General features: G+C 71.3%; 114 protein-coding genes, 4 tRNA genes and 2 pseudogenes. 69 read left to right on the top strand and 51 right to left on the bottom strand.

Annotated features, from left to right (window positions below; all coding sequences use genetic code 11):
* The first annotated feature begins 237 nt into the window (after positions 1-237).
* Together ACZ63E_RS41175 and ACZ63E_RS41180 are read left to right on the top strand one after the other, a co-directional pair.
* Positions 238-987, top strand: coding sequence for a 3D domain-containing protein (locus ACZ63E_RS41175; protein WP_465341745.1), 750 nt, complete (start codon positions 238-240; stop codon positions 985-987).
* Positions 988-996: 9 nt separating this feature from the next.
* Entirely contained in the window at positions 997-2,322 is a 1,326-nt protein-coding gene (locus tag ACZ63E_RS41180) for a cellulose binding domain-containing protein (protein ID WP_465341746.1), read from the top strand.
* Positions 2,323-2,696: 374 nt separating this feature from the next.
* Here the strand turns inward: ACZ63E_RS41180 and ACZ63E_RS41185 are convergent, their stop codons facing one another.
* Together ACZ63E_RS41185 and ACZ63E_RS41190 are read right to left on the bottom strand one after the other, a co-directional pair.
* Positions 2,697-3,335 (bottom strand): nitroreductase family protein, encoded by a 639-nt coding sequence (locus ACZ63E_RS41185; protein ID WP_465341747.1) that lies wholly within the window; start codon positions 3,333-3,335, stop codon positions 2,697-2,699.
* 18 nt (positions 3,336-3,353) lie between these two features.
* On the bottom strand, positions 3,354-4,331 hold the full coding sequence (locus tag ACZ63E_RS41190; protein ID WP_465341748.1) for an aldo/keto reductase: 978 nt from the start codon (positions 4,329-4,331) through the stop codon (positions 3,354-3,356).
* Between the two features lie 33 nt (positions 4,332-4,364).
* Between ACZ63E_RS41190 and ACZ63E_RS41195 the strand changes: the two genes are divergently transcribed.
* Positions 4,365-4,856 carry a MarR family winged helix-turn-helix transcriptional regulator gene (locus ACZ63E_RS41195; RefSeq protein WP_465341749.1) on the top strand — a complete coding sequence of 164 codons (492 nt, stop codon included), beginning with the start codon at positions 4,365-4,367 and terminating at the stop codon, positions 4,854-4,856.
* Here ACZ63E_RS41195 and ACZ63E_RS41200 read toward each other — a convergent pair whose 3' ends face one another.
* From ACZ63E_RS41200 to ACZ63E_RS41210, 3 genes are read right to left on the bottom strand one after another with little or no spacing between them, the layout of a single operon-like run.
* Positions 4,857-5,276 (bottom strand): ATP-binding protein, encoded by a 420-nt coding sequence (locus tag ACZ63E_RS41200; RefSeq protein WP_465341750.1) that lies wholly within the window; start codon positions 5,274-5,276, stop codon positions 4,857-4,859. It lies immediately after the preceding gene.
* Between the two features lie 59 nt (positions 5,277-5,335).
* Complete coding sequence (locus ACZ63E_RS41205) at positions 5,336-6,115, bottom strand: SigB/SigF/SigG family RNA polymerase sigma factor (protein ID WP_465341751.1); 780 nt, start codon at positions 6,113-6,115, stop codon at positions 5,336-5,338.
* Positions 6,112-6,528 carry an anti-sigma factor gene (locus tag ACZ63E_RS41210; RefSeq protein WP_465341752.1) on the bottom strand — a complete coding sequence of 139 codons (417 nt, stop codon included), beginning with the start codon at positions 6,526-6,528 and terminating at the stop codon, positions 6,112-6,114. The genes ACZ63E_RS41205 and ACZ63E_RS41210 overlap by 4 nt, the downstream gene beginning before the upstream one ends.
* Positions 6,529-6,691: 163 nt before the next feature.
* On the opposite strand from ACZ63E_RS41210, the gene ACZ63E_RS41215 reads away from it, so the two are divergent.
* The 3 genes from ACZ63E_RS41215 to ACZ63E_RS41225 all read left to right on the top strand — a co-directional run bounded on the left by ACZ63E_RS41215 (position 6,692) and on the right by ACZ63E_RS41225 (position 8,414).
* Positions 6,692-7,000 (top strand): WhiB family transcriptional regulator, encoded by a 309-nt coding sequence (locus ACZ63E_RS41215; protein ID WP_465341753.1) that lies wholly within the window; start codon positions 6,692-6,694, stop codon positions 6,998-7,000.
* Between the two features lie 218 nt (positions 7,001-7,218).
* Positions 7,219-7,566 carry an STAS domain-containing protein gene (locus ACZ63E_RS41220; RefSeq protein ID WP_465341754.1) on the top strand — a complete coding sequence of 116 codons (348 nt, stop codon included), beginning with the start codon at positions 7,219-7,221 and terminating at the stop codon, positions 7,564-7,566.
* Positions 7,567-7,625: 59 nt separating this feature from the next.
* Entirely contained in the window at positions 7,626-8,414 is a 789-nt protein-coding gene (locus ACZ63E_RS41225; RefSeq protein ID WP_465313817.1) for a metal-dependent hydrolase, read from the top strand.
* On the opposite strand, the gene ACZ63E_RS41230 is transcribed toward ACZ63E_RS41225, so the two are convergent.
* A complete protein-coding gene (locus tag ACZ63E_RS41230) occupies positions 8,377-8,802 on the bottom strand; it encodes a nuclear transport factor 2 family protein (protein ID WP_465341755.1) in 426 nt (141 codons plus the stop codon). The two genes, ACZ63E_RS41225 and ACZ63E_RS41230, sit on opposite strands and share 38 nt — an antisense overlap.
* A 96-nt stretch (positions 8,803-8,898) precedes the next feature.
* On the opposite strand from ACZ63E_RS41230, the gene ACZ63E_RS41235 reads away from it, so the two are divergent.
* On the top strand, positions 8,899-9,456 hold the full coding sequence (locus tag ACZ63E_RS41235; RefSeq protein WP_465341756.1) for a TetR/AcrR family transcriptional regulator: 558 nt from the start codon (positions 8,899-8,901) through the stop codon (positions 9,454-9,456).
* Here ACZ63E_RS41235 and ACZ63E_RS41240 read toward each other — a convergent pair.
* Complete coding sequence (locus tag ACZ63E_RS41240) at positions 9,425-10,624, bottom strand: MFS transporter (RefSeq protein WP_465341758.1); 1,200 nt, start codon at positions 10,622-10,624, stop codon at positions 9,425-9,427. The two genes, ACZ63E_RS41235 and ACZ63E_RS41240, sit on opposite strands and share 32 nt — an antisense overlap.
* A gap of 127 nt (positions 10,625-10,751) precedes the next feature.
* Here ACZ63E_RS41240 and ACZ63E_RS41245 point away from each other — a divergent pair, with 127 nt between their 5' ends.
* Positions 10,752-11,084 carry a hypothetical protein gene (locus tag ACZ63E_RS41245; protein ID WP_465341759.1) on the top strand — a complete coding sequence of 111 codons (333 nt, stop codon included), beginning with the start codon at positions 10,752-10,754 and terminating at the stop codon, positions 11,082-11,084.
* A gap of 39 nt (positions 11,085-11,123) precedes the next feature.
* Positions 11,124-11,597 carry a hypothetical protein gene (locus ACZ63E_RS41250; protein WP_465341760.1) on the top strand — a complete coding sequence of 158 codons (474 nt, stop codon included), beginning with the start codon at positions 11,124-11,126 and terminating at the stop codon, positions 11,595-11,597.
* Here the strand turns inward: ACZ63E_RS41250 and ACZ63E_RS41255 are convergent.
* Both ACZ63E_RS41255 and ACZ63E_RS41260 read right to left on the bottom strand, forming a co-directional pair.
* Positions 11,594-13,231, bottom strand: a complete 1,638-nt coding sequence (locus tag ACZ63E_RS41255; RefSeq protein WP_465341761.1) for an ABC transporter permease — start codon at positions 13,229-13,231, stop codon at positions 11,594-11,596. The two genes, ACZ63E_RS41250 and ACZ63E_RS41255, sit on opposite strands and share 4 nt — an antisense overlap.
* Positions 13,228-14,124, bottom strand: a complete 897-nt coding sequence (locus ACZ63E_RS41260; RefSeq protein WP_465341762.1) for an ABC transporter ATP-binding protein — start codon at positions 14,122-14,124, stop codon at positions 13,228-13,230. Before ACZ63E_RS41260 ends, ACZ63E_RS41255 begins: the two co-directional genes overlap by 4 nt.
* Before the next feature lie 93 nt (positions 14,125-14,217).
* Here ACZ63E_RS41260 and ACZ63E_RS41265 point away from each other — a divergent pair, with 93 nt between their 5' ends.
* The 5 genes from ACZ63E_RS41265 (at position 14,218) to ACZ63E_RS41285 (ending at position 17,432) form a co-directional block, all read left to right on the top strand.
* On the top strand, positions 14,218-14,706 hold the full coding sequence (locus ACZ63E_RS41265; protein WP_465341763.1) for a GbsR/MarR family transcriptional regulator: 489 nt from the start codon (positions 14,218-14,220) through the stop codon (positions 14,704-14,706).
* Between the two features lie 9 nt (positions 14,707-14,715).
* Complete coding sequence (locus ACZ63E_RS41270; protein WP_465341764.1) at positions 14,716-15,387, top strand: SGNH/GDSL hydrolase family protein; 672 nt, start codon at positions 14,716-14,718, stop codon at positions 15,385-15,387.
* A gap of 415 nt (positions 15,388-15,802) precedes the next feature.
* Positions 15,803-16,408, top strand: a complete 606-nt coding sequence (locus ACZ63E_RS41275; RefSeq protein ID WP_465313703.1) for an RNA polymerase sigma factor — start codon at positions 15,803-15,805, stop codon at positions 16,406-16,408.
* Complete coding sequence (locus tag ACZ63E_RS41280; protein WP_465313704.1) at positions 16,405-16,884, top strand: carboxypeptidase regulatory-like domain-containing protein; 480 nt, start codon at positions 16,405-16,407, stop codon at positions 16,882-16,884. The genes ACZ63E_RS41275 and ACZ63E_RS41280 overlap by 4 nt, the downstream gene beginning before the upstream one ends.
* Before the next feature lie 134 nt (positions 16,885-17,018).
* Positions 17,019-17,432 carry a hypothetical protein gene (locus ACZ63E_RS41285; RefSeq protein WP_465341765.1) on the top strand — a complete coding sequence of 138 codons (414 nt, stop codon included), beginning with the start codon at positions 17,019-17,021 and terminating at the stop codon, positions 17,430-17,432.
* Between the two features lie 4 nt (positions 17,433-17,436).
* Here ACZ63E_RS41285 and ACZ63E_RS41290 read toward each other — a convergent pair whose 3' ends face one another.
* The gene (locus ACZ63E_RS41290) at positions 17,437-18,183 is read right to left on the bottom strand and encodes a polysaccharide deacetylase family protein (protein WP_465341919.1); all 747 of its coding nucleotides are present in this window, start codon (positions 18,181-18,183) and stop codon (positions 17,437-17,439) included.
* Between the two features lie 121 nt (positions 18,184-18,304).
* Entirely contained in the window at positions 18,305-18,754 is a 450-nt protein-coding gene (locus ACZ63E_RS41295; protein WP_465341766.1) for an SRPBCC family protein, read from the bottom strand.
* 68 nt (positions 18,755-18,822) lie between these two features.
* On the opposite strand from ACZ63E_RS41295, the gene ACZ63E_RS41300 reads away from it, so the two are divergent.
* Together ACZ63E_RS41300 and ACZ63E_RS41305 are read left to right on the top strand one after the other, a co-directional pair.
* Complete coding sequence (locus ACZ63E_RS41300; protein WP_465341767.1) at positions 18,823-20,790, top strand: FUSC family protein; 1,968 nt, start codon at positions 18,823-18,825, stop codon at positions 20,788-20,790.
* Between the two features lie 24 nt (positions 20,791-20,814).
* On the top strand, positions 20,815-21,033 hold the full coding sequence (locus tag ACZ63E_RS41305; RefSeq protein WP_465313707.1) for an antitoxin: 219 nt from the start codon (positions 20,815-20,817) through the stop codon (positions 21,031-21,033).
* On the opposite strand, the gene ACZ63E_RS41310 is transcribed toward ACZ63E_RS41305, so the two are convergent.
* From ACZ63E_RS41310 to ACZ63E_RS41320, 3 genes are read right to left on the bottom strand one after another with little or no spacing between them, the layout of a single operon-like run.
* Positions 21,034-21,987, bottom strand: coding sequence for a prephenate dehydrogenase (locus ACZ63E_RS41310; protein WP_465341920.1), 954 nt, complete (start codon positions 21,985-21,987; stop codon positions 21,034-21,036). It abuts the gene before it with no gap.
* A 50-nt stretch (positions 21,988-22,037) separates the two neighbouring features.
* Positions 22,038-24,050 (bottom strand): FAD-dependent oxidoreductase, encoded by a 2,013-nt coding sequence (locus ACZ63E_RS41315; protein WP_465341768.1) that lies wholly within the window; start codon positions 24,048-24,050, stop codon positions 22,038-22,040.
* A complete protein-coding gene (locus ACZ63E_RS41320; protein ID WP_465341769.1) occupies positions 24,050-24,592 on the bottom strand; it encodes a PadR family transcriptional regulator in 543 nt (180 codons plus the stop codon). The genes ACZ63E_RS41315 and ACZ63E_RS41320 overlap by 1 nt, the downstream gene beginning before the upstream one ends.
* Before the next feature lie 106 nt (positions 24,593-24,698).
* On the opposite strand from ACZ63E_RS41320, the gene ACZ63E_RS41325 reads away from it, so the two are divergent.
* On the top strand, positions 24,699-25,637 hold the full coding sequence (locus tag ACZ63E_RS41325; protein ID WP_465341770.1) for a patatin-like phospholipase family protein: 939 nt from the start codon (positions 24,699-24,701) through the stop codon (positions 25,635-25,637).
* Here the strand turns inward: ACZ63E_RS41325 and ACZ63E_RS41330 are convergent.
* From ACZ63E_RS41330 to ACZ63E_RS41340, 3 genes and pseudogenes are all read right to left on the bottom strand, one after another.
* On the bottom strand, positions 25,620-26,087 hold the full coding sequence (locus ACZ63E_RS41330) for a hypothetical protein (protein WP_465341771.1): 468 nt from the start codon (positions 26,085-26,087) through the stop codon (positions 25,620-25,622). The genes ACZ63E_RS41325 and ACZ63E_RS41330 overlap by 18 nt on opposite strands.
* 90 nt (positions 26,088-26,177) lie before the next feature.
* Positions 26,178-26,861 (bottom strand): annotated as a pseudogene (locus ACZ63E_RS41335) (SAM-dependent methyltransferase).
* Entirely contained in the window at positions 26,858-27,301 is a 444-nt protein-coding gene (locus ACZ63E_RS41340; RefSeq protein WP_465341772.1) for a MarR family winged helix-turn-helix transcriptional regulator, read from the bottom strand. Before ACZ63E_RS41340 ends, ACZ63E_RS41335 begins: the two are co-directional and overlap by 4 nt.
* A gap of 156 nt (positions 27,302-27,457) precedes the next feature.
* Here ACZ63E_RS41340 and ACZ63E_RS41345 point away from each other — a divergent pair, with 156 nt between their 5' ends.
* The 3 genes from ACZ63E_RS41345 to ACZ63E_RS41355 all read left to right on the top strand — a co-directional run bounded on the left by ACZ63E_RS41345 (position 27,458) and on the right by ACZ63E_RS41355 (position 30,546).
* Positions 27,458-28,420 carry an alpha/beta hydrolase gene (locus ACZ63E_RS41345; protein WP_465341773.1) on the top strand — a complete coding sequence of 321 codons (963 nt, stop codon included), beginning with the start codon at positions 27,458-27,460 and terminating at the stop codon, positions 28,418-28,420.
* 146 nt (positions 28,421-28,566) lie between these two features.
* The gene (locus ACZ63E_RS41350; RefSeq protein ID WP_465341774.1) at positions 28,567-29,772 is read left to right on the top strand and encodes an alpha/beta hydrolase; all 1,206 of its coding nucleotides are present in this window, start codon (positions 28,567-28,569) and stop codon (positions 29,770-29,772) included.
* Between the two features lie 147 nt (positions 29,773-29,919).
* Positions 29,920-30,546: a DUF4383 domain-containing protein gene (locus ACZ63E_RS41355; RefSeq protein WP_465341775.1), complete on the top strand. Its 627-nt coding sequence runs from the start codon at positions 29,920-29,922 to the stop codon at positions 30,544-30,546.
* A 17-nt stretch (positions 30,547-30,563) separates the two neighbouring features.
* On the opposite strand, the gene ACZ63E_RS41360 is transcribed toward ACZ63E_RS41355, so the two are convergent.
* Both ACZ63E_RS41360 and ACZ63E_RS41365 read right to left on the bottom strand, forming a co-directional pair.
* The gene (locus tag ACZ63E_RS41360; protein ID WP_465313717.1) at positions 30,564-31,553 is read right to left on the bottom strand and encodes an SCO0930 family lipoprotein; all 990 of its coding nucleotides are present in this window, start codon (positions 31,551-31,553) and stop codon (positions 30,564-30,566) included.
* A 155-nt stretch (positions 31,554-31,708) separates the two neighbouring features.
* The gene (locus tag ACZ63E_RS41365) at positions 31,709-33,142 is read right to left on the bottom strand and encodes a nitrosuccinate lyase (RefSeq protein ID WP_465341776.1); all 1,434 of its coding nucleotides are present in this window, start codon (positions 33,140-33,142) and stop codon (positions 31,709-31,711) included.
* Positions 33,143-33,210: 68 nt separating this feature from the next.
* On the opposite strand from ACZ63E_RS41365, the gene ACZ63E_RS41370 reads away from it, so the two are divergent.
* Positions 33,211-33,855 (top strand): TMEM175 family protein, encoded by a 645-nt coding sequence (locus ACZ63E_RS41370; RefSeq protein ID WP_465341777.1) that lies wholly within the window; start codon positions 33,211-33,213, stop codon positions 33,853-33,855.
* 3 nt (positions 33,856-33,858) lie between these two features.
* Here ACZ63E_RS41370 and ACZ63E_RS41375 read toward each other — a convergent pair whose 3' ends face one another.
* Both ACZ63E_RS41375 and ACZ63E_RS41380 read right to left on the bottom strand, forming a co-directional pair.
* Positions 33,859-34,401 carry a DinB family protein gene (locus tag ACZ63E_RS41375; RefSeq protein ID WP_465341779.1) on the bottom strand — a complete coding sequence of 181 codons (543 nt, stop codon included), beginning with the start codon at positions 34,399-34,401 and terminating at the stop codon, positions 33,859-33,861.
* A gap of 46 nt (positions 34,402-34,447) precedes the next feature.
* A complete protein-coding gene (locus ACZ63E_RS41380; protein ID WP_465341780.1) occupies positions 34,448-34,987 on the bottom strand; it encodes an AAA family ATPase in 540 nt (179 codons plus the stop codon).
* A gap of 111 nt (positions 34,988-35,098) precedes the next feature.
* Here ACZ63E_RS41380 and ACZ63E_RS41385 point away from each other — a divergent pair.
* Together ACZ63E_RS41385 and ACZ63E_RS41390 are read left to right on the top strand one after the other, a co-directional pair.
* Positions 35,099-35,171, top strand: a tRNA-Lys gene (locus ACZ63E_RS41385).
* Between the two features lie 42 nt (positions 35,172-35,213).
* Positions 35,214-35,726 (top strand): SixA phosphatase family protein, encoded by a 513-nt coding sequence (locus ACZ63E_RS41390; protein ID WP_465341781.1) that lies wholly within the window; start codon positions 35,214-35,216, stop codon positions 35,724-35,726.
* 46 nt (positions 35,727-35,772) lie between these two features.
* Here ACZ63E_RS41390 and ACZ63E_RS41395 read toward each other — a convergent pair whose 3' ends face one another.
* Positions 35,773-36,489, bottom strand: a complete 717-nt coding sequence (locus ACZ63E_RS41395; protein ID WP_465341782.1) for a S1 family peptidase — start codon at positions 36,487-36,489, stop codon at positions 35,773-35,775.
* Between the two features lie 268 nt (positions 36,490-36,757).
* Between ACZ63E_RS41395 and ACZ63E_RS41400 the strand changes: the two genes are divergently transcribed.
* Positions 36,758-38,668, top strand: coding sequence for an ArnT family glycosyltransferase (locus tag ACZ63E_RS41400; protein WP_465341784.1), 1,911 nt, complete (start codon positions 36,758-36,760; stop codon positions 38,666-38,668).
* Here the strand turns inward: ACZ63E_RS41400 and ACZ63E_RS41405 are convergent.
* Positions 38,658-39,029, bottom strand: a complete 372-nt coding sequence (locus ACZ63E_RS41405) for a hypothetical protein (protein ID WP_395921846.1) — start codon at positions 39,027-39,029, stop codon at positions 38,658-38,660. The two genes, ACZ63E_RS41400 and ACZ63E_RS41405, sit on opposite strands and share 11 nt — an antisense overlap.
* 22 nt (positions 39,030-39,051) lie before the next feature.
* Complete coding sequence (locus ACZ63E_RS41410; RefSeq protein ID WP_465313820.1) at positions 39,052-39,417, bottom strand: hypothetical protein; 366 nt, start codon at positions 39,415-39,417, stop codon at positions 39,052-39,054.
* Between the two features lie 448 nt (positions 39,418-39,865).
* On the opposite strand from ACZ63E_RS41410, the gene lanKC reads away from it, so the two are divergent.
* The 4 genes from lanKC to ACZ63E_RS41430 all read left to right on the top strand — a co-directional run bounded on the left by lanKC (position 39,866) and on the right by ACZ63E_RS41430 (position 46,222).
* On the top strand, positions 39,866-42,430 hold the full coding sequence (gene lanKC, locus ACZ63E_RS41415) for a class III lanthionine synthetase LanKC (protein ID WP_465341785.1): 2,565 nt from the start codon (positions 39,866-39,868) through the stop codon (positions 42,428-42,430).
* A gap of 37 nt (positions 42,431-42,467) precedes the next feature.
* On the top strand, positions 42,468-42,611 hold the full coding sequence (locus ACZ63E_RS41420) for a SapB/AmfS family lanthipeptide (protein ID WP_155548626.1): 144 nt from the start codon (positions 42,468-42,470) through the stop codon (positions 42,609-42,611).
* Between the two features lie 129 nt (positions 42,612-42,740).
* Positions 42,741-44,408 (top strand): ABC transporter ATP-binding protein, encoded by a 1,668-nt coding sequence (locus ACZ63E_RS41425; protein ID WP_465341787.1) that lies wholly within the window; start codon positions 42,741-42,743, stop codon positions 44,406-44,408.
* Positions 44,405-46,222 (top strand): ATP-binding cassette domain-containing protein, encoded by a 1,818-nt coding sequence (locus ACZ63E_RS41430; RefSeq protein ID WP_465341788.1) that lies wholly within the window; start codon positions 44,405-44,407, stop codon positions 46,220-46,222. The genes ACZ63E_RS41425 and ACZ63E_RS41430 overlap by 4 nt, the downstream gene beginning before the upstream one ends.
* A gap of 528 nt (positions 46,223-46,750) precedes the next feature.
* Here ACZ63E_RS41430 and ACZ63E_RS41435 read toward each other — a convergent pair.
* Together ACZ63E_RS41435 and ACZ63E_RS41440 are read right to left on the bottom strand one after the other, a co-directional pair.
* On the bottom strand, positions 46,751-47,164 hold the full coding sequence (locus ACZ63E_RS41435; protein ID WP_465341790.1) for an acyl-CoA thioesterase: 414 nt from the start codon (positions 47,162-47,164) through the stop codon (positions 46,751-46,753).
* A complete protein-coding gene (locus tag ACZ63E_RS41440) occupies positions 47,158-48,438 on the bottom strand; it encodes a hydroxyacid-oxoacid transhydrogenase (RefSeq protein WP_465341791.1) in 1,281 nt (426 codons plus the stop codon). Before ACZ63E_RS41440 ends, ACZ63E_RS41435 begins: the two co-directional genes overlap by 7 nt.
* A gap of 134 nt (positions 48,439-48,572) precedes the next feature.
* Between ACZ63E_RS41440 and ACZ63E_RS41445 the strand changes: the two genes are divergently transcribed.
* From ACZ63E_RS41445 to ACZ63E_RS41505, 13 genes are all read left to right on the top strand, one after another.
* A complete protein-coding gene (locus ACZ63E_RS41445; RefSeq protein ID WP_465313821.1) occupies positions 48,573-50,231 on the top strand; it encodes a thiamine pyrophosphate-binding protein in 1,659 nt (552 codons plus the stop codon).
* Positions 50,232-50,447: 216 nt separating this feature from the next.
* Positions 50,448-50,621, top strand: coding sequence for a hypothetical protein (locus ACZ63E_RS41450; RefSeq protein ID WP_465341792.1), 174 nt, complete (start codon positions 50,448-50,450; stop codon positions 50,619-50,621).
* Positions 50,622-50,827: 206 nt separating this feature from the next.
* Entirely contained in the window at positions 50,828-51,031 is a 204-nt protein-coding gene (locus tag ACZ63E_RS41455; RefSeq protein WP_086855961.1) for a cold-shock protein, read from the top strand.
* Positions 51,032-51,095: 64 nt separating this feature from the next.
* Positions 51,096-51,320, top strand: coding sequence for a heavy-metal-associated domain-containing protein (locus ACZ63E_RS41460; RefSeq protein WP_465341794.1), 225 nt, complete (start codon positions 51,096-51,098; stop codon positions 51,318-51,320).
* Positions 51,321-51,556: 236 nt separating this feature from the next.
* Positions 51,557-52,591 (top strand): ATP-NAD kinase family protein, encoded by a 1,035-nt coding sequence (locus ACZ63E_RS41465; protein WP_465341795.1) that lies wholly within the window; start codon positions 51,557-51,559, stop codon positions 52,589-52,591.
* Positions 52,588-53,499 (top strand): thiamine pyrophosphate-dependent dehydrogenase E1 component subunit alpha, encoded by a 912-nt coding sequence (locus ACZ63E_RS41470; RefSeq protein WP_465341796.1) that lies wholly within the window; start codon positions 52,588-52,590, stop codon positions 53,497-53,499. The genes ACZ63E_RS41465 and ACZ63E_RS41470 overlap by 4 nt, the downstream gene beginning before the upstream one ends.
* Before the next feature lie 12 nt (positions 53,500-53,511).
* Positions 53,512-54,513: an alpha-ketoacid dehydrogenase subunit beta gene (locus tag ACZ63E_RS41475; protein ID WP_465341797.1), complete on the top strand. Its 1,002-nt coding sequence runs from the start codon at positions 53,512-53,514 to the stop codon at positions 54,511-54,513.
* Between the two features lie 106 nt (positions 54,514-54,619).
* Positions 54,620-55,882: a GAF domain-containing protein gene (locus tag ACZ63E_RS41480; protein WP_465341799.1), complete on the top strand. Its 1,263-nt coding sequence runs from the start codon at positions 54,620-54,622 to the stop codon at positions 55,880-55,882.
* Positions 55,883-55,908: 26 nt separating this feature from the next.
* Entirely contained in the window at positions 55,909-57,036 is a 1,128-nt protein-coding gene (locus ACZ63E_RS41485) for a sensor histidine kinase (protein WP_465341801.1), read from the top strand.
* Entirely contained in the window at positions 57,033-57,665 is a 633-nt protein-coding gene (locus ACZ63E_RS41490) for a response regulator transcription factor (protein WP_465341803.1), read from the top strand. The genes ACZ63E_RS41485 and ACZ63E_RS41490 overlap by 4 nt, the downstream gene beginning before the upstream one ends.
* A 94-nt stretch (positions 57,666-57,759) precedes the next feature.
* On the top strand, positions 57,760-59,178 hold the full coding sequence (locus ACZ63E_RS41495; RefSeq protein WP_465341804.1) for a hypothetical protein: 1,419 nt from the start codon (positions 57,760-57,762) through the stop codon (positions 59,176-59,178).
* Complete coding sequence (locus tag ACZ63E_RS41500) at positions 59,175-60,146, top strand: glutamate ABC transporter substrate-binding protein (protein WP_465341805.1); 972 nt, start codon at positions 59,175-59,177, stop codon at positions 60,144-60,146. The genes ACZ63E_RS41495 and ACZ63E_RS41500 overlap by 4 nt, the downstream gene beginning before the upstream one ends.
* Positions 60,147-60,198: 52 nt before the next feature.
* Positions 60,199-62,862 carry a serine/threonine-protein kinase gene (locus ACZ63E_RS41505; protein WP_465341807.1) on the top strand — a complete coding sequence of 888 codons (2,664 nt, stop codon included), beginning with the start codon at positions 60,199-60,201 and terminating at the stop codon, positions 62,860-62,862.
* Between the two features lie 9 nt (positions 62,863-62,871).
* On the opposite strand, the gene ACZ63E_RS41510 is transcribed toward ACZ63E_RS41505, so the two are convergent.
* Complete coding sequence (locus ACZ63E_RS41510) at positions 62,872-63,459, bottom strand: PaaI family thioesterase (protein WP_465341809.1); 588 nt, start codon at positions 63,457-63,459, stop codon at positions 62,872-62,874.
* A 201-nt stretch (positions 63,460-63,660) separates the two neighbouring features.
* On the opposite strand from ACZ63E_RS41510, the gene ACZ63E_RS41515 reads away from it, so the two are divergent.
* On the top strand, positions 63,661-65,031 hold the full coding sequence (locus ACZ63E_RS41515) for an MFS transporter (RefSeq protein ID WP_465341811.1): 1,371 nt from the start codon (positions 63,661-63,663) through the stop codon (positions 65,029-65,031).
* A 63-nt stretch (positions 65,032-65,094) separates the two neighbouring features.
* On the opposite strand, the gene ACZ63E_RS41520 is transcribed toward ACZ63E_RS41515, so the two are convergent.
* The 5 genes from ACZ63E_RS41520 to ACZ63E_RS41540 form a co-directional block, all read right to left on the bottom strand.
* Positions 65,095-65,349, bottom strand: coding sequence for a hypothetical protein (locus ACZ63E_RS41520; RefSeq protein ID WP_465341813.1), 255 nt, complete (start codon positions 65,347-65,349; stop codon positions 65,095-65,097).
* A 21-nt stretch (positions 65,350-65,370) separates the two neighbouring features.
* The gene (locus tag ACZ63E_RS41525) at positions 65,371-65,832 is read right to left on the bottom strand and encodes a hypothetical protein (RefSeq protein WP_465341814.1); all 462 of its coding nucleotides are present in this window, start codon (positions 65,830-65,832) and stop codon (positions 65,371-65,373) included.
* A gap of 5 nt (positions 65,833-65,837) precedes the next feature.
* Positions 65,838-66,392, bottom strand: a complete 555-nt coding sequence (locus tag ACZ63E_RS41530; protein ID WP_465341815.1) for a SigE family RNA polymerase sigma factor — start codon at positions 66,390-66,392, stop codon at positions 65,838-65,840.
* 4 nt (positions 66,393-66,396) lie between these two features.
* A complete protein-coding gene (locus tag ACZ63E_RS41535) occupies positions 66,397-66,699 on the bottom strand; it encodes a hypothetical protein (protein ID WP_465341817.1) in 303 nt (100 codons plus the stop codon).
* Between the two features lie 210 nt (positions 66,700-66,909).
* On the bottom strand, positions 66,910-68,121 hold the full coding sequence (locus ACZ63E_RS41540; RefSeq protein WP_465341818.1) for a L,D-transpeptidase: 1,212 nt from the start codon (positions 68,119-68,121) through the stop codon (positions 66,910-66,912).
* Between the two features lie 457 nt (positions 68,122-68,578).
* Between ACZ63E_RS41540 and ACZ63E_RS41545 the strand changes: the two genes are divergently transcribed.
* Complete coding sequence (locus ACZ63E_RS41545) at positions 68,579-68,782, top strand: cold-shock protein (RefSeq protein ID WP_003097368.1); 204 nt, start codon at positions 68,579-68,581, stop codon at positions 68,780-68,782.
* 100 nt (positions 68,783-68,882) lie between these two features.
* Here the strand turns inward: ACZ63E_RS41545 and ACZ63E_RS41550 are convergent, their stop codons facing one another.
* Positions 68,883-69,320 carry a hypothetical protein gene (locus ACZ63E_RS41550; RefSeq protein WP_465341820.1) on the bottom strand — a complete coding sequence of 146 codons (438 nt, stop codon included), beginning with the start codon at positions 69,318-69,320 and terminating at the stop codon, positions 68,883-68,885.
* 710 nt (positions 69,321-70,030) lie between these two features.
* Between ACZ63E_RS41550 and ACZ63E_RS41555 the strand changes: the two genes are divergently transcribed.
* From ACZ63E_RS41555 to ACZ63E_RS41590, 8 genes are all read left to right on the top strand, one after another.
* Positions 70,031-70,285: a hypothetical protein gene (locus ACZ63E_RS41555; RefSeq protein WP_465313755.1), complete on the top strand. Its 255-nt coding sequence runs from the start codon at positions 70,031-70,033 to the stop codon at positions 70,283-70,285.
* 159 nt (positions 70,286-70,444) lie between these two features.
* Entirely contained in the window at positions 70,445-71,239 is a 795-nt protein-coding gene (locus ACZ63E_RS41560; protein WP_465341821.1) for an SCO6745 family protein, read from the top strand.
* Positions 71,240-71,338: 99 nt separating this feature from the next.
* Positions 71,339-71,411, top strand: a tRNA-Glu gene (locus ACZ63E_RS41565).
* A gap of 22 nt (positions 71,412-71,433) precedes the next feature.
* A tRNA-Asp gene (locus ACZ63E_RS41570) sits at positions 71,434-71,507 on the top strand.
* A 31-nt stretch (positions 71,508-71,538) separates the two neighbouring features.
* Positions 71,539-71,612 (top strand) — tRNA-Phe (locus ACZ63E_RS41575).
* A gap of 64 nt (positions 71,613-71,676) precedes the next feature.
* Complete coding sequence (locus tag ACZ63E_RS41580; protein WP_465341822.1) at positions 71,677-72,246, top strand: class I SAM-dependent methyltransferase; 570 nt, start codon at positions 71,677-71,679, stop codon at positions 72,244-72,246.
* 147 nt (positions 72,247-72,393) lie between these two features.
* Positions 72,394-72,744, top strand: coding sequence for a YciI family protein (locus ACZ63E_RS41585; RefSeq protein WP_465341824.1), 351 nt, complete (start codon positions 72,394-72,396; stop codon positions 72,742-72,744).
* A 33-nt stretch (positions 72,745-72,777) separates the two neighbouring features.
* Complete coding sequence (locus ACZ63E_RS41590; RefSeq protein WP_465341825.1) at positions 72,778-73,563, top strand: arylamine N-acetyltransferase family protein; 786 nt, start codon at positions 72,778-72,780, stop codon at positions 73,561-73,563.
* Here the strand turns inward: ACZ63E_RS41590 and ACZ63E_RS41595 are convergent.
* Together ACZ63E_RS41595 and ACZ63E_RS41600 are read right to left on the bottom strand one after the other, a co-directional pair.
* Positions 73,557-75,884: a sensor domain-containing protein gene (locus ACZ63E_RS41595; RefSeq protein WP_465341826.1), complete on the bottom strand. Its 2,328-nt coding sequence runs from the start codon at positions 75,882-75,884 to the stop codon at positions 73,557-73,559. The two genes, ACZ63E_RS41590 and ACZ63E_RS41595, sit on opposite strands and share 7 nt — an antisense overlap.
* A gap of 40 nt (positions 75,885-75,924) precedes the next feature.
* Positions 75,925-76,662 (bottom strand): rhomboid-like protein, encoded by a 738-nt coding sequence (locus tag ACZ63E_RS41600; RefSeq protein WP_465341827.1) that lies wholly within the window; start codon positions 76,660-76,662, stop codon positions 75,925-75,927.
* Between the two features lie 170 nt (positions 76,663-76,832).
* On the opposite strand from ACZ63E_RS41600, the gene ACZ63E_RS41605 reads away from it, so the two are divergent.
* The gene (locus ACZ63E_RS41605; RefSeq protein WP_465341828.1) at positions 76,833-77,339 is read left to right on the top strand and encodes a hypothetical protein; all 507 of its coding nucleotides are present in this window, start codon (positions 76,833-76,835) and stop codon (positions 77,337-77,339) included.
* Here the strand turns inward: ACZ63E_RS41605 and ACZ63E_RS41610 are convergent, their stop codons facing one another.
* The gene (locus tag ACZ63E_RS41610; protein WP_465341829.1) at positions 77,340-77,786 is read right to left on the bottom strand and encodes a pyridoxamine 5'-phosphate oxidase family protein; all 447 of its coding nucleotides are present in this window, start codon (positions 77,784-77,786) and stop codon (positions 77,340-77,342) included.
* A gap of 88 nt (positions 77,787-77,874) precedes the next feature.
* On the opposite strand from ACZ63E_RS41610, the gene ACZ63E_RS41615 reads away from it, so the two are divergent.
* Complete coding sequence (locus ACZ63E_RS41615; protein WP_465341831.1) at positions 77,875-78,450, top strand: TetR/AcrR family transcriptional regulator; 576 nt, start codon at positions 77,875-77,877, stop codon at positions 78,448-78,450.
* Here the strand turns inward: ACZ63E_RS41615 and ACZ63E_RS41620 are convergent.
* On the bottom strand, positions 78,401-79,732 hold the full coding sequence (locus ACZ63E_RS41620) for a nucleobase:cation symporter-2 family protein (RefSeq protein WP_465341832.1): 1,332 nt from the start codon (positions 79,730-79,732) through the stop codon (positions 78,401-78,403). The two genes, ACZ63E_RS41615 and ACZ63E_RS41620, sit on opposite strands and share 50 nt — an antisense overlap.
* A gap of 119 nt (positions 79,733-79,851) precedes the next feature.
* Here ACZ63E_RS41620 and ACZ63E_RS41625 point away from each other — a divergent pair, with 119 nt between their 5' ends.
* From ACZ63E_RS41625 to ACZ63E_RS41645, 5 genes are read left to right on the top strand one after another with little or no spacing between them, the layout of a single operon-like run.
* Complete coding sequence (locus ACZ63E_RS41625; protein WP_465341833.1) at positions 79,852-80,991, top strand: 5-methyltetrahydropteroyltriglutamate--homocysteine S-methyltransferase; 1,140 nt, start codon at positions 79,852-79,854, stop codon at positions 80,989-80,991.
* Complete coding sequence (locus ACZ63E_RS41630) at positions 80,988-81,305, top strand: NIPSNAP family protein (protein WP_465313767.1); 318 nt, start codon at positions 80,988-80,990, stop codon at positions 81,303-81,305. Before ACZ63E_RS41625 ends, ACZ63E_RS41630 begins: the two co-directional genes overlap by 4 nt.
* 1 nt (position 81,306) lies before the next feature.
* Positions 81,307-82,092: an IclR family transcriptional regulator gene (locus ACZ63E_RS41635; RefSeq protein ID WP_465341834.1), complete on the top strand. Its 786-nt coding sequence runs from the start codon at positions 81,307-81,309 to the stop codon at positions 82,090-82,092.
* Between the two features lie 43 nt (positions 82,093-82,135).
* On the top strand, positions 82,136-83,359 hold the full coding sequence (locus ACZ63E_RS41640; RefSeq protein ID WP_465341835.1) for an NAD(P)/FAD-dependent oxidoreductase: 1,224 nt from the start codon (positions 82,136-82,138) through the stop codon (positions 83,357-83,359).
* 31 nt (positions 83,360-83,390) lie between these two features.
* Complete coding sequence (locus ACZ63E_RS41645; protein ID WP_465341836.1) at positions 83,391-84,128, top strand: Clp protease N-terminal domain-containing protein; 738 nt, start codon at positions 83,391-83,393, stop codon at positions 84,126-84,128.
* A 96-nt stretch (positions 84,129-84,224) separates the two neighbouring features.
* Here the strand turns inward: ACZ63E_RS41645 and gndA are convergent, their stop codons facing one another.
* Both gndA and ACZ63E_RS41655 read right to left on the bottom strand, forming a co-directional pair.
* On the bottom strand, positions 84,225-85,664 hold the full coding sequence (gene gndA, locus ACZ63E_RS41650) for an NADP-dependent phosphogluconate dehydrogenase (protein ID WP_465341837.1): 1,440 nt from the start codon (positions 85,662-85,664) through the stop codon (positions 84,225-84,227).
* A gap of 85 nt (positions 85,665-85,749) precedes the next feature.
* Positions 85,750-86,670: an MBL fold metallo-hydrolase gene (locus tag ACZ63E_RS41655; RefSeq protein WP_465341838.1), complete on the bottom strand. Its 921-nt coding sequence runs from the start codon at positions 86,668-86,670 to the stop codon at positions 85,750-85,752.
* 236 nt (positions 86,671-86,906) lie between these two features.
* On the opposite strand from ACZ63E_RS41655, the gene ACZ63E_RS41660 reads away from it, so the two are divergent.
* The 4 genes from ACZ63E_RS41660 (at position 86,907) to ACZ63E_RS41675 (ending at position 90,145) form a co-directional block, all read left to right on the top strand.
* Positions 86,907-87,770, top strand: a complete 864-nt coding sequence (locus ACZ63E_RS41660; RefSeq protein ID WP_285482102.1) for a helix-turn-helix domain-containing protein — start codon at positions 86,907-86,909, stop codon at positions 87,768-87,770.
* Positions 87,771-87,870: 100 nt separating this feature from the next.
* Positions 87,871-88,698, top strand: coding sequence for an SAM-dependent methyltransferase (locus ACZ63E_RS41665; RefSeq protein ID WP_465341840.1), 828 nt, complete (start codon positions 87,871-87,873; stop codon positions 88,696-88,698).
* On the top strand, positions 88,695-89,543 hold the full coding sequence (locus ACZ63E_RS41670; RefSeq protein ID WP_465341841.1) for an SAM-dependent methyltransferase: 849 nt from the start codon (positions 88,695-88,697) through the stop codon (positions 89,541-89,543). The genes ACZ63E_RS41665 and ACZ63E_RS41670 overlap by 4 nt, the downstream gene beginning before the upstream one ends.
* Positions 89,540-90,145 (top strand): class I SAM-dependent DNA methyltransferase, encoded by a 606-nt coding sequence (locus ACZ63E_RS41675; protein ID WP_465341842.1) that lies wholly within the window; start codon positions 89,540-89,542, stop codon positions 90,143-90,145. Before ACZ63E_RS41670 ends, ACZ63E_RS41675 begins: the two co-directional genes overlap by 4 nt.
* Before the next feature lie 72 nt (positions 90,146-90,217).
* On the opposite strand, the gene ACZ63E_RS41680 is transcribed toward ACZ63E_RS41675, so the two are convergent.
* Positions 90,218-90,472 carry a hypothetical protein gene (locus ACZ63E_RS41680; protein WP_465313776.1) on the bottom strand — a complete coding sequence of 85 codons (255 nt, stop codon included), beginning with the start codon at positions 90,470-90,472 and terminating at the stop codon, positions 90,218-90,220.
* 562 nt (positions 90,473-91,034) lie between these two features.
* Between ACZ63E_RS41680 and ACZ63E_RS41685 the strand changes: the two genes are divergently transcribed.
* Positions 91,035-91,289 carry a DUF397 domain-containing protein gene (locus tag ACZ63E_RS41685; RefSeq protein ID WP_465341843.1) on the top strand — a complete coding sequence of 85 codons (255 nt, stop codon included), beginning with the start codon at positions 91,035-91,037 and terminating at the stop codon, positions 91,287-91,289.
* 131 nt (positions 91,290-91,420) lie between these two features.
* On the opposite strand, the gene ACZ63E_RS41690 is transcribed toward ACZ63E_RS41685, so the two are convergent.
* From ACZ63E_RS41690 to ACZ63E_RS41710, 5 genes are all read right to left on the bottom strand, one after another.
* Positions 91,421-91,966 carry a hypothetical protein gene (locus ACZ63E_RS41690; RefSeq protein ID WP_465341844.1) on the bottom strand — a complete coding sequence of 182 codons (546 nt, stop codon included), beginning with the start codon at positions 91,964-91,966 and terminating at the stop codon, positions 91,421-91,423.
* Positions 91,959-93,101, bottom strand: a complete 1,143-nt coding sequence (locus ACZ63E_RS41695) for a hypothetical protein (RefSeq protein ID WP_465341845.1) — start codon at positions 93,099-93,101, stop codon at positions 91,959-91,961. Before ACZ63E_RS41695 ends, ACZ63E_RS41690 begins: the two co-directional genes overlap by 8 nt.
* 15 nt (positions 93,102-93,116) lie before the next feature.
* On the bottom strand, positions 93,117-93,509 hold the full coding sequence (locus ACZ63E_RS41700) for a FixH family protein (RefSeq protein WP_465341846.1): 393 nt from the start codon (positions 93,507-93,509) through the stop codon (positions 93,117-93,119).
* Positions 93,506-94,906: a hypothetical protein gene (locus ACZ63E_RS41705; protein WP_465341847.1), complete on the bottom strand. Its 1,401-nt coding sequence runs from the start codon at positions 94,904-94,906 to the stop codon at positions 93,506-93,508. Before ACZ63E_RS41705 ends, ACZ63E_RS41700 begins: the two co-directional genes overlap by 4 nt.
* A 96-nt stretch (positions 94,907-95,002) precedes the next feature.
* Entirely contained in the window at positions 95,003-95,857 is an 855-nt protein-coding gene (locus ACZ63E_RS41710) for an alpha/beta fold hydrolase (protein ID WP_465341848.1), read from the bottom strand.
* A 53-nt stretch (positions 95,858-95,910) separates the two neighbouring features.
* Here ACZ63E_RS41710 and ACZ63E_RS41715 point away from each other — a divergent pair, with 53 nt between their 5' ends.
* Positions 95,911-96,462 (top strand): CGNR zinc finger domain-containing protein, encoded by a 552-nt coding sequence (locus tag ACZ63E_RS41715; protein WP_465341849.1) that lies wholly within the window; start codon positions 95,911-95,913, stop codon positions 96,460-96,462.
* Between the two features lie 56 nt (positions 96,463-96,518).
* Here the strand turns inward: ACZ63E_RS41715 and ACZ63E_RS41720 are convergent, their stop codons facing one another.
* The 3 genes from ACZ63E_RS41720 to ACZ63E_RS41730 are packed head-to-tail and all read right to left on the bottom strand — an operon-like array spanning position 96,519 to position 99,318.
* On the bottom strand, positions 96,519-97,385 hold the full coding sequence (locus ACZ63E_RS41720) for an oxygenase MpaB family protein (RefSeq protein WP_465341850.1): 867 nt from the start codon (positions 97,383-97,385) through the stop codon (positions 96,519-96,521).
* Positions 97,385-97,960: a TetR/AcrR family transcriptional regulator gene (locus ACZ63E_RS41725; protein ID WP_465341851.1), complete on the bottom strand. Its 576-nt coding sequence runs from the start codon at positions 97,958-97,960 to the stop codon at positions 97,385-97,387. Before ACZ63E_RS41725 ends, ACZ63E_RS41720 begins: the two co-directional genes overlap by 1 nt.
* The gene (locus ACZ63E_RS41730; RefSeq protein ID WP_465341852.1) at positions 97,927-99,318 is read right to left on the bottom strand and encodes an amidase; all 1,392 of its coding nucleotides are present in this window, start codon (positions 99,316-99,318) and stop codon (positions 97,927-97,929) included. The genes ACZ63E_RS41725 and ACZ63E_RS41730 overlap by 34 nt, the downstream gene beginning before the upstream one ends.
* A 128-nt stretch (positions 99,319-99,446) precedes the next feature.
* On the opposite strand from ACZ63E_RS41730, the gene ACZ63E_RS41735 reads away from it, so the two are divergent.
* Both ACZ63E_RS41735 and ACZ63E_RS41740 read left to right on the top strand, forming a co-directional pair.
* Positions 99,447-100,013 carry a dihydrofolate reductase family protein gene (locus ACZ63E_RS41735; RefSeq protein ID WP_465341853.1) on the top strand — a complete coding sequence of 189 codons (567 nt, stop codon included), beginning with the start codon at positions 99,447-99,449 and terminating at the stop codon, positions 100,011-100,013.
* Complete coding sequence (locus ACZ63E_RS41740; RefSeq protein WP_465341854.1) at positions 100,010-101,032, top strand: D-cysteine desulfhydrase family protein; 1,023 nt, start codon at positions 100,010-100,012, stop codon at positions 101,030-101,032. The genes ACZ63E_RS41735 and ACZ63E_RS41740 overlap by 4 nt, the downstream gene beginning before the upstream one ends.
* A gap of 81 nt (positions 101,033-101,113) precedes the next feature.
* Here ACZ63E_RS41740 and ACZ63E_RS41745 read toward each other — a convergent pair.
* Positions 101,114-101,677 (bottom strand): annotated as a pseudogene (locus ACZ63E_RS41745) (DUF998 domain-containing protein); the annotation flags it as partial.
* A 53-nt stretch (positions 101,678-101,730) separates the two neighbouring features.
* Entirely contained in the window at positions 101,731-102,498 is a 768-nt protein-coding gene (locus ACZ63E_RS41750; protein WP_465341855.1) for a protein phosphatase 2C domain-containing protein, read from the bottom strand.
* Positions 102,499-102,589: 91 nt separating this feature from the next.
* Between ACZ63E_RS41750 and ACZ63E_RS41755 the strand changes: the two genes are divergently transcribed.
* Both ACZ63E_RS41755 and ACZ63E_RS41760 read left to right on the top strand, forming a co-directional pair.
* Complete coding sequence (locus ACZ63E_RS41755; RefSeq protein ID WP_284750436.1) at positions 102,590-102,799, top strand: helix-turn-helix domain-containing protein; 210 nt, start codon at positions 102,590-102,592, stop codon at positions 102,797-102,799.
* The gene (locus ACZ63E_RS41760) at positions 102,799-103,326 is read left to right on the top strand and encodes a Clp protease N-terminal domain-containing protein (protein WP_465313790.1); all 528 of its coding nucleotides are present in this window, start codon (positions 102,799-102,801) and stop codon (positions 103,324-103,326) included. The genes ACZ63E_RS41755 and ACZ63E_RS41760 overlap by 1 nt, the downstream gene beginning before the upstream one ends.
* Here the strand turns inward: ACZ63E_RS41760 and yczE are convergent.
* Positions 103,323-103,970, bottom strand: a complete 648-nt coding sequence (gene yczE, locus ACZ63E_RS41765) for a membrane protein YczE (RefSeq protein ID WP_465313791.1) — start codon at positions 103,968-103,970, stop codon at positions 103,323-103,325. The two genes, ACZ63E_RS41760 and yczE, sit on opposite strands and share 4 nt — an antisense overlap.
* A gap of 61 nt (positions 103,971-104,031) precedes the next feature.
* On the opposite strand from yczE, the gene yczR reads away from it, so the two are divergent.
* Complete coding sequence (gene yczR, locus ACZ63E_RS41770) at positions 104,032-105,477, top strand: MocR-like transcription factor YczR (protein ID WP_465341856.1); 1,446 nt, start codon at positions 104,032-104,034, stop codon at positions 105,475-105,477.
* Positions 105,478-105,852: the final 375 nt, after the last annotated feature.

Genomic DNA, 105,852 nt, shown 5'->3' on the forward strand with positions numbered 1-105,852 from the left:
CGACGACGGTTTCCGGTCATGGCAACACCTCTCACCTCAGGTGTTGCAACGGCCACTAGAACCCAAGCGGTTCTAACCGCCCTAAACACTCACGAGGGCTTGCGCCGTTCGAAAACTTAAAGGTCTAGACCTATTGACTGTGTGGTCCAGGCCACTTAACGTCAGGTGCGCGGCGAACCCGCACCTCCCCACCTGCGTCACCTCCACCCCGGTCCCCACCACGGAGGTCTCTCCGTCATGCGCTTCGCCAGGGTCCTCGGGCTGGCGGCCCTCACCGCCGGCAGCCTCCTCGTCGCTCCCGCCGCGCCCGCGTCGGCGGCCGCTTTGCCCGCCTGCCAGCACTTCTACTCCGGCACCATCCCCGACCGGCCGGTCACCGGCGGCCACGGACCCGGCACGCTCGTCGGCGCCGTGAACGTCGGCAACCGCCTGCCCGCGCCCGGCTCGGTCGCCGGCGGGCTGGGTGCCGACGGCAAGGTCACCTTCACCTTCGCGCGCGTCTCCGGCGCGAAGGCCTACCGCGCGTTCCGCAACGGCCAGGCCCTGCAGTGGATCAGCGACTGGGGTCAGCCGACGCTCACCGTCACCGACACGAGCCCGTGCCAGAACGCGAACTACCAGCTCTACGCGATGACGGCGGAGGACAATTCGCCCGGCTCGCTCGGCCAGATGTCCACGGCGTACCGCCTCGACGGCGCGAACCACCTCGCCGCGTACCGGATCCCGGCCGGCACCACGCTGAACTACCGCGTCACGTCCTACAACGACGTCGCGCAGACCGCGCTGGGGTACAGCGCCGGGCCGGGGTTCTGCGCGGTCGACGCGCGGATCATCCCGTGGGGCACCAGGTTCTCGGTGCCGGGCTACGGCGAGTGTTACGCGGCGGACATCGGCAGCTGGATCAAGGATGACATCGTCGACGTCTGGCTGCCCGGCTCGCAGGCCGACGCCTGGGGCATCCAGCGGCTCACCCTGACCGTGCGCTGAGGAGGCGCTGTGAAAGCCAAGCTCGCACTCGCCGCGACGATGCTCGCGGTGGCAACGGTCCTCGTCGTCTCCCCGGCGACGGCCGCGACCGCTCCGTCGGCGGCGTTCGCCAAGGACTCCGACTGGGGCTCCGGCTACCAGGCGAAGTACACGATCAGCGCGGGCACGTCCGCGCTGACGAGCTGGAAGCTGGAGTTCGACCTGCCGTCGGGCTCGACGCTCGGGTCCTACTGGGACGCGCTCGACACGCCGTCCGGCTCGCACCACTCGTTCGCCAACCGCGAGTACAACGGCAGCGTCGCCGCGGGTGCGTCGACGAGCTTCGGGTTCCTGGTCAGCGGCGGCGGCCTGCCCGCGAACTGCAAGCTGAACGGCCAGCCGTGCGCCGGGACGTCGGTGCCGACCACCACCCCGACCACGCCCACCACACCACCCACGACCACCACCACGCCGCCGCCGACCGGGGGCAGCGCGCGGGTTTCGCCGTACATCGACATCACGATGGCGACCCCGTCGCTGGTCTCGGTGGCGAACGCGACCGGCCAGAAGAACTTCACGCTCGCCTTCGCGCTCGGCAGCAGCCTCGGCTGCGACCCGGAGTGGGGCGGCACGGTCCCGTTGCTGGACTCGCGGATCATCAACGACGTCAACGCTTTGCGCGGCCTGGGCGGCGGGGTCACGGTGGCTTCGGGCGGCGCTTTGGGGCCGTACCTGGAGAACGTCTGCGGCTCGGTGGACGCGCTGTACAACGCGTACGTGAAGACGCTGGACGCGGTGGGCAGCAACAGCCTGGACGTCGATGTCGAGGCGTCGATCCCGACGGCGATGGTGAACCAGGCGTTGCTGCGGCTGCAGCAGCAGCGCGGGACGCACATCAGCTACACGATGCGGATCCAGGGCCAGGACTACGGAATGGACCCGTTCTCGGTGTCGATCCTGCAGGACGCGGCGTCACGCGGGCTGAACGTGGTGGTCAACCCGATGCTGATGGACTTCGGCTACAGCGGCTCCTGGGGCGACGCGCTGGTGTCCGCGGCGAACGCGACTTTGGGGCAGATGAAGACGATCTGGCCGTCGAAGTCCGACTCTGACGTGAAGGGCCTGCTCGGCCTGACCCCGATGATCGGCCGCAACGACACGGGTTCGGTGACGGACCAGGCGGCGGCGCGTCAGCTGCTGTCGTTCGCCCAGGCCAACCACGTGGCCAGCATCGGCTTCTGGTCGGCGGGCCGCGACAACGGCGGCTGCCCGGGCGGCGGCGCGGTGGCGACGTGCTCGGGGATTTCCCAGTCGCTGTACGAGTTCACGAACATCTTCAAGGCATACACGGGCTGAGCCACCCAGACGGCCGACGGGCCGTGATCGCCTCCTTGCCGACGTCCCCAATGCCCCGGCAAGGAGGCTTTCACGCGTTCACGTTCCGGACGACACGCGCCGGCCGAGCCCGCCCACCGTGTCGTCCGTCCCAGTACGCGTGTCGTCCGGCCGGGTACGCGTGTCGTCTGTTCCAGAACATAGAACGCCGTCGAGAGAAAGCCCGGTCGCCGGTCCACTTCGTCGGAGCGTTCCGGTGCGCCGAGCCGGTACAGGCCGTTGCACGTCCCGGCGCCGTTTTCCCCGGCGGTGAGCAGGAAGTCGCAGTAATCCTCAGGCAGCGTGACGCCGTGCCGCACCTCGGACTCCGCGATGCCCGCCGCCGGACTCCCAGCTCACCAGCGGTCGAGGTGCAGCACATCCTCGAGCGGCTGCCGCGCCGCGGGTTTGAACGTGTCGCCCGTGTAGAACGCCGTCGGGATCAGTGCTGCCTGGTGGACGTTCTTCGGCAGGCCCAGCACCTCCGCCGCCTCCTGCTCGTACTTCAGGTGCAGCGTGGTCCACGCCGTGCCCAGCGTCACCGACCGCGCCGCCAGCATGAAGCTCCACACCGCCGGCAGCAGCGAAGCCCACAGGCCCGCCTGGTTGCCCGCGGGCAGCTCGGCGGACGGCGTTTCGAGGCACGGCACCACCAGCACCGGGACGTCACCCATCCGGTCGGCCAGGTACGCGACGCTGTCACCGACCCGCTGCTGCACCGGCGCGCGCGTCGGGTCGTCCGCGAACTGCTTGCCGGCCGCGCTCGGCGACTCCAGGTACTCGTGGCACGCCCGGCTGTAGATCCGGCCGAGCGCCGCTCGCTGGCCCGGGTCGGTGACGACCAGCCACTGCCACCGCTGGGTGTTGGAGCCGCTCGGCGCCTGCAGCGCGACCTGGACGCAGTGTTTGACCAGGTCGAGCGGCACGGGCCGGTCGAAGTCGAGCCGTTTGCGCACGGTCCTGGTGGTCGTCAGGAGCTCTTCGGGCGTCATCATCGGCCCATCATGCCGGGCCTACCAGCGATCGTGCACCAGCGGCCGGACCAGCTCGTCGTAAGTCTCGCGGACACCCGCCAGTGCCTCGGCCGGCAACGGCGGCAGCGCGGCCGCCGCGGTGTTCGCCGACGCCTGCGACGCGTTGCGGGCGCCCGGGATCACCGTGCTCACGCCCGGCTGGTCGATGATCCAGCGCAACGCGAACTGCGCGAGCGTCTGGTCCGCCGGCACCAGCCCACGCAGCCGCTCGACGGCCGCCAGCCCGACGTCGAACGGGACGCCCGCGAACGTCTCGCCGACGTCGAACGCCTCGCCGTGGCGGTTGAAGGTGCGGTGGTCGTTCTCGGCGAACGTCGTCGACGCCGTGTAGCGCCCGGACAGCAGGCCCGAGGCCAGCGGCACCCGCGCGATGATCCCGGCGCCCGCCGACTCGGCCGCGGGCAGCACCCGCTCGAGGGGCTTGAGCCGCAGGCAGTTCAGGATGATCTGGACGGAAGCGACGTGCGGCCGCGCCAACGCCGTCAGCGCCTCGTCACAAGTCTCGACACTGACGCCGTACGCCTTGATCCGGCCCTCGGCCACCATCTCGTCCAGGGCGTCGTACACCGCGTCGGAGGAGTACACCGGCGTCGGCGGGCAGTGCAGCTGGACGAGGTCGAGCGTGTCGACCCCGAGGTTGCGGCGCGACCGGTCGTTCCACTCGCGGAAGTTCGCGCGGACGTAGTTCGCCGGCACCTGCTCGACGCGCCGCCCCATCTTCGTCGCCACGAAGACGTCGCCGCGCTCGGCGAGGAACCGGCCGACCAGCCGCTCGCTGCGGCCGTCGCCGTAGACGTCCGCGGTGTCGAAGAAGGTGACGCCGGCGTCGGCCGCCGCGTGCAGCACCGCCAGCGCGTCGCTCTCGTCGACCTCGCCCCAGTCCGCGCCGAGCTGCCAGCAGCCGAGCCCGACGACGGACACCTCGCGGCCCAGCCGGGTGATCTTCCGGTTCTCCATGCCGCGATCCAAGCACACCTATGATCGGCGGTCATGGCGATGACATCGGGTCCGGACGGGCTCGGAACCCGGATGCGGCACGTCCTCGAGATCCTCGAGGGCGACGTCGCGAAGTTCCTCGCCGACATCGGCCTCGACGACTACCGCCCGCGGTACTCGGGGGTGGTGCGGGCGCTGCTCGCGCGCGGCCCGCTGGCCATCCGCGACCTCGCCGCGGAGATGGGCGTGACGCACTCGGCGGCCAGCCAGACCGTCGCGCAGATGAGCCGCGCCGGGCTCGTCGGGCTCGAACCGGGCGCGGACGCCCGCCAGCGGATCGTGTCGCTCACCGCGAAGACGCGTGAGCTGCTCCCGCTGATCGAAGCGGAGTGGACGGCGACGACCCAGGCGTCGGAAGCCCTGGAAGCCGAGCTGCCGTACCCGCTGCGCGGGGTGCTGGAAGCGATCGTCGACGCGCTCGAGCGGAAGCCGTTCCGGCAGCGGATCGGGGAGACCGAGGCGGCGCGGGAGCTCCTGGACGGCTGATCAGGCGGCCGGGATGCGGAAGACCGCCCAGACGAACTTGCCGCCGGGGCAGCGTTCGAAGCCCCAGTCCTCCGACAGCGCCTGGACGAGCACCAGCCCGCGGCTGCGTGCTTCGGCCGGCGACGGCGCCCGCAGCTCGGGCAGCATCCGGCCGGTGTCGTGGACCCGCAGCGTGAGGTGCTCGCCGGTGTAGGTCAGCTCCATCCGCTCCGGCTTTTCGCCGTGCTCGAAGGCGTTGGTGACCAGCTCCGACGTCGCCAGCAGGACGTCCGCGAGCTGCCGCTCGGTCAGGCCGAAGCCGAGCAGCGCCCGGCGGACTTCGTGGCGCGCCAGCGCCGGGGCCGTCACGTCGGCCGGGAGGAACACCGTCAGCGGCACGGCCGGCCCGGCCGTGCGCTGCGGCGTCTTCGACATCGTCATGGTCCCCCTCCCGTGGGTTCGGTACCGTCCGCGAAGTACCCAAGCGTCCCAGCGGCTAATCAGGTGCCGTCGGCGAGCTCGGATTCGTCCAGGCCCGAACGCAGCTTCTTCAGGGTCGCAGCCAGCAACCGCGACACCTGCATCTGGGAGACCCCGACGCGGCGCGCGATGTCCGACTGGCTCATCCCGGAACCGAAGCGCAGGGCGACGATCTTGCGTTCCCGCTCCGGCAGGCTGTCCAGCATCGGCCGCAGCGCCTCACGCAGCTCGGCCTGGCCCAGCTCGGCGTCCGGCGCCCCGAACCGCGTGTGCGCGGCGTTCTCCAGCAGGTGGTCGAGCGACGCGCCGTAGCGACCCTGACCAGCGCGAAGGCCCTCGTAGACGTCTTCGACCGGTACCCCGAGCCGGGAAGCGATCTCACTCGGCTTCGGCGCACGCGCCAGCTGGACCGTCAGCTCCTCACGCGCGGCGGAGATGTTCGCGTTCAGCTCCTTGAGCCGTCGCGGCACCCGCACCGACCAGCTGTTGTCCCGGAAGTGGTGGCGCAGCTCGCCGGAGATGGTCGGCACGGCGAACGCCAGGAAGTCGGTGCCCTGCTCGGGGTCGAACCGGTCGACGGCGTGGATCAGCCCGACCGTGGCGATCTGGACCAGGTCCTCCATCGCCTCGTCCCGGTTACGGAACTTCCGGGCCAGGTTGCGCGCCAGCTCGAGGTGAGTGCGCACCAGCGTGTCGCGGATGCGTTCGCGCTCCGGGGCGTCCGCGGGCAGCGCGGCAAAACGGGCAAAAAGCGCGCCGACGTCCGGTTCGTCCCCGCTGCGCACGGCGGGATCGGTCACGAGTCCGCCGCCTGGCTCTCCCGGACGAGGTCGACCCGGGACAGGTAACGGCCGTCCTCGGGGGTCACGGTGCGCTCGGCCGACGTCGCGAGCGCGCTGAGCAGCTGCCACGAAAGGCCGGAGTCGTCCTCGTGGTCCGGAGTGTCGGAGACCACGGAGACGGAGATCTCGATCCGGGGCCCGTTCCAGGAGAAGACGCAGGTGAGCTTGCCGTCCGAGCTGGCGGGCAGCAGCAGCGAGCAGGCTTCGTCCACCGCCATCCGGAGATCTTCGACGGCGTCCAGGTCGAAGTCCTGGCGCATCGCGATGTCGGCCACGATGGTTCGCAGGGTCGGCACAACATGCGGGATCGCGGCCGTCCGCACCTCGATGACCTGCGCGCCTTCCGGCACGAGCGGGGCGTTTTCCTCCACGTTTGTTCCTTTCTCCGCACTCGCGCTGGGGGAGGAGGCGGTGTCCTCCGACGCCCGGTCAGCGAGATGCCCGTGGGGTGAGCAAACCAAACCCGCGTTTGATCCGCTCCACCGGCGGGCATGTAGCGATCGACGTGCTGATCCTGGGAAAGGCGGGGAAGACATGGCTGACGTGAGCCGGCTGCCCAACGTGGTTGCCGAAGAGTGGGAATGGCAGCTGAACGGCTCATGCCGAGGTGCGGACAGCAGCCTGTTCTTCCACACCGACAACGAGCGGGGCTCGGCGCGTGAGCGGCGCGAGACGCGGGCGAAGGCCATCTGCCAGGCCTGCCCGGTGCTGGCCCAGTGCCGCGCGCACGCGATGACGGTGCAGGAGCCGTACGGCATCTGGGGTGGCCTCGGTGAAATCGAGCGGCGGCAGCTGTTCCTGCGTCAGCGCAGGGCGGCCCGGAAGGCGATGAGTGCGCACTGAACAGTGCTCTGACCAGGCAGGATCAGACCACAAGTGAAGAGTCAGGACCAAAGGGCGGCGGCCGTGGCGGGCCCGGCCGCTTCCTGGGCTAGGGTTGGCCCCGGAGTTGCCTTGACCGTGCCCCGAAGCGAGCTCGGGAAGGCACGGTGACACGGATGCCGCTTGAGACACCAGGCGCGTACCCGGCGCAGGAGCAGCGCCTGACGAGGAGAAACTGCATGCCCGCAGCCGACCAGAACGCCACCCCGCCCGGGTTCGGCATCACGCTGGACACCGACGCGACGCGGGTGGTGGTCACCGGCGAGCTCGACCTGCTCACCAGTCCGCAGCTGCAGGAGGCCCTGGCGGGGCTGATCGCGGACAAGCGTTCGCAGCGGGTCGTGGCCGATCTGACCGGGGTGACCTTCTTCGATTCCTCCGCGCTGAACGTGGTGCTCCGCGCACAACGCCAGGCTGGCGAGCAGGAAGTCGAGCTCGCGGTCGTCCCGAGCCCCGCGGTGAGCCGCGTGATCGAGCTCACCGGCGTGGCCGAACACCTGAGCGTGTCGGAGGACCCCCAAGCCTGACCGCCCGCTACGGTTCCGCGGACTGATTTCGGTGCGTGGACCTTGGGGGCGGCACGATGATGGGGCGGACGCATGCCCTGACCGGCTGGTGCGCGGGCTTGGCCCTGGCGCCCGCGGCCGGGGCCGGTTCGGTGCACCAGGCGGTGGTCTTCGCGGCCACGACGGCCGGGTTCGCCCTCCTGCCCGACCTGGACCACCCCGGCGCGAGCGCGTCCCGCCTCCTCGGCTGGCTGACGGGCGCGTTGTCGTGGCTGCTGCGCCGCGTTTCGGCGGCGTTCTACGCGCTGACCAAGGGCCCGCGCGACGAGAAGGTGACGGGCCAGCACCGCCACCTCTCGCACACGGTGTTATTCGCCGCGGGCCTCGGCCTGCTGACGTCGTGGGGCACCACGGCCGGCGGCCCGTGGGCGGTCGTCGGCGTGGTGATCTTCGGCTTGATGCTGGCGGAAGGCGCCCTGGGCGACTGGCTCCTCCCGGTGAGCGGCGCGGCGGTGGCGTGGTGGTTCTTCACGTCCCCGCCGGACCGCACGGGCGAGCTGGCGTCGATCACGGGCTGGCTCGGCATCGCGGTGGCGGCGGGCTGCCTGACCCACTGCCTCGGTGACGCGCTGACCGAGTCCGGCTGCCCGTTCCTCTTCCCGATCCCGATCGCGGGCGAGACGTGGTACGAGCTGGGACCCCCGAAGGCCCTGCGGTTCAAGACGGGCAAGAAGGTCGAGAAGCGGCTGATCTTCCCGGTGTTCGTGGTGCTCGGCGTGCTGCTGGTCCCGGGCGTGTGGGACTGGACGACGGCGACGTTCGAGCGGCTGTTCATTCCCCCGACGAGCCAGCAGGCGACCACACCTTGAGCCGCTCGGCCACGGCGGCGGTGTCGGTGTAGTCGCGGGTGTGCGTGATGAACCCGTCCTTCACCGTCAGCACCATCACGTACGTGGCCACAAAACTCTCGCCCGCCATCTCCTGGTGCAGGTCGAACTCCGCGACCAGCACCTCGGGGTCGGTCGTCTCGTGGACCACGACCTGGTCGGCCTTCGTGATCCGGCGGGTCGCGCCCGCACGGCGGAAGCGGGCGCGCATCGCCTCGCGGCCCTTCGTCACGCGAGGCACCCCAGGCAGCGTGAACGGCATTTCGAGGACGACGTCCTCCGCGTAGCAGTCGGCGAGGTCGTCCCAGCGGTTTTCGACGGAGGCGGTCAGGAAGCGGTCGAAGACGGCGCGGGCCGAGGACACGGGCATCGGAATTCTCCTGGGAAGCCGGACGTTGAATCGGAACGGTGCACCCGCTTCCGACGATACGGAGCCTGCGTTCCGGTTGTCAACGAGGAGACGAACATGGAAAAGATGCGCGCGGACGCGCGGCGCAACCGGGCAAAGGTCCTGGCTGCCGCCGAAGAGGCGTTCGCCGCCGATGGGCTGGCCGTGCCCCTCGACGACATCGCGCGCCTGGCCGGGGTGGGCGCCGGGACCGTCTACCGGCACTTTCCGAGCAAGGAAGCGCTCTTCCAGGCCGTTGTCCTCGAACGCATCGAGCAGTTCGCCGACGAAGCGCGCAAGCTCGCCACGGCCGAGAACCCCGGCGAGGCGTTCTTCGACTACTTCGTCCGCGTGATCAAGCAGGCGTCGCTCAACCGCGCCATCTGCGACGCCCTCGCGGAGTCGGGCGGGCACGCGTTCAAGGCCGGCGCGGGGGACGACTTCCGCGCCGCCTACGGCGAGCTGCTCGCGCGCGCCCAGGCCGCGGGGGCCGTCCGCCAGGACATCGACGCCGACGACCTGCGCGCCCTGATCGTCGGCTGCCTGGCCGTCGAGCGGTACGCGCCCGGCAGTGCGCACCTGGTCCGGGTAGTCGTCGACGGCCTCAAAACGGAAGCTTCCGCACCCGCGCCATGACCACCGCCGAGGCCAGGACGCCGGCCGCCGCGATCTGCAACGTCGTCCGCGTGCCGAGCGCGGCGGCCAGCGCGCCGCCGAGGAGGCTGCCGAGCGGGACGACGCCGAGGATCACCGTGTGCGTGATCGACGTGACCCGGCCCAGCAGCTCCGGCGGTGCCACGGTCTGCCGGAAGCTCGCGCTGAAGACGTTCAGCACGATCACGGCGAAGCTGGCGAAGAACCCGGCGACGACGTAACAGGCGAGCGCCCAGCCGGGCCTCGTCAGCGGGTAGAGCTGGTAGGCCAGGCCGAACAGCACCGCCGCGCCCCACAGCGCCCGCGCCCCGCCGAAACGCGCGCCGATCCGGCGTGCGGTGAGCCCGCCGACGAGCGCGCCGGTCAGCGTCGACGTGCTGAGCAGACCGATCGCCCACGGCGAAAGCCCGATGTCCCTGGCCAGGAACACGATCACGATCGCCAGGTGGGCGGACTGGAAGAAGCTCGACAACGCGCCGTGCGAGCTGATCGCCAGCAGCACGGGGTTGCCTCGGACGACCCGCAGCCCTTCGCCGATCTCTCGCAGCAGCCGCCGGTCCCGAGGTTCGGGACGCACGTCCGGTGTCCTGATCCGCCGCAGCCACAGCGCCGACCACAGGTAGCTGACGGCGTCGACCGCCAACGCCACGGTCGTGCCCAGCGCCGAGATGATCAGCCCGGCCAGGCCCGGCCCGGCGACCGCCGCCATCGAGAGGTTCGTGTGGAGCCGGGCGTTGGCGTCCGGCAGGTCCTCGGGCGCGACGAGCCGCGGCAGGTACGTCTGGTGGGCGATGTCGAAGAACACCGCCAGCACGCCGACGCCGAGCACCACGCCCAGCAGCTGGGGGAGGCCGAGCACGCCGAACAGCGCCGCCACCGGGATCGACGCGATCAGCGCGGCGCGCCCGAGGTCGGCGGCGATCAGCACCGGGCGGTGCCGCACCCGGTCGCACCACACGCCGACCTGCAGGCCGAGCACCAGGTACGGCAGGGTTTCCGCGGTCCGCAGCAGCGAGACCTCGAAGACCGACGCGCCGAGCGCGGTGGTCGCCAGCAGGGGCACGGCGAGCACGTCGATGTGGGTGCCGAGCTGGCTGGCGAGGTCGGCGAGCCACAGCCGCCGGAAGTCGCGGTTCCCCAGTGCCCCCATGGCTTCAACGTCGCACACTCAACAAACTTGAGTCAAGCAGACTCAATGTGCACCGTGTGTAACAAGAGCTAAGATCAACGCGAGTTAGTCCTCGAACCTGCGCTACGCGTGGCGAGGGGGTGCCCGGATGAGTGGCCGACCTACTTGGGGCTCCGCCGCGGTCACCGGGCTGGCGGGTTTTGCCAGTGGGCTGCTGGTGGCCGCGTTGCTCGTGGCCGGCCGGCCGACTCCGCGGCCCGCCGAAGTCACCACCCCGCCGACGACCAGCGCGACGCAAGTCGTCCCGGTCACCGTGACCGCGCCGGGGCCGCCGGCGGCGACCGTCACGACCGTCGAGACGGCTCCGGCCGCCACCACCACGAGCCTCGTCGAGGTGACGGTCGAACCGACCACCTCGACGAGCGTCACCCCGACCTCGCCCTCGCCCGTGCTGCCGCTCACCAGCGGCTGGCGGGACTGACGATGCAACCGGCAAGCCGTTGAGGCCCGTCTGTCCGGTATGCGCTGTGTTCCGTGGGTCGCGGTGGTCCTCGCCCTCACCGCCGGCTGTGGCCAGGCCGGCTCGGAGGTCGCCTGCCCGGCGATCGGCACCCGGATCGGCATCGGGTTGACGATCCCCGAGCCGGCCGGCGTCACCCGCGCGACGCTCGACGCGTGCTGGGGCGACCAGTGCGTCACGCGCCCGGTCGACCTGATGCCGGAGACCACGGCCGGGGCGACGACCTGCGACGGCACCGGACCGGACAGCGCCTGCGGGGCCTCGGCCGTCCAAACCGGTGGGCTGCAGGGGTTCGCCGACATCCCGGGGCTGCCGGCCGACCCGGTCCGGGTCACCGTCCGGTTCGACGACGGCGTGCCGCACACCGCGGTCGTCACGCCGGCCTTTTCCGAACCGGGCGGCCCCGCCTGTGGGAAGGCGGGGCCGCAGGCCCAGCTCGTGGCCGGGGCCGACCGGCAGCTGAAGCCGCGCTAGCCGACGTCGCGGCGGCGCCAGCCGGCCAGCCCGGCGACCAGGGCGACGATCGCGACCGCCAGCAGCCAGACCAGCGGCGTCGCGACGAACGCCTGGCCGGGGATCTTCGGCGGGTGCTGGAACGGCGAGACGTCCAGCGCCGCCTGCGGCAGGTCGACGACCGGGCCGAACAGGCTCAGCAGCAACGCCAGCGCGCCGACGCCCCAGGCCGCGGCCGAAAAGCCCGGCAGCAGCCCGAAGATCGTCACCGCGAGCGCGATGACCACCCAGGCCGCGGGCAGCTGGACGAGCATCCCGGCGAGCGAGTCGCCGACCGAGCCGCCGACGTCCCCGGCGCGCAACCCGTTGGCCAGCCCCATGAACAGGCCGCCGGCCAGCAGCAGCACCGCCGTGCCGAAGAACGCGAACACCAGGTGGCCCGCGGCCCAGCGCAGCCTGCCGACGCTGGTGGCCAGCACCGGCTCGAGGCGGATCGCCGTCTCCTCGGCGCGCATGCGCAGCACCGCCTGGATCCCGTACAGCGACGCGACCATCGCGAACAGGCCGGCCATCACGGCGAGGAACGCCTGCGTGAGCGCCTCGCTGCCGCCGAGGCGCGCCATGATCTCCTGCGCCTGCGGGCTCGACCCGACCAGACCGCCGATGCCGCTGGCGATCGAGCCGAACACCGCGCCGACGACCGCCGTGCCGATCGTCCAGCCGATCAGCGGGCCGCGGTGCAGCCGCCAGGCCAGCGCGAACGGCGTGCGCAGGCTCGGCGCCGCCGTCGCGGGACCCGGCCGCGGCGGCAGGATGCCGACGCCGACGTCACGGCGGGGCAGCAGCCAGTACGCGACCGCGCCGACCACGAGCGTCAGCGCCACCGGCAGCAGGAGCACCCACCAGCGTTCGGCGGCGAACGGGCGGCTCTGTTGCACCCAGCCGATCGGCGACAGCCACGACAGCCAGCGGGCGTCCACAGTGGAGTCACCGGCGCCGCGGAGCAGGAATGCGGCGCCGACCACGGCGGTGCCGATCCCGTTGGCCGTGCGCGAGTACTCGGCGAGCTGGACGGCGACCGCCGCGACGGCCGTGAACACCAAGCCCGCCAACGCTTCCGACGCGCCGAAGGCGAGCGAGCCGGCCGCGGGCAGCCCGGCGCCGACCATGCTGCCGTACTGGACCAGGCCGATCAGCACACTCGCCCCGCCGGCCACCAGCACGGCCGACGTCAGCGCCGCGTACCGGCCGACCACCGCGGACGCGAGCAGCTCCGCGCGGCCGGTGTCCTCCTCGGCGCGGGTGTGCCGCGTGACTGTGAAGACGACCATCAGGCCGGTCAGCAGCGCCAGGAACCCGCACATGCGCCAGGAGATGAACCCGCCGGCGGTGGTCAGGTCGAACGGCGGCCCGTAGAGCAGCGCGTACGACGGGTTGGTGTTCGCGCCGGCCTGCAGTGCCAGCCGATCGGCTTCGGTCGGGTAGAACTGCGCGAACGTCTTGACGGTGCTGGCCGGGATGATGCTGAGCAGCACGATCCAGATCGGCAGGACCACGCGGTCGCGGCGCAGCGCGAGCCGGGTGAGGTGCCAGGTGCCGGCCAGTTCGTGCGCCGGCGCCACTTCGGCTTCGGCGCGGGAGAGGGTCGCGGTCATTTTGCGCTCGCCTCGGTCGTGTAGTGCCGCAGGAACAGCTCTTCCAGCGTCGGCGGCTGGCTGACCAGGCTCCGCACGCCGACCTGGGTCAGCTGCCGCAGGGCCTCGTCGAGCGAGCGCGTCTCGACGTCGAACCGGACGCGGTTGCCTTCGACCTTGAGGTCGTGGATGTTCTCGAGCTTCGCCAGCCCGTTCGGCGGCGCGGCGAGCTCGGCGGTGATCGACGTCCGCGTGAGATGCCGCAGCTCGGCCAGCGTGCCGGACTCGACGGTCCTGCCGTTGCGGATGATGCTGACCTTGTCGCACAGCGCCTCGACCTCGGCGAGGATGTGGCTGGACAGCAGCACGGTCCGGCCCTGCTCGCGCTCCTCCTGGATGGCGTACTGGAACGTCGCCTCCATCAGCGGGTCGAGCCCGGACGTCGGCTCGTCGAGGATCAGCAGGTCGACCCGCGAGGCGAGCGCGGCGACGATGGCGACCTTCTGCCGGTTGCCCTTCGAGTACGTCCGCCCCTTCTTCTTCGGGTCGAGGTCGAACCGCTCGATCAGGTCGGCGCGGCGCTTCTGGTCGAGCCCGCCGCGCAGCCGGCCGAGCAGGTCGATCACCTCGCCGCCGGAGAGGTTGGGCCAGAGGTTGACGTCGCCGGGCACGTAGGCGAGGCGGCGGTGCAGGCTCGCGGCGTCCTTCCAGGGGTCGCCGCCGAGCAGGCGAACGTCCCCCGAGTCCGCATGGAGCAGGCCGAGCAGGACCCGGACGGTGGTCGACTTCCCGGCGCCGTTCGGGCCCAGGAAGCCGTGTACTTCCCCAGTAGGTACCTGCAGATCGAGGCCGTCGAGGGCCTTGGTCCGGCCGAACGACTTGTGGAGGCCGGAGATCGCGATGGCGTTTTCCATGCTTCGGAAGCTACACTGGTTTCACAAACTTGTGAAGTTAAGAAAATGTCTAGATGGAGTGATCTTGCCGGGGTGGTACGAGAGGATGGCCCGATGACGACGCCTGACACCAAGAGAGACGAAGACGCCGTCCGCCGGTACGTGGAGAGCCTCGCGCTCGTGCTCTCGCAGATCGGGATGCAGCGCATGTCCGCGCGGGTGTTCGCCGCGCTGATGACCACCGACGAAGGCCGCCTGACCGCGGCCGACCTGGCCTCGCAGCTGTCGGTCAGCCCGGCGGCGATCTCCGGCGCGGTGCGCTTCCTGGAGCAGATCGGCCTGGTCGCCAAGGAACGCGAGCCCGGCGAACGCCGTGACCACTACCGCCTCTTCGACGACCTCTGGTACGCCACGTTCCTCAAGCGCGACCGCATGATCATCATGTGGCGCGACGCGGCCGAGAACGGCATCGAGGCGCTGGGCGAGGACTCGCCGTCGGGCAAGCGGCTCGCCGAGATGCGCGACTTCCTGTCGTTCATGCTGGAGGAGCTCAACGGCATGTACGAGCGCTGGCACAAGCTCCGCGAGGAGAAGAACGGCTAGCTTCGAGCCATGGTGATCCTCGCCCAGGCCCTCTACGTCAAGCGCACCACACCCCGCCTCCCCGGCGCCGCCGGCCCGGCCGAAGGACTCGTGCCCGGGGCCGGCGAGCCGTTCCGGCTGGCCGTGCTCGGTGAGTCCACAGTGGACGGCGTCGGCGCGAAGGACCACGAGGAAGCGCTCACCGGCTGTCTGGCCCGCGAACTCGCGCGCGACGGCCGGGCCGTGCGCTGGCAGGCGGTCGGCCGTACCGGCGCGAACGCCCGGGTCGTCCGCGCCGAGCTGGTCCCGCTCCTGCGCCCGGCCGACCTGGTCGTGATCGCCCTCGGCGTCAACGACACCCTCGAGCTGCGTTCGGCTCCCGCCTACCGCCGTGACCTGCTGAAACTGGTGATCGACCTCCGGCGGCGGCTCGGCCCGGTCGACGTCCTCCTGGCCGGTGTGCCGCCGATGTCCCGCTTCCCGGCACTGCCCCGGCCCCTGCGTGACGTCCTTTCCGCGCGCTCGACGGCCCTCGACGCGGCCGCCGCTACCCTCGCGCGCGTCCCCGGCGTCACGCACCTGCCGATGGATCCCGGCCTGCTCGACCCCACGGCCTTCGCGGCCGACCGCTTCCACCCCGGCCCGGCCGGTTACGCGCGCTGGGCGCAAACGCTTGCCGACGCACTCCCAGTGATCGCTTAGCGGCACAGCGTCGATCTTCGGAAAAAGTTCGCGGCTCGTGTATCTGGCCGCCCCCTCACTGCGTCCTGTGGAGCAGCCAAGCACGGAGAGGGACCGCGGCAGGGGGTGCCGGGTCCGGAGGAACGCGGTGGCCGGGAGCCGAGGGGGCTCCCGGACACCGTCGGCCGGGTGCCTTTCGGGGGAGGGGTCATCCGGCGGGAACCCGTTGGGGAGCGGGTTCCGTGAGGGAGGGGAGTATCGGCCGGCGCGGGTCCACCCGCTCGCGTCGGCCGGTACCTCCCGTCAGTGACCGGTAGCGACCGACGAAGTAAGTGACTTGATGCATCCGAGATCCACCTGCACGCTCCTTCCCCCCGAAGGACCCGCGATACTGCCGAAGCCGACTCGAAGACGTTTCCGAAGAGGGGCAGATACGGTGACCGACGTGCAAACCACAGAGGTAGACCCGCCTTGGGAGGGCTTGTCCGGCGCCGAGCTGCACGCCGCGTGCATGCAGGCCGCCCGTGACGGCGACCGCCGGGCCATGGACCGCCTCGTCGCCGAGCTGACGCCGCTCGTGTGGCACGTCGCCCGGGCCAACGGACTCGACCGCGCCGTCGCCGAAGACGTCGTCCAGACCGTGTGGCTGGCGCTGTTCAGCCAGCTCGGCAAGCTCCGCGACCCCAAAGCCCTCGCCGCCTGGCTGATCACCACCACCCGGCGCGAGGCCACCCACCCCTTCGGCCGCCGCATGCAGGCCGTGCCGCTGAGCGACGAAGTCGCCGAAGCCATGCCGAGCACCCAACCGGCACCCGAAGACGAAGCCGTCCGCGCCGACCGCGACCGCCGGGTCTGGCGCGCCTTCGTCCGGCTGCCCGACCGCTGTCAGGAGCTGCTCCGGCTGACCGTCCTCGCGGGCCGCGCGGAGTACCAGCTCGTCGCCGAGGCGCTGCGCATGCCGCGCGGCAGCGTCGGGCCGACCAGGGGGCGCTGCCTCGACCAGATGCGAGATCTCCTCGCCAGCGAAGGGGGAAGCCGATGAACGACGTCGGGGCGCCGGAAGGCCAAGCCTTCCGAGACGACGAGATCCTGCTGGCCGACATCGGCCGCCTGCTCGACGAGCTCGATCCCCCGCCGGACGATCTGGTGCAGCGGGTCCAGTTCGCGCTCGCCCTCGAGGACCTCGACGTCGAGGTCGCGCGGTGGGAGCGGCTGGACAACCTCGCCGGCGTCCGCGGCGGCGGCACCGGGACGATCACTTTCACCGTCAGCGACCTGACCGTGATGATCAACCTGACGAAAAATGGCAAGCTGCACCGCATCGACGGCTGGCTGGTGCCGGCCGGGCAGTTCGGCGTCGAGGTGCGCGTGGCCGAGCACGGCACGTCGTCCACGACCGCCGACGAAGGCGGCCGGTTCGTGCTGGACAACGTGCCGCGCGGGACGACGCAGATCCTCGTGCACCTCGGCGACGTGACGTGCCGGCGGACCGTCGTCACACCGACGGTGGTGCTTTGACCGACGGAACCCGCCCGCCCGCTTGACCGGTCCGGCAGACTCGATCGCGAAGACCGTGATCGAGGGGGAACGCCAGCGTGGACGCGTCCGAACCGTCTGAAGCCGGTCAAGGGCGGCGACGGGGTCGTCGGCTGGTGCTGCCGGCCATCGCGGTGGTGGTCGTCGCGATCGCCGTGACCGTCTACTTCGCCTTGTTCGCGAATCCGCGGTCGACCGCGGAAGGGACGGCCGGTGAAGTCGCGGACCTGCTGACCGCGGGCGACGATCCCGGCCTGAGGGCGCTGTTCTGCCCCCGCGAGCCCTCCCTGCCACCCGTGCCGGTTCCGCTCATCACGGCGCCCAGTCCCGTTTCGGTGAGCGCCATCGAGGCCAAGGACGACGTGGCGGGTGTGCTGCTGACCCGTGAGCAAAGTCAGCTCGGGCCGTACGGCGTCCTGCTCGTCCGGGGCGAGGACGACGACTGGTGCGTCTTCGGCTTCAAGGGCTGCATCGCCAAGGTCACCGCGGCCATGATCCTCAAGGAGCAGTACCTCAGGTTCTGCTCCTAGCGCTTCAACCCAGGAAGTCGGCCAGGGGGACGGGGGTCAGCCCGTCCTTCTTCGCCTGCTCGACGAACGCCGTGTAGTCCTCTTTGAACGTCTTCCGGAAGTGCATCAGCACGACGTCACCGGCCTTGAGCTTGTCCCCGGCCTGGAACTGGACGTGCCCGTCGTTGACCGCGGCCGTCCACAGCACCGCCGCGCGCATTCCGCACGCCGCCGCCGCGCGCAGCGTGTTCTGGTCGTAGTTGCCGAAGGGCGGCCGGAACAGCGACGGCCGGACACCGAGCGACGCCTGGAAGTCGTCCGCGTCCTCGCAGATCTCCTTGCGCTGGAACTCGTACGGCTTGCCCTTGAGGTTCGGGTGGTCGACCGTGTGGTCGCCGAGCGTCGCGCCGGTGGCGTCGAGGATCTGCTTGAAGTAGGCCTCGTGGCCCTTCACGTACTTCTGGTTCAGGAACAGCACCGGATGGGTCCCGTTCTGCTGCATCAGCTTCAGCGCGTCCGGGTCCTTCACCGCGCCGTCGTCCATGGTCAGGAACACGTACGGCTTGTCGGTGGGGATCCGCTTGACCACCGGGACCTGGCCGTTCGTGATCGCCGGGGCCTTCTGCTGGACCGTGCCGAACGGGTACGGCCCGGACGTCTTGACGCCGGGGCCGGCCCCGGGCGCCGGGTTCGGCTGGCTGGCGCCGAACTCCCGGTGGTCCGGCTCGGCCGCCGAACAGGCCGTCAGTGCCAGTGCTGCCGCCATTACCACCGCTGCCACGCGCTTCATCCCACATCCCCCTTTCGTGTAGTGCAGAACTACACGATCGGGTGACGTTCCAGAGGGGGACCACGTTGCGTCCGGTGATCTTGTGTGGCCGGAGCCACCCAGGTCAGCGCCCGGTTTCGGCCGCCTTGACCAGCTTGGCCGAGAACAGGCGGATCGTGGCGCGCAGGCCGGCGGCCAGCACCGGGCCGCTGCCGCGGACCGGTTCGGTGAACGACCCGGTCCACCGCAGGTGCGTGCCGCCGTCGGCGGTCGGGGTGAAGAGCACCTCGGCGTGGTAGTCCTTGATCGGGTTGGCCCCGAAGAACGTGTAGACGTGCTTGCGGCCGGGCTCGTACTCGAGCGTCTCCTCGCGGATCAGCACCGGCCAGAGACCGACCTCACGAACGGCGCCGACGCCGCTGGGGTCGTCGGCGCCCGGGCGCTTCCACCGGGCCTGCACGATGAGTGGTTTTCCCCACTCCGCCCAGCGCGGGCCGTCGGTCTCCCGCTCGAACAGCGCCTCCGGCGGCGCGCTGCTCGTGCGGTTGACCTCGAAGGAGAACTTGCGGCCCACCGGAACCTCCCGCGTTGTTGACAGACTGATAATTAAGCGTTCCCGGCAGCGTAGGTCAAGATGGGAACGTGAGCACGCCGCGCCCCGACCTCGCCGCGCCCCACTGGCTGGTCCAGCTCCTGCGCAGCAAGCCCGTCCCGGTGCCGTGGAACATGGTCGCCCGGGCGGTCATCGCGCTGGCCGTCCCGCTCGCGGTCGCGTACGCGGCCGGCGACATCGCCGTCGGCGCGCTCATCTCGACCGGCGCGTTGCCGGCCGTGCTGTCGGAGTCGGCCGGGCCCTACCGCTACCGCGCCCGGCGGCTCGGCGGCGCGACGCTGGCGGCGACCGCCGGCTACCTCGTCGGGCTGCTCACCGGCGGCACGCCCGCGCTGTCGGTGCCCGCGGTGATCGTGGTCGCCGGCGTGTCCGCGCTGATCAGCGCCGGTGGCAGCAACGCGTCCGTCGCCGGCCTGCAGATGTTCGTGTTCTGCGTGCTCGGCACCGGCCAGCACGCGACCGGCGTCCGCGTCGAGGTCCTGCTCGGCTTCTTCTGCCTGGGCGCCGCGTGGAGCTTCGTGGTCGCGCTCGCCAGCTGGACGTTCCGGGCGACCAGCCCCGAGCGCACCGCCGTCGCGCACGTCTACGTCGAGCTGGCCGCGATGCTCTCGGCGACCGACGAAGCCGTCTCGCGGGTGGCCCGCCACCGGCTGACCACGGCGATGAACACGGCTTACGACCAGCTGCTCACCGCACGCTCGTGGCTGTCCGGCCGCGACGCCGCCTACCGGCAGCTGCTCAACCTGCTCTCCGCGACCACCCCGGCGGTCGAGGCGTCGGTGGCGATGGTCAACGCCGGCCGCCGCACGACGCCGGAGGTCATCGACCACTTCGTCGCGCTGTCGGCCGCGGTCCTGGCCAGCCAGCCGCTACCCGAACCCCCGCCGGAGCCCGGCGACGACGCCGACCCGCTGCGCGCCGCGCTGCACGCGGGCCTGGTCCGGATCGGCAAGGGCGACGACCGCAAGCGCCGCGAGCCGACCCCCTGGTACCGGCGCCTGCGCGAGTGGGCGGGCTCGCTGGCGTCCGGCCCGCTGACCTGGATCGCGGCGCTGCGGCTGACGCTGTGCGTCGCGATCGCCGAGGTGGTCGGCCTGCTCGTGCCGCTGGAGCGGTCGTACTGGATCACGCTGACCGTCGGCATCGTGCTCAAGCCCGACTTCGGCTCGGTCTTCGGGCGAGCGGTGCTGCGCGGGATCGGCACGGTGGTCGGTGTCGGGGTCGGCGCCGTGGTGCTCGGGGTCGGCGGGCACGGCTGGGTGCTGGTCGCGCTGATCGCGATCTTCGCCGGCGGTGTCGCGGTCGGGAAGGTGCGCAACTACGGCATCCTCAGCGCGTTCGTGACGCCGTTGATCATCCTGCAGATGGACCTGGCCAACACCGGCAGCTGGAACGTCGTGGTGGCGCGGCTGCTGGACACCGTGCTGGGCTGCGTGATCGTGCTCGTCTTCGGGTACCTGCTGTGGCCGGGCAGCCGGCGTCCCCAGGTCGGCGGGCGGCTGGCCGACGGGCTGGACGCGGTCGCGAAGTACGTCTCGTGCGCGCTGGTCGAAGCCTCCTCGGGAGACGCGCGGCTCGCACGGTCGCGGGCCCGCCGCGGCGCCTACCGCGCGCTGGCCGACCTGCGGACGGCGTTCCAGCAGGTGGTCGTCGAGCCGTCCGCGAACGGCCGCCAGGCGGTCGCGTGGTGGCCGGTGATCGCCGCGCAGGAACGGGTCGCGGACGCCGTCACCGAGGTCGGCGTGACGATCGGGCGCGGGGTGCGGCCGCCGGAGCCCGGCGACGTCGAGCTGCTCACCGCGGCGATCGACGAGCTGGCCGCGTCGATCCGCGAGCAGCGGGAGCCGCGGTCGATGCCGCTGCCGGACGCGCCGCGGCTGGCCGGGGTGGTCGACCAGCTGGAGTCGGCGTTCGACGCCGTCCGCGGTCCCGACCTGGTGGAACGCACTCCGCTGCGGCTCGTGCGGCGGTTCCTGCCTTACCACAGGCGCACGTGAGGCGAGTGCTGTTCAATTGGGGGCATGGGAATCGACTTCGACGCGTTGAAGGGCAAGGCCGAAGAGGCCCTGCGTGAGCACAACGACAAGATCGAGCAGGGGCTCGACAAGGCGGCGGACTTCGCGAAGTCGAAGTTCTCCGGCCACGACTCGCAGATCGACGGCGGTGTCGAGAAGGCGAAGGACTTCCTCAACAAGTTCGACAGCAAGCCGGACGAGCCGACCCCGCCGCCCGCCCAGTAGCTATTGCACCTCGCCGGTCGCGATCCCGTCCGCGAGGCCGGTGACCCGGCCGCCGCGTTCGCCGAGCGCGATCAGGCCGTCGCGCGCGTCGGGGGCCGCCAGGCTGATCCGGACCCCGGCGCGCTCGACGTCGAGGCTGGCCACGAGTGCTTGCGCGCCTTCGTGTCCGGCGTTGATCGTGGCCGCCAGGCCGCCGGTCGACGCCAGTGAGCCGCGCGCCGCGCCGAGCCGGCCGAGCGCCTCGTCGACGATCGGCAGCAGCGCGTCCCGGTTGCCTTCGGTCATCGCGCGCACGAGCTGCGGGCTCGACCCCGCGACGCGCGTGCCGTCGCGGTAGGACCCGGCGGCCAGCGACATCGCGAGCGGCCCGCCCTCGGCGCCGATCGTGGCGAGGATCGCCGCGAACAGGTGCGGCAGGTGGGAGATCCGGGCGACGGCTTCGTCGTGCGACTCCGCGGGCAGCGGGACGACGTGCGCCCCGACGTCCAGCACGAACTGCGCGACCTCGGCCCAGGCGTCGAGGTCGGTGTCCTCCTCGACCCCGACCACCCACGCCGCGCCCTGGAACAGCCCGGCGTCCCCGGCGAGCCAGCCGGAGTTCGACGTCCCGGCCATCGGGTGCCCGCCGACGTAGCGCGTGTACGGCACCCGGCGGCGGACGGCGTCCAGGACCGGCGCTTTCACGCTGGTCACGTCGGTGAGCAGGCAGTGCGACGCGTGCTGGCCGACCAGCCGCAGCAGGTCCTCGACCGCCGGGAGCGGCACGGCCAGCACGACCATGGCGTCCTCGGCCGCGGCCCGGTGCAGGGCCGCTTCGACGTCGGTCGTGACGTCGAAACCCGCTCTGCTCGCCGCGTCGGCGTCCACTTCGGAAACCGCGGCGCCCCACGCCGTGCGGCCGCTCGCGGCGGCCGCGCGCAGCAGCGAACCGCCGATCAGCCCGAGCCCGATCACGCATACGTCTCGCACGGGGCCCATCCTGCCAGTGCCGGGCCGCTTCCGGGCTATAGCGCCGCCGCGAGCCGCGTCCCCTGGTCGATGGCGCGTTTTGCGTCCAGTTCGGCCGCGACGTCGGCGCCGCCGATCAGGTGCGCGGCGAGCCCGGCGGCGCGCAGCTCGTCGTCGAGGTCCCGCACGGGTTCCTGACCGGCGCAGACGACCACCGTGTCGACTTCGAGCAGCCGCGGCCGGCCGTCGACGGTGATGTGCAGGCCCGCGTCGTCGATGCGGTCGTAGGTGACCCCGGGAATGCGTTCGACGCCCTTCGCCTTGAGCGCGGCGCGGTGCACCCAGCCGGAGGTCTTGCCGAGCCCGGCGCCGATCCCGGACTTCTTGCGCTGCAGCAGGTAGACCTGCCGCGGCGAGGGCTCGGGCTTCGGCTCGGTGAGCCCGCCCGCCGCCTGTTCCGGGTCGGTGACACCCCATTCGGCCATCCACGCGTCCCGGTCGAGCGCGGGGGAGTCCGCGTGGGTCAGGAACTCGGAGACGTCGACGCCGATGCCGCCGGCGCCGATCACGGCGACCCGCTCGCCGACCGGCTTCCCGTGCCGGACGACGTCGACGTAGGACAGCACCTTCGGGTGGTCGATGCCGGGCAGCGACGGCACCCGCGGCGCTACACCGGTGGCCAGCACGACCTCGTCGAAGCCGGTCAGGTCCTTCGCCGTCACGCGCGTCCCGAGGTGCAGCTTCACGCCGGTCACTTCGAGGCGCCGCTGGTAGTAGCGGATCGTCTCGGCGAACTCCTCCTTGCCGGGGATCCGCCGAGCGATGCCGAACTGGCCGCCGATCTCGTCGTCGGCTTCGAAGAGTTCGACGCGGTGGCCGCGTTCGGCGAGCGCGGTCGCGGCCGACAACCCGGCGGGCCCGGCGCCGACGACGGCGACGTGCTTCGAACGCCGGGTCGGCGCGAGCGTCAGCGTGGTCTCGTGGCCGGCGCGCGGGTTGACCATGCAGGACACGAGCTTGCGCTTGAACGCGTGGTCCAGGCAGGCCTGGTTGCAGGCGATGCAGGTGTTGATCTCGTCCTCGCGGCCGGTCTCGGCCTTGCGGATCCACTCGGGATCGGCGAGGAACGGCCGCGCCATCGACACGAGATCGGCGTCGCCGCCCGCCAAGGCCTCCTCGGCGACCTGCGGCATGTTGATCCGGTTCGAGGTGACGACCGGGATGGTCACGTGCGGCTTGAGCTTCCCGGTCACCCAGGTGAACGCCGCGCGCGGCACCGACGTGACGATCGTCGGCACCCGGGCCTCGTGCCAGCCGATGCCGGTGTTGATGATCGTCGCCCCGGCGGCTTCGACGTCCTTCGCGAGCGCGACGACGTCTTCCCAGCGCTGGCCGCCTGCCACCAGGTCGAGCATGGAGAGCCGGTAGATGATGATGAAGTCGTCGCCGACCTTTTCCCGGGTGCGCTTGACGATTTCGACGGCGAACCGGCGGCGCTTCTCCGGTGTGCCGCCCCAGGCGTCGGTGCGCTTGTTGGTGCGCTCGGCCAGGAACTGGTTGATCAGGTACCCCTCGGAGCCCATGATCTCGACGCCGTCGTAGCCCGCTTCGCGCGCGAGAGCGGCGCAGTCGGCGAAGGCGTTGATCTGCTTGCGGACGCCGTGGCCGGTCAGCGCGCGCGGCCGGAACGGGTTGATCGGCGCCTTGATGCTCGACGCGGACACGCTCAGCGGGTGGTAGGCGTACCGCCCGGCGTGCAGGACCTGCAGCGCGATCTTGCCGCCGGCCTCGTGCACCGGCGCGGTGAGCTGCCGGTGCTGCCGGGCCTCGGCGGACGTCGTCAGCTTCGAGGCGAGCGGCAGCAGCCAGCCGGTCTTGTTCGGCGCGAACCCGCCGGTGACGATCAGCCCGACGCCACCGCGGGCGCGCTCGGCGTAGTACTCGGCGAGCTCGGGGAAGTGCGCTGCCTTGTCCTCCAGGCCGGTGTGCATCGACCCCATGAGCACGCGGTTGCGCAGCGTCGTGAAGCCGAGGTCCAGCGGCGACAGCAGGTTCGGGTACTGGCTCATCAGGCGTCCTTCGGGTGGTGGAGGGCGGCGAGGACTTCGTCGAACCACTCGACCTGGCCCTCTTCGGCGCGGATGCCACCGCGCAGGACCAGGTACTGGTGCAGGTGCTGGCCGGTGAGGCCGGCGGGCGCGGGGAAGTCGCGCTTCTCGATCTGGCGGTAGACGTCGAGGCGTTCGGCGTGGCTCGCGCGGTGCCGGACGATCTCGTCGGCGACCGCGCCGGGGTCGCCGAAGGTGGCGCCGCGGATCTTCAGGGCGAGCTCGACCGGCCCGGCCGACGGGTCCGGCTCGGCCAGCCAGCGGACGAGCTCGGCACGCCCGCCGTCGCCGACCGTGTAGACCTTCTTGTCCGGTCGCCCCGACTGCGCGACGACGTCGACGGCGACCCAGCCGGCCTCTTCCATCCGCTTCAGCACGCGGTAGATCTGCTGGTGGGTGGCGCTCCAGAACAGCCCGATCGACTTCTCGAACCGGCGCGTGAGCTCGTAGCCCGAGCCGGCGCGCTCGGACAGCGAGACGAGGATCGCGTGCTCCAGTGCCATGCGCATCAGGATGCATATGCAACTAGGTGCAGTGCAACGAGGCGCGCATCACTTCACCCGGCCGGGTGGGATAAATCGGGTCGACTTCATCCGGGAAAAGACCAGGATGGACAGGGTGCACCCGGTACTCGAACTGATCTCCGAACGGATGGCGACGGGCAGCGTCCCGGGCGAACGCACCGACGGCCGTCGTCTCGCGCTGGCCATCGAAGGCGGCAGCAGCCGCGGCACGTACTCGAGCGGCATGGTCCTGGCGCTGGACGAGCTCGGCGTCACCCCCGCGTTCGACGCCGTCTACGGCTCCTCGGCCGGCGCGCTGAACGGCGCCTGGCTGCTCTGCGGCCGGTCGTCCACCGGCGTGCGGACCTGGTGGAACCCGGTGGTCATGCGCCGGATCATCAACCCGCTGCACACCCTGCGCGGCCGCGCGGTGATCGACCTCGAATACCTCGTCCACCAGGTCTATTCGGTGCTGGAGCCGATGGACTTCCCGGCGATCCTGGCCAACCCGGTGACGTTCCACCCGCTCGCCACCGACGCCGACACGGGGGAGTCGACCGACCTGCACCCCTTTCTCGACGACGTCGACGCGATCAAGGTCGCGCTCGCGGCGTCGTCCTGCATGCCGGTGCTGGCCGGCCCGCCGATCCCGATGGCCGGCCGCCGGTTCGTCGACGCCGGTGTCGCCGAGCCGATCCCGTACCGCACGGCGCTGGCCCAGGACGCGACCGACGTCCTCGTCCTGCGCACCCGCCGAGCCGACGAGCTGCCGGTCCCGCCACCGAGGGCGTACGACGTCGTGGTCCCGCGGTTCCTGCGCCGCCAGGCCCCCGGCGCGATCCCCGCGTGGCGCGACACCTACCGGCGTGACGTCGAGGACGAAGACGTGCTGGCCACCGATCCGCGCATCCTCAGCATCCGCCCGCCCGCCGGGTCACCCGACGTCGTGGTGCTGGAACGGGATCCCGCCGTGCTGCACCGGGCCGTCGATCTGGGCAAGGCGGCCGTCCTCGACCTCCTGGAAGGCCTACGCGAAGCTTCCTAGCCGGGTGGCGCGGGACTGCACGACCAGCCGCTGCACCCCGAGGGAAACCGCCAGGTAGAGCAGGATCGACGCGCCGGACAGGCCCTTGGCGCTGCTGTCGAAGAGGACGTCGAGTCCGATGTGGACACCGATCGCGACCACCCACAGCACGATCGTGAGCCAGGTGCCCTGGCGCCACAGCTGCCCGTCCTCCCGCCAGAGCTTGACGCTGTGCGCGCGGACGACGCCGAAGCCCGCCGCGAGCACCAGGCTGGCCACGAGCAGTACGATCACCAGGGCCGACGTCGAGGCGGACTTGAGGTAGTTGCTCAGCTGGATGATTCCGAGCACCAGCAGGACCAGCAGCACGGTGGGCTTGCGGTCTTCGCGCACCAGGCGCTTCTGCGTCTGGCGCCACAGCAGCCAGGCCAGCACCACGAGTCCGATGAGGATGTTGACCGAGCTGTTCACGAGCGTTCCCTTTCCGTGTCGATCTCTCGATCACCACGGTGCCCGCGTGCCGGCGTGAAGACGTCAACCCGGGGGTTGAAGCCAGGTGGATCAGGGCTTGCGCGCGATGCCGCCGATAACCCGCGACTCGGACGGCGAAGCGGCGAAGACGGTGTGCTCGTCCGGGTGCCACGCGGGCGCGTAGACCAGCCCCGGCTCGAGCATCGGCCAGTCGCCGAAGAAGCGTTCGAACTCGGCCATCGGGCGCAGGAACCCGGGGTTCGTCGTGGTCTCGTAGTACTCGAGCAGGTCGATCAGCGCCTGCCGCTCGTCGTCGTTGACCACCAGCGCGACCGGCTCACGGACGTTGATGATGTCCGAGGTCGCGACGCAGTCTTAGAGGTCTTCCAGCCGCCGGAAGTCCGCGGCGATCGCGTGGTGGCGTTCCGGGGCGGCGGCGAGCAGCAGCGTCGGGTGCGAGGGGCGATGGGCCCGTTGTCGATGTAGCGCACGCGTGACCTCGTGGACGTTGCCCGCGGTCGGCAGGCCGGAGCCGATGTCGACGAACTGCCGGATGCCGGCGCGCACGCACTCGCGGACCGCGCGGCCGAGGAACTGGCGGCTGGTCAGGCAGTACTCGCCCATCAGCGGCAGCCGCGCGCGGACCTTCTCGGCGAAGTCGCGGTCGATCGCGTAGTGCGTGTTCCCGCCGATGAAGTAGTCGTAGATCCGCGCGGCCGACGGGCGGTCGAGGCTGCTTTCGACCGCCTTGAGCGCGTCGTCGTGGTTGATCATGACCGGGCCTCCCGATAGGCGTTCACCGACTCTGTCAGCCGGTCGAGCTCGGCGCGCATCCGGGCCACGCCGGCGTCGTCGAGGCCCATCGCCGTGCCGATCACGCCGGGGATGCCTTCGGCCTTCTCGCGCAGCGCCTTGCCGGTTTCGCTGAGGCTGACCCGGACCGCGCGCTCGTCGTCGGCCTGCCGGTTGCGTTCGACCAGGCCGGCGGCGTGCAGGCGCTTGAGCAGCGGCGACAGCGTGCCCGAGTCGAGGTTCAGCTCCGCGCCGAGCTCCTTCACGAGCCGGTGGTCCCGCTCCCAGAGCGCCAGCATCACCAGGTACTGGGGATAGGTCAGGTCGAGGTCCTCCAGGACGACCCGGTACAGCGCCGTCACCGCGCGCGACGCCGAGTACAGCCCGAAGCAGAGCTGGTCGTCCAGCCGCAGTGACGCCATGGCGTCCTCCTCTCTCGTAACTCTCCATGATCCCGGCCGCGGACCGGCGCGGCAACCTAAGTGCCCTTAATCTCATTGGACGTGATTGAGTTGTGTACAACTCAGTTGGGAGCTACCTTCATGACATCAGCTCGTACCGCCCCCGAGGAGGACGTCATGACCGCCAACCCGCAGAACCTCGCCCTCGAACCGGCCGCGCAGGCGTTCGCCGAGGCCACCGACCAGCCGCCGTACCTGTTCCAGCTGCCGCCGGAGGAAGGGCGCAAGGCCGTCGACGGCGTCCAGGACGGCGAGGTCGCCATGGCCCCCGCGTCGATCGAGGTCCTGAAGGTGCCCGGGGGCCCGACCGGCGAGGTCGAGACCCGCATTGTCCGCCCCGAGGGCGTCGAGGGCCCGCTGCCGGTGATCCTCTACATCCACGGCGCCGGCTGGGTGTTCGGCGACTTCCACACCCACCAGCGCCTGGTGCGCGAGCTCGCCGCCGGCGTCGGCGCGGCCGTCGTGTTCCCCGAGTACGACCGCTCGCCGGAAGCGCGCTACCCGGTCGCCATCGAGCAGAGCTACGCGGTCGCGAAGTGGGTTGCTTCGCACGGCGCGTCGCATGGTCTGGACACCTCGCGCATCGCGATCGCCGGCGACTCCGTCGGCGGGAACATGACCGCGGCGCTGACGCTGCTGGCCAAGCAGCGCGGCGACGTCACCTTCCGGCAGCAGGTGCTCTTCTACCCGGTCACCGACGCGAACTTCGACACCGATTCGTACACGAAGTTCGCCGAGGGGTACTTCCTCGGCCGTGAGGGCATGAAGTGGTTCTGGGACCAGTACACGACGGACCCCGCCCAGCGCGCCGAGATCACGGCGTCCCCGCTGCGCGCGTCCCTCGAAGAGCTGGCCGGGCTGCCGCCGGCGCTGGTGATCACCGGCGAGGCCGACGTACTGCGTGACGAAGGCGAGGCGTACGCCGCGAAGCTGCGTCAGGCCGGAGTGCCCGTCACCGCCGTCCGGTACCAGGGGATCATCCACGACTTCGTGATGGTGAACGCCCTGCGTGAGACCCACGCCGCGGAGGCCGCCATCACCCAGGCGATCACCGTGTTGTCCCGCGCTTTGGCTCGATAACTGAGAAATCGCTGAGTCCGCACGGCGTTGCGGCCCTATGGCGCAAGTCACAGGGCCGCAACGTGCATGCCCGCTCAAACGTGATATATACGCGACTCCCGATCGACCCGGGCGCGCATTCTTGCCCGCCCGGAAGGACCGAACCCATGCACCTGAGCAGCATCCGGCTCGACTCGCCGGTCACCATGATCGTGGTGCTCGTGCTGACGCTGCTCGCGATCATCGCCGTCCCGTGGTTCTGGGACCGGTGGAAGCGCAAGCGGCTGTGGCGCAGCGCCACGATCCTGCTCGGCGTGGTGCTCGTCGTGCTCAGCACCGGCCTGGCGGGCAACATGATCGGCGGCTTCTTCCCGACGGTCGGCTCGCTGATCGGCACCGGCGTCTACGCCGGCCAGGGCACCGACGCGGAGGCGGCGCAGAACGGCGAGGACCTCGAGAAGCTGCGCGACACCGGGGTGGCGCACGCCCGCGAGGGCAAGGGCACGGTCGTCCACATGAAGGTGACCGGCCGGCGCACCAAGCTCACCCGCGACGTCACGGTCTACCTGCCGCCCCAGTACTTCGACGCGGCGTACAAGGAGCTGCGCTTCCCGGCGGTCGAGTGGATCCCGAACTACCCGTCCGGCCCCGAGGTCTTCGCCGTCTACGGCATGCCGCAGCAGCTCGACACGGCGATCGCGAAGAAAGCGCTCCCGCCGACGGTGGTGATCGTCCCCGACCCGACGGGCGTCCCGAAGGTCGGCCACGACACGGAGTGCGTCGACGAGGTCAACGGCACGGCGAACGACACGTACCTGACGGCCGACCTGCGCGACTGGGCCCTGCAGAAGCTCGGCGTCTCCCCGAACCGCCGGGCGTGGACGATCGCGGGCTGGTCGTCCGGCGGCTACTGCGCGATGAACCTGGTGACCCGCCACCCGCAGTGGTACGGCCAGGCGGTCAGCGTCAGCGGGTACGACAAAGCCCAGATCGACGCCGAGACCGAGGACCTGTTCAAGGGCCGCCAGGACATCAACGACGCCAACAACGTCCGCGTGAACGTCCGCCTGCACCCGTCCCCGGTCGAGATCCTGGCGGTTTCGGGCGACAAGGAGAGCTACGAGAGCTTCGCGATCGACCAGATCCGCGCCGCGGCGCGCCCGCCGCTGCAGTTTTCGTCGTGGCGGGTGCACGACGCGGGGCACAACATGAACACCTTCAAGTCCCAGATCCCGGACATCTTGACGTGGATCGGCGCCCACACGATCGCGCCGGCTCCTTCCGGCCGGCAGGTCGAGACCACCGGTGGGGTGCAGCCGTGGCCGCTGCCCCGCTCGGGAGCCCAGGGGTCGCTGGCGGACACGGACCAGTAGCGCGGCCGGGGCTTCCTGACATCGTTGTCGGCGGCTCCGGCAACGCCCGCGCGGGCCCGCGGGCGAGCGCGTCGTTTCGCTGCCCGTGTTCGCGGGGTACCTGTGTGCGGTGACGGTCGTCACCACATGCTGGGAAGGACTGGAGTCATGACTCACGCGAAAGGCGCACGCATCCGGGTTCGCGGCCTGCAGCCGGCGCAGGTGCTGGCCGGACTGGCCGGGATCGCGTTCCTCGTCGTCGGCATCATCGGGTTCACCAGGACCGGCGTCGGCAACTTCGCCGGCCACCACGACGCCGGGATCTGGCGGTTCTCCGGCAATCCACTCATGAGCCTGGTCCGCGTCGTGACCGGCGTCGTCGGCCTGCTGCTGGCGTTCGGCTCCGGCCGCGCCCGCACGTTCGGCTGGCTGCTCTTCATCGGCTATGGCGCCCTGTTCGTGTGGGGCCTGATGATCGACGGCCTCATCTCGAGCAACCCGCTCGCCACCGCCGGCAACCCGATGGACATGGGCCCCGCCGACACCTGGCTGCATCTCGGCGTCGCCGCGCTCGGCCTGCTGATCGCCGTCCTCCCGGCCCGCCGCACGATCCTCGTCCCCGAAGACGAGACGGTCGACGAGCCCACGGTCGTCGAGCAGCGCACCGACCGCGTCACCGACACCGACCGTGTTGCCGAGCCCGAGGCGCCGCGCCGCCGCTCGTTCCTGCGTCGCAACAACGAGCGAGGCCCGGAAGTCGCTCGTGAAGAGCGTCCGCCGGGCCTCGCGCACTAGAGGAAGTTCTGGGTGGCTCAGTAGGTGGTGCCACCCGAGCCGGAGTTGCTGCTGCTCCCAGCGCCACTGTCAGCCGGAGCCTGGTTGGCGGTGGAGCTGGGGGTGGTGCCGACCTTGCACCCGTTGGGCTCGATGACGAACCAGGTGCCGTTGACGCCCATGCCGTTCGCGTCGCCCGGCTTCAGGTCCTTCGCGAAGGTGTAGACCGGCCAGCCGCCGATGGTGACCTGCTCGGTGCCGTCCGCGCGCTTGATGCTGCCGAGCAGCTTCGAGTCGATGCCCTGCAGCTCGACCTTGCCGTTGGAGAGCACGGCGGGCCAGGTCTTGGCGCAGTCACCGTTGCAGGCGGAGGTCTTGGCCTTCTTGGTGTCCTTGGTGAACAGGTAGAGCGTCATGCCGTTCTGGTCGACGATCGCGTCGCCGAGACCGTCGATCTTGCTGGCGCTCAGCTTGACGACGCCGGCTTCGGCAGCGGCCTGCCCGGCCTTCCCGCCCTTGGCGTTCGCGGCGTACCAGGCGCCACCGACACCCTGGCCGGTCGCCTCGCCCGCCTTGGTGTCCTTGGCGTAGCGGTAGAGCGCCCACCCGCCGACGGTGATCTGCTCGGTGCCGTCGGCCCGCGTCACCTTCCCGACGAGGCTCTTGTCGACCCCCTGCACCTGAACGTCCCCGGTGGCCAGCATCGGCGGCCAGGCCTTGGCGCAGTCACCGTCGCAATTGGACTTCGGCGGCTTGGCGGTGTCCTTGTCGAAGCGGTAGAGGGTCATGCCGTTCTGGTCGGTGAGCACCTGCCCGACGTCCGCGACATCCGCGACGACGAGTTTGCTTTCGTTCGACGCCGGAGCGGCGTTGCCGACCTGCCCGTTGGCGATCTGGCCGCCACCGGTGCCACCCGCCGCCGCAGGGGCGATGACCGGCTGAGCAGTTTCGGCACCCGAGCAAGCGGTGAGCACTGCCAGCCCGGCTGCCGCAGCGGCGACGGAGACGGCGATGCGCGTGCGAAGCATGGAAGTTCTCCTTGTGTCCGTTGGGGTTTCCCGCCGCTCGGTGCGGCTGCCTGATACCCACTACACGGACCCCCGCCGGAGGCGGTTCAAAGAAATTTCCCGCGGTTCCCGACGGGGCCGGCCCGGGCCGCTGAGCTGCGACGTCCCCGCCGGCCCTACGTCGAAGCGCCGCCCGGCCCGCGGTCATCACGGAGGGCACGGTCGACCAGCGCGCCCGCCGCGCCGGTGTAACCGGACGGGTCAAGCAGCCCGTCCAGCGCGGCGGGCGTGAGGACCGCCGTGACGGCGGGCAGCTCGTCGAGCACGTCCCGCAGCGGCCGGTCCTCCCGCACTGCTCGTTTGGACGCCTCACCCAGCAGATCTTTGGCCTCCGCCTTCCCCAGCAGCGGCGTGAGCACGGCGGAAAGCCGCTCGGAGACGATCAGCCCGTGCGTAGACGCGAGGTTCACCCGCATCCGGCCAGGCTCGACGCCGAGCCCGCGCGCCAGCTCGGCAGCGGTGTGCGCGGCACCCCCGGCCAGCCGGAGACACTCACGGATGAGCTGCCACTCGGCATGCCAGACCCCGGCTGAGCGCTCGTCCTCGGTCAGCATCGACTGCGTGACCCCGGCCGCCAGCACCGGAACCTGCAGCGCGGCCGACCGGATCAACGTCGCGAGCACGGGGTTCCGCTTGTGCGGCATCGCTGACGAGCCGCCCCGCCCATCCGCGGCAGGTTCGGTGACCTCACCCAGCTCGGTCCGCGTGAGCGTCTCGACGTCGACGGCCAGCTTCCCCAGCGCCCCGGCCGTGAAGGCGAGCGCGTTCGCGAGGTCGACGACCGGCGTCCGCAGCGAGTGCCACGGCAGCACGGGAGCGGCCAGCCCGGTCTCCTCGGCGAACGCGGCGGTCAGCCGTTCCGCATGGTTGCGGTCGTCGTCGGCGCTGGTCTGGCCGGCCTGCGCGTCGCCGGCCAGGCGCGCGTACTCGACGTACGCCGCCAGCGTCCCGGCCGCGCCGCCCAGGGAGACCGGTAGCCCACCGTCGAGCAGGCGCCGGATCCGGACGGCCGCGTCCAGCACCAGCTGCCGCCAGCCCGCCGCCTTGAGCCCGAACGTCGTCGGCACCGCGTGCGCGGTCAGCGTCCGGCCGGCCATCGTCGTGTTCCGATGGGCGCGCGCCAACCCGGCCAGGGCCTCGGCGGTGGCGTCGAGGTCCGCCACCAGCGGCCGCAGCGTCCGGTCGGCGACCAGCATCATCGCGGTGTCGAAGATGTCCTGGCTGGTCGAGCCGCGGTGCACGTACTCCGCCGCATCGGGCGCGATCTCCCCGACGGCCGACATCAGCGCCTTGACCAGCACGACGACCGGGTTCGCGGTCGCCCGCGACCCGCGTGCCAGCTCGACAACGTCGATCCGCGCGCTGCCCGCCGCCTCGGTGATGGCGGCCGCGGCCCCGGACGGCACCGTGCCGAGCCGCGCCTGCGCTCTGGCCAGCGCAGCTTCGGCGTCGAGCATGGCGCGCAGCCAGGCCTCGTCACCGGTCGACGCTTCGGCCGGCGTACCGGCCCGCACCGGGGACAAGAGTCCGCAATCGGGGTCGACGCTCATGGCGCCAGCATCGCACGCACCCACCTCGGCGACCGCCCACGCAACCGCGTCTGGCACGCTCCCCGGCCATGAGCAGCGTCACGTCCGACAAAGACACCGTCGACTCCGAAAGCCGGGGGATCGCCGCGGAGCGGCTCACCTTCTTTTCGGACGCCGTCGTGGCCATCGCGATCACCCTGCTCTCGCTCGAGCTGCCGCTGCCGGAAGGCGCCACCAGCGCCGAGCTGCTGCGGTCACTCGGGGATCATCAGTCCGAATACATCTCCTTCCTGATCAGTTTCGCCGTGATCGGCGGCCATTGGCGCGCGCACCACCGCCTCTTCCACTACGTCACCACGCTGGGCGGCGGGCTGGTGCACCTCAGCTTCGGCTGGCTGCTGATGCAGGTGCTCATGCCCTTCGCCACAAAGGTGATCGCCGAAGACGGCGCGTTCGAGTTCCGCTTCGTCTTCTACGCACTCGTGCAGGTCGTCGCGCTGACGCTGTTCCTCGTGATGGCCCGGCAGATCCAGCGGCACCACCTCTACCGCGCGGACACCCCGCCGAACCGCTTCGGCCAGATCTACCGCGGGGTCGGCACGATGACCGCCGCCTTCGTCATCTCGATCCCGGTCGCCTTCTTCACGCGCTGGGCGTACGCCTGCTGGATCGTCGTTCCCCTCCTGGGCAGCCTCCTCTTCCGGCTTCGCCGCCGCCGGGCGGCAGCAGCCTGAGTCCTATTCGCCGGTGGCGCCGTCGATCCGTTCGCGGACCAGGTCTGCTTGGCCGATGTGCCGTGCGTACTCGCCGATCATGCGCAGCATCAGCCAGCGCAGGGTGAACGGTTCGCCGGTGCTGATGCGCGTGCCGGTCTGGTCGAGCTCGCTCGCCGCGACGATCTCCCGGGATCGCTCACATTCGCTGTGCCACAAAGAAAAGGCTTCATCGACGTCGCCGTCCAGCGCCGTGAAGTCCTGTTCCGGGTCGTCGTCGGAGTAGTAGAGGTTCGGGAGGTCCTCACCGGCGAACTGGATGCGGAACCACCAGCGTTCGACGCCGGTGAGGTGCCGCAGCAGCCCGTGCAGGGTCAGTGTCGAGGGTGGTACCGAGCGTTCGGACAGCCTGCCCGGGTCGAGGCCGGCGCATTTCAGCTCGAAGGTGCGCCGGTAGTAGTCGAGGCTCTCGGTCAGGGCCTGACGCTCGCCCGCAACGGGTGTGGGGTCGATCCGGTCGCCGGTCAAGCGGGCCGGGGCGAGCACCGGCGGGGTGTGTTCGGTCATGAGCGGAGCGTGCCACAGGGGTCTGACAGTTTTGGATCACCTCAGGTCAGGATGGTTGTTCGCGGAGGAGAGCGACCCGGCGCCGGACCGCGTCGACCGTCTCCTCGATCGTCTGGCCGGAAGTGTCGATGACGTCCCGTTCGAGCTCGCCGAGGGCGGCGAAGGCGCCGTGCATCCCTTTGATGGGCTCGACCTCGGTGAGCTCCCGGCCTTCACGGGCGGTCCCGCGGGCGAGGGTGACCTCGAGACTGGGCCGCAGCACGACGTAGAAGAGGTCCAGACCGTCCCGCTTCGCGGCGTCGCGGAAGGGCTGCAGGGCCCACGGCCCAACGATGCCATCGAGCACGACGTCGTAACCCCCGCGGCCATAGCCGCACGCGGCCTCGGCGATCACTCCGAGCACAACCTCGTTCTGCCGCGCGGCCTCGGGCAGGTAAGGCGGCACGAACCCGGTCCGGATCCAGCGGTAGAAGCTGTCGGTGTGCAGGTGCACGGCCGCCCGCGGCGCATCTTCGGTGATCAGCCGCGCAACGGTGGACTTCCCGGCCCCGGGCGGCCCGGTGAGGATCAGCAGCGAACCAGACATGCACGCATCATGGGCGGCCACCCCGGCAAGATCCAGTCTTGACCTTCGCCGACGCCTCAGCCGGACCCGGTGTGCGGGTGGGTGACCCGGCCCTGGCTAAACTGAAGCCGCGGGCCGTTAGCTCAATTGGTAGAGCTGCGGACTTTTAATCCGTAGGTTCTGGGTTCGAGCCCCAGGCGGCCCACTCAAAGCCCGGCCGGTGCCGGGCGTCGTTAGGGTGGCGGGCATGGACGCGACCAGGTGGCTCATCGTTCTCCGCCACGCCAAGTCGGACTGGTCGGACGACCTCCCCGACCACGAACGCCCCCTCGCGCCGCGGGGCGTTCGGGATGCTCCCAAGCTCGGCCGGTGGCTCGTCGAAAACGGGCGTGTCCCCGGGTTTGCCGTCTGCTCCGCCGCTCGTCGCACGCGGGAGACCTGGCAGCTGGTCAGCGAAGCACTTCCCGCGCAGCCACCCGTCGAGTTCGACGAAGACCTCTACGGCGGCGACGTCGACGAGTTCCTGAACGCCGCCCGACGAACGCCGCCGGAAGTCACGACCCTTGCGCTTGTCGGGCATGAGCCCGGGGTCAGCGATCTGACCCTGCACCTGGCCGGCCACGGCGAGGACACCCGGCTGGTCCAGGCCAAGTTCCCGACCGGCGCCGCGGCCGTGCTCGCCACCACCGACAGTTGGGACGCGCTCTCCAGCGCGAAGCTCGTCGCTTTCTTCCGGCCTCGCGACCTGACGGACGGCTAATGGCAAAGGGGCCCGACCGGAACCGGCCGAGCCCCTTTCCCGGGAATCAGACCCCGGCCACCTGGGAAATCCAGCTGCGATAACGCGTGATGTTCGTGTACGCCGTGTTGTTCGAACGGTCGCTGGTCGACGCGACGCCGACCTGGCGGCCGGAGGCGAACATCGGGCCGCCCGAGTCGCCGCCGGCCGTGATGCCGTTGACGCGGTTCGCGCACACCGCCGTGCCGCCCGTGTAGTCGCTGCAGCCGATCGAGTTGACGCGGACCGTTGCGACCTTCAGGTACCGCGACTGGCAGTTGATCTCCGAGCCGCACTGGCTGGTCGCGCCCCAGCCGTAGACCGAGACGTTCTGGCCGACCGAGACGTCGCCGACGCTGCCGAGCGGAGAGTACGTCGCGTTCACCGAGGTCGTGAGCTTGACGATCGCCAAGTCGGCGGCGCCGTTGTAGCGGGTGATCGTCGATCCGGTGGCCATCGTGCCGCCGCTGGACTGGTCCAGGCTGCCGATCCGGAACGTGTAGGTGCCGGAGCTGCTCACGCAGTGCTTCGCGGTCAGGATGTACTGCGGCGCGATGATCGTCGCGGTGCAGTTCTGCTGGCCGTTCACGAAAAGCCGCGCCGCCCAGGGGCCGCTCGACGCGGTGCTGCCGCCGATGATCGACGGCTGGGCCTGCGGGACGCTCTCGGCCGCCGCGGGGCCGCCGAGGCCGACGACGGCCAGTGCGGTGCTCGCGGCCAGCAGGACGAACTTGCCGAATTTCACGCTGACTCCTTTTCGCGCGGGGAACCCGCACGGGGGAAAGCCGGTGGGGACCGAACTCCGAAAGTGTCCGAGTTCGCAGGGAATGTCCGGAACCGACGAAAGTCCGGTCGCGTCCGTATTTATTTCCCCGAACGGGCTACGTGCAGTACCCCGTACTGTTCCGCGCTCAACCCACGGGTGGAGGCCCTCGCGCCGGGATCAATCCGGGGCTTGAGGACTCCGGCGTCGCGCCGCCCTAGCGTTTTCGGCGGGAACCGGAGGGGGAGCCATGACGGTGACGGCCGAGGTGCGGACCGGGCGGGGCGAGCGGATCGCGGTGGGGGTGGTCCTGGCTGTGGCCGCGGTGCTGTGGGGATGGGCGCTGGCCAGCCGGCCACTGCAGCCGTACTACGTCTCCGCCGTCCACTCGATGTCCCGTGACGTCTCGGCGTTCTTCTTCGCGGGCTTCGACCCGGCGGGCGTCGTCACGGTCGACAAACCGCCACTCGCGTTCTGGACGCAGACGCTCGGCGTCGCCGTGTTCGGCTTCCACCCGTGGGCGATCGCGCTGGTCCAGGCCGTCGAGGGGGTCGCAGCCGTGTTCGTGCTGCACCGGGTCGTGCGTCGCTGGGCGGGCCCGCGGACCGCGCTGCTCGCCGCCGCGCTGTTCGCGCTGACGCCGATCACCGCCGCGGTCAACCGCGACAACCTGCCGGACGCGCTGCTGGTGCTCCTGCTGCTGCTCGCCGCCTACTGCGTCACCCGGGCAGTCGAAGAAGCCGAGGTGCGGTGGCTTGTGTGGGCCGGCGTGTTCGTCGGGCTCGGGTTTCTCACGAAGATGCTCGCCGCGTGGATCGTGCTGCCGGGGCTCGCGCTGGCGTACTTCGTCGCGGCGCCCGGCTCGCGCGGCCGCCGGCTCGCCCGGATCGGGCTGGCCGGTGGTGTGACGCTCGCTGCGTCGCTGGCCTGGCCGGTCGTCGTGAGCCTCTGGCCAGAGGCGAAACCGTTTGTCGGCAGCACCACCGACGGCTCGGTCTGGCAGCTCGCCTTCGGTTACAACGGCCTGACGCGCCTGGTCGGCGGCTCGACCGGGGTCGGGGGCGGTTACGCCGCGACGGTCGGCGCGGCGCTCGGCGGCGGACCGGGCCCGTTGCGGCTGTTCGACGCCGAGGTCGGCGGGCAGATCGCGTGGCTGCTGCCGCTCGCGTTGATCTCCTTGGTCGTCGCCGCGTGCCGGGCTCGCGGCGCCGCGCCGGGGACAAAGGCGGGCTGGGCGCTGTGGGGTGGCTGGCTCGTCGTCGGCGCCGTGGTCTTCTCGTTCACCGGTGGTGTCTTCCACGCGTACTACACCGCCGAGCTCGCCCCGGCCATCGCCGCGCTCGCCGCCGCGGGGCTGGTCACGGCCTGGCGGTGGTTCCGCTCGGAAGGACCGGCAAGGTTCGTGCTGCCGGCCGCGGTCGCCGGGACGGCGGTGTTCGCGTACGTCCTCCTCGACCGGACGCAGGACTGGGCGCCGTGGCTGCGCTACGCCGTGCTCGCGCTGGCCCTGCTCGCCGTCGTCGCCGCGCTGGTGCAAGCTCGGGTCGCGACGGTCGTGGCCGGCCTGGCCGCCATCGTCGCCGGTCCCGCCGCCTTCGTCGTCGACACCGCGGTGCGGCCGGTCAGCGTGCTGGAGACGGCCGACCCGGGCGCCGGGCCGCCGTCGGCGTCCGCTTTGCGCACTGTTGTCGGCGTCAACACCGGCGAGGGCGCCGAAGCCGGATACATCTGTTTCATCGAGAGTGCGTACCAGCTGAGCGCGGGCCAGCGGGAGGTCCTCGACTACGCCGAAGCCCAGGCGCCGTCCGCGGGTGTTGTCCTCGGTGTCGAGGGCGGCACGTACGGCGCGGACCCGTTCCTGCTGAACACCGACGCCCGCGTCGCGCCGCTCGGCGGTTACCTCGGCTTCGACCCGGCGCCGTCCGCCGCTGACCTGCCGCAATGGGTTTCGGCCGGGAAGCTGCGTTTCGTGCTGTTGCCGCGGGTGTTCCTCGAGATCCGTGGCAGCGGCTCGGCTTCGCAGACCGTGGTCGACGCCGGTGAGCTCGTCCGGCGGATCGCCTGGGAGGCGAAGCACTGCCGTCCGGTGCCCGCGGCGCGGATCGGCCCGGACGCCGCCGCGGCCGGGGTGCTGTTCGACTGCGCCGGGGTCAGGCCGTGACCTTGGCCGGCGCGGTCCGGCGCAGCCAGTACAGGCCGACGACCGGCAGCACCAGCGGGATGAACAGGTAGCCCTCGCCGTAGACCGACCAGACGGTCGGGTGCCGGAACGCGGCCGCGTCGACGAGGCTCAGCGTGCCGATGGTCAGCACGCCCAGCAGCTCGATCGAGCAGGCGGTCAGGGCCACGCGCCACCAGCCGTCACCACGGCGGGCCAGCGCGATCGTCGCGACGATGTAGACGACCGCGGCGAACGCCGAGAGCAGGTAGGCCAGCGGGGCTTCGTGGAACTTCGTGCCGATCTGGACGCCCGCCCGCGACGTCGCCGCCAGCGCGAAGATCGCGTACACGGCGACGAGCACCCGTCCGGGCCCGCTGGCCGTCCTACGCTGTTGCTCCACTCCACACCTCGTTCAGTCGCAGCACCATCACCGGGATGGCCAGGCAGGCGATGCCGAGCACCGCCGTGCTCGACCGGCTTCGCTCGGCCAGCGCCCAGGCGGCGCCGACCGGCAGCACGACCAGGCTGCCGATCAGGTAGGCCAGATAGGTCGCCAGGCTGCCGGGGCGGTCACCGCCGGCGAGCAGCACGATCCCGACCACGAGCTGGGCGACCAGCAGCAGTTCGAGGACCGCGAGCGCGACCAGGAGCGGGTTGTCGGGCAGCCGGTTGCGAGCCGACTGGACGAAGCTCCACAGCGCGACGAGCGTGGCCGCCACGGCGACCGTCACGGCGAATCCGAAGACCACCCGTTCCTCCTTCCGGTCCGCCGGCCGCCAACTTACTCCGTAGTACCGGTGGGGCCGTTCGCCGCGTGCCGCGGGCGTGGTGTGCGCCACGACGACGTCCACTGTGGACGCCTGAGGGGTCACGGGACGTGGGGATATCGAGAAAATTGATCACCAGGTGGCCTTGATGGCATTCTGCCAATTCGGTGGTTTATTCCGGACCACCCTTGTGTGGACCTGCGGGAATGTCGTAAAAAGCTTCGTGTTACACCTCGACAGAGTGGTTGCCGGTCACGTCGGAATCACGCTGGGTTCGGCTACCGACTGGTAAGTGACCTTTTTGCCTACCTCGGATAGCCCAGTTGAACCCCCGGGTTGGCGGATTGGCCCAGGGCCGTTCGGCATGGGGGAATATTCCTCGTCCCGGAGCCGAGGCGCGCCGGGGGATCGCACCGGAGGGGTATCTCGGATGGACCTGCGCTACGAAGCATTTTGCTTCGCCGACCCGTTGTTCTACGACGAACAACAGGAAACCGGCGCGCTGGTCGACGATTACGCCACCGCGCTGCCGGCGCCGGAGACCGGCTGGGTCACCGCCGACCGCGGCGTCTGGCGGGTGCTGCACCCCGAAGGCCGCGAACTTCCCGGTCAGGGCTGGAAAATCCACGTTTCCGCTGGTCTGGACAACGCTCGCCGCGTGCTCGTGCAGGTGCACGAGTATTGTCTCGAGTACCGCGTCGCCTACAAGCACCTGCGCTCGCCGCTCATCCTGCTCGCCCGGAACTCGAAATACGCACCCCGCGACGGCAGCGGGAAACTGATCACGATTTATCCGGCGAATGAAGACGAGCTCAAGTGTGTGCTGGACGACCTGTCGGTTCGCCTTGAAGGGGAGCACGGCGCCTATATCCTGAGCGACTTGCGCTACGGTGACGGCCCCCTGTACGTGCGCTACGGCGGATTCGCCGAGCAGTGGGTCGAACACGACGGCAACCGCGTCCTGGCAATCCGCAAGCCGGACGGACGGCTGGTACCGGACAAGCGGGAACCGACGTTCTCTGTCCCCGAATGGGTGAAAATTCCGGCCTGTTTGCGCAGCAGCATCGCTGCGCGCAAGGCCGGTGACCCGAGCCAGTTCCCCTACCGGGTGACGAGCTCCCTGCACTTCTCGAACGGCGGCGGCGTCTACCTCGCCGACCCGAAGGCGGGCGGCGACCAGGTCGTGCTCAAGGAGGCCCGGCCCCACGCCGGCCTGGACCGCGCCCAGATCGACGCCGTCGCCCGGCTGCGCCGCGAGCACGAGGTGCTCGACGCGCTGGCCGGCGTCCCCGGCGTGCCCCGCGCCCTCGAGCACTTCACCGTCTGGGAACACCACTACCTCGCCATGGAGTACATGCCCGGCACGTCGCTCGGCAACTGGCTGGCCCGCAACTACCCGCTGACCAGGCGCGACACGACCGAAGCCGACCTGACCGCCTACGCCGCCCGCGCGCTGGCCGTGCTCGCGAAGGTCGAGGAGACGATCGAGGAGATCCACGCCCGCGGCTTCGTCTTCGGTGACCTGCACGCGCTGAACATCCTGATCGACGAGGACGACGAGAGCCGCGTCTCGCTGATCGACTTCGAGATGGCCGCGACCCTCGAGTCCGGCGAACGGCCCGCGCTCGGCGCGCCGGGCTTCCGGGCGCCGGCCGACCGGACCGGCTTCGAGATCGACGAGCACGCTCTCGCGGCGCTGCGGCTGTGGATGTTCCTGCCGCTGTCCGCGCTGCTGGAACTGGCACCGGCGAAGCTGCGCGGCATCGCCGACTTCGTCGAGCGCCGGTTTGGCCTGCCGGAGGGGTACGCCGACGCCGCAGTCGCGGTGCTGGCTTCGCGTGAGGCGACCGCGGAGCCGGCACCGGTTCACACGGAGCTCGACCAGGAGAAACCGGACTGGCCGCTGGTCCGCAAGCAGATCGCCGAGGCGATCCTGGCCAGCGCGACCCCTGAGCGCCAGGACCGGCTGTTCCCCGGCGACATCGAGCAGTTCCGGGTCGGCGGCGCCTGCTTCGGCGTCGGCGCCGCGGGCGTGCTGCACGCCCTCGACGTCACCGGCGCCGGCCGGTTCCCCGAGCACGAGCGCTGGCTGATCGACTCGGTCCGCCGTGAACCGCCGACCCGGCCCGGGTTCTACGACGGCAGCTACGGCATCGCGTACGTGCTGGATAACCTCGGTCACCACGACGAGGCGAGTCGGCTGCTGACGTCGTCGGCGCGGCTCGTCGAACAGACCACCGACCACGGGCTCGAGGGCGGGCTGGCGGGCATCGGACTGACCCAGCTGCACTTCGCCGCGGCCCGGCAGGACAACGAGTTCGGCCGCCAGGCGCTCTCCACCGCCGTCCGGCTGGCCGAGGCGCTCGAGACCGCTGCGCCGCCGGGGAAGTTCGCCCGGGCGGGCCTGCTGTCCGGCTGGTCCGGTCCGGCGCTGCTGTTCATCCGACTCTTCGAAGGCACCGGCGAGCCCGCGTGGCTGGCCTTCGCCGACCAGGCGCTGCGTCGCGACCTCGAGGAATGCGTGCTCGCCGACGACGCGTCCCTGCAGGTCCGCGACGGCGCGACGCGCACTCTCCCGTACGCCGCGATCGGCAGCGCGGGGATCCTCCTGGTCGCCGAGCAGCTGGCTCGCCACCGCCCGGACGCCGTCGCCTGCGAAAGCCTGCCCGAGCTGCGCCAGTCGTGCCGCGGTGAGTTCGTGATCCACCCCGGCCTGCTCTACGGCCGGCTCGGGCTCGCGGTCGCCCTCGGCATGGGCGCCGAACCCGAGCAGCGCGTCCGCGAAGCGATCGACCTGCACCTGGCCCGGCTGGCCTGGTACGCGGTGCCGTTCCGCGGCGGGCTCGCCTTCCCCGGCAACCAGCTGCTGCGGCTGTCGATGGACGTCACCACCGGCGGCGCGGGGATCCTCCTCGCACTCGCCGCCCTCCTGGACGGCAAGGAGGTGCTGCCCTTCCTGGGCAGCACGCCGTCCCCACACACCTCCGGTCGCTGACGACCGGCGGACACGAAAAACCGAGGAAAGGAACACCATGGAACTCGTTCTGGAGCTGCAGGCCCTGGAGACCCCCGAGGTGCTCAACGGCGGTCACGGCGGCGGGGGCGGCGCGCCGTCGAACCTGAGCCTGCTGGCCTCCTGCACCAACAGCACCCTCTCGCTGCTGACCTGCCACTGACCTGGCAAGTCCGCCGGCAAGTAGTGCCTAGGTGAACAGTGCGGGAGCGGCACAGGCCAAGTGCGCCGCTCCCGCACGTTCATTCTGGCCCCGGAACCGCCTCGGCGGTACCTCGTCCGAAGGAGTGAGATGCGCGGCTCCGCCGATCGGCTGCTGGCCCGGGTGGCCGGCCTCGATCGACCGAGGCTCGCCGCGATCATCGTCACCGCCCTGGTCGCCACCGCGGCCGGGCTGCTCCTCCCCAGCGCGCTCGCGGCCGCGGTCGACGCCGTCGTCGCCGGCCGCCCCAGCTGGCCCGAAGTCTCCTGGCTCTTGATCGTCGGCGGCGCGGAAATCGTCGCCGACGTCGTCGGGGGAATCCTCACCACCCGCGTGACCGCGACCGCGTCGGCCTGGCTGCGCCGCACGCTGACCGACAAGCTCTTCGGCCTGGGCGCCCGATCACGCTTCGCCGAGGGTGACGCGATCAGCCGCCTCACCGGCGACTGTGTCGGCGCCGGCGGAATCGTCACGATCGTCGTCCAGTGCGGCTCGATGCTGGTCATCTCATCCGGCGCCGTCGTCCTGCTCGCCCTGCTGGACTGGCGGCTCGCGCTCGTGTTCCTCGGCAGCATCCCGTTCGCGTTGCTGCTCGCGCGAAGCCACCTCCGGAACACCGCCGACGACGTCCTTGCCTACCAACGGGTCTCCGGCGAGCTCGCCGCAGGCATGGTCGACGCTGTCGCCGGTCTCCGGACGATCGCCGCGTCCGGTACCGCGGACCGCGAAGCCGAACGCGTGCTGCGCCCGCTCCCGAAGCTGGCCCTGGCCGGGATGGGCATCTGGCGCACCCAGGCCCGCATGGTCTGGCGCGCCGGCCTGCTGACGCCGGCGGTCGAGCTCGCCGTACTCGCTGCGGCCGGGTTCGGCGTGCTCGCCGGCCGGCTCAGCGTCGGCGACGTCATCGCTGTGCTCGGTTACGTCGCGCTCGGCCTCGGGCTGGTCACGCAGATTCCGTTGCTCACGACGCTGTCGCGGGCGCGCAGCTGCGCCGAACGGCTCGTCGAGGTCCTCGACGAGCCCGCCCCCGTGCCCGGCAAGCTTCCGCTCCTGCCCGGCAACGGCACCCTCGACGTCCGTCACGTCGGCGTCACTGGCGCGCTCGCGGAGATCGACATGCGCATCGACGGCGGCACCTTTCTCGCCGTCGTCGGCCGCTCGGGCGCGGGCAAGTCCGTGCTGGCGGGCGTGCTCGGCGGGCTGGTTCTGCCCGACGAGGGCCAGGTCCTGTTCGACGGCCGCCCGCTGCACCGGATCCGCCCCGAGGAGCTGCGCGCGGTCGTCGGCTACGCCTTCGAGCGGCCCGCGCTGCTCGGCACCACCGTCGCCGACGCCGTCGGCTACGGCTCCTGGGCCGGCGAGTCCGCGGTCCGCAGCGCTTGCCGGACGGCGCAGGTCGACGAGGTTGTCATCCGGCTGCCCGAGGGTTACCGCACGCCGCTGACGGAGACGCCCCTTTCCGGCGGTGAGGCCCAGCGCCTCGGACTGGCCCGCGCGATCGTGCACAACCCGCGCGTCCTGATCTTCGACGACGCCACGGCCAGCCTCGACACGGTCACCGAGGCAGCCGTCGAGCGCGCGTTGGACGGCGTGCTGCCCGGCCGGACGCGTGTCGTCGTGACGCACCGCGCGGGCACGGCGGCTCGTGCGGACCTGGTGGTCTGGCTCGAGGAAGGCCGGATCCGCGCGGTAGCTCCGCACGCCGCGCTGTGGCAGGAACCCGGCTACCGGGGCGTCTTCACGGAGGACGACGAGTGAGCCTGCGCCGGTTGTACTGGTCCGCACTCGCCGGTCAATGGCGTGGCGGTGTTGTGCTGCTCGTGTGTTCGGTGCTCGAAGGACTCCCCGCTTTCTTCTCGGGACGGCTGGTCGAGCTGTCCGTGGACCGTGGTTTTTCGGTCGGCAACCCGGCGGCCGGGCTCGGCTGGCTGGCGCTGTTCGGGCTGGCGGCCGTGCTCGGCGCGTTCGGCTCGCGGATGGTGTGGCACCAGCTCGGCAAGGTGGTCGAACCCCTGCGCGACGCGCTCGTGACCGCCGTCGTCCGAGGAGTCCTGCACGACGACTCCCCGCCGCGCAACCAACCGGACTCCAGCGGGGTCGCCCGGATCACCCAGCACGTCGAGGTGGTCCGCGACGCGACCGCCGGCCTGCTGGTGCAGGCGCGCGGCATGCTGGTGACGACGGCCTCCGCGCTCGCCGGGCTCGTGACCGTCGCCGGCGCGCTGGTGGTGCCGGTCGCCGTGCCGGTGGTCGCTTCGTTGATCGTGTTCGCCTTCCTCCTTCCCTCGCTGGCTCGCCGCCAGCGCGCGCTGGCGCTGGCCGACGAGCACACGGCCGCGACGGCCGGCGGGTCCCTGGCCGGGATGCGCGACATCGTGGCCTGCGGCGCCGAGCCGATCGCCTCGCTGGCGATGTACGACGCGGTCGACGCCCAGGCGGTGGCCGCGATCCGCGTGGCGCGCTCGAGCGCCCTCCGGTCGCTGATGATCTCGCTCGGCGGGTTCGTCCCGTTGCTGCTCGCGCTGGCTCTGGCGCCGGGGCTGGTGGCGCGCGGGGAGCTGACCGCGGGCGCCGCCCTCGGCGCGCTGGTCTACCTGGCCACGACGATGCAGCCGGCCCTGCGTGGGCTGGCGGCCACGGCCGGCACGGTCGTCCTGCGGCTGCTGGTCGCCCTCCGCCGGCTGGCGGAGACCGCCGAGCTGCCCACCACTCATGAGGGCACGGCGACGCCACGCGGCACCGACATCCAGGTCCGCGGCCTGACGTTCGGCTGGGGCGCGACGGCCGAGCCCGTGGTCCGTGGTCTGGACCTGGGGCTGCGGCCGGGGGAGCATCTCGCCGTCGTCGGGCCGAGCGGGATCGGCAAGTCGACACTGGCCGGCTTGCTGACCGGGATGCTCACGCCGCAGGAGGGCCGGGTGCTGCTGGGCGGCGTCCCGGTCCGGGACGTGCCCGCCGCGCTCCGGCACGAGCTCGTGGCGCTGATTCCGCAGGAGGCGTACGTCTTCGCGGGAACCGTGCGGGACAACGTCGGTCTCTTTGCCCCGTCAGCCCCGGACGGCGCACTCGTGGCCGCCGCGGACGCAGTGGGTGCGGGAGCGCTTCTAAGGCGCCTAGGTGGCCTCGACGCCGAGATCGGTCACGGCGGCGAAGGCATCTCCGCAGGCGAAGCGCAGCTTCTCGCGCTAGCGAGGGTATACGCCAGTTCGGCGAAGTTCGTGATCCTCGACGAGGCGACCTCCCATCTCGACCCGGTGTCGGAAGCCCGCGCGGAGCGGGCCTTCGCCGCGCGGGGTGGTGTTCTGGTGGTGATCGCGCACCGGCTTTCGTCCGCCCTGCGCGCGAACCGCGTCCTCGTCATGGACGGCCGGGAGACCGCGGTGGGCAGCCATGCCGACCTGATGGCGGGCTCGGCGCGCTACGCGGAGCTCATGCAGGCCTGGGCGACACCGGCGGCTCGGAAAGGAGCCACCGGTGCCACCGGGCCAGCGAGCGGCGGGCCGGCTGGTACCGCCGGACCGCCTACGGGCGGTGCGGTCGCGATCGTCGCCGGGGCGCCTTCCGGCGACTGACCGCGAGCACCGTCGCTTCGTCCTGTGGACGATGGTCCTCCCGGCCGTGGGCGGGGCGCCTTCCGCGAACGGCCGGGCGACCATCGTTCAGCTCTCTGCGCCAGTGGGTGTTCCTTCCCCGCGGGCGGGGCGCCTGCCGGCAACAAGGTCGGTCACCACTGTCGACCGCATGAAGCAGTGGGTTCGCGGCCGCCGACGCATGGCGGACCCGTTACCACTGCCGGGCTTCCTGCTCACTCGGTCCGCCGCAGACGCCGATCGACGCCTAGGCCGCCCTCCGCGCTGCGTGCGGATCCGGGTGAGCCGGTTGCCCATCCACTGTGGACCTTTGCACTTTATCGCCGTGGACGGCCCGCGAAAGGGGGTGATCCAAATCTGTGGACAACACGCCGATGTGCACGGCCCCTGTGGACAACTCAGGCTGATCGCCGCGTTCTGTCGGTGGCGTCGTGCATGATCGGAATCGCGGGAAGAACACGGCCCGGAACCGGCACCGTCAATAAGGAGGTGACCCGCCGGCGGTGCACGTCAACCGGGCTGCAGTGCTTCCAGTGCCTCGCGCAGCTTGCCGGAGAGCGGTGTCGGCCGGCGGGACTCGCGGTCGACGAAGACGTGCACGAAGTGCCCTTCGGCGACCAGGGACTCGTCGGCGGCGTACATGCCGATCTCGTAGCGCACGCTGGACTTCCCGAGGTGCGCCACGCGCAGTCCCACCCGGAGCGAACCAGGAAAGGACACCGATGAGTGATACCCGCAGTGCGACTCGACGCACAGCCCGATCACCTCCCCGGTCTCGATGTCGAGGCCGCCCTGCTCGATGAGCCACGTGTTGATCACGGTGTCCATCAGCGAGTAGTGCACCACGTTGTTGACGTGCCCGTAGACGTCGTTGTCCTTCCAGCGCAACGGAACCGTCTGCCAGTGCGGGTACCCGTTCACCACAGCGACACCGAGTCGCGGAGGATTGCGGAAAGGTCCTCCATGGACGCCTCTCGGGGCGCCGTGGCCAGTAACCGCTGCTGCTTCAGGGTTCCTTCGACCAGGGAGTCCACATCGGACTCCTGGTAGCCGACGGCGCCGATGCCGTCCGGGATGCCGATCTGGCGCATCAGATCGATCAGCACCGCGGGCAGGTGGTCGGCGAAGTCGCCGGGCCACTCGAAGTCGGGCGCCAGCAGGCGCGCGACGCGCAGGTGGCGGTCCGGCGCCGCGTCGAAGGTGAAGCGGAACGCGGCGGGCGCGGTCAGCGAGACGGCCATGCCGTGCGGCACCATGGGCTCTTCGGCCGGGTAGCCGTCCGGGTGGAAATCCCTGACCTGTCCGGCGATCGGGTACGCGTTGGCGTGCGGGATGTGCACGCCGGCGTTGCCGAACCCGAGTCCGGCGAACGTCGCGGCGAGGGCCATGGCTTCGCGGGCCTTGAGGTCGGAGCCGTCGCGCACCGCGGCGGGGAGGGCCCACGACAGCAGGCGCAGCGACTGCTCGGCGAACATGTCGGCCAACGGGTTCGCGCCGCAGTACGGCACGCGTTGCTCCGGGCGCTTGCGCTCGAACTCGGTGTACGGCTTGGCGGTGTAGCTCTCCGCGGCGTGGCAGAGGATGTCCATGCCACTCGCGGCGGTCACGCCGGCGGGCTGGCTCACGGTGAGCCGCGGGTCGACGATCGCGAGGGTCGGGCGCAGCCGCAGGTGGCTGATCCCGCTCTTGACGCGCAGGGACAGCACGTCCAGGACGCAGACCGTGGTGCTCTCCGAGCCGGTGCCGGTGGTGGTGGGGACCGCGACCAGCGGCTTCAGCGGGCGGCTCGGCGCGCGGCCGCCGCCGACCGGGGCGTTGACGTAGTCCATCAGCTCGCCGTCGTTGCTGGTGAGCAGGTTCGCCGCCTTGGCGGTGTCGATGGCCGACCCGCCACCGACGGCGACGAACGCGTCGTACGGGCCGGTGCCGCGGGCGAAGTCAACCGCCTTCTGCATGCTGACATCGGTGGGTTCGACGTGTACGCCGTCGAAGATCTCGGTCTCGATGCCGTAACCCGTGATGCCGTCGGCGATGCGGCGGGGCCAGCCGGTCGCGGCCACGCGCGGGTCGGTCACGACCAGCACGCGGCGGGCGCCGAACTGCGTGAGGTCGTAGCCGATCTCGTCGCTGGCTCCCGTGCCGTACTTCAACCCCGGTGCGCCATAAGTAAAAACTGTTTCACGTTCGGTCGCGGTCAAGCCTGCGTCCTCGCTCCCTTGATCGGCTGGCAGTCGGTCAAAGCGGACATTCGGTCCATCCTTGCCGGGTTTCGGCGAAGATCACTTGACTGCACTGAACGGTGCCCGCCTAAGCTCTCCTCATTAGATACCAACTGGGAGCGACCGTCGCCCAGACGGCCGTGCGGATCCTGACCGAGGCGCGTGTCCGCCGCGTGTACGCGGTGGTCGGTGAGTCCTTCCTGGAAGTTCTCGACGCCTTGCAGCGCGAGCGGGAGATCACCCTGGTCTCGGCGCGCCACGACGCGGGCGCGGCGTTCATGGCGGAGGCGGAAGGCAAGCTCACCGAGCGGCCCGCCGTGCTGCTCGCCAGCCGGGGGCCGAGCGCGGCGAGCCTGGCGATCGGCGTCCAGACGGCCTACCAGGACGAGACGCCGATGGTCGTGCTGCTGGAGACGCCGGCGACCGAGCCGATGGCGTCGTCCTCCGGTGAGCTGCCGACCGCGGACCTGACGGCCATGTTCGAGTCGATCGCCAAGTCGACCCTGCGGGTGACCGACCCGGACGGCCTGCCGGGGTTGCTGGCGCACGCGCTGACGACGTCGCAGGAGGGACGGCCGGGGCCGGTCGTGCTCGGCGTGCCCTGCGACATCTGGGGCATGCCCTACGACGCGGCGAAGCCGATGGCGCGGGTGCGGCCGCCGGCGTCCGGGACACTGGGCCGTTCGGCTGATGCCGTGGCGCAGCTGGTGGACGAGGCGAAGTACCCCGTGGTCATCGTCGGCGGGCGGGCGCGGTCGGCGCGGGACGAGCTGATCGCGGTCGCCGACGAGCTCGCGCTGCCCGTCTACAACGCCTTCCGGCGGCAGGACTCCTTCCCGGAGAACCACGCCCGCTACGCCGGGCACCTCGGGCTCGGCATCCCCGCCCGGCAGCTGGACGCGCTGGAACGGGCGGACCTCGTGCTCGCGCTCGGCACCCAGCTCGACGAGGTGACCACCCAGGCCTACCGCTACCCGACCGCCCAGCAGACGCTGGTCATGGTGGGGACGGGCATCGAAGTCAGCCCGCGGCGGCGGGGGCTGACCTTCCGCGTCGACTCCGAAGTGGAGCCGTTCCTTCGGGAGCTGCGGGAGGTGGCGTCGCCGCGGACGCGGCGGGCTTCGGCGGCGAACGCGGCCGTCCACACCTTCATGACGCCGCCCGACACGAGCGGGAACACGCGTGTCCACCCAGTGGACGTCGTGCGGGCGCTGCGGAAGCTGGCGCCCGAGGACACCATCGTCACCAGCGATGCCGGGAACTTCGCCCAGTTCATGCACCGCTACTGGTGCTTCACCGCGCCGCGCAGCCAGCTCGGGCCGAGCAACGCCGCCATGGGGTACGCCGTTCCGGCGGCCGTCGCGGCGAAACTGGCCGAACCGCGGCGGACCGTGGTAGCCATGGTGGGAGACGCCGGGACGCTGATGACCGGCCAGGAGATCGAAACGGCCGTCCGGTACCGGGCGCCGGTGATGGTGGTGGTGTTCCAGAACGGCGTTCACGGGGCGCTCGCGATGCACCAGGCGCGGACGCAGGGCCGGCTGTCCGGGGTTTCCATCCCGTTGACCGACTTCGCTTCGTGGGCGCGTGGGCTCGGCGCGGCCGGGTACACGGTGGACGATCGTGAAGAGCTCGAGCCGATCATCGCCAGTGCGCTGGTGCGGCAGCGGCCGTGCGTCATCGACGTGCGCACCGACCCCGATGTCGTGACCCCGGACGTGCGGCTTTCGGCCCTGCTCGGTCAAGCGCGCCCGCAACCTCCCGCCCAGTAAAGGGTTTGGCGGCCGACACGGGCGGAAAACGCCGGGAATGTCGTGTGGTAGCACGGCCTTGGCTCAGGTAGCCTGACAGTGTTCCGGTGGTGGTTCGCCGCTGAACCTTTCCCGGCCGGGTCCCGGCGGGAGACAACCGGTTTCTGTCGGTGCCGCATGGCACCATCACGGTCATGACCCGCGCCGAAGCGGGCAGGGAACGAGGGGAGTTTCGACGTGACCGATCACCAGCACGCATCCGAACCAGCGCGGAAGTCCTCGGGCGTCGTACCGGTGCTGTTCAGCGCCAGCGCGGAGGCGCACGACGACGCCGTGGTCGCGGCCGAACGCGACACGACCTGGCGTTCGCCGTTCACCACGGAGGGGCTGCGCCCGGCGAGTGGCGAATAGCTCACCCCGCTTGGGTGAAGACCGCTTGTCCGCCCAGGTCAAGGTGTGCTTTACTGCTGTCGGTCTCGATTTTTGTGTTCGTGTTGAGTCACGCTCGCAGAATTCAGCGGGCGTAGTGTCTCCTCGCCGAGGAAGCAAACCGTCCTGGCGGTGACCCGGGGCGCCGAAGTGGCTTCCTGTTTTGTTGTTACACATGGAGATTTTTGATGACTCAGGGCACTGTGAAGTGGTTCAACTCCGAGAAGGGGTTCGGCTTCATCACCCCCGACAACGGTGGCGGCGACGTCTTCGTTCACTACAGCGAGATCCAGGGTAGCGGCTTCAAGAGCCTCGAGGAGAACGCTCGCGTCGAGTTCGAGATCGGCCAGGGCCAGAAGGGCCCGCAGGCCACGTCGGTCACCGTGATCTGACTTTGATCTTGAAAAAGGGCCGTCACCCGTTCGGGGTGGCGGCCCTTTTCGTAAACTCCGCTCCATGATCGAGCACGGCTACACCGTCTCCGGGATGAGCTGCGGACACTGCGCCCAGTCCGTCACCGAGGAAATCACCGCGGTGCCCGGAGTGACCGAAGTGGACATCGACGTCGCGGCCGGCCGGGTCGTCGTGCGCGCCGAAACCGCGTTGGCGGAAGACGATGTCCGCGCCGCGGTCGAAGAGGCGGGCTACACCTTCGAAGGCGCCGTCGACCTCGTCTCGTAGCCGGCCGCCGGGGCTCGGCCCCGGTTGGTTCTTCTCCGGCCGTGCGGCGTTCGTCTCCAGGGTGGACAGTCCACTGGAGATCAACCGCGCCTCTGTGATCTTCGACGCTCTCGGCGCGCGCCCACCGCGATGACCTCGTACGGCGCTGTGTGCCGGTGAGTGCAACGCCCTGCAACCCTTCCCTTCGCGGCCGTCCGCGGAGTCTCCTGTCCTCCGGTGAAGTATCGGGAGGTCAGGTGGGAGAAACGGTGGCGGGGATCGTCGCGAATCCGGCTTCGGGGCGGGACATCCGCCGGCTGGTCGCGCAGGCGTCGGTGTTCCCCACCGCGGAGAAGGCGAACATGGTCCAGCGGCTGCTGGCGGCGTTCGCCGTGACCGGGCTCGACCGCGCCCTCGTCTCGACCGATCTCGGTGGGATCTCCGCCGCGGTCCTGCGCGCCCTGGGCCGGGGTGGCACCTGGCCGAAGGTCGACTTCTGCGAAGACGACCCCATCACCGGCACCGCGGCCGACACGACCAACGCGGTGCGCCGGATGGTCGAGGCGGGCGCCGGCGTCATCGTGGTCCTCGGCGGGGACGGGACCGCCCGGGTCGCCGCCGCGGCCTGCGAAGACGTGCCGATCCTCGCCCTCTCGACCGGGACCAACAACGCCTTCCCGCAGATGCGGGAGGCGACGGTCGCCGGACTGGCCGCCGGGCTGATCGCCACCGGGCAGGTCGACCCCGACCTCGTCACCCACCGCGTCAGCGTGCTCGAGGTCGTCACCAAAGCCCGCCGCGAGATCGCGCTCGTCGACGTCTGCGTGTCGCTGAGCAGGCACATCGGGGCTCGGGCGCTGTGGGACCCGGCGTCGCTCACCGAGCTGTACTGCACCTTCGCCGAGCCGGACGGCATCGGCCTCTCCAGCGTGCCCGGCCAGCTCTGCCCGAGCCCGCGGTCGAGCCCGGACGGCGTCGCGCTGCAGCTTGGGCCGGTCGGGGAGACGCCGTACGTCGTGCAGGCGCCGATCGCGCCCGGGCTGGTGCGGCCCGTCGGGGTGCGCGGGTGGGGTGTCCTCAAACCCGGGGTGCGGGTCGAGCTGGCCGCGGCCGGCGGGGTCATCGCGCTCGACGGGGAGCGCGAACTCGAGCTGAAGACCGGGGAGAGCGCGTTCGTGGAGCTCAAGCCGGACGGGCCGTGGTGCGTCGACGTCCGGGCGGCGATGGCGGAAGCGGCGAGGAAAGGGCTGTTGCGCACGGAAACCGACCAAGGGAAGGAGCGTCGAAGATGACGGACACCCTGCGGGAGGCGTATCGCGTGATGCGGACCATCCGGGCCTTCGAAGACCGCGTGCGCCAGGAGTTCGCGACCGGCGAAATCCCGGGGTTCGTGCACCTGTACGCCGGTGAGGAGGCCTCAGCCACCGGCGTCTGCCTCCACCTCGACGACCGGGACACGATCGCCGGCAGCCACCGCGGACACGGCCACTGCATCGCCAAGGGTGTCGACGTCAAGGGCATGATGGCCGAGATCTACGGCCGCCGGACCGGGTCGTGCCACGGCAAGGGCGGCTCGATGCACATCGCCGACCTCGCGAAGGGCATGCTCGGCGCGAACGGCATCGTCGGCGGGGGCCCGCCGCTCATCTGCGGCACCGCGCTCGCCGCGAAACGGCAGAACACCGGAGGTGTCGGAGTCGCCTTCTTCGGCGACGGCGCCGGCAACCAGGGGACGACGCTGGAGGCGCTGAACCTCGCGTCCGTCTGGAACCTGCCCGCGATCTTCGTCGTGGAGAACAACGGTTACGCCGAAGCGACGTCGAGCTCCTGGTCCGTTGCGTCGGACAACCTCGCCGATCGGGCCGCCGGCTTCGGTGTGCCCGGCGTGATCGTCGACGGGCTCGACTTCTTCGCCGTGCACGAGGCCGCGGGTGAAGCCGTCCAACACGCCCGCGAAGGCGGCGGTCCGACGCTGATCGAGGTCAAGTTCAGCCGTTGCTCCGGGCACTTCGAAGGGGACCTCGACTGCCTCAAGCGGTTCCGGGACCAGGTCACCGACAGCGGTGAGCTGCCCGGACCGGTCCTCGACGACCTCGACGCCGAAATCGCGAAGCTGATCGAAGACGCCGTCACCGAGGCGAAGGCCGCGCCGAAACCCACGAAGGAAGACCTCGAGACCGACGTCTACCTGACTTACTGAGAAGGGCGCGTCATGGCCAGGACGATCAGCTATCGCGAGGCCATCAACGAGGCGCTCGCACAGGAGATGGCCCGGGACGAGTCGTTCATTGTGCTGGGCGAGGACAACGCCGGCAGACCCGGGGACGACGGCCGGGGCGGTGTCCTCGGCGTCACGAAAGGCCTGGTCGACCGGTTCCCCGGCCGGGTGCTCGACACGCCTGTCTCGGAGTCGGCGTTCGTCGGCGCGGCGATCGGCGCCGCGACGCGGGGGCAGCGGCCCGTCGCGGAGCTGATGTTCATCGACTTCATGGGCGTCTGCTTCGACCAGATCTTCAACCAGGCGGCCAAGTTCCGGTACATGTTCGGCGGCAACGCGCGCACGCCGGTCGTGATCCGCACGATGTACGGCGCCGGGCTGCGGGCCGCCGCACAGCATTCGCAGTGCCTGTACCCGGTCTTCACGCACGTCCCCGGGCTGAAGGTCGTGGTGCCGTCGAGCCCGTACGAGGCGAAAGGCCTGCTGGTCCAGTCGATCCGGGACGACGACCCGGTGATCTTCTGCGAGCACAAGGCGCTCTACGACACCAGCGGCGAGGTGCCCGAGGACAGCTACACGATCCCGTTCGGCGAGGCGAACGTCGTCCGCGAGGGTCATGACGTCACGATCGTCGCCTTCGGGCGCATGGTCGCGGTCGCCGAAGCGGCGGCCGAGGAGCTGGCCGCCGCCGGGATCGAGGCCGAGGTCATCGACCCGCGCACCACCAGCCCGCTCGACACCGGAACGATCCTGACGAGCGTCGAGAGCACCGGACGGCTGGTCGTCGTCGACGAGGCGTCACCCCGCTGCAACCTCGCCACGGACATCTCCGCGCTCGTCGCCAAGGAGGCGTTCGGCGCCCTGCGCGCCCCGATCGAGATGGTGACGCCGCCGCACACGCCGGTCCCGTTCTCCGACGCGCTCGAGGACCTCTACATCCCGGACGCGCAGAAGGTGCTCAACGCGGCGAAGTCGGTTGTGGAGTACCGGCGATGATCCGGCGCGTCATACGCATCGATGCAGCGCCAACCGTGCTTGCCACCACCTTCCGATCACCTCACCGAAAAGGCAGACTGAGGAGGCGGAACGCAAGGAGCGGCGGTTGGGGCAGCAGAACCTCGAGGCAGCGTTGCCGGCCGGGGCGGACCCTCGGCGGTACGCGCGCGTCCTCACGCAGGTGCACGAAGCAGCGCTCGCCGGGAAAACCCTGCCCACGCGCCCGCGCGCGGTGATCGGCGCGTCCTGGGAGCGGATGCGCCGCCTCGGCCTGGACCCGGACAGCCGCGCCGCCGCGCCCGTCCTGACCTTCGAAGAGCTGGAGACGCGCCGCCGGACCAGCCGGCTGGCCGAGGCGCTGCCGACCCTGCGCGGCGGCCTGATCAGCCTCGCCGAACAGGCTTCGCACATCATGGTGATCGTCGACGCCGGTGGCACCGTGCTCTGGCGTGACGGCAGCGCCGCGGTCCGCCGCCGCGCCGACGGGCTCGGGTTCGTCGAAGGCGCCGACTGGCAGGAAGAAGCCGTCGGCACCAACGCGATCGGCACCGCCCTGGTCACCCGCCGCCCGGTGCAGGTCTACTCCGCCGAGCACTACGTCCGCGCGCAGCACTCCTGGACGTGCGCCGCCGCGCCGCTGCACGATCCTCGTGACGGCTCGCTGCTCGGCATCGTCGACCTCTCCGGGCCCGCCTCAACTGTGCACGCGACGACGTTGGCGCTGGTCGACGCCGTGACACGGCTCGCCGAGGCGCAGCTGCGCACCGCCCACCTCAGCGAGCTGGAACGGCTGCGCGGCTTCGCCGTCCCGGTGCTCGCGAAGGTCGGCGGGCGGGCCGTCGTGGCCGACGACCACGGCTGGGTCGCGGCCGCCGCCGGGCTCGCGCCGATCGACCGGATCGCGCTGCCCGCCGACCTCGCCCCGGGCGGGGTCTGGCTGCCGGCGTACGGCAACTGCGCGGTCGAGCCGGTGCCCGGCGGCTGGCTCGTCCGGGTCGTCGAGCACGGGGCCGCTCCGGCCACCCGGGTCGTCCTCGACGTCCGTTCGCCGCGCCAGCCCGAGCTGACCGTCGCCGGCGCGTCCGGGACGTGGACGCACCGGCTCAGCCCGCGCCACGCCGAGATGCTGTACGTGCTCGCCAGCCGGCGTGACGGCCGCTCGGCGTCCGAGCTGGCGCTCGACCTGTTCGGCGACCCCGGCCGCACGGTCACCGTCCGCGCCGAGATGTCCCGGCTGCGGCGCCACTTCGGCGGCATCCTCGGCGCGAAGCCGTACCGCTTCGCCGACGACGTCGAGGTGCTGGTCCGGCGGCCGCCGGACCCCGAAGCGGTGCTGCCGCACTCGCTCGCCCCGGCCATCCGCGGCTGAGCCGCCCGCGCGGGGAAGATGGGGGTGTGCCGAAACGTCCCGCGCTGCCGGACACCATCGCGCCGAGCTGGCTCGTCGTGCAGCTGCTCGGCACGCTCTTCTTCGCCGCGACGCTGCTGACGGCGCACGAGCCGGACCCGCGGATCTGGACGTGTTACGGCGTCTCGAGCGCGTGCTGGCTCGGGTTCGTCGTGTTCGCGTCGCGGGCGCCGAAGACCGCGGCCGTGCTGCTGGCCGTGGCGGGCACGCTGCCGGCGGTGATCGTCGGCTGGGCGGGGGACTCCTCGGCGATCGTGCTGTCCGTCATCGCGCTCGGCCGGCTCGCGACGCTCACCTCGGTCGGGGTCGCCGCGATCCTCGGGATCGGCCTGCTCGACATCGTGCTCGCGGCCGGCTCGCACCTGGTCGCCGGGCAGTCCCTGGCTGACGCGTTCTCCGACGCCGGCGTGATGCTGCTGCTCGTCCTGGTCGGGCTCAACCGGCGCCAGTACGAGGTCCAGGCGCTGCAGGCCGAGGCGCTGCTCGAACAGACCCGCGTCGCGCAGGCCGAGCACGCGCGGGCCGCCGCGCTCGACGAACGCACGAGGATCGCCCGCGAGCTGCACGACGTCCTGGCGCATTCCCTGGGAGCACTGGGGGTCCAGCTCGAACTCGCCGAAGCGCTGCTCGAAGAACGGTCCGATGTGGACGGTGCGCTCAAGTCCGTCCGGCGGTCGCGCCGGCTCGCCGCCGACGGGCTCGTCGAAGCGCGCAACGCCGTCACCGCGCTGCGCCGGGATGTCCTGCCACTCGCCGACGCGCTCGCCGCGACCGCCGCCACGCACGCCCGTGACCACCGCGTCGCCGTGTCCTTCGACGCGGACGGCGAACCCCGGCCGCTGCCGTCCGCGGTCGTCGTCGCGCTGGTCGGCATCGCGCGCGAAGCACTGACGAACGCCGGAAAACACGCGCCGGGCGAAGAAATCCGGATGCGGCTGACCTACGAACCGGACGCCGTCCGGCTCGACGTCCGCAACAAGCTGGGCGAATTCACTCGGACAGGTGAAGGTTTCGGTCTGGCCGGGATGCGCGAGCGGCTCGCCCTCGCCGGTGGCACGCTGAGTTCGGGGCCGGAAGACGGCCACTGGCGCGTGCTCGCGGAGGTGCGGAGTTGATCAGGGTGGTCGTGGCCGACGACCAGCAGTCGGTGCGCGAAGGGCTCGTCGCGCTGCTCGGCCTGCTCGACGACGTCGACGTGGTCGCTTCGGCGGGCAACGGCCGCGAAGCCGTCGACGTCCTCACCGCCTGCCCCGCCGACGTCGTGCTGATGGACCTGCGCATGCCGGAGCTCGACGGCGTCGCCGCGACCCGGCTGATCCGGCGCGACCACCCCGGCACCGCCGTGGTCGTCCTGACGACGTACGCCGACGACGCGTCGATCGCGGACGCGCTGCGTGCCGGCGCCCGCGGTTACCTGACGAAGAACTCCGGACGCGCCGAAATCGCCGCCGCGCTCCGGTCCGCGGCGGCCGGGCAGGCGATCTTCACCGGCGAGGTCTCCGACCGGCTCGTCGCCGCGCTCGGAACCTGGTCCGCGGCCGTGCAGAAGCCGCCTGACGGCCTGACCGCCCGCGAAGCCGAAGTCCTCACGCTCGTCGCGCGCGGCCTGACCAACCCGGAGATCGCCACCGAGCTCTACGTCGGCGAAGCCACGGTCAAAACGCACATCAACAACACCTTCGCGAAGATCGGCGCCCGGCACCGCGCGGAGGCCGTCAGGTACGCGTTGACGCACCGCCTCTGAGATCACGTGCTGATGACGGCGGGCGGTGCCGGTGGCTGCGCGCACGGCGACTCGGCTACCTTCTGCGAGTACAGCTTTCGGGGAGGAATCGGGGATGACCAGCACTGCGACGGCCCCGGGTCCCACGGCGCCCGCGCCGGGACCCCCGCCGTCGCCACCGGAAGGCCGCGACCGCGCCGGGGGCCGCAGCGGCCTGCTGGGCCTGCTGGACCTGCCGGGGCAGGGGGTGCGCGCGATCGTCCGGTCCGCCGCGACCACCCCGGGTCGGCTCACCGTGATCGCCGTCGGGCTGGTGCTGCTGGCCCTGGTCGCCGGGCTGGTCGCGACGCTGTCGGTGCAGGACCGCGACAACACCATCAGCGGGGTCATCGACCACCGCGAGCCCCTCGCCGCCGCTTCGCAGCAGGTCTACCGCTCACTCTCCGACGCCGACGCGACCGCCGCGAGCGCGTTCCTTTCGATCGGCACCGAACCGCCCGAACTCCGCCAGCGCTACGAGCGTGACATCGCCGAAGCGGGCGCCGCGCTCGCGAAGGCGGCTTCGGACGCTTCGGACGTCGCCGACGCGGCCGGTCCGGTCGACGTGCTGAACCAGCAGCTGCCCGTCTACACCGGGCTCGTCGAGACGGCGCGCGCGAACAACCGCCTCGGCTACCCGGTCGGCGCGTCGTATCTGCGCGAGGCGTCCGAGCTGATGCGCGCGAAGATCCTTCCCGCCGCGCAGGACCTCTACCGCGTCGACACCGCGCGGCTCGTCGAAGAGCAGGACAGCGCCACCGGATTCCCGTGGCTCGCCACGATCCTGATGGTCGCGTTGCTCGCGGCGCTCGTCGTCGCGCAGGTCTACCTGACCCGCCGCACCAACCGGCTGCTCAACGTCGGGCTCGTCGTCGCGACGGCGGCCGTCGTGGTGTCGCTGCTGTGGGGCGCGGTCGCGCTGATCTTCCAGGGCGCGCTCGTCGGCAGCGGGCAGGACGACGGATCCCACCGCGTCGACGTCCTGGTCCGCGCGCGGATCGCCGCGCTGCAGGCCCGCGCCGACGAAACGCTCACCCTGGTCGCCCGCGGTGACGGCGCGGCGTACGAGCGGGACTTCGGCACCAACGCGGCCCAGCTGCTGGGCCCCGACGGCCAGGGCGGCCTGCTCGGCGAGGCCCGCGGCCTGATCACCGACGGCGAAGGCGCCGCGAAGGTCGCCGACGCGACGAAGGCCGCAAACGACTGGCTGAAGGCCCACGCGCAGGTGCGCGCCCAGGACAACGGCGGGCTCTACCAGGAAGCCGTCGACGCCGCCGTGCTGGAGAGCAAGGACGGCGGCTCGGCGCCGGCGTTCCGGCGGCTCGACGACAGCCTCCAGGCCGCGATCGACGTCGGCCGGCAGCAGTTCCTCGACGACACCCACAACGGCGACCGCGCGCTGACGTTCCTCGCGCCCGGCCTCGCCGTGCTGGCCATCGTCGCCGCGGCGGGTGTCACCATGGGGGTCCGGGAGCGACTGAGGGAGTACCGGTGAGCAGGCGGGGGAACACGGTCCGTGCGGGTGTGCTGGCGCTCGTCGCGCTGCTGGCGGCGTCCTGCGGCAGTCCCGGGCAGCCGGTCGACCCGGCGCCGGTGAGCAACGCCGCCTGGCCGCAGCCCGCGCACGTCGGCGGGCCGGACGCGAGCGCCGGCGGGGGCACCGACACCAGCTGCAACCCGCTGGCCAGCCTGTCGCCGAGCAGCACGAACGTCCCCGACAGCTCGACCATGGGCGAGATCAAGCGCCGCGGGAAGCTGATCGCCGGGGTCGACCAGACCACCTACCTCTTCGGCTTCCGCAACCCCACCACGGGCAACCTCGAGGGTTTCGACATCGACATGGTGAACCAGATCGCGCGCGCGATCTTCGGCTCACCGGACGGCCACGTCCAGTTCCGCGCGATCACCTCGGGCCAGCGCGAGGAGGTCCTGGAGAAACACCAGGTCGACATCGTGGTCCGGACCTTCAGCATCACCTGCTCGCGGAAGAAGAACGTGCAGTTCTCGTCCGTCTACTACAAGGCGGGGCAGCGGATCCTGGTCACCAAGGAGTCCGACGTCACCAAGCTGGCCGACCTGAGCGGCAAGAAGGTGTGCGCGGCGAAGAAGTCGACGTCCGCGGCGAAGATCGCGACGGACCCGGCGAAGCCGGTGCCGGTCTCGGTGGACAACTGGTCGGACTGCCTGGTGATGCTCCAGCAGGGCCAGGTCGACGCCGTGTCGACCGACGACACGATCCTCGCCGGCATGGCCGCGCAGGACCCGGCGCTGCAGGTCGTCGGCGACCAGTTCAGCGAGGAGAACTACGGCATCGGCGTGCCGAAGGACAACGAGGACATGGTCCGCTTCGTCAACGCCGTGCTCGAAAACGTCCGCACCGGGGGCGCGTGGCAGGACAGCTACCGCAAGTGGGTGGAGCCCTCGCTGGGCCCGGCGTCCCCGCCGTCGGCGCAGTACCAGTGAGCCGGACGCGACTAGGATCGATCTCCGCACGCCGGGGATCTGGGAGGTAGCAGTGTCGGAGGAGCCGCGCCGTCCTCGGCACGCCGCGCCGGACGACGAGCAGCAGGTGGCCACGCCGAGCTGGCAGCCGCCACCGCCGGTGCGGTGGGAGACCCCGGAGCCGTCGATCTCCGGCCGCCTCGACGACGCCGAGCCGGGCCAGGAGACCGTCTTCCACGCGCCCGTGCGCCGCCCGCCGACCCCGCCGCGCGGCCAGCAGGCGCCCCCGCGCGGGCCGGTCCCGGGTGCGGACGACCCGACCCGCCCGCCGGGCAGCTTCCAGCCCGTCGCGCCGCCCACGCAGGCCGTGCAGCCGCCGACGCAGGCCGTCCGCCCGGACCCGAACGCGCCGCAGCCGACGAGCGTGCTCGCCGCGCCCGCGCCGGAGACCCAGAGCATCATGCCGCCGGCGCCCCGGCCGGAGACCGGCCCGGGCCTGCCGCTGCCGGACCCCGGCACCGAAAGCGTGCTGCCCGAGCGCCCCAGCGAAGGCCGGCACACCGGCACCGGGACGGGCACGGGCAGCGGGAGCGGTTCGGGCTCCGGGCCCGGCGCGTTCCCCGGCACTTCGCGGCGGACGTCGTCACGCAGCACGCGCTCGCGTCGCGGCCGGCTCGGCGCCGGGCTGGTCGACGTCCCGCCGGTGCCCGCGCGCGACCCCGCGTCGGCGGTGCTGGCGAACCCGATGGTGTCGGAGGAAAAGCGCTTCTGCAGCAAGTGTTCCGCCAAGGTCGGCCGGAGCACGGACGGGAAACCCGGTGCGGCGGAAGGAAAGTGCGACAACTGCGGCACGTCGTTCTCCTTCCTGCCCAAGCTGCAGCCGCACGAGCTGGTCGGCGGCCAGTACGAAGTGCTCGGCGCGCTCGCCTACGGCGGGCTCGGCTGGATCTACCTGGCGCAGGACCACAACGTCAGCGACCGCTGGGTCGTCCTCAAAGGACTGATCGACTCCGGCGACCCGACGGCGCTGGCCGCCGCGGCCAACGAACAGCGGTTCCTGGCCGAGGTCGAGCACCCCAACATCGTCAAGATCCACAACTTCGTGCAGCACCCGGACCGCCAGAGCGAGACGACCGTCGGCTACATCGTGATGGAGTACGTCGGCGGCCAGTCGCTGCGGCAGCTGGCCCTCGCGCACCACCGCGAAAGCCGCCGCCCCGAGCCGCTGCCGATCGGCCAGGTCATCGCGTACGGGCTGGAGATCCTGCCCGCCATGGGCTACCTGCACAGCCAGGGGATGCTCTACTGCGACCTCAAGCCGGACAACGTGATCCAGACCAACGAGCAGCTGAAGCTGATCGACCTGGGCGCCGTCCGCCGGCTCGACGACTACGAAAGCCCGCTGTTCTTCACCACCGGGTACAGCGCGCCGGAACTGGCGACCCAGGGCGCGTCGATCGCGTCGGACCTGTTCACCGTCGGGCGCACGCTCGCCGTGCTGAGCTTCGAGTTCACCGGCTACACCACCAAGTTCAAGACGACCCTGCCCAGCCCGGACGCGGTCCCGCTGTTCGCGCTGTTCGGCTCGTACTACCGGTTCCTGCGCCGCGCGACGCACACCGACCCCGACCGCCGGTTCCTCTCCGCCGAGGAGATGTCCGACCAGCTCACCGGCGTGCTGCGCGAGATCATGGCGCTCGGCACCGGCAAACCGCGGCCCGGCGCGTCCACGGTGTTCGGCCCGGAGAGCCGCACGTTCGGCGTCCAGCTCGTGGTGCCGGAGGCCGGCGCCAGCGTGCCGCTGCCCGGGGCGGCCGAAGTGGTCGCCGGCCTGCCGATCCCGCAGGTCGACACCGACGACCCGGCGGCGGGCGTGCTCGCGACGACGACCGCGCTCGACCCGCGCGGCGCCATCGAGGCCCTCGCCGGCGCGCCGCGGGAGTCGATCGAGGTGCGGCTGCGGATCGTGCGCGCCCGGATCGAGCTGGGCGAGCTGTCCGAAGCGCAGCGGCAGCTGCAGGCGGCGCAGTACCTGGCCATCAAGAACGGCTTCCCGCACGACTGGCGGATCGACTGGTACCGCGGCCTGATCGAGCTGGCCGGCGGCCGCTCCCGCGTCGCGCACGTCGCGTTCGAAGCCGTGTACGACGACCTGCCGGGCGAAGTCGCGCCGAAGCTGGCGCTGGCGATCAGCGCCGAAGGCGTCGGCGACTACTTCGCCGCGGCGCGGTTCTACGAGCTGGTCTGGCGGACCGACCGGAACTACGTCAGCGCCGCCTTCGGCCTCGCCCGCGTCTACCTCGCGCAGGGCGCGCGGGCGAGCGCGGTCGAGGTGCTCGAGACCGTGCCGCCGTCTTCGACCCACTACGTCGACGCCCAGGTCGCGGCCATCAAGATCAAGACGACGGCGACCAAGGCGAACGGCCGGGAGACCCCGGTCACCGAGCACGACCTGCTCGACGCGTCGGCCCGGCTCGAGCGGCTCCGCCTGGACGTCGAGCGTCAGACCCGGCTCAGCGCCGGAGTGCTCGAAGCCGCGTACGAGTGGCTTCGCGGGCCCAAGCAGAGCGCGCCTACGCAGGGCGCGCGCGTGCTGGGGTGTTCACTCGAGGAGCGTGAGCTGCGGTTCGGGCTGGAGCGGTGCTACCGCGCCCTGGCGCGGCTGGCGGCGACGATCGAGCAGCGCGTCGAGCTGGTGGACCGCGCGAACGCGATCCGGCCGCGCACGCTCACGTGAGCGTGCGCGTCAGGGGTTGATCTCCCAGTCGCCGCGCTGCCGCTGGTTCTTCTCGTGCTGCTCGGCCAGCTTCTCCAGCGCCTGCGGGTCGCCGTGCGTGCTGAAGTGCTCGAAGCCGACGACGATGAACAGCGCCCGGGCGCTCACCGCGATCGGGCCGTCTTCGGCGTCGAGCCGCCCGTCGGCGCTGACGTAGATCTTGCGGCCGGCGATGCCGTCGAGGCGGGCCTCGATGAACAGCGTCGAGCCGACCGGCACCGGACGGCGGAAGTCCGTCTCGAGCTTGCCGGTCACCGCCGGACGGCGCATCAGGTTGCCGACCGTCGAGCCGAGCGCCTCGTCGAACGCGCAGGCCAGCAGGCCGCCGTGGGCCAGCCCCGGCGCGCCCTGGTGCGCCGCGGTCACGGTGAACCGCGAGTGGATCACCTGGCCCTCGCCGACGGTCGAGCGCAGGTGCAGCCCGGCGTCGGCCTCGTCACCGCACCCGAAGCACTCGCCGAAGTGCACCCCGAGCTCGGTGCCCGGCGCCGGCGCCTTGGGGTGCGGAACCGCCGGCTCGACGGCCACCGGCGGCCAGGGTTGAGAAACACGACTCATGCGCTGACGTTAACTCGCCGGTAGACCCCGCCCGCGCGCGACCCGCGGCGTATGCAGGCAACGTATACCTCTCAGTAGCCGGAAAGTTCCCCACCGTAGAAGTTTTGCGGTTCAGGCTGCCGAGCTCCGGCGGCCGGGCAAGACTGGGTTGATGAGCTCGAACGGCCCAGTGGGCACTGCACGGAGGAGGTCGTCGCCGGCATGAGCGAACCTGGAGCATCGACGAGCAAGCCGCAAGCGGACGAGAGAACCGTCAAGCGCGCGGTGTGGGCGTCGGCCATGGGCAACGCCACCGAGTGGTACGACTACGGCGTCTTCACCTCGGGCGCGATCGCCGTCAGCATCGGCTCGGAGTTCTTCCCGGGCGAGGGCAACGCCGTGCTGAAGTCGCTGGCGCTGCTCGCGGTCGGGTTCATCGTGCGGCCGTTCGGCGGGGCGTTCTTCGGACCGCTCGGCGACAAGATCGGGCGCAAGAAGGTCCTCGCCATCACGATCCTGCTGATGTCGGGCTGCACCTTCCTGGTCGGCGTCCTGCCGACGTACTCCGGTGGGTACAGCATGGGCATCGCGGCGCCGATCGCGATTCTGCTGCTGCGGATCATCCAGGGCTTCTCCACCGGTGGTGAGTACGGCGGAGCGGCGACGTTCATCGCCGAGTACTCCCCGACGAAGCGCCGTGGCTTCTTCGGCAGCTTCCTCGAGCTCGGCACCCTGGCCGGCTACGTGCTCGGCAACCTCGTGGTGCTCTCCGTGACGCTCTCCCTGTCGGCCGACCAGGTCGACGCCTGGGGCTGGCGGATCCCGTTCTTCGTCGCGCTGCCGCTCGGCCTCGTCGGGCTCTACCTGCGGAACAAGCTCGAGGACACCCCCGAGTTCCGCCGGATGGAAGCCGCCGGCCACAAGCCGCACAAGGCGCCGCTCAAGGAGATCTTCACCCGCAACTGGCGGATGATCCTCAACCTGATCGGCATCGTGCTGCTGCTGAACGTCGCGGACTACCTGCTGCTGACCACGATGCCGACGTACTTCACCGAGACGCTGAAGATCAACGACAACACCTCGACGCTGATCATCATCGCGGTCGAAGTGCTCCAGATGGCGATCATCATCCCGCTGGGCGCGCTGTCCGACAAGATCGGCCGGAAACCGCTGCTGCTCACCGCGGCCATCGGGTTCCTGGTGCTGAGCTGGCCGTCGCTGAAGCTGATGCAGTCCGGCAGCATCTTCTGGCTGTTCGTCGGGTTCCTGATCGTGGCGATCCTGCTGGTGCTGATGCTCGCGGTGATCGGTTCGACGTTCCCGGCGATGTTCCCGACCCGCGTCCGGTACGGCTCGTTCGCGATCGGCTACAACGTCTCGACGTCGCTGTTCGGCGGCACCTGCGGTGTCATCGTGACGGCGTTGATCCAGAGCACCGGCAACCCGGACTGGCCGGCGTACTACCTGATGGCGGCCGCGCTGATCGCGATCATCCCGATCATCAAGATCCCGGAGACGTCCCAGGTGCCGATGGACCAGATCGAGACCGAGGGCAGCGGCGGCAAGCTGACTTCCGCGGGCGCTCAGCGCTGAGCTTCCGCCGGGAACACGAGTGCCCCGTCCGGATCACCGGGCGGGGCACTCGTGCGTCGCAGGTCAGCTGGCGTCGTTCCGAGGAGCGAAGCGCTTACGGGACCAGGCGGCGAGTGCACTCGCGACCACAACAGCGATTCCGGTTTCGACGATGAGTGCGGCGAACACCATGTGCTTCCTCCTCGGGTTCTCGGGCCGGCGACGCGGCGTCCGGCTGAGCAGTTGTCCGGCGTCCGATCGGAACACCACCCGGTTCATCGCCACGGGAAGCCCCGGTATTTCGTCGGAAACCGACATCGGCGCGGTGATCTGCGCCACGTCGCCGACCTGCGGAAACGGCTAGCGAGTCTGGGTCGGGGTCGGCAGTTGCGTGACGGTTTCGCTCGGGTTCGCCGACGGCGGTGACGACGGCCGCTCCTTGCGGCTCGTGGCCGGCGTCGGCACCGTCGTCTTCTGCGAACGCGGCGGCGGTGTCCGGCCCGGCTGCGCCGCGGGCGGCGCCACCGACGTCGCCGGAACCTCGGTGGTCGGCTGCGGGGCGGGCACGGAGGTGCCGACCGTGGACAGGACCGGGCCGGCGGGCTCGACCGGCTCCGGCGGCCCGGCGCGGTGACCGGCCAGGAAGCCGGCCACCGCCAGGATCACCGCCGTCGCGGTCGAGGTGCCCACGACCGCCACGCGCTTGCGTCGTCGCCGGATCCGGCCACCGCGTTCGATCACGTCGGCGGCCTCGAGGCGCATCGGCGGGGTGTCACCGGCGGCGCCGGTGAGGATCGCGCGGACGTCGTCTTCGGGGTCCATGTTCGTCACCTCCCCTCCGTGGTCACGCTGAAGGACAGCGCTTCGTAGTGCGGGCCGAGCCGGTTGCGCAGTGTTGCCAGGCCGCGGGAGGCCTGGCTCTTCACCGTGCCGGTGCTGCAGCCGAGGGCCTGCGCCGTCTCCTCGACGCTCAGGTCCTCGAAGTACCGCAGCACCAGCACGGCGCGCTGCTTGGGGCCCAGCACGGCCAGCGCCTGCCGGACCAGCATGTCCTGGTCGCTCCCGCCCGGCTCCGCCGGGAGCTCCGGCGGCGTGTCGGTGAGCCGCTCCCGCTTCCACCTGCTGCGCCGGTGCTCGGCGAGGAACGTGCGCAGCACGACCTTGCGGGCGTAGGTGTCCAAGGCGTCGTGGCGCGACAGCCTCGGCCAGGCGAGGTACAGCTTCAGCAGCGCGGCCTGCGTGAGGTCCTCGGCCTGGTGCCAGTCACCGCAGAGCAGGAAGGCCGTGGACCGCAGGCTGTGCGCGCGCTCGCCGAAGTACCGGGCGAACTCGCCGTCCCACGGCGAGCCCGGCCCGGTCGACGGACGGGAGCGGGAGATCACCGAGCTACCGGGTCACCCCGATGGCCGGCAGGTGCAGGTCACCGGTCGGGCCGGCGGGCACGGCACGCGGGACGCGCTGCGGACGGGCGGAGGGCGCCTTCGTCGCCTCACGCGGCGGCGCGGGCACGGCGGTCGGCGCCTGGGTCGGCTTGCGGCTGGTGGTCGGCTCCGCGGACGGCGGCGCGGAGGGCCGGGTGGTCGCGGTCGGGGCCGGCGGCTGCGCCTCCGAAGCCAGCGCGATGCCACCGGTCAGGGCGCCACCGGCGAGCACGAGCGCGCCGAGGGACAGGGCGATGCGGATACGCAAGACAGCTCCTCATTCTCGCGGGCGCGGCGGGGTCCGTCGCGCCTCTGCCCTTAGTCATGCCGTGGGTGATCAACCGGGTTGCATCGGATTCCGGCCGATCTTGAAGACGTTCGGAGCGGGTGCGGAGTTGCGGGCCGCCGTGGCCCGGAAACACGAACGGCCGGGAAGTCCGCGTGGGACTTCCCGGCCGCCCGGTGTTCGTGGAAGGTCTCAGCCGGCGAGGGCCGACAGCTTCTGCCAGCTCGCCCAGTCGTACGTCCAGTCGCTGTAGTCGCCGTCCTTGGCCGTCAGCGTCTGCGTGCTGCCGGTGATCTCCACCGGGTCGCCCGTGAGCACGCCGTCGTAGTACTCCTTGGCCCGCGCCGGCGAGAGGTTCAGGCAGCCGTGCGAGATGTTCTTCTTGCCCTGCGCCCAGACCGACGCCGCGAGGCCGTGGATGAACTCGCCGTTGTTGGAGATCCGGACCGCCCACGGCACCACGACGTTCTCGTAGTGGTACTTCGGGTTGCTCATCGCGTACGTCGCCTGCTTGCCCATCACGACGTGCGTGCCGCTGTGCGTGACGCGCCCCGGGTCGGAGTCCAGGCCGTAGCTCACCGGGTAGTCGGCGATCTGCTGGCCGTCGCGGATCACCTGCATCGTGTGCTGCGTGGTGTTCCCCTTGACGATCTGCGAACGCCCGATCGCGAAGCTCGCCGAGACGTCCTGCTTGCCGTACACGCCTTCGCCGATCTTGACGCCGTAGATCTTGGCGTTGACCTTCACCTGCGTGTTGGGCTTGAAGTACTCCTTCGGCCGCCAGTGCACCGAAGTGTCGCCGTTCAGCCAGGCCCAGGAGCCCTCGGTCTTCGGCGTCGTCTCGACCGACAGCGCCTTCTCGACGGACGCCTTGTCGGTGACGCGGCTCGGGAAGGTCAGCGCGATCGGCATCGCGATGCCGTACGTCTGGCCGTCGCCGACGTTCAGGCTCGCCTGCATCTGCCGCTTCGGCTTGACCGTGGTGAACGCGCCGCCGATGGGCACGTTCTTGCCGTCGGCGCCCTGCGCCTGCCCGGTCCACGTGTATGTCTTGCCGTAGCCGAGCTGCTCGGTGGTGCTCCAGCTCTTCTTGTCCGCCGACGTCTGGCCCTGGACCTGCTTGCCGTCCGGGTTGGTCAGCGTGACCGAGACGATCGTGCCGCTGTCGACCTTGACCCCGACCGGTTCGCCCGGCGCCACGTCCTGCGCGCCGCCGGCCGGCGTCACCGTCAGCTTCGCCGGCTGCGCGGTCGGCGCGGGCGGCTGCGTCGGGCCCCCGCCCGACGTCCCGCTCGCCGACACCGTCGGTTCGCTGCTGCACGCCCCCAGCGTGAGCACCGCGACCAAGCCCAGTGCCACCGCCGCGCCCCGGCGCCGCGTGGAAGTCCTCACCGTCACACCCATTCCCCTTTGCCCCTTTGGTGCTTCCCCTCATCGAGACGTCCCGTGGACCGGCGACGTTGAGCAAGAGTCGCGTGACGAAGGTCACAGTGGTCCCAGCGGGCTCTTACCGAGGGGGCACGGGCGACTCCGAGCCGTATCCGGTGATCACGGTGTCGCTGTGCTGCGCAAGACTATCCGGTGGGTCCGACAGAACGTGGTGGGGAGCCCTACGACGTTCCGGTGACCTTGGCCCGGACCGGCATTTTTGGGCTCGATCACGGGGTTCAACTTTGGCCAGATCCCGGTAGTCTGCTTGCAGGCCGTCGTTTTGCGTGTTCGTGGCTTCACACTCGCGGAACTTCTGACGCGAGCCATGGAGCCGACACGCTCTTGACTCGTCTCGTTGGAACCGCCCGGGACGGCCGGGGTGCCGCTTCGGTGGCATTCGAAGCGGATCTGTGTAACGAGGAGAACAGCGGTGGCGCAAGGCACTGTGAAGTGGTTCAACGCGGAGAAGGGCTTCGGCTTCATCGCGCAGGACGGCGGCGAAGGCGACGTTTTCGTTCACTACTCGGAGATCGAGGGCCGCGGCTTCCGCACCCTCGAGGAGAACCAGCGGGTGGAGTTCGAGGTCGGCCAGGGTCAGAAGGGCCCCCAGGCCCAGAAGGTCCGCGCGATCTGACAAACAGGCCCTCTGCGTTGTCTAAGGCCTGAGCGAAGGGCCCCCGGCGAGCTTTTTCGCCGGGGGCCCTTTCTCGTGTGTCCTGGTGGGGCCGCTGGGGTCAGCGGCGCCCGGCGACCGGCGCGTCGAAGGCGTCGGCGGGGAAGTGGAACTCGTCGGTGAGCTCGGTGAGCTCGCCGACCTGAACCTGCCGCTGGTCCTGCAGCGAGGATGCCTGGCCTTCCCAGTTGAGCCGCTCCAGGATCCACTCCTGGGCGAGCGCCTGGGGCGAGATGTCCCGGGCCTCGGCGATGTCCTTCAGCTGCTGGCTGGCAATGAGGCTCATCCGCAGCTGGAAGACCTGCGCTTCACCGAAGCGCTTGCCGGTCCCGGTGCTTTCGTTGTCGGCATCCGGCGCCAAAGCGGCCAGATACGAGGTGAGTTCCTTGTCCTCGACAACACCATCGTCCGCAGGCTTCGCGGCACCACGATGGCGTCCGGAGGACGCGGCTTTGAGGTTCGTCCGGCTGCTCAAGCGGCCAAGGGAGGGAAGAGGCACGCTGGCCACGATAACGGTTAGGTCTCACCACACAAACCACTGTGAGCCACAACACGCCGCCAACCATCCCCAATCAGCCCAACCCCACCCCAAACGGCCCAACCCTCAACCACACCCAGCAACCTGTCACCAACCCAACGAGTCGATCACCCAAAAACGACCCAACGAGCAAGGGCGCGCAGCGCCCGAAGCGGCGGCACCACGCAAACGAGCAAGGGCGCGCAGCGCCCGAAGCGCAACCACGGAAACCAGCGAGGGCGCGCCAGCGCCCAAGGCGTAACCACGCTGGAAGCCGAGCAGGAGGCACCGTGGGGGGTCCGGGGGGCTCGGCCCCCCGGGTCAGCACACCGGAATGAATGGACCCACGAAGGGCGTCAGCCCGAGGGGGTCCGAGAAATGGAGGACCCCCGCGCCAGGGGGAGGAACGCGGGGGTCGGAGGGGATCTCCACAGGCGCTGACCGGGGGTGTGTCAGCACTTCGATTGTTGCACGAGTTGGCTGGTTGGGCGAGTGGAGAGCGGGAAATTTCCGCTCCGGGTGTCACTTCGGGGCGGGGGTGACCGTCGTTCGGGTGGTGTTCTTCTCCGTGGTTGCCGATTGCGCTGCGTTGAGCGGAGCGTGGCCTCAGGTTCACTCTCCGGGGGGCTGTGTGTGGCGCCCGGCGCTGGTTAGCCTCGCGGCCAAGTTGTTGTGAGCCGTATGGAGGGGCTATGAGCGGGTCTGTTGAAGTGCGGCAGTTCCTCCTTCGGTACGAAGGTGCCGATGGGGGGAGTGCTCCGTTCGCCGGGGGGTTGCCGGCGCAGCGAAGCGGGGCTGCCGACGCGCAGCGGGTGTCGGACGACCAGGTGCGGCGGGCTCGGCTGGCGGTGGCGAACGGCGCGCTGGGGGTCGAGGACTGTGCGCAGCTGCTGGAGATGCTGGGGCTGAACGTGGACGAGGACGGGCAGGCGCCCGTCCAGCGTTAGGCGGGGTGGGCCCGGCGGGCAGGGTGGCTGCCGCCGGGCTCTTCCGGTGATGTTCGTGCAGGTTGTGGCCGTTTCCGGTCGATGATTCCCATCGTGGTCAGCCTTGCTTGACGCTAGTTTCGTAACACTGTTACGGTAGCGGTGTCGAAAGGGGCGGTCATGACGACGATCGAAGGCGCGGCGGGGCTGGCGAGCCGCGTGAGGCCGGTGGTGCAGGTGCTGGGCGGCCGGTTCATGACGTCGCCGGAGCTCGCGGCGGTCGAGGCGGAGGCCGGGCTGCCGGCGCGTTCGCTGTACGTGCGGGGGCGCTCGGCGGTGCTCGGCGACGTCCCGCCGAAGGTGGCCGCGGAGCTGTTCGGGATCTTCCCGCACTGGCTGTTCGAGTTCGTCTTGCCGCCCGCAACGGCGGCCCTCGACGCACCCGCCGCCGTCGCTGCCTACACGGAGTCATCGGCCCGGTGGTCGCGCGTCCACCTTTCGGCCGTACCGGAGTCCGGCCGTCTGGCGGACCTGCTGTTCCGGGTAGTCGACACCGCGGACGCGAGCGGGCTGGCGCTCTTCGCCGGCTGGAAGAACGCCGAACGCCCCGAGGGCGACGCCGAACGGCTCGGGTTCGCGCTGATGGTCTTCCGCGAGCTGCGCGGCGGCCTGCACTTCGCGGCGTTGCGGGCGCTGGGGCTGTCCGTGCCGGAGGCGGTGGTCGCGGACCCGGAGGGCGGCCGCGCGCGGCTCCTGCGCACGGCGTGGCCGGCGGAGGCGGCCGACGAGCTGATCGCGTCGGCGGCGCGCAAGCCGGACCTGCTCGACCGGTGGCTGCGGGCCGAGGCGCTGACCGACGAGCGCGTCGGCGAGCTGCTGGCCGCGGCGCTGACGGAGGCGGAGCAGACCGAGCTGGCGCGCCGGGTGGCGGACTTGGCGGCGTTTGCGCAGGTCCCCGGGGTGCCGGGGGCTTAAGGAACCCCCGGTGCAAAGCGGTGGTGGCGTGCCCTATGCTTGTAATCGCTCCCGGGGGGACCTGAGAGCGCGGTCGGTCGGTCACCCGAAACCGGCCGGGCTCCCATCGTCCAGCGGCCTAGGACTCCGCCCTTTCAAGGCGGCAACGCGGGTTCGAATCCCGTTGGGAGTACGCAGTACAGTAGTTCAAGCAAGGCCCTGTGGCGCAGTTGGTTAGCGCGTCGCCCTGTCACGGCGAAGGTCGCGGGTTCGAGTCCCGTCAGGGTCGCAAGATCGTTCGGCTCCTTGCCGGCGTTCCCGGCCAGGTAGCTCAGTTGGTACGAGCGTCCGCCTGAAAAGCGGAAGGTCGCCGGTTCGACCCCGGCCCTGGCCACCGCTACGAAAACCACCCCGATCCCTCGGGGTGGTTTTTTCGTGTACCGGGCAGGATTCCCCGCGTGAACCCTTGGGACGCCGAAGCCGAGACCTTCGATGACCAACCCGACCACGGCCTGCGCGACCCGCGGGTGCGCGCGGCGTGGACGGACCTCCTCCTCCCGCTGATGCCCCCGGAACCGGCGGCGATCGTCGACCTCGGGTGTGGGACCGGGAGCCTCTCCGTTCTGCTCGCCCAGGCCGGCCATGACGTCTGCGGCATCGACCTCTCCGCCGCGATGCTCGACGTCGCCCGCCGGAAAGCCGAGGCGGCCGGGGTTCGTCTTGAACTCCGGCGGGGTGATGCCGCCGATCCGGCCGGTTCCTACGACGTTGTCCTCGCGCGGCATGTCCTGTGGGCCCTGCCCGATCCCGCCGCGGCCCTCGGGCGCTGGCTGGGGATGCTCAAGCCGGGCGGCCGGCTGGTCCTCGTCGAAGGCCGGTGGTTCACCGGGGCCGGGATCTCCGCCGCGGAGTGCGAGCGGCTCGTCCGGGAAAGGCGGGAAGAGGCGACGGTCTCGCTGCTGGACGATCCGGCGTTGTGGGGCCGGCCGATCGAGGACGAGCGATATCTGCTGGTCAGCCGCCGCTGATACGCGAGAACCCCGGCGATCGGACGCTGGGGGCACTAGGCCGAACGAGTGAAGCCGAAATCCCCGTGTCCGGAAGTCCGGACGGGCTCCGACCACCGGGTGAAAGGCAGCCCAACCAGGGCCGCCACCCACCCCAAGGGGACCGACATGCGCTACCTCCTCACCCTCCACATGAACCCCACCCTCTGGGCCACCCTCACCGACGACCAGAAGAACGGCGTCTACGCCGGCCACGGCGACTTCACCAAGCTGATCACCGAGTCCGGCGAGATGGTCGAGACCAAGGCGCTCGCCGAGCCCGGTGAGTCGAAGACCGTCCAGGTCAAAAACGGCGTGCCGCAGGCCAAGGACGGCGTCTACGTCGAGGCGGAGTCCTTCTTCTGCGGCTACTACGTCGTCGACGTCGAGAGCGAGGAACGCGCCGTCGAGCTGGCCGGGAAGATCCCCGACGCGCAGTACACCGCCGTCGAGGTGCGGAAGGTCGTGCACGAAGGTTGACCTCGATCTTGGTCGAGGTTGCATCCTCGATCCATGAGCGCTGAATGGGCCATCGAAGCCGTTGACCTCGACGCCTACCTCGAACGGGTCGGGCTGGAGCGACGACCGCCGTCGGTGGCGGCCCTCGAAGACCTCGTGCGGGCGCATGTCCGCGCCATCCCGTTCGAGAACGTCGACGTTGTTTTCCAGCAGCACCAAGGGATTTCGCTCGACGTCGTGAACGCCAAGCTCGTCGGGCGGCGGCGGGGCGGCTACTGCTACGAACAGAGTGGCCTCTTCGCCGCCGTCCTCGAGCGGCTCGGGTACCCCGTGCACCGGCTCGCCGCTCGGGTGCAGCCGCGGCGGCCGGGGCCCTACACGCACATGACACTGGTCGTCGACGTTGCCGGGCAACAGTTTCTGGCCGACGTCGGGTTCGGCGCCGGGATCCTCGCGCCCATGCCGTTGATCGACGGCCACGAGGTCGACCAGGCCGGCTGGCCGCACCGGCTGCGGCACCGGGACGGCTGGTGGACGCTGCAGAAGGGCGACGAAGACCTGCTCGAGTTCCGGCTCACCGAGATGCACCCCATCGACTACGAGGTCTACCACCACTACACCTCGACCCACCCGAAGTCGCCGTTCACCGGACGGCTGGTGATCATGACGCTCGAACCCGGGATCAGCCGCAAGCTGCTCGGCCGCGAGCTGACCGTCGAAAAGCCCGACGGCACCAGCGAAACCACGGAAATCGCGCCGGACGAGCTCGACACCACCCTCAAGGACTTCGGCATCGAGCTGACCGCCGACGAGCTCGCCCGGCTGAAAGAGCTCTACTGACTTCCGAACAGCTCGTCCGCCGGGACCGGGTGGCCGAGGTGGTAACCCTGCGCCTGGTCACAGCCGAGCGCCCGCAGCAGCTCGAGCTGCTCCGCGGACTCGACCCCCTCGGCGATCACCGTCAGGTCGACGGCGTGGGCCATCGCGATGATGCTCGTGACGATCGCCTCCGCGTCCCGTGACTCGGCGATGCCGGTGATGAACGAGCGGTCGATCTTGAGCGTGTCCAGCGTCAGCCGCCGCAGCTGGGCGAGGGACGAATAGCCGGTGCCGAAGTCGTCGATCGCCAGCAGCACCCCCAGCGACCGCAGGGACGCCAGCACTTCCGCGGCCGCCTCCTGGTCGCGCATCAACGCGCTTTCGGTGACCTCCAGGCAGAGCGCGCCGGCCGGCAGCCCGGTGCTCGCGAGCGCGTCCTGGACCGCGGGCACCAGGTGCGGGTCGTCGAGCTGCCGCGTCGACAGGTTGACTTTCAACGTCAGGTCCAGGCCCTGGCCGGTGCGCCGCGCGGCGAGCTCGCGGGTGGTCGCGCGCAGCATCGCCTTGCCGATCACGTTGATCAGGTCGCTCTCCTCGGCGAGCGGGATGAACTCCGCGGGCGAGATCGCGCCGTGCCGGGGGTGCGTCCAGCGCAGCAGCGCCTCGACCGCGACCATCTCGCCGGTCCGCAGGTCGACGACCGGCTGGTAGGCGGGCCAGAGCTGGCCGTCCTGCACCGCGTCGCGCAGGTCCTGCTCCATCCGCAGCCGCCGCTGCATCCGCTCGCGCAGGCCGACGTCGAAGAAGTGGTGCCGGCCCCGGCCGAGCGTCTTCGCCTGGTACATCGCGACGTCCGCGTCCCGCAGCAGGTCCTCGGCGCTGCGCCGGTCCGCCTCGCCGACGAGCACCACGCCGATGCTGGCGTCGAGGTGCAGCTGCCGCCCGAGCACGCCGATCGGCTCGGCCAGCGCGGCCCGCAGGTGCTCGGCCAGCGCGCGGACCTCGCCGGGCTCGGTGACCTCACCGGTGACCACGACGAACTCGTCGCCGCCGAGCCGCCCGACCAGGTCGTCACGCCCGGAGCAGCGGCGCAGCCGCTCGCCGACGATCCGCAGCACCTGGTCGCCGACCGAGTGCCCGAGCGAGTCGTTGATGACCTTGAACTTGTCCAGGTCGAGGAACAACACCGTGACGGCGCCGCGCTCGCGGACGGCGAGCCGATCGAGCACCAGAGTCCGGTTCGCCAGCCGCGTCAGCGGGTCGTGGGTGGCGTCGTGGGCCAGCTGCGCGCTGATCGCGCGGGTCTCGGTGATGTCGGTGAACGACGTGACGACGGCCAGCGCCGCCGGGTCGTCGGGGTTGAGCAGCCGCGACGTCAGCGAGACCCAGACGTCGCGGCCGTCGGGCCGGCGCAGGCGCACGACCAGGCCGTTGTGCGAGACGCCGGTCCGCCGCGTCTGCACCGACGGCGTCTCGTCCGGTGGGATCCAGTGCCCGGACTCGGTGAACAGCACCAGCGTGTGGCACGGGACGCCGATCAGCTCGGCTTCGGTGACGCCGAGGATCCGGCACGCCGCCGGGTTCGCCGCCTCGATGAGCCCGCCCGGGCCCATCACCAGCACGCCTTCGTCGAGAGACGCGACGACCGTGCGGTAGTTCTGTTCGGCGCGCCGGCGCGCGGTTTCGTCGGCGCAGACGAGCACGTAACCGTCGTTCATCTCAGCTGCCGAAACGCGGACCGCCAGGGGCGCGCCGTCACGCCGCCGGTGCACCGCCTCCACGACCCCGCCGCCGCGCCGGATGGCCGGCAGGTCCAGCGGCGCGCCGACCAGCTCGCTCGCGCGCCGTCCGACGGCTTCGGCCGCGGTCCAGCCGTACACCGCCTCGGCGGCCGGGTTCCAGCTGGTCACGACCCCTTCGCCGGTGGTCGCCACCAGGGCGTCACTGACGTGTGACACCAGCGCGGCCTGGTAGCGCAGCGCGTCGGCCGCCGCCTTCTTCGCGGTGATGTCCCGCATGACGACCTGGAAGGCGTGCGGCTTGCCGAGGCGCACCAGGACCGTCTCCACGGCGAACTTGCTCCCGTCGAGCCGGGACATCAGCGCTTCGACGGGCTCACTCGCCTGACCCGCGACGGCCAGCTGCGCGAGTTTCTCCACCAGCATGGCGCGAGCGTCCTCGGCGACGAAGTCGCTGAACCGGCGTCCGACGACTTCAGCGGCGGAGCGCGCCGCGAACGCTTCGAGGGCCGCGCGGTTGGCGTAGGTGAGGACGCCGTCTTCGTGGACGCAGATCGCGTCGGGACTCAACTCGACCAGTTCGGCGAGCGAGTCGGCCTCCATGAGCGTCCATCCCCCATGCTCCTCGGCTGTGGCCCGTCGATTACACCACCGACTCCGGCTTGTGCATACCCGCCGGAATCCGGGCCCGGCCTGCGGATGGGCCGCGCAGCCGCGGCCCCCAGAACAGCAGCCCGAAGTGCGCGGCGAAGGCGTGTCCGAGCAGCGTGACGACCGAGTCGAGGCCGGTCGGGTCGTCGCCGAGCCAGATCACCACGATGAACGCCTCCAGCACGGCCAGTGCCGCCAGCCGCGCCCGGCCGCGAAGCAGGAAGACGAGCGCGCCGGCCGTGGTGAAGAAGCCGTAGCTGACGCCGATGTCGAGCCAGTGCCCGGCCGAGCTCGGCAGGACGTGCGTGCTGATCAGCGCCATGACCGGCAGCTCGGTGACGAGCGTGGCCAGCACGTGCCCGGAGAAGAACACGGTGGCCGCGCGGCGGGCGCCGAACCGGCGTTCCAGCGGGGCGACGGCGATCGCGAAGATCACGACGTAGGCGAGCCAGCCTTCGTCCGAGAGCCAGATCGCGCTGGTCAGCAGCGAGGTGAGCGGCCGCCGCCAGAGGTTGTGGGCGTCGGTGCTCGACAGCCGCAGCAGCCGGTCGGTCAACGCCGGGTCGGCGAACCGGAGCAGCAGCGTGGTGCCGAGGAGGAGGACGAGGTACCCGAAGGTGAAGGGGGTCGCCTTCGGGTTCGGGACGAAGCGCGCCCACCGCCGGACGACCGCTGTCCGCGGGACCGGCCGGGCGGCTTTCAGCAGCATGGACCGAGCCTCGCTGGTCATGCTGGGAGTATCACGAAAGCCAGCTGTGAAAACGCTGTGGATTGTCACTCACGGTCAGATTCGACGTTACGTGACGAATTTTTGCCCCTACCTCACCCGTTCGGGTGCTTTGTGCGGTAAAAATACGGCCACGATGTCGGCCGAAAGGCCTTTCGGGAAGGTCTTTCGGGGTGAACGACGAGGTATCGGTCGCCGAGCTGCTCGTCCGCGAGGGCTGGGGCGACCGCGACGCACCGGCTCAGTCGCGGTGGCGCGTGCTCGCGGTGATGCTCGCCGTGGTGATGGGCTGCGGCGCCGCCGCGGTGCTGGTCGCCTTCGGCGGTGGCAAGGAAAGCCAGGACGCGTCCCCCGTCGACCAGATCCAGGTCATCCCCTTCCCGCAGCGCACCACCGGCCTCGGCGGCGCGGACCAGGCCACCGACTCCCCGCCGGAGGGCGGCACCGGCGGCGGCGACGTCGTCCCCGGCGTCGGCGTGCCCCGGGAGACCGTCACCGAGGTGCCGGGCACCGACCCGGCCACCGAGAGCAGTGCCGGCACCACGACGCCGACCACCACGCCCACCAGCGGCGCCCCGGGCAGCTCGACCCCGTCGACCACGACCCCGCCGGGCGGGCAGCACCCCACCACGACCCCGCCGCCGCCGAAGCCGACGTGCCTGCTGATCATCTGCTGGTGATCAGGCCAGCTTCTCCGCGAGGTCGCTGAAGTCCGACGTGTTCCAGCGCTCGGGCCGCATCACGATCGCGATGTTGCTCCCGTGGGTGTCGTCGGTCGCGTCCGTGTAGGCCTCGCTGACACCCGGCGGCAGGTAGCGGGCCGCCATCTCGTGCCGCTCCGCCTTGGTCATCGGCCACGTCTTCACCACCGGACCTTCGACCGAGACGTACTTGTAGACGCCGTCCTGCTGCTGGACGCACAGCGCGAACCGGCCGGCCTCCTCGATCAGCCGGGTCTTCCGCAGCCCGGGCGACGTCATGACGACGACATCGCCGCCCGGCTCGTAGCGGTACCAGATCGGCGTGGTCAGCGGTGCTCGGCCGGCTTCGGCCGTCACGCTGAGGACGCCCACCTGCGGCTGGGCGAGGAACGCCTCACGCTCGTCCCGGGTCATCTTGCGCGCCATCTCGAGTCTCCTTAAAGCCATCCGATTTGCCTTAACAGTAGCGGCCCTCGGTCGGCAAAAGCAAGCACGTTTGCTTTAAGATGGCGTCATGACCCGACCTGGCGGCCGCAGCGCCCGTGTCCGCGACGCGGTGCACGACGCCGTCGTCGAGCTGCTCGCCATCGGCGAGATCAACGCGGCGATCCCGAAGATCGCCGAGCGGGCGGGCGTGAACCCGACGAGCGTCTACCGGCGCTGGGGCAGCCGCGAGCAGCTGCTGCTCGACGCCGCCGTGACGCGCCTGCGCGCGACGTCGCCGATCCCGGACACCGGCACGCTGCGGGGTGACCTGCTCGGCTGGGCCGAGGGCGTCGAACACGCGATGTGCGACCCGCGCGGCCAGATCCTGCTGCGCGCGCTAGTCGCCACGCTGGGGCCGGAGAAGCAACCGGTCGAGTACCTCAAGGCACGCGGCGCAGACCTGCAGGCGACACTCGACAAGGCCGCCGCCCGCGGCGAGGACGTGCCGACGGTCGACGAAATCCTCGACTTCGTGCTGGCCCCGCTCTACCTGCGGGTGCTGTTCCGGCGCCCGGTCGAGCCGGGCACCGGCGGCAAGCTCGTCGAACGGCTGCTCACGGCGCTTCGAGCAGATCCGGCTCCGCGCGCCGGCCGAGGTGGTTGAACAGCAGGTTCAGCACGAACGCCAGCACCGCCGCCACCGTGATCGAGCTGCCGCAGATCGTCTGCAGCCACGCGGGGAAGTGCTGGAAGAAGTCCGGTGCGAACGCCGGCAGCAGCCCGACGCCGAGCGCCACCGCGACGATGAAGGTGTTGTGGTTGCCCGAAAACTCCACCGTGCGGAGGTTCTGCGCGCCCACCACGGCGACCATCGCGAACATCACCACCGCGACCCCGCCGACCACCGGCTGGGGGATGGCCGCGATGAACGCGCCGATCTTCGGCACGAGCCCCATCAGCACCAGGATCCCGCCGGTCACCGCGACCACCCAGCGGCTGCGCACCCCGGTCATCCGCACCAGCCCGACGTTCTGCGCGAACGCCGTGTCGGGAAAGGAGTTCATCACGCCGCCGAGCACGGCCGAGAAGCCGTCGGTGGCCAGGCCGCGCGCGAGGTCGGAGTCCGTCGGCGGCCGTCCGGTGATCTCGCCGACGGCGATCATGTCGGCGGTCGACTCGGTGAACGTCACCAGCATGACCACGCACATCGACAGGATCGCCGCGACCGGGAACGTCGGCGCGCCGAAGTGGAACGGCGCCGCGAGCCCGAACCAGCTCGCCGCGCCGAGGCCGTCCCAGTGCACGAGCCCCAGCGGGATCGCGGCCACCAGGCCGATCGCGAGCGCGAGCAGCGGCCCGATCTGGTTGGCGAACCCGCGCAGCACCCGCGTGAACAGCACCAGCAGGGCGAGGACGCCGAACGCGAGCAGGATGTGCGACGGCGCCGCGTAGTCCGCCGCATCGGGGTCGTTGCCCGCGATCAGGCCCGCGCCCGGGCCGAGCAGCGAGACGCCGATGACCAGCAGCAGCGTCCCGGTGACCAGCGGCGGGAAGAACCGGATCAGCTTCGCGAACGGCTTCGCGATGAGCAGCCCGAACACACCGGAGGCGATCATCGCGCCGTAGACCGCGGACAGGCCGTACTGCGAGGCGATCAGGATCATCGGGTTGACCACGGTGAACGTCGCGCCCGCGACCACCGGCAGCCGGATCCCGAGGATCTTGCCGATGCCGATCGCCTGGATCATCGTGGCGATGCCCGCGACGAACAGGTCGGCGTTGACCAGCAGCCCGACCGTCGCCGCGTCCAGCTTCAGCGCGCTGCCGACGATCAGCGGCACCGCGACCGCGCCGGCGTACATGATCGACATGTGCTGCAGGCCGAGCAGCACGAGCCGCCCGGCGGGCAGGCCCTGGTCGACGGGGTGCACCGCGGGTTCCGTCATGATCAAGCCCCTTCCTCGCGGCACAGCCAACGCCTCGCGCGTGACGGTAGCAAGTCCCGGCGGTCATGATCTTGTTTCCGGGTGCGGCGGAACGGCCCGCGATGTGTGACCATCGGTGCATGACTTCGGGCGGTACTTCCCAGGTGGGCCCGCCGTTTCGCGCCGATCACGTCGGGAGCCTCCTGCGGCCCCCGGTGCTGCGTGACGCGCGACGGCGGCACGAAAGCGGCGAGATCGGCGCGGAGCAGCTGCGCGCCGTCGAGGACGACGCGATCCGCGACGTGATCAAGATGCAGCGCGCGGCCGGGCTGAGCTCGGCGACCGACGGCGAGTTCCGGCGCGCGTCGTGGCACATGGACTTCATCTACGCGCTCGGCGGGGTGTCGAAGAGCGACGAGCGGCTGCACGTCAAGTTCCACAACCTCGCCGGCGACCTCGAGTTCAGCCCGCCGGGGCTGCAGGTCGACGGCAAGGTGCGGCTCGACGAGCCGGTCTTCGCCGACCACTTCCTGTTCCTCCAGTCCCATGTGGACGAAGGCGTGACGCCGAAGCTGACCGTCCCGTCACCGAACATGGTCTACTACCGCGGCGGCCGGGCGGCGGTGAGCGAAAGCGTTTACCCGGACCTCGAGGAGTTCTTCGCCGACCTCAGCGCGGCGTACTCCGCGCAGGTTTCCGCCGTGCACGGGCTCGGCTGCCGGTACCTGCAGCTCGACGACACGAGCCTCGCCTACCTCAACGACCCGGCGCAGCGCGAGCTCGTCGAGCGGATGGGCGGCGACCCGGACACCCAGCACCTGCGCAACATCGCGACGATGAACGCGGCGCTCGCCGAGCGTCCCGAGGACCTCACGGTGACGACCCACCTGTGCCGCGGCAACTTCCGGTCGTCGTGGGTCGCTTCCGGGAGCTACGAGTTCGTCGCGGAGGCGCTGTTCGGCGAGCTCGCCGTCGATGGGTTCTTCCTGGAGTTCGACGACGAACGCTCCGGCGGCTTCGAGCCGCTGCGGTTCGTGCCGAAGGACAAGAAGGTCGTCCTCGGCCTGGTCACGACCAAACGGCCGGAGCTGGAGGACCCCGACGTCCTGGTGCGGCGGATCGAAGAGGCGTCGCGGTACGTCGACGTCGACCAGCTCTGCCTGTCGCCGCAGTGCGGGTTCTCCTCGACCGAGGAGGGCAACGACCTGACCGCGGACGAGCAGCTGCGGAAGCTGGAGCTGATCGTCGAGACCGCCGACCGCGTCTGGGGCGGCCGGTGATCACGTGCGTCGTCGACTACGTCATCGACCCCGCGAAGATCGCCGACTTCGAACGCTTCGCCGCCGCGTGGATGCGGCTGGTGCAGCGGGAAGGCGGTGTCCACCACGGCTACTTCTTGCCGGCCGAGGGGGCGAGTGACGAAGCCCGCGCGTTGTTCAGCTTCGAAAGCCTGGCCGCGTACGAGCGCTACCGGACGCTGTTCGGCGTCGACCCCGACTTCATCGAGGCCGACAAGATCCGCGACGAGAGCGGCTGCGTGGTGCGGTACCGGCGGTCGTTCATGCGGCCGCTGCTGCCGGACGACGAAGACTGACGTGCGGCACAGCGCGCGGCGGCCGCCGTCGGTCGTGGACCGGGTCCTCGACCTGCTGGGCGCGTTCACGGCCGAGCGGCCGCGGCTGACGCTCTCGGAGCTCAGCCGCCGCGTCGGGCTGCCGCTGTCGACCACGCACCGGCTCGCGGGCGAGCTCACCAAGCGCGGTGCGCTCGTCCGCGACGCCGCCGGCGCCTACCGCGTCGGCCTGTGGCTGTGGGAAGTCGCTTCGCTCGCCCCGCACGGCGCGGAGCTGCGAGAGAGCGCGATGCCGTTCCTGGAGGACCTTTACGAGGCCACGCACCAGAACGTCCAGCTCGCGGTCCTCGATGGGCCCGAGGTGGTCTACGTCGAGCGCATCTCCGGCCGCGGCGCGGTCAACGTCCTGACGCGGGTGGGCGGCCGGCTGCCCGCGCACGCGACCGGCGTCGGCCAGGTGCTGCTCGCGCACGCGCCGGTCGACGTCCAGGAAGCGGTCCTCGAGGGCCCGCTGAAGACGTTCACGCTGAAGACGATCGGTTCGCCGGAGCAGCTGCGCCGGGTGCTGGCCGACGTCCGCCGCAACGGTTACGCGGTCAGCGACGGCCAGATCGAGCTGATCGCCCTTTCGGTGGCGGCTCCGGTCTACGACGCCACCGACGAAGTGGCGGCGGCGATCTCGGTGGTCGTCCCGGCCGAAGGGACGGACCCGCGGACGCTGGTCCCGGCGGTGCGCGCGGCCGCGCGGGGGATCTCGCGCGTGCTCGGGGCGCCGCGGGCCCTGCGGACGAGCGGCGAACCCCACTGATCAACTCCTCGACGAGCCGAGCGGGTTGTGGTCGGATGAGGTCATGGGTGAAGAGACCACCGTTCTGATCGTCGGCTCGGGGCAGAGTGGGTTCCAGGCCGCGGCTTCGCTGCGGGACCGGGGCTTCGCGGGCCGCGTGGTGCTGGCCGGGGACGAACGCGGCGTGCCCTACCAGCGGCCGCCGCTGTCGAAGGCCTACCTGGCCGGGACGGCCGGGCTCGAGCAGCTGCACCTGCGTGGTGAGGACTTCTTCGCCGAGAAGGACATCGAGCTCGTCGCGGGCCGGGTCGCTTCGATCGACCGCGAGGCTTCGCGGGCGCGGCTCGAGGACGGCGCCGAGCTGGCGTACGACCACCTGGTCCTGGCCACCGGCGCGCGCAACCGGACGCTGCCCGTGCCCGGCGCGGACCTGCCGGGCGTGCTGACCCTGCGCACGCGCGACGACGCCGACCGGCTCCGCGCGTCGCTCGCCGAGGCGAAGGACGTCGTGGTGGTGGGCGGCGGGTTCATCGGCCTGGAGTTCGCGTCGCACGCCGGCCGTCCGGTGACGGTCGTCGAGGCGCAGGACCGGCTGCTCAACCGCGTCGCGACGCCGGAGATCTCGGCCTTCTTCGCCGCGCTGCACCGCAACGCCGGGCACACGGTACTGCTCGGCCAGGGCGTCTCGGCGCTGCACGGCGACTCGCACGTGCGCGAAGTCGAGCTGTCCGACGGCACCCGGCTGCCCGCCGACCTGGTCGTGGTCGCCGTCGGCGTGGTCCCGGAGACGACGCTCGCCGCCGCGGCCGGGCTGCCGGTCGACAACGGCGTGGTGGTCGACGAACACCTGCGCACGGCGGACGAAAAGATCTTCGCCATCGGCGACTGCGCGAACTTCCCGTGTGTCCAGGCGGGCGCCGCGACCCGGCTGGAGTCCGTGCAGAACGCCGTCGACCAGGCTCGCTGTGTCGCCGCGGCGATCACCGGCACGCCCGAGCCGTACGCGAGCCTGCCGTGGTTCTGGACCGACCAGGCGGGCGCGAAGCTGCAGATCGCCGGGATCCTGGCCGACGCCGACCGCACGGTGGTCGCGGGTGACCGCGAGGCGGGCAAGTTCTCGGTGCTGTCCTTCCGCGACGACGTCCTCATCGCGGTCGAGTCGGTGAACCGCCCGGCCGACCACATCGCGGCCCGGCGCCTGTTCACCGCCGACCCGCACCCGCGGTACGCGGACCTCGAAGCGAGCGAGTTCAACCTCAAGGGACACCTAGCGTCAACTCGCAGTTGACGACTGGAGATCGTCAACCTACAGTTGACGCATGACCTTACCGACCACCATCAAGCTCGACGACCTCATCAACGCCATCAAGGGCAACAACGACCACGACGCGCTGGCCCAGCTGTCCGACGCGGTCTACGTGGGCCAGCACCTCGGCGAAGTCGCCGACCACCTGATCGGCCACTTCGTCGACCAGGCCCGGCGGTCGGGCGCGTCCTGGACCGAGATCGGCGCCAGCATGGGCGTCACGAAACAGGCCGCCCAGAAGCGGTTCGTGCCCAAGGTGGACCCCGGCGGCGACCCGTCCGGATCGATCGAACGCGTCTACGGCCGCTACACCGACCGCGCGCGGCACGTCGTCGTGGCGGCCCAGAAGGCCGCGGTCGAGCACGGCAGCCCGGAGATCGACAGCCTGCACGTCGTGCTGGGCCTGCTGACCGAGCCCGCGGCGCTCGCCGCCGGGGCGATCGTGGCCCAGGGGGTCACGCTCGAAGCGGTGCGGGAGGCTGCCGAAGCGCGGCTGCCGGAGCGGGCCGACCCCGCGCCGAACCCGGTGCCGTTCTCCGCCGGCGGCAAGAAGACCCTCGAACTCACCATGCGCGAGGGCCTGCGGCTCGGGCACAACTACATCGGCACCGAGCACATGCTCCTGGCGCTGCTGGAGCAGGGCGAAGGCGCGGGCTTCGAGGTGCTCGACGGCCTGGGCGTCAAGAAGGACAAGGCCGAGGCGAAGATCCAGGAGGTGCTGGCGGAGATCCTCGCCGCCCGCGGGCAGTGAGACTCCTGCTGGTTGCCGCGCTCCTCGCGGTGGTGCTGGTGACGCTGCTCTGATCGGGAGGGACCAGGGGGTCTTCCCGATCAGAGCAGCACCGGCTCAGGCTTCGGACTCCGGGCGGCCGTCCTCGGCCCAGGCCGTGTGGAACGAGCCGTCGCGGTCGACGCGCCGGTAGGTGTGGGCGCCGAAGAAGTCCCGCTGACCCTGGACGAGCGCGGCCGGCAGCCGGTCCGCGCGGAGGCCGTCGTAGTACGCCAGCGCCGTCGAGAAGCCCGGCGTCGGAATGCCGAGCTGGACGGCCGTCGAGATCACCGAACGCCACGAGTCCTGCGCGTCCTCGACCGCCTTGCGGAAGCCGCCCGAGGTCAGCAGCGTCGGCAGCTGCGGCTCGTCGGCGTAGGCCGCGGTGATGTCGTTGAGGAACTTCGCGCGGATGATGCAGCCGCCGCGCCAGATCGAGGCGACCTTGCCGAGGTCGATGTCCCAGCCGTACTCGGTCGCGCCGGCCTGGATCTGGTTGAAGCCCTGCGCGTACGCGACGACCTTCGACGCGTACAGCGCCTGCTCGACGTCGTCGGCGAAGCGCTCCAGCGAGGAGCCCGTCAGCGGCGACGCCGAAGGACCGCCGAGGCCGCGGGCCGCCGCGCGCAGCGAAGTCGACCCGGACAGCGAACGCGCGAAGACGGCTTCGGCGATGCCCGAGATCGGGACCCCGAGGTCGAGGCCGATCTGCACGGTCCAGCGGCCGGTGCCCTTCTGCTCGGCGGCGTCCGCGACGACGTCGACGAACGGCTTGCCGGACGCCTGGTCGACGTGCGCGAGCACGTCGGCGGTGATCTCGATCAGGTACGAGTCCAGCCGGCCGGTGTTCCAGGTCCGGAACACCGCCGCGATCTCGGCGGGGGAGTAGCCGCCCGCGTGCCGCAGCAGGTCGAACGACTCCGCGATCAGCTGCATGTCGGCGTACTCGATGCCGTTGTGCACCATCTTGACGAAGTGCCCGGCGCCGTCCGCGCCGATGTGCGTGCAGCACGGCTCGCCGTCGACCTTCGCCGAGATGTCCTCGAACAGCGGGCCGAGGGACTCGTACGACTCCTTCGAGCCGCCGGGCATGATGCTCGGCCCGTGCAGCGCGCCCTCCTCACCGCCGGAGACACCGCTGCCGACGAAGTGCAGCCCACGCTCGCGCAGCGCCTTCTCACGACGGCGCGTGTCGGCGAAGTGCGCGTTGCCGGCGTCGATGATCACGTCGCCCTCTTCGAGCAGCGGCGCGAACTCCTCGATGACGGCGTCCGTCGGCCCGCCCGCCTTGACCATGATCACGACCTGCCGGGGCCGCTCCAGCGCGTCGACGAACGCCTGCGCCGAGTACGCCGGGATGAAGTCGCCCTCGTCGCCGAACTGCTCCACCAGCGCGCGGGTCCGCTCCTCGGACCGGTTGTGCAGGGCCACCGTGTGGCCGTGCCGCGCGAGGTTCCGGGCCAGGTTGCGGCCCATGACCGCCAGGCCGGTGACCCCGATGCTCGCCTTCTTGCTCATCCGCATCCTTCCGAAGACTCTCTCGATTCAGACCCTAGTCCGATCGACGCCTCATGGAAGGCCACGGAGGAGCAGCTCACTCAGTTCAGGAGAAGCAGCGGATCGGGCCCTTGTTTAACGCCACCATGTCCGTGACCGCGGCGGCGAGGTCGATCGGCGCGCCCCACTCGGCGCCGTCCAGCTCGGCGTACGCGCGGTGCAGGTTGCCGGGCAGCCGCTCCTGCTCGGAAAGCGCCTCGAACGGACCCAGGTCCGTCTCCTTCGCCAGCTCCAGCGGCGACAGCCCGGCGGCCTTCCCGCGCTTCGCCGTCTCCTGGAGGAACTTCAGGTACGCGTCGACCGTGTCGACCACCGACAGGTCACAAGGACCGCCGTGACCAGGCAAGATCACCTCGGGTGACAGCTCCCGGATCACGTCGAGCCCGGCGCGCCAGCCGGCGACCGAGCCCATCAGCGCGAACGGGCTGCCGCCGTTGAACACCAGGTCACCGGCATAGAGGACGCGCTCCTCCGGCAGCCAGACCAGGACGTCGTTGGTCGTGTGGGCCGCGTGGCCGGGGTGGATCAGCTCGATCGTGACGTCGCCGGCGTGGACGGTCAGCCGGTCGTCGAACACGACCTCGGGCGGGCGCGACCGCAGCTCGCCCCAGTCGCTGCCGGTGAAGATGCCCTCGAACGTCTGGATGCCTTCGGCGACCATCAGCTCGCGGGTCTTGCGGTGGCCGATGACCGTGGCGCCCTCGACCAGGTAGTTGCCGTTGGTGTGGTCACCGTGGTGGTGGGTGTTCACCAGCGTGGTCACCGGGCTGCCGGTGGCGCCTTCGACGGCCGCCAGCAGCGCCCGCGTGCGGCGCTCGGTGGAGCAGGTGTCGATCAGCACGGTGTGGTCACCGGCGTCGACGACCCCGCAGTTGTTGATGTACCAGGAGCCGTCCGGCTGGACGTACCCGTGGACCCGGTCGGCCAGCCGGGTGACGGCGGCGGCGGAGGGCGAGCGATCGGTCACGCGCACCACTATGCCCCAGACCGCTGCCCGCCGGTTGGGCGAAAGGTCACGAATCCGCTGGTCCAGGCGAGTGAAGACACAGGTGACTGGCATTCCGCGTCATTTCCTGGAACGCTGCGCGATGTCATCATCGAGATCCGCAAGGTCAAGCACTAGCCTGGGTGGGTTCGATAGTTCGCGCGCGACGGCGACCGGGAGGCCGCCGTCGCTTGGTAGTGGTCCGGGAGAGCAGGGCGATGGCCAGCACCGTCACCTCGCGCCGGAAGCAGCTCGGAAACGAGCTCCGGCATGCCCGCACCGCGGCGCGGATGACACAGCAGCAGGTCGCCGAGGTTCTCGGCTGCACCCAGGGCAAGGTCAACAAGATCGAGTCCGGTGCCGTCGGGGTGAAGCTCGGGGATGTGCGATCGATGCTGAACGCGTTCGGGATCAACGGCGAAGAAGCCGACACGCTGATGAACCTGGCGCGGGCCGCCGCCGGGCAACGCGGCCACTGGTCGGGCTACCGCTCGGTGGTGCCGCACTGGTTCCGCACCTTCACGGACCTGGAGCCCGCGGCCGCGGAGATCCTCACCTGGCACGGTGAGCGCATCCCCGGCCCGCTGCAGTCCGAGCACTACATGCTCAAGCAGTTCACCGAGTTCGGCGCCACCGACGTGACGTCGCTGGTGCGCAACCGGCTCGACCGCAAGGCGGTGTTCGAGCAGCAGCAGCCGCCGTACTACCGGTTCATCATCAGCGAGGGCGCGCTGCGCCGCGCCCCGGGCGGCTACGCGCCCGCGGTGATGCTGGACCAGGTCGAGCACCTGCTCTCGCTCGAACGGCACCCGCGGGTCTACGTGCACGTGCTGCCCTTCGGCGCGCGCCTGGCCGCGGTGCCCAACGACTTCACGATCATGCGGTTCCCGGACCGCACCCGGGACTTCGTCTACATCGAGCACTCGGCCGGCGGGCTGTACCTCGACGACGTTAAGGACTTCAACATCTTCGTCGACTCGTGGGACAGGCTGCGTGGGGCCGCGCTGGAGCGCCAGGAGACCCGGCAGTTCCTCAAGGAGCTCGCGGAGGGTTACCGCGGCCAGATGCAGCAGCTCCAATAGGGCGAACGGCGGTGTGAAGGGTCCCGGGTGGTGAACAACTGTCGGTAGAGTGGGCCTGTTGCGCCCCTGTCCACCGGAAGTGCCGCCCGAAGGGGACATCGTGGACCCCGACTTCCTCCCCGAGGCCGTGGACCTCGACCGGCCGAACGTGGCGAGGATCTACGACTGGGCGCTCGGCGGCACCGCGAACTGGGCCGTCGACCGGCAGTACGGCGAGCAGGCCCTGGAGGTCTTCCCGCTCGCCAAGACCCTCGCGCGGGCCAACCGCGCCTTCCTCGGCCGGGCCGTCCGCTACTGCGTTTCGCTCGGCATCACGCAGTTCCTCGACCTCGGCTCCGGCATCCCGACCGCGGGCAACGTCCACGAGGTCGCCGACGACCACAGCGACGACAGCCGCTGCGTCTACGTCGACAACGAGCCGGTGGCCGTCGCGCACGGGCGGATCCTGCTCGACGAGGAAGGCGATCCCGAGCGGCACGCCGTGCTGCACGCCGACCTGCGGGACGCCGTCGAAGTCTGGGAAGCCGCCCTGGCCAGCGGCGTGCTCGACCCGGACCGGCCGATCTGCCTGCTCGGCGTGGCGGTGCTGCACTTCCTGCCGGACGTCACCGGTGTGCGCGAAGCGATCCGCGACTACCGGACGCTGCTCGCGCCGGGCTCGGCGTTCGTGCTCTCGCACGCGACCGAATCCGGCGTCTCGGGTGACGAGCTGGCGCAGTGCCGGCGGCTGGTCAAGTTGTCCGAACGGTCGAGCTCACCCGCGGTGTGCCGGTCGCTCGACGAGATCGCCGCGTTCTTCGGTAACTTCGACGTCGTCGAGCCCGGGATCGTGCCTGTGGGAGAGTGGCGCCCCGAGCCCGGCGCCGCCACGGTCCCCCTCGCGAGCGTGGTCGGCGGTGTCGGCCGCAAGCCTGGAGGAATGGCATGACCACGCAGGACCCCGAAGCCCCGGAAGGCGTCGACCTCGAACGGCCGAACGCCGCCCGCATCTACGACTGGTTCCTCGGCGGCGACGCCAACTGGGCCATCGACCGCCAGTTCGGCGAACAGGCGGTCAAGACCTTCCCGATGATCAAGACCGTCGCCCGCGTCGGCCGGGACTTCCTCGGCCGCGGCGTCCGCTACCTGGCGCGCAACGGCATCGACCAGTTCCTCGACCTCGGCTCCGGCGTCCCGACCGTCGGCAACGTGCACGAGGTCGCGGCCGAGGTGAACCCGAACGCCCGCTGCGTCTACGTCGACAACGAGCCGGTCGCGGTGGCGCACTCGCAGGTGCTGCTGGAGAAGGAGGGTGTCGCCGACCGGCACGCGGTGCTGCAGGGCGACCTGCGCGACCCGGCCGACATCTGGAAGCGCGCGCTCGACACCGGCGTCCTCGACCCGAACCGGCCGATCGGGCTGATCATCGTGGGCGTGCTCTACTTCCTCGGCGAGGACGAGCCGGTGGCCCAGACCATCCAGAAGTACCTGTCGCTGCTGCCGTCCGGCTCGTACTTCCTGTCCTCGCACCTGACCACCGAGGGTCTCGACGCGCTGGCCGACCACGACAGCCGCGCGTCGATCGTGGAGCAGTACAAGAAGTCGAGCACCCCGCTGCACCTGCGCAGCAAGGCGGAGTTCACGTCGTTCTTCGAGGGCCTGGAGCTCGTCGAGCCGGGCATCGTGTACCTGCCGGAGTGGCACCCGGAGGAGATCGAGTCGCGGGCCACGAAGAAGCTCGCGAACGACCCGTCGTTCGTCGGTCACATCTGCGGCCTCGGCCGCAAACCGTGACAGCGGCCGCCTACGACGCCCTCGCCGTCCGGTACGCCGAGTTCTCCCTCGAGTTCTGGGACGCGTCGGCGCTGGACCGCGCGGCCTGGGCGGCGTTCGCGGACAGCGTCCGCGGCGCCGGGCCGGTGGCCGACCTCGGCTGCGGGCCCGGCCACGTCACGGCGCACCTGCGCGACCTCGGCCTGGACGTGTTCGGCGTCGACCTCACCCCGGCGATGGTCGAGCTGGCCCGCGAGCACGCGCCGGACCTGCGTTTCGACGTCGGTTCGATGGCCGCGCTGGACATCCCCGACGCGTCCCTGGCGGGCATCCTGACCTGGTACTCGATGATCCACACCCCGCCGGCGGAGATTCCGGGCTACTTCGCGGAGTTCACCCGGACGTTGGCCCCCGGCGGTCACGTTCTGTTGGGGTGCTTCGAATCCGAGGGCGACGTGGTGACGCCGTTCGACCACGCGGTCACGACGGCGTACCGCTGGCCGCTGGACGAGCTGGTGCGGCTGGCGGGTGCGGCGGGACTGGCCGAGGTGGGGCGGATCCACCGCGAGCCGGGTGAGAAGGAGCGCTTCGGCCACGGCGCCCTTCTGCTGCGGAAACCGTAGCCGCACAACGGCGAGAGCCCCGGTCCCATCAGGGAACCGGGGCTCTTCTGTGGTGGTGCGGGCGGTTCGGGTCTAGGCGCGCGAGCCGACGCGGCCGCGCAGGAGCGGGCTCAGGTCGATCGCGGTTTCCAGCGGCCGGCTGGTGCGGAAGCCGTCGGAGTGCCGCTGGTGCGGGAGGTCCTGGTCGGCCGCCCACGTCGTCGTCTTGCGCAGCGGCGCCTGGATCAGGCTGAAACCGAAGCGGTTGCGCAGCTCGTGCGCGATCCCCTTGCGGCCACGGTGTTCTTCCTCTTCACGGCGGAAAAGCGAGTTCAGCCGGACGGCCATCGTCTACACCCCCAGCTCTCGTCGCGGTGACCGGGCGCGTTCGCCGCCGGTCAGTCCGAGACAGGGTTCGCACGGCATGCCGGCCCCGGGGGCCAGCCATTCCACGTCGGCGCGGGAAAGCGCTTCCCCGCACTTGGTTCGGACCAACGTTGAGTCGCTGCGTGCGGAGTCCAGCCCGAAGACGTGGACCACTCGGCGGGCTTCGCCTGCGGTTCCCTTGGCGAGCCTGCCCACGACCAGCACGCTCGGTGGCGCGCTGTCCTCGACGATCACGCTGTTCCTCCCCCATGAGGTCCTGCGGTGGGTGGGTTGACCGGTCTCCGGGACGTGTCCGGCGACGGTCCGAAACCGCCCGTCGCATGCAGGCAGTCGTTCACCGACGCCGGTGCCCCGGCCGATGCGATTAATCCTACTCCTGGAATAATCTTCATGTCGAGGCCGGAGCTAGTTGATCACCCGCTTGGCCCTGCGCAGTACTCCATTGAGACACTGAGTAGCCGGGAGCGGGTACCTTCGACCCAGTCGCGGCCGCGCCCCCCATCGAGCCACGGAGGTACGACCCATGGCGGATTATCCGTCGTTCGCGGATTACGATCCGAGCACGGCCGTGTCCCTGTTCGAAGAGGCGTCCTGGGAGAAGTCGTTCGCCAGCGAGCCCAACGGCGGCAGCTGCGTCGAGGTCAACCTGGGCCGCGAAGGCCTGATCGGCGTCCGCGACACCAAGCTCGCGACCAGCCCCGTCTTCGTGTTCGACACCGCCGAGTGGGAAGCGTTCCTGATCGCCGTCAAGGCGGGGCAGTTCGACCTGCCCGCCTGATCCCTCCCCCGCGGAGGTGATCATGATCACCCACTCGTGTACAAGAATGGCGAAGGCCCCCTTCCCCTCTGGGGAGAAGGAGGCCTTCGCGCCGGCGTGAGTACGCCTGCACGCCGATTGTGAGTGAAATCTCACCCGATTGCCGGAAGCTCCCCGCCGCGCAGCCGCCCGCGGGTCCGGCGCCAGGCCAGCACGATCAGCACCACCAGCCCGATCAACGGCAGGGTGCTGATCGCCCAGCTGAAGCCCATCGGCGGCCCGGGCTGTTCCAGCACCGGCAGCCCGCGCAGGTCGCCGGTGCCGGACCCCGCCGGGCCGGTGACGGCGAAGCGGAACGTCCATTCCCCCGGCCGGGGCATCGACCGGACGTCGAGCCCCCACACCTCCCGCTTGCGCGGGTGGCGGACCAGCGGCTGCGTGCGGTTCTTGCCCCCTTCCGGGTTGATCATCGTGAGCGTCCCCGACTTGTCCTCGATCCCGCCGTCGGGGATGAAGGTGAAGTCCAGTGACTGCTGGGCCTTCAGCGGCCAGGTGCTGAACCCGATCGTCATCCCGTACGGCCCGGCCTGCACGTGCTCGGTGTGCACGATGTTCACCGGCTCGTAGGCGTTCGCCGGCGCCGCCGTGGCGAACAGCAGCCCCGCCACGGCGGACAGCGCCAAAAGTGCCTTACGCATCAGCGGTTTCCCCCTTCTTCGCGGGCGCCAGCAGGCAGAGCATCCCGCCGAACCGCCACCCGGCGAACCCGCCGAGCAGCCCCAGCGCCGCGCTGAGCACGGCGGTCGTGGCCAGGTACCAGACCGGCGGCACGTGCGCGCCGGTGTAGAGCAGGGACCGCTGCACCGGCAGGCTCAGGCCGATCAGCAGCCCGGCGATCCCGCCCACGGCCACGGAAACACGCCCCGCGCGCCACCCGCGCCGCCGGCCGAGCAGGTACCCCAGCTCCATCAGCGCGGCCACCGGCAGCAGCACCATCGGTGTCAGCGCGGGCATCTCCGGCACCCCGGAGATCGCGTCGCGCATCGGCAGCCCGACGAGGTCGGCGTAGGTCTGCGCCGCCCACGGCGAAAACCACCAGAAGAGCGCCTGGACGGCCGCGACCATCGCCGCGACGCCGAGCGCGCCGCCCGGGCGGCGCACGAACCCGGCGCCGACCGCGACCAGCAGCACCGCCATCATCGAGCAGCCGATCGAGACGGCGTCGGCGTAGTCGTCCGGCACTTGCTGCAGGCCGAGCGCCAGCACCGGCCCGAACGTGAGCAGCACGGTCAACGACGCCAGCGTGCCGATCCGGCCCCAGCGGTGCTCGCGAGCCGCGGCGAACACCGCGGTGGTGCCGATCAGCGACACCGTGATCGACAGCAGCAGCCCGATGTGCGGCGGCGAGTCGATGACCGCGTCGAAGCCGTAGAGTCCGTGCCACCACTGGTCCCACAGGCCGTACAGCAGGAATGTCGCGGCGCCGACCCCCGACACCAGATAACCCAGCGGGGCCGCGAAAGTCCGGCCGAAGACGTTGACCACCCGGCCGCCGACCCGCGGGTCGACCGGACGGCCCGCGCGCCGCGCCGCCGTCGTCAGCAGCACGACGGCGAGGCTCGCCAGGCCGACGACCGCGCTGCCCGAATACAGGAACAGGTGCGGCAGCGTGAAGAACGTGTCGGGCCCGACGTCACTGTGCCACTGGATGTCCCAGGTCAGCCCGACCAGTGACAGCAGTGACCCCCCGAGCACGACGTTCGCGGGCAGCAAGCCCGTCCGCGCCGGTTTCGCCACCGACGTGGTGCGCACGCCGGATGCGGTGAGATCCATTTCCCCCGACCCTTTCTACTTGACCAGCAACGGAAAAACGACTTGGGCGGGCCCGCCGGGGCCGCGCACGGACACGGTGATCTCCCACTGCCCGGACATCGGCAGGGAGACACCCGAGGCGCGGAAGCGGTCGGTGCTCTCCGCCACGGCGAGCACCGGTGGGAACGCGTGGCCCATCTGCGCCATGACCGGTTCGACCAGCACGCTGTCGGGCGCGGGTCCGGTCACCGCGAGAGCGAACGTGTTGCCGCCGATGCGCGGCTCGTCCGCCGAGAACTGGACCGTGTACGGGCCGGAAACCGCTTGCTGCGAGGAGGCTTTCGCGCTGCCGCCGGGCCAGAGCAGCCAGGTGACACCGGCCACGACCACCAGCGCGACGACGGCGATCAGCATCTTGGGGCGTTTCATCGGGAGGCTCCTGTCGTCGGGACCTCCACGATGGCGGGGATCGTCAGCACGCGGTAGCCGCGTTCGGCCTGCAGCCAGATCCGGTACTCCCCGGGCGCGGTGAAGGTGTAGGTGAAGCCGACGTAGGGGCCGTAGGCGGCCACGGTCTCGTCGGGGCGGTCGACCTGCCCCGCGACCGGCGGTGTCATGGCGTGGACGTGCGCCCACGTCGGGGCCTTGGCGGCGGCCGAGCCGACGTCCGGCCCGGTGATCGGACCGGCGACGATGAGGTGGCCGAGCATGCCCAGCCACGGCTGCAGGTCCTGGGTCCGGAAGTGCGCGGTGACGGTGGTCGGTGTTCCCTCGCCGATCGTGAGGTCGACCGGGGTGCCGTCCACCGTCCGCGGCCCGGCGCCGGGCGGTTCGGGCGCGGGCGCGGCGGTGCCCTGCAGGTCCACAGTGGACCGGGCGAGCTGGACACCGCCGCCGCGCCGGACGAGCTCCGCGGCGACGGCGTAGGTGCCCGCTTCCGGGTCGGCGACGTGCACGCGGTAGTCGCCGGGGCCGACCCGCACCGGGTGCAGGTGGCTCATCCGCCCGGACGGCGAGACGAGGACGAGGTGCACCAGCGCGTTGTCGTGGACGAGCAGGTCGTCGACCGGCAGGCCGGTGGCGCCGTCGGCGAAGCTCAGCTTCAGCGCACTGCCCTCGGCGTGCACGGCCAGGTTCACCGGCGTCCGCGAGTAGTCCACTGTGGACAGCGGAAGGTTCCCGTACGGGTCCGTGACGTTGTCGAACGTCGGGTCGAGCTGGCTGCCCGGCGCCGGCGGCGGGGGTGTGCTCGCCGACAGCAGCGCGCCGGTGACCGCGACGGCGATCGCCGCGACCACCGCGCCCGCCGGGACCAGCGCGTACGCCGTCCGCTTCGCCCGAACGCCCACCGCGAGCGCGATCAGCAGGAACGCGCCCGCGGCGACGAACCCGCCGTAGGTCGCCTTCTCCCACGGCGGCACCACCCGCGCGGGCACGAGGAACGGGATCGTGGCGGCCGGACCGGCGCCGTCGCTCACCGACAGCAGCCACGGCCCGGGCTTGTCGACTTGGAGACTTCCCGGGTACACGCCGGGTTCGGCGCCGAGGGTGACGTCGGCCCGCGACGTCACGACCCCGCCGGCCGCGGCGGTCAGGTGCAGCACCCCGGGCGCGGTGCCCTGGTGCGTCACGACGTCGATCCGCAGCGGCGACGGCGTCGTGTCGACCCGGCGGATGATCACGGTCAGCTCACGCGCGCCGAGCGTCTGGGCGACCTGGACGTCGGTGCCCGACGGCGCGCCGTCGGCGTGCGCCGTGCCGCCGCCGGCCGCGATCCCCAGCACGGTCAGCAGCAGCAACAACGCGAATTTCGGTTTCTTCCCCATCGTGGGTCCGAACCTAGCGACGGCGAAGGGTGGCGGGCGTCACGGCGGGGAGGGAACTCCGGTCCCCAGTCCGGGGGACCGGGACCCCCGGGGTCCTCAGGGGTTCAGGAACTTCCGCAGGTGGGAGACGACTTCCCCGGGCTGCTCCTCGGGCAGGAAGTGACCGCATTCGGCCAGGGCCGCACCGGTGACGTCGGTGGCGTACTCCTGCCAGATCTCCAGCGTCGGCAGGGTGCCGAGCAGGCCGTTCGCGCCCCACAGCGCGAGAAGTGGCTGGGTAATGCGCTTTCCGGCGGCGAAGTCGGCGTCGTCGAGCTCGGCGTCGTCCGGGAAGGAGGCGCGGTAGTCGTCGAAACCGGCGCGCAGGGCGCCGGGCTGGGAAAAGGCGCGGACGTATTCGGCGACGGCGTCGGGGTCGAGGCGGTGGCGCTGGTAGGTCCAGCGTTCGAAGAAGTACCCGAGGTAGCCGGCGACGTTCTGGCCGGCGAGCAGCTCCGGCAGGTCGGGCTGGAGGTGGAAGAGCCAGTGCCAGTAGGCCTTCGCGACGCCGGTGTCGAGCCGCTGCCACATCGCGCGGGTCGGGGCGATGTCGAGGACGGCGAGGCGCTCGACCTGGTCCGGCCGGTCGAGCGCCCAGCGGTGGGCGACCCGGCCGCCGCGGTCGTGGCCGGCGACCGCGACCGTGCCGAACCCGAGGTGCTCGGCGAGCGCGGCGACGTCAGCGGCCATCGTGCGCTTGTCGAAGCCGGTCCTCGGTTTGTCCGTGCGGCCGTAACCGCGGAGGTCGGGGGCGATGACGGTGTGGGTCTCGGCGAGGGGTTCGAGGACCCGGTGCCAGCAGTGCGACGTCTGCGGCCAGCCGTGGAGCAGGAACAGCGGCGGGCCGTCGCCGGCCGTGAGGTAGTGCATCCGGAGCCCGTTGACGGTGGCGGTGGTCTCTAACCGGTTCATAGGGTTAGACGGTAGCGGTGCTTCTAACTGTCTTCAAGGGTTAGAATGAGCGCATGGAGTGGGTCTTCGACGGCGGACGGCCGTGCCTCGACCTCGTCAACACGCTGCGCAGCCGGCACGACGGCGGTGTCGAGCTGCTGACCGGGCCCGGCGCGCTGACGGACTGGCTGTCCCTCGCGGGGTTCACGACCGGGCCCGTGCCGGTGACGGCCGGGAACCTGCTGGCGGCCAAGGCGTTGCGGGAAGCCGTGGACCGGGTGCTGCTCGCGGACGGGCCGCCGGACAAGATGGACATCGACCTGGTGAACAACGCGGCGGCCTCGGCCCCGGCGCCCCCGCCGCGGCTGGCCCTGGCCGACGGTGTGCTGCGCCGCGAGGTGCCCGCGCCGAAGGACCCGGTGGCGGCGGCGTTCGCGGCGCTGGCGGCGGACGCGATCGACCTGGCCGCCGGCGACGCTTCGGTGCGGGTGTGCGTGGCGGACGACTGCGGGCTGCGGTTCTGCGACGCCTCGCCGCGGCGGAACCGGCAGTGGTGCTCGATGGCCCGGTGCGGCAACCGCGCCAAGGCCCGCGCCCACTACGCCCGGACCAGCGCCCGCGACTGAGCACCCTGCCGCGGCTGCTCGTGAGTGGTTAGGGCGGTTAGAACCGCCCTAACCACTCACGAGCCTTGCGCCGAGCCGGGGCCGTTGCCGCGGACCAGGCGCTGGTACACCTTCGGGTGGGCGCGGAGCCAGACGTTGAGCTTGCCGATCCAGCGCATGTGCGCCGTCCGCACCCAGGCCGGGATCGGCGTCGAGAAGATTCGCACCACCGCGGCGAAACGCCGGAACCGCCGCTGGTCGCGAAGAGTCCACTGTAGACCGAGGCGGTCCCGGAGGCCGGGCGGCAACGTCGCGCGCAGCAGGAACATCTGGATCCGGGCGTGCCACCGCCACGCCGAATCGGGCAGCCACCGCACCGGCTTGCCCACCGTCCGGATCGTCTCGAAGAGCTGGTCGATCGTCGGGTTCCCGGCGAACCCGGCCACCATCGAGTCGTAGTAGCGCTCGAAAGCCGCCCAGTCCGGCGGCAGATCACCCTCGCGCACGCCGAGCACCCGGCCGATGTCGCACATCTGCGCGTAGTACTCGTCAAGCTCCGAAGTGGACAGTGGACGCCCGAAGAACCGTTGAGCGTCAACCGGAACCTTCACCAGCGTCGCGTGCACCCAGGCATAGGCCTCGGGGTTCAGCGCGCTGTAACGGCGTCCGTCCGCAGAGCCCGTGAACGACCGGTGCAAGGCACGCAACCGCGCCGCTTCCACCCGGGCCCCGGCAGCACCGCCGTAGACGTAGATCGAGAGTGACGCGCCAGTGCGCATCAGCCGGGTCCACGGGTCCGCCGTGTAGTCCGAGTGGTCACGCACCCCTGCCGCCACCACCGGGTGCGCCACCTGCAGCACCAGGACCTGGCCCGCCAGCAGCCCGTCGCGGAAGTCGCCGAAGTACTTCCACGCCGCCGTGCCGCGGACGACGGGCCGGGCCATCACGCGCCGCGGATCAGCATCATCAGCGGCTCGGCGACCGGCGTCGCGGTGTCGCCGGTGGCCAGGCGGCGCAGCTGCAGCCCGGCGATCAGCGCCACCACCGGCCCGGCCAGCCGGCGCGGGTCGGGCACGCCCAGGGCTTCGAGGATCGTCACGGCCAGCTCGTCGTACGCCGCGAAGCAGCGCGAAGAAGCTTCCTGCAGCTCCGGATCGCGCGCGGACTGGAGGTACAGCTCGTGCGCGCCGAGCTCGTCGGTGCCGAACGGCAGCTGCGCGATCACGTGCTCGACGACCGACGCCGCCTGCTCGACGCTGAGGCCGGCCGCGCGGTAGCCGTCGACGATCGCGCCGAGCTTCGCCGTCTCGTCCTCGACGAACATCAGCATCGCCTCGCGCAGCAACGCCGTCTGGCTGGGGAAGTGGTAGGTCAGCGTGCCGAGCGAGACACCGGCGGCGGCCACGATCCGGCGGTTGGTCAGCCCGCCGACCCCGTGTTCGCCGACGACGGTCAGCGCGCCGCGCAGGATGGCGTCCCGGGTGCTTACCAGCTTGTCTCGGGATGCCGCTCCGGCCACCGTTCGACCTCTTCCAGTTGCGCGGCAAGCGAAATCAGCCGCTCCTCGGCGTGCGACGGGCCGAGCAGCTGGGCTCCGAGCGGGAGCCCGCCGGCCGTGAGCCCGGCCGGGACGTTGACCCCCGGCCAGCCCAGCACGTTCCACGGCCAAGCGTACGGGCAGGCGGCGATCATGGCCTGGTCGGTCTCCCAGCCGGACAGCCCGTCGAAGGTGCCGATCGGCGGCGGCGGGGTCGCGGTGGTCGGCGTCAGCAGGACGTCGACGCGGCCGAACACCGAGCCGATCCGCCGGTGCAGCCCGGGCTCGAGGGCCCGGGCGAGCCGCAGCGCGGGCCCGGCCAGCAGGCGGCCTTGGCTCGCGTTGCTGCGCGTGCGCTTGTCGAGCCCAGTGCGGTCCGGCACGCGCAACGTCCAGTCGCGGACGCCGGTGAGCGAGCGCGGCAGGAACGTCAGGCCGATGAGCCCGTAGTCCGGTTCGACCTCGACGATCTCGTGGCCCAGCCCGGCGAGCGACTCGGCGAGCCGGCGCACGGCGGCTTCGACGACCGGGTCGAGCCGCGTTTTGGTGGCGGTGAACGGGATCCGCGTCGACAGGCCGATCCGGAGCCTGCCCGGCTCGCGCGCGGCGGCGGTCCGGAACGTGCTGCCGGTGGCGGCGGCGACGTCGAGCAGCAGGGCGGCGTCCTCGACGGTCCGGGCGAGCGGGCCGAGCACGGTCAGGCCGTGGAACAGCTCGCCGTCGGTCGGGATCCGGCCGCGCTGGGTCTTGACGCCGACGAGCCCGGTCCACGCGGCGGGGATGCGCACCGAGCCGGCGCCGTCGGACCCGAGCGCGGCCGCGATGGCCCCCGACGCCACCGCGGCCGCGCTCCCGCCCGAAGAACCCCCGGGGGTGTGGCCGGGGTGCCACGGGTTGCGCGTCACGCCGAAGGCCGGGCCCTCGGTGAACGGCCACTGGCCCAGCTCGGGGGTGTTCGTCTTGCCGATGATGACGGCGCCGGCTTCCCGCAGCAGCGCGACGGCGGGCGCGTCGGCCGTCGCGGACGGGAAGTCCCCGGCGCAGCCGAACGCCGTCGGCAGGCCGGTGAGGTCGACGTCGTCCTTGATCGCGACGGGCACGCCGAGCAGGGGAGCCCGCTCGCCGGCCGCGAGCCGCCGGTCGGCTTCGGCGGCTTCGAGGGGAGCTTCGGCGTCGCGGAGGTGCCGGAACGCGTTGAGCGTGGGCTGGCTCGCGTGCGCGCGCCCGAGGGCCGCGGCGGTGAGCTCGGCGGCGGTGACCTCACCCGCGGCGAGCTGCGCGGCCTGGGCGGTCAGGCCCGTGAAGTCGAGGCCGGTCTTCGGCGTTGCGGTCACGGGCACCCCCGGAAGTCTCGTTCGTTCGAACGAACGTTACCGGATACCGGTGGTCTCCGGCTACTCCTGGACGCACCGATGAGTTTTCGGCGCCGCTGCCGTCTACCCGGGAAACCACTTCAGGAGGAGCAACCATGGCCACGGTGCACACCGGCATGACGATGTCGCTCGACGGGTTTGTCGCCGACCGGCGGGGCAGGACGGCCCGGCTGTCCGACCCCGCGGCGTCGAACGGCAGCGAGTTCATGGCCGCGCTGATCCGCGAAACCGGTGCGGTCGTCCTGGGCCGGCGGACGTTCGACATGGCCGAGGACCCCGACTGGTACGTCGGCAACTACGAGTTCCAGACGCCGATCTTCGTGGTCACCCACACCCCGCCGCCCGTCCCGCCGAAGCAGGACGAGAACCTGACCTTCACGTTCGTCACCGACGGGATCGCCTCGGCGATCGCCCAGGCCAGGGCCGCCGCGGGCGACCTGGCCGTCAAGGCGATCGGCGCGAGCGTGGTCCGGCAGGTCCTGCGGGCCGGCCTCGCCGACGAACTGCACGTCGACGTCGCGCCCGTGCTGCTGGGCGCCGGGCTGCGGCTGTTCGACGACCCCGCGCTCGAAGGCGTCACCCTCGAGAAGATCGACGCCCGGGACGTGGGGACGTTCACGGCGCTCCGCTACCGGTGCTCGGCCCCTATCGTGGGGGCATGAACTTCGACGGGTTCCCCACCGCCGCATTGGACGCCGTTCCCCGCGTCGACCTGGGCGGCTGGCCGACTCCGCTGCACGCGGCGCCCCGCCTCGGCGAGGCGCTCGGCCTGCCGAACCTCCTGCTCAAGCGCGACGACGTGCACCCGCTCGGCGCGGGCGGCAACAAGCTCCGCAAGCTGGAGTACCACCTCGGCGCTGCCCTCGAAGCGGGCGCGGACACCGTGATCACCTTCGGCGCCCTGCAGACCAACCACGGCCGCCAGACCGCCGCGGCCTGCGCGAAACTCGGCCTGCGCTGCGAGCTCGTCCTGACCGCGAAGGTCCCGCGTGCCGGCGAAGCGTACGAGCACTCCGGCAACATCCCGCTCGACTGGCTCTTCGGCGCGACGGTGCACGTGTGCGCCGACGGCGAGGAGACCGGCCGGACGTACGACCGGCTCGTCGCCGAAGCCGCCGCGGAAGGCCGCAAGGTCGCCACGATCCCGGTCGGCGGGTCCGACGAGCTGGGTGTGCTCGGCTACGTCCGTGCCACGTACGAGCTCGCGACCCAGCTCGCCGACCGCGGCATCGACCGAGCCCACCTCGTCGTCCCGCACGCCAGCGGCGGCACGGCGGCCGGGGTGGCGCTGGCCACCGGGCTGCTCGGCGGCCTCGGGGTCGGCGTCGCCTGCGTCAGCCACCCGCTCGACGAGGCCACGGAGAACCTGCGCGAACTCACCGCCGGCGCGGCCAAGCTGCTCGGCGTCGAACCGCCGTCGCTCGACCACGTCCGGCTGGGCGACTCCACGCTCGGCCCCGGTTACGGCATCCCGACCGACGCCGTCTGGGACGCGCTAAAGCTGTTCGGGCGCACGGAAGGCGTCGTGCTCGACCCGGTTTACAGCGGCAAGGTGGCCGCTGCCCTGGTCGAGTGGGCGGGCCACTTCGCCCCGGACGAGCACGTGGTGTTCCTGCACACCGGCGGCATGCCCGGCCTGTACGGCTACGGCCCCGAATTCGCGGCGGCCGTCGAGGGCTGACTCCACGCGGGTCGCGACCCGCAGCAGGGTGAACAGCAGCCCGACGTCGGCGAGCAGCAGCAGCCGTTGCGTGACCCCGATCGGCAGCAGGTTCGACACCTCGGGGAACGGCTCGACGCCGGCTTCGCTGAGCCGCACGAACACGAAGCTCAGGGCGAAGAAGGCGAACGCCACCGCGGTCAGCCGGATCGCGCGGACGAGCAGCACGCACTCCGGCCGTCCCTTCAGCGGTTCCAGCAGCGAGAACGCGGCGCCGGGCAGGCTGAGGAACGCGACCAGGCACGCGTAGAGGTGGATCTCGCCGCTCACCGGGTCGGGCGCCTCCGGGTAGCTCGCCGGGAAGATCGCGGCCGCGGCCATGCCGAGCGACCAGAGCGTGAGCAGCAGCCGCGTCGTCCGCGACAACGGCACCCCGGCGACCTGCAGCGCGCCCAGCACCGCCAGTGAGCCGATCGCCAGCGACAGCACGCTCGCCCCGAGCATCCCTTCGCCGCGGTCGGTGACGGTGTAGCTCGACAGCGTGTCGTACACCGGGTCGTGCGAGCTGATGATGTGCAGCACCACGGCCGTGAACAGCCCCCAGCCGATCGCCCCGAACGCCACGAGCCGCCACGGTCTCGTGCGCTTCCCCTGTTCCGTCCCCATGGCGTTCAGGTTCTCGGACAACGGGACGGCCGTGATCGGGGAAGACCCTGAATTCACCCCCGAGAGAAGTCGGCCAGCACCAGTGCCTGGTCGTCGTGGCGCTTCGGCCGCGGCCAGCGTTCGCCGTCCGGGTCCTGCTTTTCGGCGGTGCGGACGGCGGCCAGCACGGCGTCCGGCCCGTCGGCGCGGGTGATCGCCAGGACTTCGCGCCAGTCGAACAGGTGGTACTGGTCGACGCCGATGGAGACACCGTCGCTGGCGAGCAGGACGGCGTCGACGGCGTCGCGCGGCCAGCTGCGGCGGATCGCGTGCGCGGCCGCGCCGGGGTCGGCTTCGGCGACCCAGAAGCCGTCGTGGGCGTTGCGGCGACGCCGGACGTCGGCGCCGGTCTGGAGCATCCCGCGGCGCCGCAGGCCGGCGAGCCGGTCGTCCGAGACGACGTCGACGCCGAAGCGGCCGAAGCCCACCACCGGGCTGTCGGCCAGGACGAGGGCGTCGACGCGGTCGTCGAGCCAGCGCACGGCGGCGACCGTGCTCGACGGCGACTGCCGCGGCCGCAACGCGTTCTCGGTCGTCACGGCGGCGATCGCGCGGGTCAGGACGTCGGTGAGGTCGGCTTCGGGGGCCGCGAGGAGGTCGTCGGCGAGGCGCCGCGCCAGGCGTTCGGCGTACCAGCCGCCCGGGGGGAGCGAGGGGTCCGGTGAGGTGGCGCCGTCGAGGACCAGGACCGCGTTGTCCAGCACGACGACGTGGTCTTCGGTCGGGCGGGGGTGGCCGTCGGCGCCCACCCCGGCCCGCTCGGCGATCACGATCTCGGGCATCACCCGACTGTACGGCCCACCCCTCGAGGCTTCGCGCTGAAGCTGTCAACTCAGGTTGACACGCGTCGATTGTCAACGTAGGTTGACAGGCATGACGGAAGCGACGGACCTGGCCGCCCGGGCCGGCGACCGCGATCCCCGGGTGGGACTGCGAGCGGTCGCCGCGCTCCGGCGGCTGGTGGAACAACTGGAGGCCGTGCAGGTCCGCAGCGCGCGGATCAACGGCTGGTCATGGCAGGAGATCGCCGCCGAGCTGGGGGTCAGCCGGCAGGCCGTGCACAAGAAGTACGGGAGGCACTGATGTTCGAGAGGTTCACCACCGACGCGCGAACGGCGGTCGTCGAGGCGCAGATCGTGGCGCGGGAGTCCGGCTCGGTGGAGATCGCGCCGGCCCACCTGCTCGCCGGGCTGGTGCGGACCGAGGTTCCGCTGCTCGCCGAGCTGGGCATCGCCGCCGAAGACGTCGCCGCGGAACTGGAGCGCACCCGGCGCCGCGGCGGGGTCAGCGACGCCGACGCCGAGGCGCTCACCGAGTTCGGCATCAACGTCGAGCAGATCGTCGAACGGATCGAGCAGGCCCACGGCGAGGGCGCCCTCGCCGGCCGGCTCGGCCCGGCCAAACGCGGGCACATCCCCTTCACCAGCCAGTCGAAGAAGACGCTCGAGCTGAGCCTGAAGGAAGCCGTCCGGCTCGGCGACAAGCACCTGGGCCAGGAGCACATCCTGCTGGCGCTGGCCCAGCAGCGCGGCACCGACGACGTCCTCGCGCGCCACGGCGCCGACTACGTCACGCTGCGCCGGGTGGTGCAGCAGCGCAAGGCGAGCTAGTGAACGGGCTCCTGCTCCTCGCGCTGCGGTTCACGCCACACCACGAGCGGCAGCAGCGCCTGGGTCAGCGGCCCGATGGCGAGGGCGTAGAGCACCGTGCCCACGCCGACGGTCCCGCCGAGCAGGAAACCCACCGCGACGACGGTGACCTCGATGCCGGTGCGCACCAGCCGGACCGACCAGCCGGTGCGCCCCGCGAGCCCGGTCATCAGGCCGTCCCGCGGGCCCGGGCCGAGCCGCGCGCCGACGTAGGTGGCCGTCGCGACGCCGTTCAGCGTGATCCCGCCGGCCAGCAGCACGATCTGCCAGGCCAGGTCGTGCTGGTCCGGGACCAGCGCCCGGACGGCGTCGACCATGACCGAGATGACCACGACGTTCGCGATGGTGCCGATGCCGGGCCGCTGGCGCAGCGGGATCCACAGCAGGAGCACGACGACGGAGATCAGGCCGGTCACCGTGCCGAACGTCAGCCCGGTGTGCTTCAGGACGCCTTCGGCCAGCACGCTCCACGGCTCCAGGCCGAGGCCGGCGCGGGTGACCAGGGCGACGCTGGTGCCGTAGAGGGCGAGGCCGCCGAGCAGCTGGGCACTGCGGCGGACGGGGTCACGGGAGATCCGGACGGGCCGGAGATCGATCTGAGCCACCCCTGCACTATCCGCCGCAAGTGGCCTTGTAAACCATAGCCAATTCCAGGATATTGGCCTTATGGAAGCCACTGTCCCACTCGGTGGACGCATCTCTGGTCCTCGATTGGCCGTCATGCTGGGCTCGTGGCGTCAAGGCTCACGCCAGGGCGCGGCCGACCTCGCCGCGGCCATCGAGCTGCAGGTGCTCGACGGCCAGCTCCCGCTCGGCACCCGGCTGCCCGCCGAGCGGGAGCTCGCCGACGCGCTCGGCGCCAGCCGGACGCTGATCGGCGCGGCCCTGGACCGGTTGCGGGAGAACGGGTTCGTCGCGAGCCGCCGGGGCGCGGGGTCGTGGGTCGCCGCGCCCGGGCGGCGTCGCCGCGGCCCGCTCGCCCCGGCCGGGGGCGGCGCGATCGACTTCACCCACGCGTCCTCGCCGGCCATCCCGGGCACGGCGGCGGCGGTCGACGCGGCCCGCGTCCGCCTCGCCGACCACCTCGGCGACCACGGGTACCAGGAGCGCGGCCTGCTCGCCCTGCGGGAGCGGATCGCCCGGCGCTACACCGAACGCGGGCTGCCGACGACCCCCGCGCAGGTGATGGTCACCAACGGCGCGCACCACGCGTTCGTCCTGGTCCTGCGGATGCTCGCGGGCCCGGGTGACCGGGTCCTGGTGGAGCAGCCGACCTACCCGAACGCCCTCGAGGCGATCCGCGCCGCGCACGCCATCCCGGTGCCGGTCGCGCTCGACCCGGCCGGCGAGCGCGGCTGGGACATCACCGGGATCGACGCGGCGCTGCGCCAGGCGTCCCCGCGGCTCGGGTACCTCGTGGTCGACTTCCAGAACCCGACCGGCCTGCGCCTGGACGCCGAGGGCCGCGAACGGCTCGGCGCCGTGCTCGCCCGCGCCCGCACTCCGGTGGTCGTCGACGAGACGCTCGTCGAGCTGGACCTCGAAGGCGACCCCCTCGACGGGCCGCCGCCGCTGGCCGCGTTCGCCGGTGACCTGGTGATCTGCGTCGGCTCGGCGTCGAAGACCCACTGGGGTGGCCTGCGGCTGGGCTGGATCCGCGCGTCGGAGGACCTGCTCGGCCGGCTGGTCTCGGCGCGTTATGCGGTCGACCTGGGGTCACCGGTGTTCGAGCAGCTCGTGCTGACCGAGCTGCTCGACGACGAGAGCGCGCTGGCCCGCCGTCGTGAAGAGCTGCGCGGCTACCGCGACGCGCTCGCCGACGCCGTGCACCGGCACCTGCCGGAGTGGACGTTCACGGTGCCGAAGGGCGGCCTGTCGCTGTGGTGCCGGATGCCGGAGCCGGTGAGCTCACGCCTCGCGGTCGCGGCGGCGAGCCACGGCGTCCAGGTGGCGCCGGGCTCGCGGTTCGGGGTCCACGGCGGCCTGGAGCGCTGGCTCCGCCTGCCGTTCTCCCTGCCGCCGGAGACGATGGAAGAGGCTGTCCGCCGGCTGGGCGCCGCGGCGGCGTCGGTCAGCGGGACACCGGACTCGCTCGCCGCGCCGATCGCCTGAAGGCGGACAAAAAACGAACCGGTGCGCTGGATGCGAGCCTGCTCCCAGGGATGGGCGGCGTTCATGTGCATCCAGCGCACCGGTTCGTCGTTCACACCCCCGCTCACGGACGTGACCCCGTTCGCGGGTAACCGCTGGCTTCCCGGCACAGCCCCTCGACGTGCCGGGAAGCCGGCGGTTCAGGCGTGCTCTCGGTACTGCGAGTCCTCGCTCGGCGCGGTGAGCAAGGGCTCCCGGAGCTCGCCCGGTGTGGGTCCCGGGGGGGGGGGGGGGGGGGGGGGAGGGGGGGGGGGGGGAGGGCGGAGGGGGGGGGGGGGGGGGGGGGGGGGGGGGGGGGTTATCCTACCCCCTGCCACTGGATCAGGATAGAGAGCG

Source organism: Amycolatopsis sp. NPDC104819 (genome assembly GCF_055583145.1).

Excerpts from the sequence above, each read along its gene's own strand:
- ACZ63E_RS41695 (WP_465341845.1), bottom strand. The coding sequence starts at position 93,101 with ATGGATCTCACCGCATCCGGCGTGCGCACCACGTCGGTGGCGAAACCG.
- ACZ63E_RS41740 (WP_465341854.1), top strand. The coding sequence starts at position 100,010 with ATGAACTTCGACGGGTTCCCCACCGCCGCATTGGACGCCGTTCCCCGC.
- ACZ63E_RS41705 (WP_465341847.1), bottom strand. The coding sequence starts at position 94,906 with ATGGGGAAGAAACCGAAATTCGCGTTGTTGCTGCTGCTGACCGTGCTG.
- ACZ63E_RS41425 (WP_465341787.1), top strand. The coding sequence starts at position 42,741 with ATGCGCGGCTCCGCCGATCGGCTGCTGGCCCGGGTGGCCGGCCTCGAT.
- ACZ63E_RS41245 (WP_465341759.1), top strand. The coding sequence starts at position 10,752 with ATGAGTGGCCGACCTACTTGGGGCTCCGCCGCGGTCACCGGGCTGGCG.
- ACZ63E_RS41755 (WP_284750436.1), top strand. The coding sequence starts at position 102,590 with ATGACGGAAGCGACGGACCTGGCCGCCCGGGCCGGCGACCGCGATCCC.
- ACZ63E_RS41370 (WP_465341777.1), top strand. The coding sequence starts at position 33,211 with ATGAGCAGCGTCACGTCCGACAAAGACACCGTCGACTCCGAAAGCCGG.
- ACZ63E_RS41195 (WP_465341749.1), top strand. The coding sequence starts at position 4,365 with ATGGCGATGACATCGGGTCCGGACGGGCTCGGAACCCGGATGCGGCAC.
- ACZ63E_RS41645 (WP_465341836.1), top strand. The coding sequence starts at position 83,391 with ATGACCTTACCGACCACCATCAAGCTCGACGACCTCATCAACGCCATC.
- ACZ63E_RS41595 (WP_465341826.1), bottom strand. The coding sequence starts at position 75,884 with ATGGAGGCCGACTCGCTCGCCGAACTGGTCGAGTTGAGTCCCGACGCG.
- ACZ63E_RS41225 (WP_465313817.1), top strand. The coding sequence starts at position 7,626 with ATGGGGCGGACGCATGCCCTGACCGGCTGGTGCGCGGGCTTGGCCCTG.
- ACZ63E_RS41420 (WP_155548626.1), top strand. The coding sequence starts at position 42,468 with ATGGAACTCGTTCTGGAGCTGCAGGCCCTGGAGACCCCCGAGGTGCTC.
- ACZ63E_RS41525 (WP_465341814.1), bottom strand. The coding sequence starts at position 65,832 with ATGGACCCCGAAGACGACGTCCGCGCGATCCTCACCGGCGCCGCCGGT.
- ACZ63E_RS41610 (WP_465341829.1), bottom strand. The coding sequence starts at position 77,786 with ATGGCGCGCAAGATGACCCGGGACGAGCGTGAGGCGTTCCTCGCCCAG.
- lanKC (WP_465341785.1), top strand. The coding sequence starts at position 39,866 with ATGGACCTGCGCTACGAAGCATTTTGCTTCGCCGACCCGTTGTTCTAC.
- ACZ63E_RS41715 (WP_465341849.1), top strand. The coding sequence starts at position 95,911 with ATGGAGTGGGTCTTCGACGGCGGACGGCCGTGCCTCGACCTCGTCAAC.
- ACZ63E_RS41270 (WP_465341764.1), top strand. The coding sequence starts at position 14,716 with ATGGTGATCCTCGCCCAGGCCCTCTACGTCAAGCGCACCACACCCCGC.
- ACZ63E_RS41355 (WP_465341775.1), top strand. The coding sequence starts at position 29,920 with ATGACTCACGCGAAAGGCGCACGCATCCGGGTTCGCGGCCTGCAGCCG.
- ACZ63E_RS41710 (WP_465341848.1), bottom strand. The coding sequence starts at position 95,857 with ATGAACCGGTTAGAGACCACCGCCACCGTCAACGGGCTCCGGATGCAC.
- ACZ63E_RS41475 (WP_465341797.1), top strand. The coding sequence starts at position 53,512 with ATGGCCAGGACGATCAGCTATCGCGAGGCCATCAACGAGGCGCTCGCA.
- ACZ63E_RS41390 (WP_465341781.1), top strand. The coding sequence starts at position 35,214 with ATGGACGCGACCAGGTGGCTCATCGTTCTCCGCCACGCCAAGTCGGAC.
- ACZ63E_RS41600 (WP_465341827.1), bottom strand. The coding sequence starts at position 76,662 with ATGACCAGCGAGGCTCGGTCCATGCTGCTGAAAGCCGCCCGGCCGGTC.
- yczR (WP_465341856.1), top strand. The coding sequence starts at position 104,032 with ATGGAAGCCACTGTCCCACTCGGTGGACGCATCTCTGGTCCTCGATTG.
- ACZ63E_RS41625 (WP_465341833.1), top strand. The coding sequence starts at position 79,852 with ATGACTTCGGGCGGTACTTCCCAGGTGGGCCCGCCGTTTCGCGCCGAT.
- ACZ63E_RS41265 (WP_465341763.1), top strand. The coding sequence starts at position 14,218 with ATGACGACGCCTGACACCAAGAGAGACGAAGACGCCGTCCGCCGGTAC.
- ACZ63E_RS41615 (WP_465341831.1), top strand. The coding sequence starts at position 77,875 with ATGACCCGACCTGGCGGCCGCAGCGCCCGTGTCCGCGACGCGGTGCAC.
- ACZ63E_RS41750 (WP_465341855.1), bottom strand. The coding sequence starts at position 102,498 with ATGCCCGAGATCGTGATCGCCGAGCGGGCCGGGGTGGGCGCCGACGGC.
- ACZ63E_RS41325 (WP_465341770.1), top strand. The coding sequence starts at position 24,699 with ATGGACAGGGTGCACCCGGTACTCGAACTGATCTCCGAACGGATGGCG.
- ACZ63E_RS41515 (WP_465341811.1), top strand. The coding sequence starts at position 63,661 with ATGAGCGAACCTGGAGCATCGACGAGCAAGCCGCAAGCGGACGAGAGA.
- ACZ63E_RS41720 (WP_465341850.1), bottom strand. The coding sequence starts at position 97,385 with ATGGCCCGGCCCGTCGTCCGCGGCACGGCGGCGTGGAAGTACTTCGGC.
- ACZ63E_RS41200 (WP_465341750.1), bottom strand. The coding sequence starts at position 5,276 with ATGACGATGTCGAAGACGCCGCAGCGCACGGCCGGGCCGGCCGTGCCG.
- ACZ63E_RS41340 (WP_465341772.1), bottom strand. The coding sequence starts at position 27,301 with ATGGCGTCACTGCGGCTGGACGACCAGCTCTGCTTCGGGCTGTACTCG.
- ACZ63E_RS41495 (WP_465341804.1), top strand. The coding sequence starts at position 57,760 with ATGACCAGCACTGCGACGGCCCCGGGTCCCACGGCGCCCGCGCCGGGA.
- ACZ63E_RS41590 (WP_465341825.1), top strand. The coding sequence starts at position 72,778 with ATGAGCGCTGAATGGGCCATCGAAGCCGTTGACCTCGACGCCTACCTC.
- ACZ63E_RS41230 (WP_465341755.1), bottom strand. The coding sequence starts at position 8,802 with ATGCCCGTGTCCTCGGCCCGCGCCGTCTTCGACCGCTTCCTGACCGCC.
- ACZ63E_RS41620 (WP_465341832.1), bottom strand. The coding sequence starts at position 79,732 with ATGACGGAACCCGCGGTGCACCCCGTCGACCAGGGCCTGCCCGCCGGG.
- ACZ63E_RS41555 (WP_465313755.1), top strand. The coding sequence starts at position 70,031 with ATGAGCGGGTCTGTTGAAGTGCGGCAGTTCCTCCTTCGGTACGAAGGT.
- ACZ63E_RS41690 (WP_465341844.1), bottom strand. The coding sequence starts at position 91,966 with ATGCGTAAGGCACTTTTGGCGCTGTCCGCCGTGGCGGGGCTGCTGTTC.
- ACZ63E_RS41220 (WP_465341754.1), top strand. The coding sequence starts at position 7,219 with ATGCCCGCAGCCGACCAGAACGCCACCCCGCCCGGGTTCGGCATCACG.
- ACZ63E_RS41250 (WP_465341760.1), top strand. The coding sequence starts at position 11,124 with ATGCGCTGTGTTCCGTGGGTCGCGGTGGTCCTCGCCCTCACCGCCGGC.
- ACZ63E_RS41185 (WP_465341747.1), bottom strand. The coding sequence starts at position 3,335 with ATGATGACGCCCGAAGAGCTCCTGACGACCACCAGGACCGTGCGCAAA.
- ACZ63E_RS41380 (WP_465341780.1), bottom strand. The coding sequence starts at position 34,987 with ATGTCTGGTTCGCTGCTGATCCTCACCGGGCCGCCCGGGGCCGGGAAG.
- ACZ63E_RS41350 (WP_465341774.1), top strand. The coding sequence starts at position 28,567 with ATGCACCTGAGCAGCATCCGGCTCGACTCGCCGGTCACCATGATCGTG.
- ACZ63E_RS41670 (WP_465341841.1), top strand. The coding sequence starts at position 88,695 with ATGACCACGCAGGACCCCGAAGCCCCGGAAGGCGTCGACCTCGAACGG.
- ACZ63E_RS41255 (WP_465341761.1), bottom strand. The coding sequence starts at position 13,231 with ATGACCGCGACCCTCTCCCGCGCCGAAGCCGAAGTGGCGCCGGCGCAC.
- ACZ63E_RS41215 (WP_465341753.1), top strand. The coding sequence starts at position 6,692 with ATGGCTGACGTGAGCCGGCTGCCCAACGTGGTTGCCGAAGAGTGGGAA.
- ACZ63E_RS41660 (WP_285482102.1), top strand. The coding sequence starts at position 86,907 with ATGGCCAGCACCGTCACCTCGCGCCGGAAGCAGCTCGGAAACGAGCTC.
- ACZ63E_RS41235 (WP_465341756.1), top strand. The coding sequence starts at position 8,899 with ATGGAAAAGATGCGCGCGGACGCGCGGCGCAACCGGGCAAAGGTCCTG.
- ACZ63E_RS41585 (WP_465341824.1), top strand. The coding sequence starts at position 72,394 with ATGCGCTACCTCCTCACCCTCCACATGAACCCCACCCTCTGGGCCACC.
- ACZ63E_RS41560 (WP_465341821.1), top strand. The coding sequence starts at position 70,445 with ATGACGACGATCGAAGGCGCGGCGGGGCTGGCGAGCCGCGTGAGGCCG.
- ACZ63E_RS41320 (WP_465341769.1), bottom strand. The coding sequence starts at position 24,592 with ATGGCACTGGAGCACGCGATCCTCGTCTCGCTGTCCGAGCGCGCCGGC.
- ACZ63E_RS41260 (WP_465341762.1), bottom strand. The coding sequence starts at position 14,124 with ATGGAAAACGCCATCGCGATCTCCGGCCTCCACAAGTCGTTCGGCCGG.
- ACZ63E_RS41315 (WP_465341768.1), bottom strand. The coding sequence starts at position 24,050 with ATGAGCCAGTACCCGAACCTGCTGTCGCCGCTGGACCTCGGCTTCACG.
- ACZ63E_RS41375 (WP_465341779.1), bottom strand. The coding sequence starts at position 34,401 with ATGACCGAACACACCCCGCCGGTGCTCGCCCCGGCCCGCTTGACCGGC.
- ACZ63E_RS41460 (WP_465341794.1), top strand. The coding sequence starts at position 51,096 with ATGATCGAGCACGGCTACACCGTCTCCGGGATGAGCTGCGGACACTGC.
- ACZ63E_RS41365 (WP_465341776.1), bottom strand. The coding sequence starts at position 33,142 with ATGAGCGTCGACCCCGATTGCGGACTCTTGTCCCCGGTGCGGGCCGGT.
- ACZ63E_RS41360 (WP_465313717.1), bottom strand. The coding sequence starts at position 31,553 with ATGCTTCGCACGCGCATCGCCGTCTCCGTCGCCGCTGCGGCAGCCGGG.
- ACZ63E_RS41280 (WP_465313704.1), top strand. The coding sequence starts at position 16,405 with ATGAACGACGTCGGGGCGCCGGAAGGCCAAGCCTTCCGAGACGACGAG.
- ACZ63E_RS41735 (WP_465341853.1), top strand. The coding sequence starts at position 99,447 with ATGGCCACGGTGCACACCGGCATGACGATGTCGCTCGACGGGTTTGTC.
- ACZ63E_RS41345 (WP_465341773.1), top strand. The coding sequence starts at position 27,458 with ATGACCGCCAACCCGCAGAACCTCGCCCTCGAACCGGCCGCGCAGGCG.
- ACZ63E_RS41455 (WP_086855961.1), top strand. The coding sequence starts at position 50,828 with ATGACTCAGGGCACTGTGAAGTGGTTCAACTCCGAGAAGGGGTTCGGC.
- ACZ63E_RS41700 (WP_465341846.1), bottom strand. The coding sequence starts at position 93,509 with ATGAAACGCCCCAAGATGCTGATCGCCGTCGTCGCGCTGGTGGTCGTG.
- ACZ63E_RS41400 (WP_465341784.1), top strand. The coding sequence starts at position 36,758 with ATGACGGTGACGGCCGAGGTGCGGACCGGGCGGGGCGAGCGGATCGCG.
- ACZ63E_RS41240 (WP_465341758.1), bottom strand. The coding sequence starts at position 10,624 with ATGGGGGCACTGGGGAACCGCGACTTCCGGCGGCTGTGGCTCGCCGAC.
- ACZ63E_RS41190 (WP_465341748.1), bottom strand. The coding sequence starts at position 4,331 with ATGGAGAACCGGAAGATCACCCGGCTGGGCCGCGAGGTGTCCGTCGTC.
- ACZ63E_RS41510 (WP_465341809.1), bottom strand. The coding sequence starts at position 63,459 with ATGAGTCGTGTTTCTCAACCCTGGCCGCCGGTGGCCGTCGAGCCGGCG.
- ACZ63E_RS41175 (WP_465341745.1), top strand. The coding sequence starts at position 238 with ATGCGCTTCGCCAGGGTCCTCGGGCTGGCGGCCCTCACCGCCGGCAGC.
- ACZ63E_RS41640 (WP_465341835.1), top strand. The coding sequence starts at position 82,136 with ATGGGTGAAGAGACCACCGTTCTGATCGTCGGCTCGGGGCAGAGTGGG.
- ACZ63E_RS41470 (WP_465341796.1), top strand. The coding sequence starts at position 52,588 with ATGACGGACACCCTGCGGGAGGCGTATCGCGTGATGCGGACCATCCGG.
- ACZ63E_RS41685 (WP_465341843.1), top strand. The coding sequence starts at position 91,035 with ATGGCGGATTATCCGTCGTTCGCGGATTACGATCCGAGCACGGCCGTG.
- ACZ63E_RS41760 (WP_465313790.1), top strand. The coding sequence starts at position 102,799 with ATGTTCGAGAGGTTCACCACCGACGCGCGAACGGCGGTCGTCGAGGCG.
- ACZ63E_RS41305 (WP_465313707.1), top strand. The coding sequence starts at position 20,815 with ATGGGAATCGACTTCGACGCGTTGAAGGGCAAGGCCGAAGAGGCCCTG.
- ACZ63E_RS41680 (WP_465313776.1), bottom strand. The coding sequence starts at position 90,472 with ATGGCCGTCCGGCTGAACTCGCTTTTCCGCCGTGAAGAGGAAGAACAC.
- gndA (WP_465341837.1), bottom strand. The coding sequence starts at position 85,664 with ATGAGCAAGAAGGCGAGCATCGGGGTCACCGGCCTGGCGGTCATGGGC.
- ACZ63E_RS41540 (WP_465341818.1), bottom strand. The coding sequence starts at position 68,121 with ATGGGTGTGACGGTGAGGACTTCCACGCGGCGCCGGGGCGCGGCGGTG.